Origin of the sequence: Bradyrhizobium sp. Arg237L (assembly GCF_029990105.1) — a bacterium.
Taxonomy (GTDB): Bacteria; Pseudomonadota; Alphaproteobacteria; order Rhizobiales; family Xanthobacteraceae; genus Bradyrhizobium.
Window position 1 is genome coordinate 1 of record NZ_JAQMIL010000030.1, and the last position, 97,676, is coordinate 97,676.

General features: G+C 63.8%; 81 protein-coding genes. 43 read left to right on the forward strand and 38 right to left on the reverse strand.

The window, feature by feature from the left end; translation table 11 throughout:
• Positions 1 to 199: 199 nt before the first annotated feature.
• Positions 200 to 979, reverse strand: coding sequence for an enoyl-CoA hydratase-related protein (locus OZ411_RS19525; protein WP_028164941.1), 780 nt, complete (start codon positions 977 to 979; stop codon positions 200 to 202).
• A 218-nt stretch (positions 980 to 1,197) separates the two neighbouring features.
• Here OZ411_RS19525 and OZ411_RS19530 point away from each other — a divergent pair, with 218 nt between their 5' ends.
• Positions 1,198 to 2,472 (forward strand): acyl-CoA dehydrogenase family protein, encoded by a 1,275-nt coding sequence (locus tag OZ411_RS19530; protein WP_282529256.1) that lies wholly within the window; start codon positions 1,198 to 1,200, stop codon positions 2,470 to 2,472.
• A gap of 160 nt (positions 2,473 to 2,632) precedes the next feature.
• On the opposite strand, the gene OZ411_RS19535 is transcribed toward OZ411_RS19530, so the two are convergent.
• The gene (locus tag OZ411_RS19535; RefSeq protein WP_282529257.1) at positions 2,633 to 3,508 is read right to left on the reverse strand and encodes an SDR family oxidoreductase; all 876 of its coding nucleotides are present in this window, start codon (positions 3,506 to 3,508) and stop codon (positions 2,633 to 2,635) included.
• Positions 3,509 to 3,608: 100 nt separating this feature from the next.
• Here OZ411_RS19535 and OZ411_RS19540 point away from each other — a divergent pair, with 100 nt between their 5' ends.
• From OZ411_RS19540 to ppc, 3 genes are all read left to right on the forward strand, one after another.
• Positions 3,609 to 4,421: a crotonase/enoyl-CoA hydratase family protein gene (locus OZ411_RS19540; RefSeq protein WP_130577154.1), complete on the forward strand. Its 813-nt coding sequence runs from the start codon at positions 3,609 to 3,611 to the stop codon at positions 4,419 to 4,421.
• Between the two features lie 173 nt (positions 4,422 to 4,594).
• Complete coding sequence (locus OZ411_RS19545; RefSeq protein ID WP_282529258.1) at positions 4,595 to 6,142, forward strand: acyl-CoA synthetase; 1,548 nt, start codon at positions 4,595 to 4,597, stop codon at positions 6,140 to 6,142.
• A 254-nt stretch (positions 6,143 to 6,396) separates the two neighbouring features.
• Positions 6,397 to 9,186 carry a phosphoenolpyruvate carboxylase gene (gene ppc / locus OZ411_RS19550; RefSeq protein ID WP_282529259.1) on the forward strand — a complete coding sequence of 930 codons (2,790 nt, stop codon included), beginning with the start codon at positions 6,397 to 6,399 and terminating at the stop codon, positions 9,184 to 9,186.
• Between the two features lie 79 nt (positions 9,187 to 9,265).
• Here the strand turns inward: ppc and OZ411_RS19555 are convergent, their stop codons facing one another.
• From OZ411_RS19555 to OZ411_RS19570, 4 genes are all read right to left on the reverse strand, one after another.
• Positions 9,266 to 10,378 carry an SMP-30/gluconolactonase/LRE family protein gene (locus tag OZ411_RS19555; protein ID WP_130577152.1) on the reverse strand — a complete coding sequence of 371 codons (1,113 nt, stop codon included), beginning with the start codon at positions 10,376 to 10,378 and terminating at the stop codon, positions 9,266 to 9,268.
• A 252-nt stretch (positions 10,379 to 10,630) separates the two neighbouring features.
• A complete protein-coding gene (locus tag OZ411_RS19560; protein ID WP_282529260.1) occupies positions 10,631 to 11,545 on the reverse strand; it encodes an SDR family oxidoreductase in 915 nt (304 codons plus the stop codon).
• A 131-nt stretch (positions 11,546 to 11,676) separates the two neighbouring features.
• Complete coding sequence (locus tag OZ411_RS19565; RefSeq protein WP_282529261.1) at positions 11,677 to 12,816, reverse strand: thiolase; 1,140 nt, start codon at positions 12,814 to 12,816, stop codon at positions 11,677 to 11,679.
• 4 nt (positions 12,817 to 12,820) lie between these two features.
• Positions 12,821 to 13,234 carry a Zn-ribbon domain-containing OB-fold protein gene (locus OZ411_RS19570; protein WP_282529262.1) on the reverse strand — a complete coding sequence of 138 codons (414 nt, stop codon included), beginning with the start codon at positions 13,232 to 13,234 and terminating at the stop codon, positions 12,821 to 12,823.
• A gap of 227 nt (positions 13,235 to 13,461) precedes the next feature.
• On the opposite strand from OZ411_RS19570, the gene OZ411_RS19575 reads away from it, so the two are divergent.
• From OZ411_RS19575 to alkB, 3 genes are all read left to right on the forward strand, one after another.
• Positions 13,462 to 14,811 (forward strand): amidase, encoded by a 1,350-nt coding sequence (locus OZ411_RS19575; RefSeq protein ID WP_282529263.1) that lies wholly within the window; start codon positions 13,462 to 13,464, stop codon positions 14,809 to 14,811.
• Positions 14,804 to 15,490, forward strand: coding sequence for a DUF2848 domain-containing protein (locus tag OZ411_RS19580; RefSeq protein ID WP_282529264.1), 687 nt, complete (start codon positions 14,804 to 14,806; stop codon positions 15,488 to 15,490). The genes OZ411_RS19575 and OZ411_RS19580 overlap by 8 nt, the downstream gene beginning before the upstream one ends.
• Before the next feature lie 168 nt (positions 15,491 to 15,658).
• Complete coding sequence (gene alkB / locus OZ411_RS19585) at positions 15,659 to 16,309, forward strand: DNA oxidative demethylase AlkB (protein ID WP_282529265.1); 651 nt, start codon at positions 15,659 to 15,661, stop codon at positions 16,307 to 16,309.
• Positions 16,310 to 16,425: 116 nt separating this feature from the next.
• Here the strand turns inward: alkB and OZ411_RS19590 are convergent, their stop codons facing one another.
• The 4 genes from OZ411_RS19590 to OZ411_RS19605 all read right to left on the reverse strand — a co-directional run bounded on the left by OZ411_RS19590 (position 16,426) and on the right by OZ411_RS19605 (position 21,196).
• The gene (locus OZ411_RS19590) at positions 16,426 to 18,054 is read right to left on the reverse strand and encodes a thiamine pyrophosphate-dependent enzyme (RefSeq protein WP_282529266.1); all 1,629 of its coding nucleotides are present in this window, start codon (positions 18,052 to 18,054) and stop codon (positions 16,426 to 16,428) included.
• 117 nt (positions 18,055 to 18,171) lie between these two features.
• Positions 18,172 to 19,155, reverse strand: a complete 984-nt coding sequence (hpaD, locus tag OZ411_RS19595; RefSeq protein ID WP_282529267.1) for a 3,4-dihydroxyphenylacetate 2,3-dioxygenase — start codon at positions 19,153 to 19,155, stop codon at positions 18,172 to 18,174.
• A gap of 108 nt (positions 19,156 to 19,263) precedes the next feature.
• The gene (hpaE, locus tag OZ411_RS19600; RefSeq protein ID WP_282529268.1) at positions 19,264 to 20,805 is read right to left on the reverse strand and encodes a 5-carboxymethyl-2-hydroxymuconate semialdehyde dehydrogenase; all 1,542 of its coding nucleotides are present in this window, start codon (positions 20,803 to 20,805) and stop codon (positions 19,264 to 19,266) included.
• Positions 20,798 to 21,196 carry a 5-carboxymethyl-2-hydroxymuconate Delta-isomerase gene (locus tag OZ411_RS19605; protein WP_282529269.1) on the reverse strand — a complete coding sequence of 133 codons (399 nt, stop codon included), beginning with the start codon at positions 21,194 to 21,196 and terminating at the stop codon, positions 20,798 to 20,800. The genes hpaE and OZ411_RS19605 overlap by 8 nt, the downstream gene beginning before the upstream one ends.
• A 164-nt stretch (positions 21,197 to 21,360) precedes the next feature.
• Here OZ411_RS19605 and hpaR point away from each other — a divergent pair, with 164 nt between their 5' ends.
• From hpaR to OZ411_RS19660, 11 genes are all read left to right on the forward strand, one after another.
• The gene (hpaR, locus tag OZ411_RS19610) at positions 21,361 to 21,825 is read left to right on the forward strand and encodes a homoprotocatechuate degradation operon regulator HpaR (RefSeq protein ID WP_282529270.1); all 465 of its coding nucleotides are present in this window, start codon (positions 21,361 to 21,363) and stop codon (positions 21,823 to 21,825) included.
• 298 nt (positions 21,826 to 22,123) lie between these two features.
• Positions 22,124 to 23,269, forward strand: a complete 1,146-nt coding sequence (locus OZ411_RS19615) for an ABC transporter substrate-binding protein (RefSeq protein WP_282529271.1) — start codon at positions 22,124 to 22,126, stop codon at positions 23,267 to 23,269.
• An 86-nt stretch (positions 23,270 to 23,355) separates the two neighbouring features.
• Positions 23,356 to 24,231 (forward strand): branched-chain amino acid ABC transporter permease, encoded by an 876-nt coding sequence (locus OZ411_RS19620; protein ID WP_282529272.1) that lies wholly within the window; start codon positions 23,356 to 23,358, stop codon positions 24,229 to 24,231.
• Positions 24,228 to 26,006 (forward strand): branched-chain amino acid ABC transporter ATP-binding protein/permease, encoded by a 1,779-nt coding sequence (locus OZ411_RS19625; RefSeq protein WP_282529273.1) that lies wholly within the window; start codon positions 24,228 to 24,230, stop codon positions 26,004 to 26,006. The genes OZ411_RS19620 and OZ411_RS19625 overlap by 4 nt, the downstream gene beginning before the upstream one ends.
• The gene (locus OZ411_RS19630) at positions 26,006 to 26,734 is read left to right on the forward strand and encodes an ABC transporter ATP-binding protein (protein WP_282529274.1); all 729 of its coding nucleotides are present in this window, start codon (positions 26,006 to 26,008) and stop codon (positions 26,732 to 26,734) included. Before OZ411_RS19625 ends, OZ411_RS19630 begins: the two co-directional genes overlap by 1 nt.
• A gap of 71 nt (positions 26,735 to 26,805) precedes the next feature.
• Positions 26,806 to 27,891 (forward strand): malate/lactate/ureidoglycolate dehydrogenase, encoded by a 1,086-nt coding sequence (locus tag OZ411_RS19635; RefSeq protein WP_282529275.1) that lies wholly within the window; start codon positions 26,806 to 26,808, stop codon positions 27,889 to 27,891.
• 131 nt (positions 27,892 to 28,022) lie between these two features.
• Positions 28,023 to 28,802, forward strand: a complete 780-nt coding sequence (locus OZ411_RS19640) for an aldolase/citrate lyase family protein (protein WP_282529276.1) — start codon at positions 28,023 to 28,025, stop codon at positions 28,800 to 28,802.
• 107 nt (positions 28,803 to 28,909) lie between these two features.
• Positions 28,910 to 30,433, forward strand: coding sequence for an altronate dehydratase family protein (locus OZ411_RS19645; RefSeq protein ID WP_282529277.1), 1,524 nt, complete (start codon positions 28,910 to 28,912; stop codon positions 30,431 to 30,433).
• 164 nt (positions 30,434 to 30,597) lie between these two features.
• Complete coding sequence (locus OZ411_RS19650) at positions 30,598 to 33,861, forward strand: transglutaminase family protein (protein ID WP_282529278.1); 3,264 nt, start codon at positions 30,598 to 30,600, stop codon at positions 33,859 to 33,861.
• Between the two features lie 25 nt (positions 33,862 to 33,886).
• The gene (locus OZ411_RS19655; RefSeq protein ID WP_282529279.1) at positions 33,887 to 36,409 is read left to right on the forward strand and encodes a circularly permuted type 2 ATP-grasp protein; all 2,523 of its coding nucleotides are present in this window, start codon (positions 33,887 to 33,889) and stop codon (positions 36,407 to 36,409) included.
• Positions 36,406 to 37,284 (forward strand): transglutaminase family protein, encoded by an 879-nt coding sequence (locus OZ411_RS19660; RefSeq protein WP_282529280.1) that lies wholly within the window; start codon positions 36,406 to 36,408, stop codon positions 37,282 to 37,284. The genes OZ411_RS19655 and OZ411_RS19660 overlap by 4 nt, the downstream gene beginning before the upstream one ends.
• Before the next feature lie 128 nt (positions 37,285 to 37,412).
• On the opposite strand, the gene OZ411_RS19665 is transcribed toward OZ411_RS19660, so the two are convergent.
• Positions 37,413 to 38,402 carry a helix-turn-helix domain-containing protein gene (locus tag OZ411_RS19665; RefSeq protein ID WP_130577131.1) on the reverse strand — a complete coding sequence of 330 codons (990 nt, stop codon included), beginning with the start codon at positions 38,400 to 38,402 and terminating at the stop codon, positions 37,413 to 37,415.
• A gap of 448 nt (positions 38,403 to 38,850) precedes the next feature.
• Between OZ411_RS19665 and OZ411_RS19670 the strand changes: the two genes are divergently transcribed.
• Together OZ411_RS19670 and OZ411_RS19675 are read left to right on the forward strand one after the other, a co-directional pair.
• Entirely contained in the window at positions 38,851 to 39,843 is a 993-nt protein-coding gene (locus tag OZ411_RS19670) for a formylglycine-generating enzyme family protein (protein WP_282529281.1), read from the forward strand.
• Between the two features lie 133 nt (positions 39,844 to 39,976).
• Positions 39,977 to 41,245 (forward strand): PAS domain-containing sensor histidine kinase, encoded by a 1,269-nt coding sequence (locus OZ411_RS19675; RefSeq protein WP_282529282.1) that lies wholly within the window; start codon positions 39,977 to 39,979, stop codon positions 41,243 to 41,245.
• On the opposite strand, the gene OZ411_RS19680 is transcribed toward OZ411_RS19675, so the two are convergent.
• Positions 41,246 to 42,994: a HAMP domain-containing methyl-accepting chemotaxis protein gene (locus tag OZ411_RS19680; RefSeq protein WP_282529283.1), complete on the reverse strand. Its 1,749-nt coding sequence runs from the start codon at positions 42,992 to 42,994 to the stop codon at positions 41,246 to 41,248.
• A gap of 213 nt (positions 42,995 to 43,207) precedes the next feature.
• Here OZ411_RS19680 and OZ411_RS19685 point away from each other — a divergent pair, with 213 nt between their 5' ends.
• From OZ411_RS19685 to OZ411_RS19710, 6 genes are all read left to right on the forward strand, one after another.
• Positions 43,208 to 44,590 carry an ethanolamine ammonia-lyase subunit EutB gene (locus tag OZ411_RS19685; protein ID WP_282529284.1) on the forward strand — a complete coding sequence of 461 codons (1,383 nt, stop codon included), beginning with the start codon at positions 43,208 to 43,210 and terminating at the stop codon, positions 44,588 to 44,590.
• A gap of 141 nt (positions 44,591 to 44,731) precedes the next feature.
• A complete protein-coding gene (locus OZ411_RS19690) occupies positions 44,732 to 46,318 on the forward strand; it encodes a B12-binding domain-containing radical SAM protein (protein WP_282529285.1) in 1,587 nt (528 codons plus the stop codon).
• A gap of 6 nt (positions 46,319 to 46,324) precedes the next feature.
• Positions 46,325 to 47,092, forward strand: coding sequence for an ethanolamine ammonia-lyase subunit EutC (gene eutC, locus OZ411_RS19695; protein ID WP_282529286.1), 768 nt, complete (start codon positions 46,325 to 46,327; stop codon positions 47,090 to 47,092).
• Between the two features lie 317 nt (positions 47,093 to 47,409).
• Positions 47,410 to 49,797: an MMPL family transporter gene (locus OZ411_RS19700; RefSeq protein WP_282529287.1), complete on the forward strand. Its 2,388-nt coding sequence runs from the start codon at positions 47,410 to 47,412 to the stop codon at positions 49,795 to 49,797.
• A gap of 76 nt (positions 49,798 to 49,873) precedes the next feature.
• Positions 49,874 to 50,176: a DUF1778 domain-containing protein gene (locus OZ411_RS19705; protein ID WP_282529288.1), complete on the forward strand. Its 303-nt coding sequence runs from the start codon at positions 49,874 to 49,876 to the stop codon at positions 50,174 to 50,176.
• A 3-nt stretch (positions 50,177 to 50,179) separates the two neighbouring features.
• Positions 50,180 to 50,677, forward strand: coding sequence for a GNAT family N-acetyltransferase (locus OZ411_RS19710; RefSeq protein WP_282529289.1), 498 nt, complete (start codon positions 50,180 to 50,182; stop codon positions 50,675 to 50,677).
• Positions 50,678 to 50,849: 172 nt separating this feature from the next.
• Here OZ411_RS19710 and OZ411_RS19715 read toward each other — a convergent pair whose 3' ends face one another.
• From OZ411_RS19715 to OZ411_RS19745, 7 genes are all read right to left on the reverse strand, one after another.
• On the reverse strand, positions 50,850 to 51,575 hold the full coding sequence (locus OZ411_RS19715; protein ID WP_282529290.1) for a phosphodiesterase: 726 nt from the start codon (positions 51,573 to 51,575) through the stop codon (positions 50,850 to 50,852).
• Positions 51,572 to 52,396, reverse strand: coding sequence for a phosphodiesterase (locus OZ411_RS19720; RefSeq protein WP_282529291.1), 825 nt, complete (start codon positions 52,394 to 52,396; stop codon positions 51,572 to 51,574). Before OZ411_RS19720 ends, OZ411_RS19715 begins: the two co-directional genes overlap by 4 nt.
• 63 nt (positions 52,397 to 52,459) lie before the next feature.
• Entirely contained in the window at positions 52,460 to 53,740 is a 1,281-nt protein-coding gene (locus OZ411_RS19725) for an ABC transporter substrate-binding protein (RefSeq protein ID WP_282529292.1), read from the reverse strand.
• Between the two features lie 27 nt (positions 53,741 to 53,767).
• Positions 53,768 to 54,604 (reverse strand): carbohydrate ABC transporter permease, encoded by an 837-nt coding sequence (locus OZ411_RS19730; RefSeq protein ID WP_282529293.1) that lies wholly within the window; start codon positions 54,602 to 54,604, stop codon positions 53,768 to 53,770.
• Entirely contained in the window at positions 54,601 to 55,542 is a 942-nt protein-coding gene (locus OZ411_RS19735) for a sugar ABC transporter permease (RefSeq protein WP_282529294.1), read from the reverse strand. The genes OZ411_RS19730 and OZ411_RS19735 overlap by 4 nt, the downstream gene beginning before the upstream one ends.
• On the reverse strand, positions 55,535 to 56,686 hold the full coding sequence (locus tag OZ411_RS19740) for an ABC transporter ATP-binding protein (RefSeq protein WP_282529295.1): 1,152 nt from the start codon (positions 56,684 to 56,686) through the stop codon (positions 55,535 to 55,537). The genes OZ411_RS19735 and OZ411_RS19740 overlap by 8 nt, the downstream gene beginning before the upstream one ends.
• A gap of 165 nt (positions 56,687 to 56,851) precedes the next feature.
• Positions 56,852 to 57,991, reverse strand: coding sequence for a cobalamin-independent methionine synthase II family protein (locus OZ411_RS19745; RefSeq protein ID WP_282529296.1), 1,140 nt, complete (start codon positions 57,989 to 57,991; stop codon positions 56,852 to 56,854).
• Between the two features lie 192 nt (positions 57,992 to 58,183).
• Here OZ411_RS19745 and OZ411_RS19750 point away from each other — a divergent pair, with 192 nt between their 5' ends.
• Both OZ411_RS19750 and OZ411_RS19755 read left to right on the forward strand, forming a co-directional pair.
• Entirely contained in the window at positions 58,184 to 59,119 is a 936-nt protein-coding gene (locus tag OZ411_RS19750) for a LysR family transcriptional regulator (RefSeq protein WP_282529297.1), read from the forward strand.
• Positions 59,116 to 59,763: a DapH/DapD/GlmU-related protein gene (locus OZ411_RS19755; RefSeq protein ID WP_282529298.1), complete on the forward strand. Its 648-nt coding sequence runs from the start codon at positions 59,116 to 59,118 to the stop codon at positions 59,761 to 59,763. Before OZ411_RS19750 ends, OZ411_RS19755 begins: the two co-directional genes overlap by 4 nt.
• A gap of 48 nt (positions 59,764 to 59,811) precedes the next feature.
• On the opposite strand, the gene OZ411_RS19760 is transcribed toward OZ411_RS19755, so the two are convergent.
• Complete coding sequence (locus OZ411_RS19760) at positions 59,812 to 60,315, reverse strand: hypothetical protein (RefSeq protein ID WP_130577114.1); 504 nt, start codon at positions 60,313 to 60,315, stop codon at positions 59,812 to 59,814.
• Between the two features lie 266 nt (positions 60,316 to 60,581).
• Here OZ411_RS19760 and OZ411_RS19765 point away from each other — a divergent pair, with 266 nt between their 5' ends.
• The 7 genes from OZ411_RS19765 (at position 60,582) to OZ411_RS19795 (ending at position 66,938) form a co-directional block, all read left to right on the forward strand.
• Positions 60,582 to 60,752, forward strand: coding sequence for a hypothetical protein (locus OZ411_RS19765; RefSeq protein WP_165420963.1), 171 nt, complete (start codon positions 60,582 to 60,584; stop codon positions 60,750 to 60,752).
• Complete coding sequence (locus tag OZ411_RS19770) at positions 60,745 to 60,984, forward strand: cysteine rich repeat-containing protein (RefSeq protein ID WP_130577159.1); 240 nt, start codon at positions 60,745 to 60,747, stop codon at positions 60,982 to 60,984. Before OZ411_RS19765 ends, OZ411_RS19770 begins: the two co-directional genes overlap by 8 nt.
• A gap of 196 nt (positions 60,985 to 61,180) precedes the next feature.
• Positions 61,181 to 62,059, forward strand: coding sequence for a squalene synthase HpnC (gene hpnC, locus OZ411_RS19775; protein ID WP_282529299.1), 879 nt, complete (start codon positions 61,181 to 61,183; stop codon positions 62,057 to 62,059).
• The gene (hpnD, locus tag OZ411_RS19780) at positions 62,056 to 62,895 is read left to right on the forward strand and encodes a presqualene diphosphate synthase HpnD (protein ID WP_282529300.1); all 840 of its coding nucleotides are present in this window, start codon (positions 62,056 to 62,058) and stop codon (positions 62,893 to 62,895) included. The genes hpnC and hpnD overlap by 4 nt, the downstream gene beginning before the upstream one ends.
• A 6-nt stretch (positions 62,896 to 62,901) precedes the next feature.
• Positions 62,902 to 64,158, forward strand: a complete 1,257-nt coding sequence (gene hpnE, locus OZ411_RS19785) for a hydroxysqualene dehydroxylase HpnE (RefSeq protein ID WP_282529301.1) — start codon at positions 62,902 to 62,904, stop codon at positions 64,156 to 64,158.
• 69 nt (positions 64,159 to 64,227) lie between these two features.
• On the forward strand, positions 64,228 to 66,189 hold the full coding sequence (shc, locus tag OZ411_RS19790; RefSeq protein ID WP_282529302.1) for a squalene--hopene cyclase: 1,962 nt from the start codon (positions 64,228 to 64,230) through the stop codon (positions 66,187 to 66,189).
• Positions 66,186 to 66,938 carry a phosphorylase gene (locus OZ411_RS19795; RefSeq protein WP_282529303.1) on the forward strand — a complete coding sequence of 251 codons (753 nt, stop codon included), beginning with the start codon at positions 66,186 to 66,188 and terminating at the stop codon, positions 66,936 to 66,938. The genes shc and OZ411_RS19795 overlap by 4 nt, the downstream gene beginning before the upstream one ends.
• A 170-nt stretch (positions 66,939 to 67,108) precedes the next feature.
• Here the strand turns inward: OZ411_RS19795 and hpnH are convergent, their stop codons facing one another.
• Complete coding sequence (gene hpnH / locus OZ411_RS19800) at positions 67,109 to 68,269, reverse strand: adenosyl-hopene transferase HpnH (RefSeq protein WP_282529304.1); 1,161 nt, start codon at positions 68,267 to 68,269, stop codon at positions 67,109 to 67,111.
• Between the two features lie 34 nt (positions 68,270 to 68,303).
• Positions 68,304 to 69,230 (reverse strand): 4-hydroxy-3-methylbut-2-enyl diphosphate reductase, encoded by a 927-nt coding sequence (gene ispH, locus OZ411_RS19805; RefSeq protein WP_282529305.1) that lies wholly within the window; start codon positions 69,228 to 69,230, stop codon positions 68,304 to 68,306.
• Between the two features lie 446 nt (positions 69,231 to 69,676).
• Between ispH and OZ411_RS19810 the strand changes: the two genes are divergently transcribed.
• Positions 69,677 to 72,295, forward strand: coding sequence for an MMPL family transporter (locus tag OZ411_RS19810; RefSeq protein WP_282529306.1), 2,619 nt, complete (start codon positions 69,677 to 69,679; stop codon positions 72,293 to 72,295).
• Here the strand turns inward: OZ411_RS19810 and OZ411_RS19815 are convergent.
• Entirely contained in the window at positions 72,236 to 72,940 is a 705-nt protein-coding gene (locus OZ411_RS19815) for a DUF2147 domain-containing protein (protein WP_130577107.1), read from the reverse strand. The genes OZ411_RS19810 and OZ411_RS19815 overlap by 60 nt on opposite strands.
• A gap of 104 nt (positions 72,941 to 73,044) precedes the next feature.
• On the opposite strand from OZ411_RS19815, the gene hpnO reads away from it, so the two are divergent.
• Both hpnO and OZ411_RS19825 read left to right on the forward strand, forming a co-directional pair.
• Complete coding sequence (gene hpnO / locus OZ411_RS19820; RefSeq protein ID WP_282529307.1) at positions 73,045 to 74,436, forward strand: aminobacteriohopanetriol synthase HpnO; 1,392 nt, start codon at positions 73,045 to 73,047, stop codon at positions 74,434 to 74,436.
• Positions 74,437 to 74,579: 143 nt separating this feature from the next.
• Positions 74,580 to 74,984: a GFA family protein gene (locus OZ411_RS19825; protein ID WP_130577156.1), complete on the forward strand. Its 405-nt coding sequence runs from the start codon at positions 74,580 to 74,582 to the stop codon at positions 74,982 to 74,984.
• Between the two features lie 95 nt (positions 74,985 to 75,079).
• On the opposite strand, the gene OZ411_RS19830 is transcribed toward OZ411_RS19825, so the two are convergent.
• From OZ411_RS19830 to OZ411_RS19870, 9 genes are all read right to left on the reverse strand, one after another.
• A complete protein-coding gene (locus OZ411_RS19830) occupies positions 75,080 to 75,841 on the reverse strand; it encodes an anti-sigma factor (RefSeq protein ID WP_282529308.1) in 762 nt (253 codons plus the stop codon).
• Positions 75,838 to 76,392 carry a sigma-70 family RNA polymerase sigma factor gene (locus tag OZ411_RS19835; protein WP_282529325.1) on the reverse strand — a complete coding sequence of 185 codons (555 nt, stop codon included), beginning with the start codon at positions 76,390 to 76,392 and terminating at the stop codon, positions 75,838 to 75,840. Before OZ411_RS19835 ends, OZ411_RS19830 begins: the two co-directional genes overlap by 4 nt.
• Positions 76,393 to 76,483: 91 nt before the next feature.
• Positions 76,484 to 76,807, reverse strand: a complete 324-nt coding sequence (locus OZ411_RS19840) for a cupredoxin family copper-binding protein (RefSeq protein ID WP_282529309.1) — start codon at positions 76,805 to 76,807, stop codon at positions 76,484 to 76,486.
• A gap of 14 nt (positions 76,808 to 76,821) precedes the next feature.
• Entirely contained in the window at positions 76,822 to 77,772 is a 951-nt protein-coding gene (locus OZ411_RS19845; RefSeq protein WP_028167161.1) for a metallophosphoesterase, read from the reverse strand.
• 132 nt (positions 77,773 to 77,904) lie between these two features.
• On the reverse strand, positions 77,905 to 78,618 hold the full coding sequence (locus OZ411_RS19850; RefSeq protein WP_282529310.1) for a class I SAM-dependent methyltransferase: 714 nt from the start codon (positions 78,616 to 78,618) through the stop codon (positions 77,905 to 77,907).
• Entirely contained in the window at positions 78,615 to 78,758 is a 144-nt protein-coding gene (locus tag OZ411_RS19855) for a hypothetical protein (protein ID WP_282529311.1), read from the reverse strand. The genes OZ411_RS19850 and OZ411_RS19855 overlap by 4 nt, the downstream gene beginning before the upstream one ends.
• A gap of 636 nt (positions 78,759 to 79,394) precedes the next feature.
• Positions 79,395 to 80,303: an alpha/beta hydrolase gene (locus OZ411_RS19860; RefSeq protein WP_282529312.1), complete on the reverse strand. Its 909-nt coding sequence runs from the start codon at positions 80,301 to 80,303 to the stop codon at positions 79,395 to 79,397.
• A gap of 5 nt (positions 80,304 to 80,308) precedes the next feature.
• Entirely contained in the window at positions 80,309 to 80,650 is a 342-nt protein-coding gene (locus OZ411_RS19865; RefSeq protein ID WP_282529313.1) for a helix-turn-helix transcriptional regulator, read from the reverse strand.
• Between the two features lie 133 nt (positions 80,651 to 80,783).
• Positions 80,784 to 82,403 carry a GMC family oxidoreductase N-terminal domain-containing protein gene (locus tag OZ411_RS19870; protein WP_282529314.1) on the reverse strand — a complete coding sequence of 540 codons (1,620 nt, stop codon included), beginning with the start codon at positions 82,401 to 82,403 and terminating at the stop codon, positions 80,784 to 80,786.
• A gap of 268 nt (positions 82,404 to 82,671) precedes the next feature.
• Between OZ411_RS19870 and OZ411_RS19875 the strand changes: the two genes are divergently transcribed.
• On the forward strand, positions 82,672 to 83,844 hold the full coding sequence (locus OZ411_RS19875) for a M20 aminoacylase family protein (RefSeq protein WP_282529315.1): 1,173 nt from the start codon (positions 82,672 to 82,674) through the stop codon (positions 83,842 to 83,844).
• 280 nt (positions 83,845 to 84,124) lie between these two features.
• Here the strand turns inward: OZ411_RS19875 and OZ411_RS19880 are convergent, their stop codons facing one another.
• Together OZ411_RS19880 and OZ411_RS19885 are read right to left on the reverse strand one after the other, a co-directional pair.
• The gene (locus tag OZ411_RS19880) at positions 84,125 to 85,753 is read right to left on the reverse strand and encodes an inorganic phosphate transporter (RefSeq protein ID WP_282529316.1); all 1,629 of its coding nucleotides are present in this window, start codon (positions 85,751 to 85,753) and stop codon (positions 84,125 to 84,127) included.
• A 408-nt stretch (positions 85,754 to 86,161) separates the two neighbouring features.
• Entirely contained in the window at positions 86,162 to 87,517 is a 1,356-nt protein-coding gene (locus OZ411_RS19885; protein WP_282529317.1) for a UdgX family uracil-DNA binding protein, read from the reverse strand.
• Between the two features lie 219 nt (positions 87,518 to 87,736).
• Between OZ411_RS19885 and OZ411_RS19890 the strand changes: the two genes are divergently transcribed.
• The 4 genes from OZ411_RS19890 (at position 87,737) to OZ411_RS19905 (ending at position 94,806) form a co-directional block, all read left to right on the forward strand.
• Positions 87,737 to 88,528, forward strand: a complete 792-nt coding sequence (locus tag OZ411_RS19890) for a DNA repair protein (RefSeq protein ID WP_130582061.1) — start codon at positions 87,737 to 87,739, stop codon at positions 88,526 to 88,528.
• Positions 88,422 to 90,059 (forward strand): DNA polymerase Y family protein, encoded by a 1,638-nt coding sequence (locus OZ411_RS19895; protein WP_282529318.1) that lies wholly within the window; start codon positions 88,422 to 88,424, stop codon positions 90,057 to 90,059. The genes OZ411_RS19890 and OZ411_RS19895 overlap by 107 nt, the downstream gene beginning before the upstream one ends.
• A complete protein-coding gene (locus OZ411_RS19900) occupies positions 90,056 to 93,691 on the forward strand; it encodes an error-prone DNA polymerase (protein ID WP_282529319.1) in 3,636 nt (1,211 codons plus the stop codon). The genes OZ411_RS19895 and OZ411_RS19900 overlap by 4 nt, the downstream gene beginning before the upstream one ends.
• A gap of 221 nt (positions 93,692 to 93,912) precedes the next feature.
• Positions 93,913 to 94,806 (forward strand): universal stress protein, encoded by an 894-nt coding sequence (locus OZ411_RS19905; protein WP_282529320.1) that lies wholly within the window; start codon positions 93,913 to 93,915, stop codon positions 94,804 to 94,806.
• Between the two features lie 173 nt (positions 94,807 to 94,979).
• Here OZ411_RS19905 and OZ411_RS19910 read toward each other — a convergent pair whose 3' ends face one another.
• The 4 genes from OZ411_RS19910 to OZ411_RS19925 form a co-directional block, all read right to left on the reverse strand.
• Complete coding sequence (locus OZ411_RS19910; protein WP_282529321.1) at positions 94,980 to 95,240, reverse strand: non-oxidative hydroxyarylic acid decarboxylases subunit D; 261 nt, start codon at positions 95,238 to 95,240, stop codon at positions 94,980 to 94,982.
• Entirely contained in the window at positions 95,237 to 96,664 is a 1,428-nt protein-coding gene (locus tag OZ411_RS19915; protein ID WP_282529322.1) for a non-oxidative hydroxyarylic acid decarboxylases subunit C, read from the reverse strand. The genes OZ411_RS19910 and OZ411_RS19915 overlap by 4 nt, the downstream gene beginning before the upstream one ends.
• Before the next feature lie 27 nt (positions 96,665 to 96,691).
• Complete coding sequence (locus OZ411_RS19920) at positions 96,692 to 97,183, reverse strand: hypothetical protein (RefSeq protein ID WP_282529323.1); 492 nt, start codon at positions 97,181 to 97,183, stop codon at positions 96,692 to 96,694.
• A gap of 303 nt (positions 97,184 to 97,486) precedes the next feature.
• Positions 97,487 to 97,676, reverse strand: a 190-nt coding sequence (locus tag OZ411_RS19925; protein WP_282529324.1) for a hypothetical protein, incomplete at its 5' end; no start/stop codon positions are given.

A 97,676-nucleotide genomic window follows, 5' to 3' on the forward strand; every position in this document is an offset into this window, starting at 1 on the left:
TCCGAGCCAAAATCCGCCCGGCATTCGCCTGGGCCCTGTAATCCGGGCGGAAAAAATTCTTACCCAGTCTCTACGCTCTACCCATCCTACGACTCTCAACCACGCTCGTCATTGCGAGGAGCGAAGCGACGAAGCAATCCATGCCTCCACGAGCGGCGAGATGGATTGCTTCGCTCCGCTCGCAATGACGGGGAAGATGTTACTTCCCCACCCATTTCGGCGGGCGCTTCTCAGCAAACGCCTTCGGGCCCTCGATGTAATCCTGCGAGGCTGCCATCGCCTTCACCGCGGGGTAATCGCGCTGCTCGTTGATTGCCTGCTCCAGCGACACGGCCAGGCCGCGTTCGATGGTCTGCTTGGAGGCGCGGATCGACATCGGCGAGTTCTTGCAGATGGTCTCGGCCCAGCGCACGGCAGCGGCGAGCGCTTCGCCCTGCGGCACGACCTCGTTGACGAAGCCGAGCTCGTGGCCTTCCTTGGCGCTGACGTGACGCGCGGTGAGGATCATGCCCATCGCGCGCTTCAGCCCGATCTGCCGCGGCAATCGGTGCAGGCCGCCGGCGAGCGCGGCGAGACCGACGCGCGGTTCCGGCAGCGCGAAGGTCGCGTTCTCGGCGGCAATGATGAGGTCGCACGCGAGTGCGATCTCAAAGCCTCCGCCCATCGCCACGCCATTGACCGCGGCGATGATCGGCTTGTCGCAGTCGAATCGCGAGGTCAATCCACCGAAGCCGCCCTTGTCCCAGCCGCGCTTGCCGCCGGCCGCCTGCCATTTCAAATCGTTGCCGGCGCAGAACGCCTTGTCGCCGGCACCGGTGACGATCGCGACCCATTGCTCGGGATCGGCGGAAAAGTCGTCGAACACCTTGTTGAGCTCGAAATGCGCGTCGATATGCAGCGCGTTGTACACCTCGGGGCGCGACAGCGTTACGATCGTGATCGGGCCCTTGCGTTCCACCTTCGAGAATTTCAGATCCATATTCGCTCCCGCTGATTTTCTGTGGCGAAGAATATTGGCCGCGATATTAGCGCCGGCTTGGGGTTTGATGCCACTCAATTACGCAAGCAAGGCGCGCATGCCAAGCGCGACGTGATTGCTTGACTTGAGCGCCGTCTTCTCACCTTAATCGACGAAGCAGGAGCGCGCAGCGCCTAAACGCAAAACGACAATCAACGATATCTCCGGGAGAGACTGCCTTGGATTTCAACCTGCCGGCCGACCTCGTCGCCTATCTCGCCGAACTCGATTCCTTCATCGCGCGCGAGATCAAGCCGCTGGAGGAGGCTGACGACAACATCCGATTCTTCGACCACCGCCGCGAATGGGCGCGCACCGATTTCGACAATGGCGGCCTGCCGCGGCACGAATGGGAGGCGCTGCTGCGCAAAGCAAAGGACCGCGCCGATGCCGCGGGCCATCTACGCTTCGCGATCCCGAAACGCTATGGCGGCAAGGACGGCTCCAACCTCTGGATGGCCGTGATCCGCGAGCATTTTGCCTCCAAGGGTCTAGGCCTGCACAACGACCTGCAGAATGAGCATTCGATCGTCGGCAATTTCCCTGTCGTCACCATGCTGGACCGCTACGGCAGCGACGCGCAAAAGGCGATGATCGACGGCTCGATCACTGGCAAGTACCGCATCACCTTCGGCCTCACCGAGCCCGACCACGGTTCCGATGCGACGCATATGGAGACCAAGGCGGAGCCTGCGACCCGAGACAACGTCAAGGGTTGGCTGATCAACGGCGAGAAGATGTGGACCACGGGCATGCATGTCGCGACCCACTGCGCGCTGTTTGCGCGCACGTCAGGCAATGATGGCGACGCGCGCGGCATCACCTGCTTCCTGGTGCCGGCGAAATCGGAAGGCGTGAAGGTCGAGCAATATATGTGGACCTTCAACATGCCGACCGATCATCCCCGTGTCAGCTTTACGGACGTGTTCGTGCCTGAGGATGCGCTGTTCGGCGAAGTCGGCCGCGGGCTGTCGCTGGCGCAGTGCTTCGTGCACGAGAACCGCATCCGCCAGGCCGCGAGCTCGCTGGGCGCCGCCGTCTACTGCATCAACGAAAGCGTCAACTATGCGCGGGAGCGAAAGCCGTTCGGCAAGGCGCTGGCCGAGAACCAGGCCATCCAGTGGCCGCTGGTCGAACTCGCCACGCAAGCGGAGATGCTGCGTCTCTTGATCCGCAAGACCGCCTGGGAAATGGACCAGCTCACCCAGGCGCAGGTCGAGCACACGCTCTCCGACAAGGTCTCGATGTGCAACTACTGGGCAAACCGCCTGTGCTGCGAGGCCGCCGACCGCGCCATGCAAGTCCACGGCGGCATGGGCTATTCACGCCACAAGCCGTTCGAGCACATCTACCGCCACCACCGCCGCTACCGCATCACGGAAGGCAGCGAGGAAATCCAGAAGCGCAAGGTGGCGGGCTTCCTGTTCGGCTATATGGGAGCGGGGAAGCGCTAGCCCCGCACTCCACTGTCGTCCTCGCGAAGGCGGGGACCCATAACCACAAGTGGATGTGATAAGCAAAGCTGTAACTGCTTGCTCGCGCCACAACGCCGCCCTGTGGTTATGGGTCCCGGGTCACGCTTCGCTTGCCCGGGGACGACGGCCACCGCGCGGGTCACCCCCGCGCCGCGCGATCCTTCTCGTTCTGCGCCTTGATCGAGTCGCGGGCCTGGGTCCAGTCGTCGTCGCTCCATTCGCGGAGCTGATAGAAATTGCCGCCCATGGCGAGCGCCTGGGCGCCGTCCATTGCGATGGTCTCGCCGTTGATCCAGTCGCAACCGCCGGAGATCAGGAACACGGCGAGGTTCTGCAATTCCTCCATGGTGCCGACGCGGCCCATCGGGTTCATCGCTTTGGTCCGCGCGCCGGCTTCGTCGCCCGGCTTGATGCGCTTGCTCATGCCTTCGGTCGGGATCTCGCCGGGCGCGATGGTGTTGAGGCGGATGCCGTGTTTGCCCCATTCGATCGCAAGCGACATGGTCATGGCGTGGATCGCGGACTTGCTCATCGCCGACGGCACCACATAGGGCGAGCCGTTGCGCACCCAAGTGACGCTGATCGACACCACATTGCCGCGCTGCTTGCCGGCGATCCAGCGTCGCCCGACCGCATGGGTGACGTAGAACGTGCCGTGCATCACGATATTGGCGACCGCATCGAAGCCGCGCGGCGAGAGCTCTTCGGAGCGCGAGATGAAATTGCCGGCGGCGTTGTTGATGAGGTCGGTGAGGGGGCCGCTGGTCGTCCAGATCGCCTCGACCATCTCGTCGACGGCCAGTGCATTGCGGATATCGACGCCGTGGCTGACCACGCGCCCGCCATACTGGTCCATCAACTCGGTCGCGGTCTCGTCGCAGACGATCTTGCGGCGGCCGCAGATATGCACTTCGGCCCCCAACTGCAGGAATTTGGCGGCCATGGACTTGCCGAGACCGGTACCACCCCCGGTCACGAGGATACGCCGTCCGGCGAGAAGCTGATCTGTGAACATGGTTTCCACCCAAAGGGGATTGTCAGTTAATTGGTCGATTGACTAAAACCGGCAACGGCCCTTCTGTAAAGCGCCATCAAGAACAGCGGAGGACAATTCCATGGAGCAACGCGTCACGATCTCGGTTTCCGACGGGATCGCCGATGTCCGGCTGGTGCGCGCGGACAAGATGAATGCGCTGGATGCCCCGATGTTCGAGGCGCTGGTGGCCGCGACCGAGCGCCTTTCGACCGAAAAAGGCGTCCGGGTGGTAGTATTGTCCGGGGAGGGGCGGGCGTTCTGTGCCGGCCTCGACATGGGACGTTTCGCCGCGATGAAGGAGAAGGGCGGCAACGGGATCGCCGGCGGCGAAACGCGCGACCTGACCGTCCGGACCCACGGCGAGGCCAATTTCCCGCAACAGGCGGTGTGGGGCTGGCGGCAGCTCCCGGTGCCGGTCATCGCCGCGGTTCACGGCGTCGCCTTCGGCGGCGGCTTCCAGCTCGCGCTCGGCGCCGACATGCGGTTCCTCAGCGCTGATGCGCGGATGTCGATCATGGAGATCAAATGGGGCCTGGTGCCCGACATGGCGGGCACGCCGATCCTCGCCACGCTGGTGCGCGACGACATCTTGCGCGAGCTCACCTATACGGGGCGCATCTTCTCGGCCCAGGAGGCGCTGAGCTATGGACTTGCGACCCGGGTGTGCGACGATCCGCGCGCCGCGGCCTTCGATGTCGCGCGTGAGATCGCCGGCAAGAGCCCGGATGCGGTCCGCGCGGCCAAGCGCCTGCTGAACAAACTGTCGGTCGATCCGGGTCCTGCGCTACTCGCCGAGTCCGTCGAGCAGCAGAAGCTGCTGGGCAGCCCGAACCAGACGGAAGCGGTCCGGGCCAACATCGACAAGCGCCCGCCGCGCTTTGTGGATGCGTGAGCCGCCACGCACCGCCCTCATCCCGAGGAGCCGCGCAAGCGGCGTCTCGAGGGATGGGCCCGCGGGTGGGACATCCGGGGCCTCATGGTTCGAGACGGCGCTGCGCGCCTCCTCACCATGAGGGGTCATCGTCGGAGCAAGTCGACACAAGCACGCAGCAAAGAACAATAACAATGAGCGAAACCTCCCAACTCTTCCTCGGTATCATCAGCGGCGATCGCAGGCGGACGCATCAGGAGGTCGCCGAGCGCACTGAGCGCATCGCCAGCGGCCTGCGGAAGCTCGGCGTTCGCGAGGGCGACAGCGTGTGCATGTTGATGCGCAACGACATCGCCTTCATCGAGGCCGCCTATGCCGCGATGCGGCTCGGGGCCTATGGCGTGCCGATCAACTGGCACTTCAAGCCGGAAGAGATCAATTACGTGCTGACCGACTCCGGCACGAAGGTCCTGATTGCGCATGCCGATATGCTGCATCCGCTGCGGGATGCCATTCCCGCCGGCGTCACCGTGCTGAGCGTGCCGACGCCGCCGGAAATCCTCGCCAACTACAAGATCAATCCCGATCATCTCGGCGTGCCGGATTTCGCTGTTGATTTCGAGCCTTGGCTCGCGAAACACCCACGCTATGACGGCCCGGTGGTGCCGCAGCCGCAGAACATGATCTACACCTCGGGCACAACAGGCCATCCCAAGGGCGTCCGCCGCTTCGCGCCGACACCGGAGCAGGCGGCCAATGCGGAAGCGATGCGCGCCATGATCTATGGCCTCAGGCCTGGCGTCCGCGCGCTCCTGCCGGGCCCGCTCTATCATTCCGCGCCGAATTCCTTCGGCCTCCGTTCCGGTCGGCTCGGCGGCGCGCTGCTGATGATGCCGCGCTTCGATGCGGAAGATTTCCTGGCTCTGGTCGAGGAGCAGCGGGTCGACACCGTCTTCATGGTGCCGACCATGTTCATCCGCCTGATGAAGCTGCCCGAGAAGGTGCGCAGGAAATATGACGTATCCTCGCTGCGCCATGTCATCCATGCCGCGGCGCCCTGTCCGGCCGATATCAAGCGCGCGATGATCGAGTGGTGGGGGCCGGTGATCTACGAGTTCTACGGCTCGACCGAATCAGGTGCGGTGACATTCGCGAATTCCGAGGACGCGCTGAACAAGCCCGGCACCGTCGGCAAGATCTCGCCCGGTGCCGAGCTGCGCTTCATCGGCGAGGACGGAAAGGTGCTGCCGCCGGGCGAGATCGGCGAGATCTATTCGCGCATCGCGGGCAATCCGGACTTCACCTACCACAACAAGCCGGACAAGCGCGTCGAGATCGACCGCGACGGGTTCGTCACATCAGGCGATGTCGGCTATATCGACGAGGACGGTTACGTCTTCATCTGTGACCGCAAGCGCGACATGGTGATCTCGGGCGGGGTCAACATCTATCCGGCGGAGATCGAGGCGGTGCTGCATGCCGTTCCCGGTGTGCATGATTGCGCGGTGTTCGGCATCCCCGATGCCGAATTCGGCGAAGCGCTGATGGCGGTGGTCGAGCCGCAAGCAGGGGCCAAGCTGGACGTCGCCTCGGTTCGCGCCCAGCTCAAGGCGTCGCTCGCCGATTACAAGGTGCCCAAGCACATCGAAATCGCGACCAACCTGCCGCGCGAGGATTCCGGAAAGATCTTCAAGCGCCGCCTCCGCGATCCCTATTGGGAACAGGCAGGCAGGAGGATTTGACTTTCCGTCGTCCCGGGCTTGACCCTCCCGACCCTCATGGTGAGGAGGCGCGCAGCGCCGTCTGGAACCATGAGGCCACGATCGTACCCGCGGCCCATCCTTCGAGACGCCGCTTACGCGGCTCCTCAGGATGAGGATGGAGATGGGGCGGGCGGCGCAACATCTCGTGTGCGCCGCCCCCAACTTCGTCTTGCGCTGCGGCAAAAAAGTTGCACACTCCGCACCTGCCGGGCAGTTGCTGGAGCGATCAGCCAATGTCTCCCCAGACCACGTCTTCCGAGACCGATGTCCGCGCCAATCGCGCTGAGGACAGCCAGGCGATCGAGGAGGATGCGCGACTGCGCAATGACATCCGTCTGCTCGGGCGCGTCCTCGGCGACACCGTGCGCGACCAGGAGGGCGCCGACGTCTTCGACCTGGTGGAACGCATCCGGCAGACCTCGATCCGGTTCCATCGGGATGAAGACCGGCAGGCGCGGGGGGAACTGGAAACCATCCTCGACAGCATGTCGATCTCGGAAACGGTGCGGATCGTCCGCGCCTTCAGCTATTTCTCCCACCTCGCCAACATCGCCGAGGACCAGAACAACATCCGCCAGATGCGGGGGCGGGGGTCCGGCGCGCCGCGCCCGAGCCTGCTGACGCAGACCCTGCACCATGCGCAGCAGGCCGGCTTCAGCCCGGACGATTTGCGCCGCTTCTTCAAGGGCGCCCTGGTCAGCCCGGTCCTGACGGCGCATCCGACCGAGGTCCGGCGCAAGAGCACGATGGATCGCGAGATGGAGGTCGCGGGCCTGCTCGACCGGCGCGAGCGGTTGCAGATGACGCCGGAAGAGAGCGAGGCCAGCGACGAGCAGCTTCGCCGCGCCGTGGTGACGCTATGGCAGACCAATCTGTTGCGCCGGACCAAGCTTACGGTGCTGGACGAGGTCACCAACGGATTGTCGTTCTACGACTACACGTTCCTCCACGAGGTGCCGCGGCTGCATTGCGCGCTGGAGGACCGGCTCAACAAGGAAGGCGGCGAGCCCGGCGAACTCGCATCCTTCCTGAGGATGGGAAGCTGGATCGGCGGCGACCGCGACGGCAACCCGTTCGTCACCGCCGACGTCATGCGCGGCACGCTGCGGCTGCAGTCGAGCCGGATATTGAGCTTCTATCTGGAAGAGCTGCACGTACTCGGCGCCGAATTGTCGTTGGCCAAGAACCTCGCCGATGTTTCGGACGAACTGCGCGTGCTCGCGGAGCGCTCGCCCGATCCTTCGCCGCACCGGAGCGGCGAGCCGTATCGGCTGGCGGTATCCGGCATCTACGCCCGGCTGACCGCGACCGCCGAGAAGCTGCAGGTCGAGATCACGCGGCGGCCGGTCGGCAAGGCCGAGCCCTACACCAACGTCAACGAGCTCAAGGCCGATCTCGACGTGCTCGACCGTTCGCTGATCGCAAACAACTCCGCCGTCATCGCGCGCGGACGCTTGCGGCTGCTGCGGCGCGCGGTGGATTGCTTCGGTTTCCATCTCGCCCGCCTCGACATCAGGCAAAACTCCGCGGTGCATGAGCGCACCGTCGCCGAACTGCTCGATACCGCGATCCGCGGCATGTCCTACATGGCGCTCAGCGAGGACGCCCGCATCAACCTGTTGCTCGGCGAGCTTCGCAGCGCCCGGCCGCTGTCGTCGCCCTTCGTGAAATACAGCGAGGAGACGCAGGGCGAACTCGCGGTGTTCCGGGCCGCCGCCGAAGCGCATGCGACCTTCGGCACGGAGGCGATTTCCCAATGCATCATCTCGATGTGCAAAGGTATGTCCGACATGCTTGAGGTCGCCGTGCTGCTGAAGGAGGTCGGGCTCATCAACCCCTCCGGCCGCAGCGCCATCAACATCGTGCCGCTGTTCGAGACCATCGAGGATCTGCAGGCCTCCAGCGGCATCATGGACCGCATGCTGGCGCTGCACGATTATCGCCGATTGGTGGACAGCCGCGGCGGCGTGCAGGAGGTGATGCTCGGCTATTCCGACAGCAACAAGGACGGCGGGTTCGTCACTTCCGGCTGGGAGCTCTACAAGGCGGAAATCGGCCTCGTCGAGGCATTTGAGCGCCATCACGTGCGCCTGCGTCTGTTCCATGGCCGCGGCGGCTCGGTCGGCCGCGGCGGCGGCCCGAGCTATGACGCCATCATCGCCCAACCCGGCGGCGCCGTGAACGGCCAGATCCGCATCACCGAGCAGGGCGAGATCATCTCCAGCAAATATTCCAACGCCGAAGTCGGCCGCAACAATCTGGAGATCCTTGCCGCCGCGACGCTCGAGACCAGCCTGCTGCAGCCCAGGCAAAGCGCGCCGCGCGCCGAATATCTGAAGGCGATGGAGCAGCTTTCGGCGCTTGCCTTCAAGGCCTACCGCGGTCTGGTCTACGAGACCGACGGCTTTGCCGATTATTTCTGGGGCTCGACGGTCATCAACGAGATCGCGACGCTCAACATCGGCAGCCGACCGGCGTCGCGCAAGAAGACCCGCGAGATCGAGGACCTCCGCGCCATTCCCTGGGTGTTCTCCTGGGCGCAGTGCCGGCTGATGCTGCCGGGCTGGTATGGCTTCGGCAGCGCGGTCGAGGCCTGGATCGCGGAGCATCCGGAGCAGGGCATGCCATTCCTGCAGGAGCTCTACCGGGAGTGGCCGTTCTTCCGCACGCTGCTCTCCAACATGGACATGGTGCTGGCAAAGAGCTCGATCGCGATCGCCTCGCGCTACGCCGAGCTGGTGCCGGATGCGGAATTGCGCGAGAAGATTTTCGGCCGCATCCGCCGCGAATGGCATCTCTCGATCGAGACGCTATTGGACATCATGGGGCATGAGCGGCTGTTGCAGGGCAACCCGCTGCTCGACCGTTCGATCCGCAACCGCTTCCCCTATCTCGACCCGCTCAACCACGTACAGGTGGAGCTGTTGAAGGAGCATCGCGCGCAGAACCCGGACGAGCAGGTGCTGCGCGGCATCCAGCTCACGATCAACGGGATATCCGCGGGGTTGAGGAATAGCGGGTAGGGAAGGGCGAATAGCGAATGGCGAGTAGCGAATAGACGTCTCCTATTCGCTATTCGCCACTCCCTATTCGCCGACTGCGTCAGCAGTTATGCGCGCCTTGCGTCTCCACATAGACCGCATAGAGCGACTGGCTCGCGGTCATGAACAGGCGGTTGCGCTTCTTGCCGCCGAAGCAGACGTTGGCGCAGGTCTCCGGCAGCAGGATCTGGCCGATGCGAGTGCCGTCGGGCGCGAACACCTGCACACCGTCATAGCCCGGACCGACCCAGCCGGCGCCGACCCAGATGTTGCCGTCGATGTCGACCCGCAGGCCGTCGGGGAAGCCTGACTTGCCGTCGAGCTTCATGTCGATCAATTGCTTCGGATTGGACAGCTTGTCGCCATTGATGTCGTAGCTCCAGACCACGTTGTTGGCATTCGGATAGTGCGTGATGCCGGTATCGCAGACATAGAGCTTCTTGTAGTCATGGCTGAAGGCGATGCCGTTCGGCTTGAACGGCTCGTCGGCAACCTTGGTGATCTGACCGGACTGGCCGTCGACCCGGTACACCGCCTCCTTCTGGTAGGGCTGCACCGAATTGGTGTTGGCGCGCTGCCCCTCATAGATCGAGATCGCGCCATAGCCGGGATCGGTGAACCAGATCGACTTGTCGTTGGGGTGGGCCACCATGTCGTTCGGCCCGTTCAGCGGCTTGCCGTTGGCTTCCTGGGCCAGCACCGTCACCGTGCCGTTGTGCTCGAAACGCACCAGCCGCGTGCGTTCGGCCGAAATCTGCCGTCCCTCGAAATCGAAGGAGTTGCCGTTGGCCTCGTTCGACGGTTTGCGGAATTGCTCGGAGATGTGGCCGTCGTCGTCGAGATAGCGAAGCTGCCGGTTGGCGGGGATGTCGCTCCAGACCAGATATTGCCCCTGCGCGTTCCAGGCGGGCCCCTCGGCCCACAGGCAGCCCGTATAGAGACGCTTGATCGCGGTGTTGCCGACCTTGGCTTTGAAGCGCTTCGGATCGATCACGACGATATCAGGGTCGGGATAGCGCTGCGGCTCCGCATTGCGACCGAAATCGCGGGCGAAGGCTTCCGGCGCCACCGCCGCAGTTGCAGCAATCGCCGTTGCACTGCGCAAAAGCGTCCGGCGGTCGAGCCCGATCGAGCCGCCGTCCTGCAGGTTGGGTGAATTGTTTGGATTGTTCATGACTTCCTCCCAGGCTTTTTTGTTGTTGGGAAGGAACTCATGCGCCCGCAATCCGGCATAATGCGGGCAGCCGTGATGGATCAACCAGAGATAGGCGTCGTCCCGGCAGCGAGCCGGGACGACGTTGTCATGAAAGTATCAGCGTAGGCGGCGGCCGGTAGGGTGGGCAAAGCGAAGCGTGCCCACCATCTAACGGCGTGCTCGGAATGGTGGGCACGCTTCGCTTTGCCCACCCTACGTCTTACCCAAGCTTCAGATCGGGTCCCAGCCGAAGATGTCGGCGGAGCGGTCGAGGTTGTAGAACGAGCCCTTGAGCGCCGGCATGCCGTGTTCGGCGATGGTCTGCGGCGTCCAGCCTTCGCCGCGGTGCACCGAGCGCAGCGGCCGCGACTGGCCCATCAGGAAGATCTCGTTCATGCGGACCGCAAAGATCTGCCCGGTGACCTCCTTGGCGGCGTCGCTGAGCAAATAGGCGCAGACCGGTGCGACCTTCTCCGGCCCCATCTGCTTCATCCTCTCCACGCGCGCCTTCTCGGCGTCGGTCTCGGTTGGAATGGTGCCGATCATGCGGGTCCAGGCGAACGGGGAGACGCAGTTGGAGCGCACGTTGAAGCGGCTCATGTCGAGCGCGATCGACTTCGACAGGCCGACGATACCGAGCTTGGCGGCGGCGTAGTTGGCCTGGCCAAAATTGCCGATCAGGCCCGAGGTTGAGGTGAAGTGCACGAAGGAGCCGCTCTCCTGCTCGCGGAACAGCCGCGCCGCGGCGTGGCTGACGTAGAAAGAGCCCATCAGATGGACCTTGATGACGGCCTCGAACGCTTCCACGCTCATGCGGTGGAAGATCATGTCGCGCAGGATGCCGGCATTGTTGACGACGCCGTCGAGCCGGCCGAAATGATCGGTCGCGGTCTTCACGATCTTGCTGGCCGGGATCGCTTCCGCAACCGACTCGAAATTGGCGACCGCGGTGCCACCGCGCTTCTTGATTTCCTCGACCACCTCCTCGGCTGGGGCGGCGCTCGATCCCGCGCCGTCGGACGTGCCGCCGGGATCGTTGACCACGACCTTGGCGCCTTCAGCGGCGCAGAGCAGCGCGATCTCGCGCCCGATGCCCCGGCCCGCGCCGGTGACGATGATGACCTTGTCCTGCAGTGATTTTGTCATGTGGGTTCTCCGCTCTCTGTTTCGCTTCAAGCCGTCATTCCGGGGCGCGCGAAGCGCGAACCCGGAATCCATTTTGCCGCGCGATGGATTCCGGGCCTGCGCCTATCGGCGCATCCCGGAATGACGGGCTGTTACTTCTCGTTCGTGAAGATGATCGTGCCTGATGCCGCGAACATGCCGCCGACGCCATGGCAGACCGAGATCTTCGCGTCCTTGACCTGCGCCGGCGCAATCCCGCGCATCTGGCGCACGCTCTCCTGCAGCGCGTACATGCCGTACATGCCCGAATGCATGTAGGAGAGGCCGCCGCCATTGGTGTTGAGTGGCAGCTTGCCGCCGGGGCGCGTGTTGCCGTCCGCGATGAACTTGCCGGTCTCCTCGTGCGGCATGAAGCCGAGATCGCCGAGGCCAAAGAGCGGCAGGTGCGCAAAGGCGTCGTAGATCATGAGATGGTCGACGTCCTTGTGGGTGATGCCGGCCTCCCTGAAGGCGAGGGGGCCTGCGACCTTGAAGGCGCGCGAGGAGTTGAAGGTCTCCATCTGGCTGACCATCGGCGTTTCCACGCTCTCGCCGGTGCCGAGGATGTAGACCGGCTTCTGCGGGAAATCCTTGGCCCGATCGGCTGATGTCAGGATGAGCGCGCCGCCGCCATCGGTGACGAGGCAGCACTGCAGGAGGCGGAACGGATAGGCGATCATCCGCGAGTTCAGGACGTCGGCAACCGTGATCGGGTCCTTCATGGTCGCGCGCGGATTCTTCGCGGCCCATTCGCGCTGCACGACGGCGACCATGGCGATCTGCTCATGGGTGATGCCGTAGGTCTTCATGAAGCGCAGTACCGGGATCGGGAACATGCTCGGCGGCCCGTACACGCCGAACGGCGCCTCGAACTGGCCGTTGAGGCTGTCCGGCGGCGTGGAGCGCGGCTGCTTGCCGATCATCGACTTGCCGCTCTCGGCGTGCGTGATCAGCACGGTCTTGCACAGGCCGGCCTCGATCGCGGCCGCGGCATGGCGGACATGCAGCATGAACGAGCAGCCGCCGACCGAGGTGCCGTCGACCCAGGTCGGCTTGATGCCGAGATAGTGGCAGACCTGCTGTGGCGTCTCGACCGCGGTGGCGAAACCGTCGATGTCGGACAGCTTCAGCCCCGCATCGGCGATGGCATTGAGCGCCGCATCCGCGTGCAACTGGAGCTGCGACATATTGGGGATGACGCCGAGCTCGGTGGTCTCGGCCGCGCCGACGACGGCAACCTGGTTCCTGCGCATCTCTTTAACCCTTCGCCGGACGGAACAAAGGAAGCGTGATCTTGTCGTCGAGCTTCTCGAACGCGACTTCCAGCTTCATGTCGAGCTCGAGCGCTTCCGGCGTCTGCGGGCAGTCGATGATGTTGCTCATCATGCGCGGGCCCTCATCGAGTTCGACCACCGCAATGGCGTAAGGCGGCGTGAAGCCGGGCGCGGCGGGACGGTGGTTGATGACGTAGCTGTAGAGCTTGCCCTTGCCGCTTGCCTTGAACATGCTGACCTTGCGCGAGGCGCAGGACGGGCAGAACGGGCGCGGCGGGAAATAGACATGCGAGCAGGCGTCGCAGCGCTGCAGGCGCAATTCGCCGACCTGCGTGCCATCCCAGAAATGCTGGGTTTCCGGCGTCGGTTTCGGTTTTGCGCGTGCAGCTTCGGCCATTCGGCATCCTCCCTGGATCAGGCCGTCAGGCCTCGTTCAAAAACGTGATGCGACAATTGACTATCGGTCGTCAACGGTCCAGCGTTTGCAATCGCATGGCGGTATTCCGAAGACGACAGCGCGCTTGTATGCCAGCCTGTCTCAGGCAATAGTCCGCCACGCGGCAAATCTGCCGCGCCGCGCCTCAAACAACGTTCGACGCCAGAAGAGACCTGAAATCGAAAGCCATGCCTGACAATCCGACCCTTGCCTCACTCGCCGCAGACCTCGAGAGCGGCCGCCTCACGGCCCGCCAACTGGTTGAGCAGTGCCTCGCCAAGATCGCCGATCCCGCGGGCGAGGGGCAGCGCGCCTTCATCCACGTCGACAAGGAGGCCGCGCTCGAGGCTGCCGATGCGATGGACCGCCTGCGCAAGGCGCATGCGGCGCCGTCGCCCTTTGCCGGCATTCCCGTCTCGATCAAGGACCTCTTCGACATCAAGGGGCAGGTGACCCGCGCCGGCTCCCGCGCGCTGGAGGATTCCGCGCCGGCGGAAGCCGACGCGCCCGTGGTGGCGCGGCTTCGCGCGGCCGGCTTCGTCGTGATCGGCCGCACCAACATGACCGAGTTCGCCTATTCCGGCATCGGCATCAATCCGCATTACGGCACACCGAAGAGCGCTTACAACCGCAGTGTCGGCCATGTGCCCGGCGGCTCGTCGTCGGGGGCGGCGGTATCGATCGCCGATGGCATGGCCTTTGGTGCGCTCGGCACCGACACCGGCGGCTCCTGCCGGATCCCCGCGGCCTTCAACGGCATCGTCGGCTACAAGCCGACGCAGCGGCGCATCCCGCTCGATGGCGGTGTGCCGCTGTCGTTCTCGCTCGACAGCTACGGGCCGCTTGCCAATTCCGTCGCCTGCTGCGCAACGCTCGATGCCGTGCTCGCGAGCGAGCCGGTGACGCCGCTGCAGCCGCGGCCGGTGAAAGGTCTGCGGTTCGCGGTGCCGACCACGGTTGCGCTCGATGATCTTGATGAGGCCGTGGCAAAGACGTTCGACCGAGCGCTCGCGGCGCTGTCGAAGGCGGGCGCGCTGATCGAGAAGATCGAGGTGCCGGAGTTCCTCGATGTCGGCATCATGAACGCCAAGGGCGGCTTTGCGGCTTCCGAGAGCTATGCCTGGCATCGCTATCTGCTCGCCAGCAAGGGCGACATCTATGACCCCCGCGTCGCCACGCGCATCATGCGCGGCGAGGGATATCTGGCCGCCGACTACATCGATCTGCTCAATGCGCGAAAATCCTTCATCGCACGCACCGAGAAGCGCATCGCGCCCTATGATGCGCTGCTGCTGCCGACCACGGCCAATGCGCCGCCGAAGATCGCCGACCTCGATGACGACAAGGCGTTCACCGCGGAGAATCTGCGCGCGTTGCGTAACTGCACGTTGATCAACGTGCTCGACGGCTGCGCCATCTCGTTGCCGGCCCATCGTGAAGATGATGTGCCGGTAGGTCTGATGGTCGCCGCCGCAGGCGGATCGGATCGCCGCATCTTCGAGATCGCGGCCGCAATGGAGACCATCATCCGTGTATGACCTCGCTTTCACCATCGACGACAAGGGCATGGCGACGCCACTGACGCTCGCCATCGACCAGGCCGTGATCGCCGGCTGGACCGGTCGCGATCCGGTGGCGCGCGACAAGCATATCGCCGAGCTAGAGGCGATCGGCATTGCGCGGCCGGCGACGACGCCGATCTATTACCGCTGCTCGGCGCGGCGGCTGACCACCGAGGACACGATCGAAGTCTGCGGCGAGGATTCCAGCGGCGAGGTCGAGTTCGTCTTGATCGGCTGGCAGGGCCGCATCTTCGTCGGCTGCGGCTCCGATCACACCGACCGCAAGGTCGAGGGCTACAGCGTCACGGTTTCAAAACAGATGTGCGACAAGCCGATCGCCTCCGAACTCTGGGAGCTCGAAGACGTCATCGACCACTGGGACCAGATGATCCTGCGCTCCTGGGCGTGGATCGATGGCGAGCGCGTGCTCTACCAGGAAGGCACGCTCGACGGCATGCTGCCGGTGAAGGAACTGATCGCCCGCGGTTTCGGTGACAAGGGCCTGCCCGACGGCTGCGCCATGTTCGGCGGCACTTTCGCCGCCAAGGGCGGCATCCGCCCGGCGAGCCGGTTCGAGTTCGAGCTGGAGGACCCGGTGCTGAAGCGAACGATCCGCCATGCGTATGACGTGATCACACTGCCGGTTTTGGGGTAGGTAGTCGCCCCATCGTCATTGCGAGCGTTGCGAAGCAATCCATCTCTCTCCGCCCGCTGCGGCATGGATTGCTTCGCTGCGCTCGCAATGACGCCGCAATATCGGAAATCGGGTGGTTGATTGTGCGCGGATCCGCCACCACCTCGGGACCAACGCGAGTGTTGTGGTTTGACCGCTGATTTATTCGATAACCTAGCCGACCTCCCCGCGCGCGAAGCGATCGCGGAAGGTGCGGTGATCCTGCGCGGATTTGCGCTTGCGGTTGAGCCCGAGCTGATCCCGGCCTTGCGCGAGATCGTCGCGCAGGCAGCGTTCCGCCGCATGTTCACGCCCGGTGGCTATCAGATGTCGGTGACGATGACCAATTGCGGCACGGTCGGCTGGGTCACCGATCGCAGCGGCTATCGCTACGACCGCATCGATCCGGAATCCGGAAAGCCGTGGCCGGCAATGCCGCCGGTGCTCGTGCGCCTGGCGCGCGAGGCGGCGGCGGAAGGCGGCTTTGACGGTTTTGCGCCGGATGCCTGCCTGGTCAATCGTTACGAATCGGGCGCAAGACTGTCGCTGCACCAGGACAAGGACGAGACGGATTTTGCCGCGCCGATCGTCTCGGTGTCGCTCGGCCTGCCCGCGATCTTTCTGTTCGGCGGCCCAAAGCGCAGCGACAAGACGGCTCGATATCGGCTGACGCATGGGGATGTCGTGGTGTGGGGCGGGCCGTCGCGATTGTTCTTCCACGGCGTCGCGCCGCTCGCCGACGGTGAGCACGCGGTGCTCGGCCGTCAGCGGATCAATCTCACCTTCCGCAAGACGCGATAGCTTCCCCCGTCATTCCGGGGCGCGCGTAGCGCGAGCCCGGAATCCATTTCACCGCGTTACCCGGTGGCGCCATGGATTCCGGGCCTGCGCCTTCGGCGCATCCCGGAATGACAGTGTCAGGGTTTGGCCGGATGAATAAACGCCCACGGGCTCACTTCCGAATCCGTCGGCACCTCGATCGCGATCACATAGGGCCCGCCGTCGGCCAGCGCCTTTTCCAGCGCGGGACGGAAATGATCGGGCGAGGTGACGCGCGCAGCTCCGGCACCAAAGGACTCCGCGAGCTTGACGAAATCCGGATTGACGAGGTCCGACGCCACCACGCGGCCGTCAAAGCGCTCGCGCTGGTCGCGCCGCACATTGCCATAGGAATTGTTGTTGAACACCAGCGTCACCACGCCGATGCGATACTGCACGGCGGTGGAAAGCTCTTGCACACCGAACATGAAACCGCCGTCGCCCGTGATCGCCACCACCGGCTTGTCGGGATTGGCGACTTTGGCGCCGAGCGCGGTCGGAAAGCCGGAGCCGAGTGTGCCCTGATAGCCCGAGGTGACGAAGGTGCGCGGCTCGTAGACGGGAAAGCCATACCAGGAGGCGAAACCGACCTGCGAGAGCTCGTCGGTGACGACAGCATTCGACGGCAGCACCTCGCGGAGAATCTTCAGGTAAGCCATCTGCGGCTGGATGCGCTGGATTTCGCGCGCGGCTGCCGCGGTTGCTTCGCGGATCGCGGCGCGCCGGCCGGTGCTCTTGCCAAAACCAGTTTTGCGTACGGCCGCCAGCAACTCGGCGGTGCCGGCCTTGGCATCGCTCACGATGGCGGCATCAGCCGTGAGCCGGCGCATCTCGACCGGATCGATGTCGATGCGGATCGATTTGATGCCGTCGGGCTGGTATGGCCAGCGGAATCCTGAGGCCGGCAATTCCATGCGGGTGCCGATCCCGATCATCAGATCGGTCGTCGGCCACAATTTGTAAGCGGCCGCCATGGTCAGCCCGAGCTCATGCGCATTGGAGACGATGCCGCGGCCGCTGCGGAAGGCGACGACGGGCGCATCGATCATTTCCGCAAGCTCGAGAATTTCCTCGCCCGCGTCGATCGCGCCGCTGCCGACAAAGATCATCGGTGTCTTGCTCGCCGCGATCAGAGCGGCCGCCGTCTTGATCCTGTCGGGGTCGGGCAGTGGCGCCGGAAACGGCCCGAACGGCTCTGATGGCGCGACTGCGGCACGCTGGGTGAAGACGTCCCAGGGCATCTCGAGCGACGCCGGTCCACGCCGGCCCGACAGCATTTCCTGGAATGCGCGCGACACCATCGCCGGCGCCGCATCGGGATATTCGATGCGATCGGCCCATTTCACGAAGGTACGCAGTGTCGCGAGCTGGTCCGGCATCTCATGCAGATGGCCGCGGCCCTTGCCGAGGAACGCGGTCGGCACCTGCCCGGTGAGGCAGAGCACCGGCTCGTTGCAGCCGAAGGCGGTGAGCAGCGCCGCGCTGGCGTTGAGCACGCCGGGGCCGGGCACCACGCTGAACACGCCCGGGCGGCCGCTCGAACGCGCATAGCCGAAGGCCATGTAGCCGCAGGCCTGCTCGTGCCGCGCGCCGATCACCTTGAGCTGCGCCTGATGGAAGGCGTCGAACAGGCCATAGATTTGCGCGCCGGGCAGGCCGAACACCGTGTCGACGCCCTGGGCGACGAGGCCGTTGACGATCACTTCGCCGCCGCTGGCTGAACTCATCTTGCTATCCATCTGCTTCTTATGCTTCGTCGACAACGGCGTTGCGCAACACGCCGACGCCTTCGGCCTCGATGCCGATCGCATAGGTGGCGAGACGAGGTGGAGACATCGGCTCGCTCAATCTGCAATCGTGACGTCGGCAACGAACAGTGGCTCGCGCACCGCCTGTCCGGCGAATGGCGACCCCTGCTCGAACCAGGAGCGTGGAGCGGGCGCGCCCCACAACGTCTGCCGCCGCGGGTCCTTCAGCGACCAACGCAGTGGCTCATGGTCGTGATCTCCCGTGAAATAGTCGCTGGTGTAAAGCTCGAGCCGATGGCCGTCGGGATCCCTGACATAGAGAAAGAACGCATTGGAAATGCCGTGGCGGCCGGGGCCGCGTTCCATGTTCTTCAGGAAGCCGCTCGACGCCATAACGTCGCAGAGATGCAGGACATTCATCGCCGTCGGCACCCAATAGGCGAAATGGTGCAGGCGAGGCCCCTTGCCGTTGGTGAAGGCAAGGTCGTGCACATTGCCCTTGCGATGCATCCATGCCGCGGCAATGCGTCCGTTCGGGCCGTCTTCCTCGCCATATTCGGTGAGACGAAAGCCGAGCCGTGCGTAGAACTCGATGCTGTCCTGCAGCTCGGCGGCAAAGACATTAAAGTGATCGAGCCGTTGCGGATGGCAACCCTTATAGAGGTCGTAGCGGCGGAGCAGGTGTGGGCGCTTGTCCATCGTCGCGTAGAGCTCAAGCTGGAAGCCGAATGGATCGGAGAACTGCAAGGTGCGGCCCTGGAACGGCTGATCCGAGAAGCGATAATCGACGCCGTGCTCGGAGAAGAACGCCGCCGCCTTGTCGAGGTCAGCATCATTGCCGACCTTGAAGCCGAGCCGGCTGCAGGCTGCTACAGGCGCCTTGCGCAGCACCAGCGAGTGATGCTGATGCTCTTCGGAGCCGCGCAGATAAACCGTCTTGTCGTCCGCGTCCTCGACATGTAGCCCAACGGTGGCCTCATAGAACGCGCGGCTGGCGGCGAGGTCGGTCACGTCGAGCACGACGTGGCTGCAGCGGATGATGTTGAACGGCGGATCAAAGACGTGCTGCGGAACAGGCATCGATGTTTCCCTGCTTGAGGTCGTCATTCCGGGGCAGCCCGCAGGGCTGAACCCGGAATCTCGAAATTCCGGGCTCGATGCTTCGCATCGCCCCGGAATGACGGCGTACTACACTCCCAGTTTCTGTATCTTATGCGTCCCGCGTGCCAGCGAGACGTGCTTGGTTTCCATGTAGAAGTCGAACGAATAATCGCCGCCGTCGCGGCCGATGCCTGACGATTTCATGCCGCCGAACGGCGTCGGCAGGTGCCGGACATTTTCCGAATTGAGCCAGATCATGCCGGCTTCGAGCGCATCCGCTACCCGCAGGGCACGCCCCATGTCACCGGTCCAGACATAGCCGGTGAGGCCATACTGCACGCCGTTGGCGATTTCGACCGCATCTGTCTCGTCGCCGAACGGGATGACGGTGAGGAACGGCCCGAACACCTCTTCCTGTGCTACCCGCATCTTGGAATGCGCAGCCGTAACGAGCGTCGGCTGCACATAATGTCCGCCGCCGGGACCGTCATGCGGCTTGCCGCCAACCGCGATCGTCGCGCCTTCCCGTCGCGCCACGTCGAAATAGGAGCAGACCTTCGCCAGATGCCGTTCATGGATAAGCGGTCCGATCTCGGTTGCGGGATCGAGGGGATGGCCGACCTTCAGCGCCTTGACCCGCGCGGTGAGCTTCTCGACGAATTTTTCCGCGATGCTCTCTTGCACCAGGAGACGGCTCGAGGAGGTGCAGCGCTCGCCGTTCAGCGAGTAGATCATGAACACGACGGCATCGAGCGCGCGCTCGAGATCGGCGTCCTCGAACACGATCACCGGATTCTTGCCGCCGAGTTCGAAATGCACGCGCTTCAGCGTCGGCGCGCCCTGGGCCATGATCGCGGACCCGGTCGCGCTCTCGCCGACAAAGCCGATCGCCTTGATCGCGGGATGCTCGGTCAGCGCCTTGCCGGCCTCCTCGCCGAAACCGTGCACGGTGTTGAGCACGCCGTCGGGCACGCCCGCCTGCTTCGCCAGCTTTGCCAGGAGATCGGCCGTCACCGGTGACCATTCCGCGGGCTTGTGCACCACCGTGCAGCCGGCGGCGAGCGCGGGCGCGATCTTCCAGGTCGACAGCATGAACGGCGTGTTCCACGGCGTGATCACGCCGACCGGACCGATCGGCACCCGCGTGGAGATGTTCCAGTGCTCTTCGCTCGGCATGTTGAGGCCGTCTCGCGCCTCGGCGCATTTGTCGGCGAAGAAGCGGAAATTCTCGGCCGCGCGGATCGCGGCTTTCGCCATGAAGCGATGGGCCTGTCCGGTGTCGATGCATTCGAGCACCGCGATATCGTCGGCATGATCCTCGATCGTATCGGCGACGCGATTGAGCAGCTTGCGCCGCATCGAGGCCGACATCTCGCGCCACGACTTGAAGGCGAGGGCGGCCGCGGTCGCTGCGCGATCGATGTCCTCGGCATTGCCGCGCGCCACCGTTGCCAGCACGGCGCCGTCGATCGGCGACTTCGTCTCAAATGTCTGGCCGGAGATCGATGGCACGACCTTGCCGTCGATCATGTGGCCGATTCCCTCCGCCTTAAGCTTCGCCAGCAGCGGCGCGGCGCGGTCGCGGTTGGCCTGGAATAATTCGGCCGATTTCGGCCTCGCTTTATCCATGGACAGTCTCCACCTTCAGCGCATCGTGGATATTGTTGCGCTTCCAGCTCGTCTCCTTGTCGTTGATCTGCATGTCGAACGACAGCGCGAATTTGCTGCTCGCGAATACCGGGTCGAGATAAGTCGATAGCGTCCTGAAGATATCTTCTCCCGCCTTCTTGCGGGTTGCGAGATCGCGGCCTTCGCCGAGCCGCAGCACCATGTCGAGAAAGCCGTAAACGTTTCGTCCGTCGGCGATCGCGTAGTGCTCGCATCTGATGGCGCGAACGCGGATGCCGCCGAGCGGGAAGATGCCGGTCTCGACCGCCGCCTTGCGCACGAGTTCGACGACTTCGCCCATGTCGAGGTGGGAATCCAGGTTGGCCGAATATTCGATGGTGAAATGCGGCATGGCGGATCACTCATGGTGCGCTGGAATGATTAACATGTTAAGTGTATCGGCGTAAATTGATTTGCGCTTTGTTGCGCCGCAAAAGATTGGCGATGGCACGGAAGAAATCATCATTGAACGGTTCGCGGCCGCGCGCGGCGGCAGAGACGAGGCGGCGTGGGCCGATGCGTGAATTTTCCCGCTCGTTGCCGATGTCGCTCTTGCGCGCGCGTGAGGCCGTGATGCGGCAGTTCCGTCCCTCCCTGCGCTATCACGGGCTGACCGAGCAGCAATGGCGCATCCTGCGCGCGCTGACGTCGGTGGAGGCGATCGAGGTCACCGATCTCGCGCGGCTCGCCTTCCTGCTCGGGCCGAGCCTGTCGCGCATCCTGCGTGACCTCGAGGCGCGCGGGCTGATCGAGCGCCGTTCGGCGGAGGCGGACCTGCGGCGCGCCGTGGTGTCGATCTCGCCGAAGGGATTGAAGCTGATCGAAGCGGTCGCGCCGACATCGGAAGCGATCTACGCCGCCATTACAAAACGTTACGGCGCGCGCAAGCTTGCTGAACTGCAGGCCATGCTGGGCGCGCTCGAAGAAAGCCTTGCCGGCTTTTCAGGCGCGGAAGAGGAAATGGCCGAGGTCGATCAGTAAATGCAAAATTTGCATGATGATATGTGCTGGGATGCATAGCTCGCCTTTCCTGCACATCGTTTGAGCACAAAGGAATTGGCAGGTTCGCGGAATTTGCCGGAATAGTCATGATCTCGTCGGCATTAATCCTTCTTGATGCGCGCGGATAACGATGCATCTCCATCGTTAGTCGAAAACACCGCAATATCAATTTACTCCGAGACGGAGAGTCCGTAAGTACGCATGCGGTTCGCGCCCCGTCGGGGATCGCCAACAGCAAGAAGGGCCGACGAAGAAGCCCGGCCTCAGGGAGAAACCAATGAAACTGACGAGACGCGATTTCGCGGCTGGTGTCGTCGCCGGCCTTGCCGCCCCCCACATCATCACGAGCGCGAGAGCGCAGGGCGCCACGATCAAGATCGGCATGTGCGCGCCTGTGACCGGTCCCGCCGCCGAATCCGGCCGCTACGCCATCCAGGGTGCGAAGCTTGCACTCGAAGCCGTCAACAAGGCTGGCGGCATCCTCGGCAAGCAGGCCGAGTTGATCATCGAAGACGATCAGACCACCAATCCCGGCATCGTGCTGGCATTCTCCAAGCTCGCTGCGCAATCCGACATCGTCGGTTTCCTTGGTTCGATCCGGTCGACCCAGGTGCACGCCATGGCGCCCGACGTGCTCAAGCTCGGCAAGCCCGTGATGATCGGGGGAACCGATCCGAACCTCACTCACATGGGCAATCAGTGGCTGTTCCGCTTCCGTCCGAATGACAGCTATTCCGGGCGCGTCATCGCCGAGTATGGGGTCAACACGCTCGGCAAGAAGAAATGGGCCGTGCTGCATTCGACCGACGCGTTCGGCACCGCAGGCGGCAAGGCCCTGACCGCTGCGTTGGAAAAGCTCGGCTGTGCGCCCGTGCTCGACCAGGGTTATGCCAACCAGAGTCAGGACTTCACCCCGGTCGTGCTCGCGATCAAGCAATCCGGCGCAGACATTCTTGGCTCCTACTTCACCTTCGAGAACGACCTCGGCATCTTTGCCCGGCAGTTGCGCCAGCTCGGCGTCAACATTCCCTGGGTCGGCTCGCCCTCGATCGTCAATATCACCGCGCTGAAACTCGCCGGGCCTGCGCTGTACAACACCTATGGTGTCGCGGACTACGCGGAAGATTCCAGCGAAGCCTCCAAGGCGTTCGGCAAGCTCTATCGTGATGCGGTCAAGGTCGCGCCGGATAACCAGAGCTCCTGGCCCTATGACGCGGTCACCGTGCTGTCGGCGGCGATCAACAAAGCCGGCTCGACCGACCCTGCAAAAATCCGTGAGGCGATCCTGTCGATCAAGAAATTCCCCGGCGCCGAAGGCGAGTATAATTTCGACCAGAACGGCGATGGTTTGCACGGCTACAACATCGTGAAAAACGAGAAGGGCAATATTGTCTTCGACAAGCACATTGAATTCAACGATTGACCACTTTTTCGGCCTCTTCGTTCTCCACGCAGAGGCCGAAAACCTTTCGGCGAATTCCTCAGCTCTCCTCCTAACCGAAGCTTGTCATGGATCTCGTCCTTCAACTGCTGTTTACCGGCATCGGCATCGGCGCCGTCTACGCGCTGGTCGCGCTCGGTTTCGTGCTGATCTTCCGCGCCACCAATGTGGTGAATTTCGCGCAAGGCGAATTCTCCATGGTCGCGGCCTATCTGATGGTGGTGTTCGCCGTCGATCTCGGCTGGCCCTACTGGCTGTCATTCCTGATCGCGCTCGGCGGCATGGCGCTGCTCGGCGTCATCTTCAATCTCGGCGTCTATTATCCGCTGCGCCACCGCACGTTCCTGCCGGTCATCATCGCCACCATCGGCGCCTCGATCCTGCTGTCGAATTCGGTGCTGGCGATCTACGGCCCGCAGCCGCAGGTGCTGCAGGGATGGTTCGAGACGCCCGGCATCCAGCTCGGCCCGGTCTATCTCGACAGCCAGTATCTGCTGATCATCGCGGTGACGATCGCGCTCGTGATCTTCAACTATTGGTTCTTCGAGAAGACGCTGCTCGGCAAGAAGCTGCAGGCGACCTCGCAGGACAAGGAAATGGCCTCGCTGCTCGGCATTTCCGTCTCGACCATGATCATGATCACCTTCATCTATTCCGCCGTGCTCGGCGGCTTGGCCGGCATCCTGGTCGCACCGGTGCTGTTCGTCTCGATCCAGATGGGCTCGACGATCGCGCTGAAGGCATTCGCGGCCACCATCATCGGCGGCTTCGGCGACGTCGCCGGCGCCATCATCGGCGGACTCGCGCTCGGCGTCATCGAGACTTTTGGCGCGGCCTACATCTCGGTTCCCTACAAGGACGGCTTCGCCTTCCTGGTCCTGGTCGCTTTCCTGATCTTCCGGCCGCAGGGCATCTTCGGCGAACGCGTGGCGGAGAAAGCATGAGCGCACCCAGCGACAACATGCCGATCCCGGCACCCGCGGTCCGCTCGAAACCGCTTGTGATCCGCCATCTGCCGTACTTCATCGGCGCGGCGATCCTGGTGGCGCTTGCCGCAGGATTGCGGTTCGACGGCTACATCCTCAACATCCTGCTGCAAGCGACGACGTTCTCGATTGCAGTGTTCGGCCTGTCGGTCGTGCTCGGCCTGTGCGGGCAGATCAATCTGGCGCAGGCGGCGTTCTTCGGGCTCGGCGCCTATGCGGTCGGCCTCGGAACGAACGACCTGCATCTCAGCTTCTGGCTGTGCCTTGTCGGTGGCTGCGTGGTCGCGCTGCTTGCCGGCGCGCTCCTGGGGATGTCGACCTTGCGGCTCGGCGGGCATTACCTCGCGATGGTGACGATCTCGTTCCAGCAGATCGTTACGCTTGTCATGATCAACGCGATCTGGCTGACGCATGGCCCCGACGGCGTCTCCAATATCCGCCGTCCCGAACTGTTCCAGACGTCGCAGAGCTATCTCGCCTTCTGCGTCGCCATGCTCGCGATCGTCGGCTATCTGGTCTGGCATCTCTCCGACACCAAGCTCGGCCGCGCAATGCGGGCCGTGCGCGACAACGAACTCGCGGCCGGCGTCAACGGCATCGACGTGTTCCGCACCAAGATCTACGCCTTCGCGCTCTGTGCGCTGCTCGGCGGCCTGGCGGGCGGCCTGTTTGCTGGCGGCTTCGCCTATGTCAGTCCCGATCAATTCTCGTTCGCGGAATCGATCGTGTTCCTGACGATGTCGTTGCTTGGCGGCGTCGCTTCGCCGATCGGCTCGGCGATCGGCACGGGGCTGCTGATCCTGATTCCGGAATGGCTGCGTTTCCTCAAGAGCGTGCCCGGGCTTTATCTGGCCATTTACGGCCTGTTCGTGATCCTGATCATTCGCTTCATGCCAGACGGCATCTGGGGCTTCGTCGCCGATGCCTTCAGCCGCTGGCGCGCGCACATCAAGGCGCCGCCTGTGGCGGCTGCGCTGCAGTTGAAGCCTGCGACCGTCGGCGGCGAGTTCGTGCTTGAGGTGACCAGCCTGTCGAAGCATTTCGGCGGCCTCAAAGCCGTCGATGGCGTCGACATCGCGGTGAGGCGCGGCGGCGTCCACGCGCTGATCGGGCCGAACGGCTCCGGCAAGACCACGACGCTCAACGTGCTCTCCGGCCTCTACGAGGCGACCTCGGGCAAGATCGTGCTCGACGGCACCGACATCACCCACATGCCGCCGCATCAGCGCACGGCCGCGGGACTCGGCCGCACCTTCCAGAACATCCGTCTGTTCCGTTCGATGACGGCGCTCGAGAATGTCGAGATCGGTGCCGAGCGGCCCGGCAACGCGATGATCGGGAAGGGCGAGGACGCGCTGACCGAGCGGGCGATGGAGGCGTTGACCTTCGTCGGCCTCGGCCACCGCGCCAACGAGCTGATCTCGAGTTTCTCCTACGGCCACCAGCGCCTGATCGAGATTGCGCGCGCGCTGGCCGCCAATCCGACGCTGTTGCTGCTGGACGAGCCGGCCGCGGGATTGAATTCGACCGAGAAGCTCGAACTGCATGAACTGCTCAAGCGCATCGCGGCGCAGGGCCTCACCATCCTCATCATCGATCACGACATGACGCTCGTCTCCGAAGCCGCCCAGCACATCACCGTGCTCAATTTCGGTCGCCGCATCGCGGACGGCGAATCCATGGCGGTGCTGCGCCATCCCGATGTCGTCTCCGCCTATCTCGGGAGCGAATGATGCCGCTGCTCGAAATCCGCAATCTCGTGGTCCGCTACGGCGAGATCGAGGCGCTGCGCGGCGTCACCATCGCCGTCGAGGCGGGGCAGGTGGTGACTTTGCTCGGCGCCAACGGCGCCGGCAAGTCCACCACGCTCCGCGCCATCTCGGGGCTCGCCAAGCCCACGTTCGGCGAAATCCTGTTCGACGGCGAGTCGATCGCCGGCCTTGGGCCGGAAGCGATCGTCCGGCTCGGCATCTCGCATGTGCCGGAGGGCAGGCGGGTGTTCCCGGGCCTCACGGTCAAGGAAAACATCATGCTCGGCGCGTCGAACCGGAAGGCTTCGTCCGCGCAGATCTCGCGCGAGACGGATGCGATGTTCGACCTGTTCCCGGACATTCGCGCCTTCGCCGATGCGCTGGGCTGGACGCTGTCCGGTGGCCAGTTGCAGATGGTCGCCGTCGCTCGTGGATTGATGGCGAAGCCGCGGCTGCTCTTGCTGGACGAGCCTTCGTTGGGACTGGCGCCCGTCATCGTGCAGGCGGTGTTCCGCATCATTTCGCAGATCAGGAAAGACACCACGGTCTTGCTTGTTGAGCAAAATGCGCGCATGGGACTTTCGGTCGCCGATCACGGCTTCGTCCTGGAAACGGGGCGGATCGTGCTCGGCGGCAAGCCCGACGAATTGTGGGGCAATGAGGCCATCGCCGCGGCCTATCTCGGCGGTCACGCCAAGGCCAGCGCTTAAAGAAGCATGATCCCGAGGAGCCGGTTTCCCGGATGGATCATGCTCCAAACCAAGGAGCGAGTGACATATCCATGGTGACGATCAAGGTCGATAATCTCATCAATTTTGTCGCTGAAGTCTTTTCCCACGCCGAATCCTCGCCCGAAGAAGCCCGTCGCATTGCAACATATTTGACGACCGCCAATCTCACCGGGCACGACAGCCACGGCGTGATCCGCGTACCCGTCTATATCCGCTGGAAGAAGATGGGCTCTGTGGTTCCGAACCAGACCGCCGAGGTCGTGGTCGATACGCCTTCGCTGGCGGTCGTCGACGGCAAATTCGGTTACGGGCAGACGGTCGCGCCGGTCGCCGTCAAGATCGGCATCGAAAAATGCAAGAAGGCAGGACTTGCCGCGGTTGCGCTGCGCAACGCCGGTCATATCGGCCGCGTCGGCGATTGGGCGGAGATGGCCGCCGCCGAAGGGCTGGTGTCGGTGCATTTCGTCAATGCCGCGGGTTCGCTCCTGGTTGCGCCGTTCGGCGGCGTCGAGAAGCGGCTGTCGACTGCGCCCTATTGCGTCGGCATTCCGCGCGAAGGCCAGGACCCGATCGTGCTCGATTTCGCCACCTCGATCGTCGCCGAAGGCAAGGTGCTGGTCGCAAGCCGCGGCGGCAAGAAACTGCCTGTTGGCGCGCTGGTCGATTCCGACGGTACCTTGAGTGAAGATCCGCACGTGCTGTATGGGCCATACACGCCGGACGGGCCGCGCGATCACACCAAGGGCACCGGCGCGATCCGTGCGTTCGGCGAGCACAAGGGCTCTGGCCTCGCATTCATCTGCGAACTGCTCGGCGGCGCGCTGACCGGAACGGGCGCGACCGCGCCGGACCGGCGGTTCGCCAACGGCATGCTGGCCTTCTACATCGATCCCAAGGTGGTCGATTCCGCCAATTTCTTCGACGGCGAAATCTCGCGCTATGTTGACTTCATCCGCGAGACCAAGCCGATTGCCGGCACCGATAACGTGCTGATTCCGGGCGACCCCGAAAGAAAGACCCGCGCCGAGCGCACCAGGAACGGCATCCCCTTGCCTGACGACACCTGGGCGGCGATAGTGAATACCGCGCGCGAAGTCGGCGTCAGCGAAGTCAGCATCCAGCGGGCAACAGGCTAACGAGCACCCATCATCGCGAGCGGAGTGAGGCAATCCATGTCGTCACAAGCGAAGTATGGATTGCTTCGTCGCTATCGCTCCTCGCAATGACGGCATGGCCATGACGGTGAGAACAAGGGAAGGACGGCAAAGTGGCAAATAACAAGGTCAAGCAAATCTGGGCGTCGGGCAAGGCCGTGGTGAACGCGTGGCTGGCGATCCCGTCGGGCTTTTCGGCCGAAGTGATCGCGCAGTGCGGTTTTGACAGCGTCACCGTCGACATGCAGCACGGCGTGCAGGATTATCTCTCGATGGTGCAATGCTTCCAGGCTATGAACGGCCACCCGGTGACGCCGATGGTGCGCGTGCCCTGGAACGAGCCCGGCATCATCGGCAAGGTGCTCGACGGCGGCGCCTATGGCGTGATCTGCCCGATGGTCAACACGCCCGAGGAAGCCAAGAACCTCGTCTCTTATGCGAAGTATCCGCCGAATGGCACGCGCTCCAACGGCCCGATCCGCTCTGGCATGTACGGCTCGGCCGGCACCTATCAGCAGACCGCCAATGATGAGATCGTGCTGTTGCCGATGATGGAAACCAGGACCGCGGTCGAGAACATGGAAGCGATCCTCGACGTCGAGGGCATCGACGGCGTCTATATCGGTCCGTCCGACCTCGGCTTCTCCTACGGCCTGGTGCCGAAGCTCGATCGCGACGAGCCGGAGATCCTCAAAATCTACGAGAAGATCGTCAAGGAATGCGGCAAGCGCGGCCTCAACCCCGGCATCCACTGCAGCGGCGCCGAAGGCGCGGTCCGTGCGATCAACATGGGCTTCAAGCTCGTCACGCTCTCGAACGAGAGCGGCTTAATGATGACCTACGCCAAAATGCAGGTGAACCAGACCCGCAAAGAGTCTGGCGGAAAAGCGTGAGAAGCGAATAGCGAGTAGGGAATGGCGAATAGGGATAGCGAGCGCAGCAATCCTATTCGCTACTCGCTATTCGCCCCTCGCAGCCATTCGCCCCAAAGGAGACCCCCATGGCCCCGGCACCCGTGATCCGCCTGCATCCCGATGACAGCGTGCTGATCGCGCGCGCCAGCCTGCCGCCGGGGCTTGAGGTCGCCAACGGCGTCACCACGGTTGACCGCATTCCGGCCGGCCACAAGGTCGCGATCAAGCCGATCGCGGAGGGCGAGCCGATCAAGCGCTATGGCCAGATCATCGGCTTTGCCACAGCGCCGATCGCGCCGGGCCAGCATGTCCACACCCAGAATTGCGGCATGGGCGATTTCGCCAAGGACTATGCCTATGGCGTCGACGTCAAGCCGGTGCCGAATTTCGATCTGCCGGCGACCTTCGACGGCATCCGCCGTCCCGACGGACGCGTCGCGACGCGCAACTATATCGGCATCCTCACCTCCGTGAATTGCAGCGCCCATGTGGCGGGCCTCGTCGCCGACGTCTTCAAGAAGAATCCGTTCACCGGCGAAAATCCGCTCGCCGATTTTCCGAATGTCGACGGCGTCGTCGCGCTGACCCACAAGACCGGCTGCGGCATGACGCAGGACGAGCCATTGGCGCTGCTTCGCCGCACGCTCGGCGGCTATGCGCGGCACGCGAATTTCTCTGCGGTGATCGTGCTCGGCCTCGGCTGCGAAGTGAACCAGATCGGCGGCCTGATGCAGGAGCAGAAGCTCGCCGGACGCCTGCGCGCGATGGACATCCAGGAAGTCGGCGGCACCCGCAAGACCGTGGAAGCCGGCGTCGCCTTCGTGCGCGAAGCACTCGCCGACGCCAACAAGGTCAAGCGCGAGAAGGTCGCGGCGAGCGAGCTCACGGTGGCGCTGCAATGCGGCGGCTCCGACGGCTATTCCGGCGTCTCCGCCAACCCGGCGCTCGGCGCTGCCAGCGATCTGCTGGTACGTCACGGCGGCACCGTGATCTTGTCCGAGACCCCGGAGACCTATGGCGCGGAACATCTCCTGACACGCCGGGCCGTCAGCCGCGAGGTCGGCGAGAAGCTGGTCGGCCTGATGCGCTGGTGGGAAGAATACACGCAGCGCGAAGGCGCCGAGATGAACGCCAATCCGAGCCCCGGCAACAAGGCCGGCGGCCTCACCACGATCCTCGAGAAATCGCTTGGCGCGATGGCGAAGGCCGGCAGCACCAATCTCGTTGACGTGCTGCACTACGCCGAGCCGGTGACCAAGCGCGGCTTCGTGTTCATGGACACGCCCGGCTACGATCCGGTTGCGGCGACCGGGCAGGTCGCGGGTGGCGCCAATCTGGTCTGCTTCACCACGGGACGCGGCAGCGTGTTCGGCTGCAAGCCCGCGCCCTCGATCAAGCTCGCCACCAACACACCCATGTACAAGCGCATGGAAGACGACATGGACGTCAATTGCGGCACCATCCTCGACGGCGAGGAGAGCGTGCAGGAATGCGGCCAGCGCATTTTTGATCTCATGCTGAAGACGGCATCCGGCCAGCCCACCAAGAGCGAGAGTTTTGACTTTGGCGGCGCCGAGTTCGCGCCGTGGGTGCTCGGCGCGACGATGTGAGAAGGCGAATGGTGAGTGGCGAGTAGCGAATAGGGCCGTTCCGTTCTATTCGCCACTCGCTATTCGCCACTCGCCCGCCTGCTAGGCAGGCGTGCCCGTTGTTAGTGCTTGCCGTCGGCCGGAACCAGTGTTCTGCTCAAAAAAGCTGCTGGAGTCCGCCATCCGTGTCGATCTTCGTCGCACTGCATCACGTTACGCATTACAAGTACGACCGACCGATCGACCTCGGGCCCCAGACCATTCGCCTGCGCCCGGCGCCGCATACGCGCACGCCGATCCTGAGCTATTCGCTCAAGGTCACGCCAGCCAATCATTTCGTGAACTGGCAGCAGGACCCTCAGGGCAACTGGCTGGCGCGTCTGGTGTTTCCGGAGAAGGCGACCGAGCTCAAGATCGAAGTCGATATCACGGCGCAGATGACCGTGATAAATCCGTTTGATTTCTTCGTCGAGTCCTACGTCACCTCCTATCCGTTCCAATACACGAGCGATCTCAAGAACGAGCTCGCGCCTTATCTCGCAACCATCGAGCCGGGCCCGCTGTTTGCCGACTATCTGAAAGAGATTCCGCGCGAGGCAGACGGCACCGTCAATTTCCTGGTCGACCTCAACGCAAAGCTGCGCGAGAAAATCCGCTACGTCATCCGCATGGAGCCCGGCGTGCAGACGCCGGAGCAGACGCTGGCCGCCGGCGCGGGCTCCTGCCGTGACTCGGCATGGCTGTTGATCCAAATTCTGCGCCATCTCGGTTTCGCCGCACGCTTCGTCTCCGGCTATCTGATCCAGCTTCGTCCCGATATCGATCCGGTCGAGGGCCCGCGCGAGGTCGATAACGACTTCACCGACCTGCATGCCTGGGCCGAAGTCTATTTGCCCGGTGCGGGGTGGATCGGCTTCGACGTCACCTCGGGCATGCTGACGGGCGAGGGGCACATCCCCGTTGCAGCCACGCCGCACTACCGCTCGGCAGCGCCGATCTCCGGCACTGCCGGCTTCGCCAATGTCGATTTTGCCTTCGAGATGAGCGTCAAGCGCATCCGCGAGGCGCCGCGGATCACGCGTCCGTTCTCGGATGAATCCTGGGCGCGGCTCGACGCGCTCGGCGAGCAGGTCGACGCCGATTTGAAGACGGAAGACGTGCGGCTCACCATGGGCGGCGAACCGACCTTCGTCTCGGTCGATGATCTCGAAGCGCCGGAATGGAACATCGCCGCGGTCGGTCCGACCAAGCGTGCGCTCGCAGATGACCTGATCCGCCGCCTGCGCGATCGTTTCGCGCCGGGCGGCTTGCTGCACTACGGCCAGGGCAAATGGTATCCGGGCGAAAGCCTACCGCGCTGGGCCTTCGGCCTCTATTGGCGCAAGGACCGCGTGCCGATCTGGAAGAATGCCGATCTGATCGCCAAGATCGAAAACCCGTACAAGGCCGAGATCAAAGACGCCGAGCGCTTCGCCGTAACGATGGCGCAGAAACTCGGGCATGCCGCCGATTACGTCATGCCGGCTTTCGAGGATCCGGCATTTTGGCTTCAGCGCGAAGCTGCGCTCCCCGCCAACGTCAGCCCAGCGAATTCGAAACTATCCGATCCGGAAGAGCGCGCGCGTCTGGCGCGTGTGTTCGATCAGGGGCTGACAACAGCAAAAGGATATGTGCTGCCGATCCAGCGCTTCAGTCCGCTCGCCGGCGTACGCGCCCGCTGGCGCAGCGAACACTGGAAACTCCGGCGCAGCCATCTGTTCCTGTCGCCGGGCGATTCCCCGCTCGGGCTGCGGCTGCCGATCTCCTCGCTCGAATACACCCCGCCGGAGGATTATCCCTACATCATCGAGACCGATCCGATGGCGCCGCGCGACGGCTTGCCGGATTTCGATGAGGAATTGAAGCGCCTGCTCGACGACCTCCCGGAGCCGCCGCCGGTGCGCACGGCGATGTCGATCGAAATCCGCGACGGCACCCTGTGCGCCTTCATGCCGCCGGTCGAGAAGGCCGAGGACTATCTCGAACTGGTGGCGGCGATCGAGGCGACGGCCGAAGACTTGCAGATGCCTGTGCATGTCGAGGGCTATGCGCCACCATTCGATCCCCGCATCGAGGTCATCAAGGTCACGCCGGATCCCGGCGTGATCGAGATCAACATCCAGCCGGCGCAAAGCTGGCGCGAGGCGGTCGATATCACTTTCGGCCTCTACGAGGACGCCGCGAAAGTGCGCCTCGGCGCCAACCGGTTCCTGATCGATGGTCGCCACACCGGCACCGGCGGCGGCAACCACGTTGTGGTCGGCGGCAGCAATCCGCAGGATTCGCCGTTCCTGCGCCGTCCCGATCTGTTGAAGAGCCTCGTGCTGTATTGGCAACGGCATCCGTCGCTGTCCTATCTGTTCTCCGGCATGTTCATCGGCCCGACCAGCCAGGCGCCGCGGATCGATGAAGCGCGCCATGACGGGCTCTATGAGCTCGAGATCGCGCTCGCCCATGTCCCGCCGGCGGGCGTCGAAGCGCCGCTGTGGCTGGCGGACCGACTGTTCCGGCACATCCTGGTCGATATCACCGGCAATACCCATCGCGCCGAAATCTGTATCGACAAGCTCTACTCGCCCGATGGCCCGACCGGCCGGCTCGGCCTGGTCGAATTCCGCGCGCTCGAAATGCCGCCCGATCCCAGGATGTCGCTGGCGCAGCAGCTCCTGATCCGCGCGCTGATCGCAAAATTCTGGCGCGAGCCGCAGCAAGGCAAGTTCGTGCGCTGGGGTACGACGTTGCATGACCGCTTCATGCTGCCGCATTTCCTCTGGGAAGACTTTTTGGACGTGCTCGCCGACCTCAGGCTGTCCGGCTACGATTTCTCGCCGGAGTGGTACACGGCGCAGCTCGAATTCCGTTTCCCGATGTTCGGCCATGTCCACCATGGCGGCGTCGCGCTGGAACTGCGGCAAGCGCTCGAGCCATGGCATGTGCTGGGCGAGGAGGGATCTGCCGGCGGCACGGTCCGCTATGTCGATTCTTCGGTTGAGCGGCTCCAGGTCAAGGCATCAAGCTTTGTCGAGGGCCGCCACGTCATCACCTGCAATGGCAGGCGGATGCCGATGACGGGGACCGGACGTTCGGGGGAGGCGGTCGCGGGCGTCCGCTTCAAGGCCTGGCAGCCGGCTTCCGGCCTGCATCCGACCATCCCGGTGCATGCGCCACTGACCTTTGACCTGATCGACACCTGGAACGGCCGCTCGCTCGGCGGCTGCGTCTACCATGTCGCCCATCCCGGCGGCCGCAACTACGAGACCAAGCCGGTCAATTCCTACGAGGCCGAGGCGCGGCGGCTGGCCCGCTTCCAGGACCACGGCCATACCCCCGGCAGGATCGAGCCGCCGCCGGAAGAACGCACAATTGAATTCCCGCTGACCCTCGACTTGCGGACGCCGCTCCTGCATTGATACGCATCTCGTTTCGGGAAGCGGAATGGCGACCGGCCAGGAACACAGCCAGGAGAACAAGGCCCGCCCGGGCCAGCGCCGCATGGCGCAGTGGTCGCGCGACTATGCGCGGCTGCCCGGCATTCCCGATGAATATATCGGCCCGGACGGCACCCCGCGCCCGGTCTGGACCCGCTTCTTCGATGCGTTTTCTGCCCTATCGCCGGCGGAGATCGAGCGTCGCTTCGCCGCCGCCGACCGGCATTTGCGCGACGCCGGCGTCACCTATCGTGCGCCCGGCGAGACTTCCGACCGGCTGTGGCCGCTGAGCCACCTGCCGCTGATCATCGATGACGCCGACTGGCAGCAGCTTGTTTCCGGCATCACGCAGCGCGCGCAACTGCTCGAAATGATCCTGCGCGACATCTATGGCGATGGTCGCCTTGTCACTGATGGCGCGATCCCCGCCGCCGCGATCGCCGGCAGCAGCGAATATCTGCGCGCCGTCAGCGGCATCAAGCCGCCGGGCGGGCGCTACCTCCACCTTTATGCCGCCGATGTCGGCCGCGGCCCTGACGGCCGCTGGTGGGTGCTCGGCGATCGCACGCAGGCGCCCTCGGGCGCGGGCTACGCGCTGGAAAACCGCCTGGTGCTCTCGCGCGCGTTCGCCGGCCTCTACAAGTCGATGAATGTCGAGCGCGTTGCGCCGTTCTTCGAAGCGTTCCGCGACGCCTTACGCGCCAGCGCCGACCGCGACGAGCCGCGCATTGGTCTGTTGACCCCGGGCTCGTTCAACGAGACCTATTTCGAGCACGCGACGCTGGCGCGCTATCTCGGCTTCCTGCTGGTCGAAGGCGACGATCTCGCCGTCAGCGGCGACCGCGTCCACATTCGCACAGTTGCCGGGCTGAAGCGGCTCGACGTGCTGCTGCGCCGGGTCGATTCCAATTGGCTCGATCCGCTGGAGCTCAACGCCTCCTCGCATCTCGGCGTGCCCGGCCTGATCGAGGTGCTGCGCAAGAGCGGTGTCGTCATCGCCAACATGCCCGGTTCGGGCGTGCTGGAAGCGCGGGCGCTGCTCGGCTTCCTGCCGAGCCTGTGCCGACGGCTGCTCGGCGAAGAACTGGAAATGCCGCATATCGCGACCTGGTGGTGCGGTCAGAAGGCCGCGCGCGAACAGGTATTGTCGCGGCTCGATGATTTCGCGATCGAAAGCGCCTATGGCCGGGGTGTCCCGGGCTTTGCCAGCCATGGTCCCGTGCTCGCGGGAGAGTTGTCGCCGAGCGAACGCGAGCGGCTGAAGATTGCCATCACCGAGCGTGGCATCGACTTTGTCGGCCAGGAATTGGTGCGGCTGTCGACCACGCCGGTGTGGGAGAACGGCCAGCTCACGCCGCGCCCCTTTGTGCTGCGCGTTTTCGCCGCGGCCACACCGCACGGCTGGACGATCCTGCCCGGCGGCTTCTGCCGGATCGCCGAACAGGCGGATGCCCGCGCGGTGTCGATGGGCGACGGCGCACGCGCCGCGGATGTCTGGGTGGTGTCGGAAAAAGCAGTCTCGACCGCGAGCCTGTTGCCCGCCGGCGATACCGTGCGCATCCGCCGCATCGCCGGCGTGTTGCCGAGCCGCGCCGCCGACAATCTGTTCTGGCTCGGCCGCTATCTCGAACGTGCCGAAGCGATGCTGCGATTGATCCGCGCGCTCGGCTCGCCGATGCGCGATCCCGCGAGGTCGAATGCGAGCGGCGCGTCCAACCTGCATTCGGTCGAGCGCATCCAGCGCATGCTGGTGGCCTGGGGCGCGACCTCGCAGACGGCGCGGGCGAACCCGGCCAAGGTCGTCGCCGAAGCCTTGCAGAGCGAGGAACGTTTCGGTTCGGCGCTCTCGCTGGTGCGCTCGGCACAGCGCACCGCCACCTCGCTGCGCGAGAGGCTGTCGCCGGACGCGTGGCAGGTCATCACCGAGATAGTGGACCGGCTCGGCGAGGAGGTCGAGGATGACGATGGCGTCATCAGCGCGGCCGAATTGACGTTGCAGGAGCTGGCGAGCTTTGCGGGACTTGCGCAGGAGAACATGAACCGCGCCGCGGGCTGGCGCTTTCTTGACATGGGCCGCCGCGCCGAGCGCGCCATCAACACCACCCGCTTCGCGCGGCAGTTCGCTTTTGACGAGGCTGGTGATGAAGATCTCGACATCCTGCTGACGCTCGTCGATTGCCAGATCACCTATCGTTCCCGCTATCTGGTGACGCCTATCCTTGCGCCGGTGCGCGATCTCGCGGTGCTCGACCCTTACAACCCGCGCTCGGTCGCGTTCCAGGTCGAAAGCCTCAACGAACACATCGCGGCACTGCCGAGCCTGAAGGAATACGGGATGATCGAGCGCCCGCAGCGGCTCGCGGTTGCGCTGCAGGCGATGCTGGCGACGGCGGAAGCGGAAACTCTTGATGTCAAGACGTTGTTCTCGCTGGAGCAGGACCTGCTCAATCTCGCCGACGCTATCGGGCTGCATTATTTCCCGCACGGGCCCAATGCGAGCCGGCCGGAGAAGCTAACAGGCCTCGCGTGATCTACGATATCAGGCACGTCACGACCTACTCCTACGAAAGCCCCGTGAGTTTCGCGCGATGCTCGCTACGGCTGGAGCCGCAAAGCGGCGACGGGCAGGAGCTGATCTCCCACAGCGTCGAGATCAGGCCGCGGCCAGCAGAGCGCACGGCGCGGCGCGACTTCTTCGGCACCTTGACCGAAAGCGTCCTGATCGAGACCGCGCACCGTAATCTGCGCGTCGACTCGCGCTCGCGCGTCGCGGTCTCGCGCCATGCGCCCGGCCGCAACTCGCCGAGCCCGCCCTGGGAGAGCGTGCGCGACGTTGCGTTCGAGGCGACGAGTCTCGGACCATCATCGCCGGTCGGATATGTCTTCGCGAGCGCGCTGGTGCCGGTGCTCGGGCCGCTTACGGCCTACGCGTCCGCAAGCTTTCCGCGAGGAGGCGGCATCCTCGCCGGTGCCGCCGACCTGATGCGCCGCATCCGCAGCGACTTCAGGTACGATTCCAAGGCCACCGTGATCTCAACGCCGCTAACGGAAGTGTTCGAGAAACGCCACGGCGTCTGCCAGGACTTTGCCCATGTGATGATCGCAGGGCTCCGTGGCCTCGGCCTGCCGGCCGCCTATGTCAGCGGCTATTTGCGCACCATCCCGCCGCCGGGACAGCCGCGCTTGCAAGGGGCTGACGCGACCCACGCCTGGGTCTCAGTGTGGTGCGGCGCCGAGCTCGGATGGATCGGCTTTGATCCGACCAACGATCTCCTGGTTGAGAACGATCACATCATCCTCGCGGTGGGCCGCGATTTCTCCGACGTCTCGCCGGTCGACGGCATCATCGTCGGCTCGCGCAAGCAGAAGCTGAACGTCGCCGTCGACGTGCTGCTGGTGGAGTGACGCCGTCGCGCACATCCTGCCGTAGCCCGGGTGAAGCGTCAGCGTAACCCGGGTCCGCGCCAGATGTTGATCCGCTTGTCCCGGGTTGCGCTGCGCTCCACCCGTGCTACGGATTTACTGCCGATGGCTCAGCGAAATGCGGCGGCGGACGGCGGCAGTCCGCCCGCGCGCTTGCCGCGCAGCGTCTCGGACGGGTACTCGCCGAACAGGTTTCTGTAATATTGGGCGAACCGTCCGAGTTCGATGAAGCCCTGCTGCATCGCGATTTCGCCGACGGTGACCTCTCCGGGCACGCTTTCCCTCAGCATGGAATGGATGGCGCAAAGGCGTTTGTGGCGCAGGAATGTTACGGGGCCGATGCCGAACACTTCCTGAAAGGCACGGTGAAGTCCGCGCCGCGACAGGCTGAATTCGGCGCAGATCTCGGAGATATGCACCGGCCTCGGGCCCACTCTATCGAGATAGTCCTCGACGCGGCGAACGAGCTTCATCGCCGATGGCAGATGGCCGCGGTCATCGGGCGGCAGCGAATTGACGATCGTACCCGTCATGCAGTCGACGATGGCGCGCTTCCAGAATTCCGCCGCATCGTCCGAAAGCACCGACTCGTGTCGTGCGAGACCTGAAATGATCTGGGGCAGGCGGCGGGCTGCGACCATGCCGATCGCATCGTCTGTGCGATAGTAACTCTTTTCCAGCCAATGGGCGGGATCGCTGAGCCGCGCGTCGCCGCCGAAGACGGAGCCGAGATGAGCGAGATCGAGCCGGACCGCTGCATAAGTGGACGCGCCGTGGAAGATCCCATCATGCTCGACCAGCGGCGGGATCACCAGGACGTCGGACGGACGCATGTCGAACGACCAGTGCGTGACACGATCTTCGGCATCCAGCAGCATGCCGACGATCAGCCGGTCATCGGTCGAAATACGCTGCGTGCGCAGGCCGAGACTGAACGAGCCGATGCTCAGCGAGAAATCCCCGATGCCGACATGAGACAGGGTCCCGCGCAGCCTGCCACGTCCGATCTGCATGACGTCGACATGGCTGCCCTTGACGCCCTGATGCATGCCCTCGAAGCCATCGAGGTTGGAGATGTTGACCGAAAGACGTTGCGCCATCTTCGCCTCCCCCACGCACGGTGGGGCAGTGCCGGTCCCGACAACAAGTCGGGGACGGTGAAGTTCCTGCCACACCATGACACCGATTTGTTGCAGCGATTCGGGTTTCGTGATGGCGCGCGTGCGGCAGCAATTGTCCCTGAATTTTCGTCAAAGCCCTCGCAACCCCCAGGGATCGGCCACATCAGGTGAGTTCGCGCGACGGCTATAAGCAAGCTTGCCGAAAATTGGCACACTCTGCACATCACAGGCCCGCGGAGTTGGTCTATCGTTTGGTCCTCAACCAGAGCAGGCACGTGATCAGGTCGTTTTGGACCGCGTCACGCGCGGCGGGAGCGGCTGCGCTTATCGCAACCTGCGCACACGACAAGAGGGGCTCACCTGTTGCTGCCGCTGGGCTGGCGGCGCTTGAACCGGAAGGGGCGCGACACCGCGCAAAGTTGGCGCCATGTTTCGGGCAGAGACCGAATGCAGCAACTATCAGCCGGATGATATCAGGACCGAGGACATGGTCTGGATTCCCGGCGGCACGTTCCGGATGGGATCGGATCATCACTACCCCGAAGAAGCGCCAGCGCATCGCGTGACGGTCGACGGTTTCTGGATCGACCGAACACCGGTCACCAATTGGCAGTTCCGCGAGTTCGTCCTCGCCACCGGCCACATCACCGCGGCGGAGATCCCGCCCAGTCCCGCGAACGATCCGGACGCGCCGCCGGACATGCGCCAAGCCGGCTCGCTCGTCTTCACCGCGCCGCGGCGGGTGCGCGATTTGCGCGACACAAGCCAGTGGTGGACGTTCACGCCCGGCGCCAACTGGCGCCATCCATATGGCCCCAAGACCCACATCAATGTGCTCGGCAGTCATCCGGTCGTGCACATCACTTACGCTGACGCATTGGCTTACGCGAAATGGGTCGGAAAGGAATTGCCGACGGAAGCGGAGTGGGAATTCGCTGCGCGCGGCGGGCTCGAGGATGAGGAATACGCCTGGGGCAACGCCTTGATGCCCGGCGGCGTCCACATGGCCAATACCTGGCAGGGCAATTTCCCGGTCCAGAATCTCTGCGAGGACGGCTATGACCGCACCTCGCCGGTGACGGCGTTCCCGCCGAACGGCTATGGCGTCTCCGACATGATCGGCAACGTCTGGGAGTGGACGACCGATTGGTGGTCGGCACGCCACGAGGCCGACGCGCAGCACGGCGTCCCGCATAATCCCGTCGGCGGCCGCAAGGAGGCCAGCTACGATCCGGCGCGACCGCGGGCTCGCATTCCACGCAAGGTGCTCAAGGGCGGTTCGCATCTCTCTGCGCCGAACTACAGCCGCCGCTATCGTCCCGCCGCGCGGCACGCGGAGGCGGTTGATGCCTCGACGAGCCATGTCGGCTTCCGGTGCGTGTTGCGCTCACCCGTTTCTCCATCTCGCCACCATTCATGATGCGCGGTCATCCTGCTGGTTGCACACCGCTGAACGTGCTACCGAGCTAGGAAAGCGTCATTGAATCGGTTCCGATGATGGGAACAAGTCTGTGCTTCCGGCAATTAGCCCACTCGGCAGCAGGGGAGGCGTGGTGTCGAATACTGCGAATGCGAGGCCGGGGGGCGAACCAGCGGCCGTCATGTTGTTCCCGCAGCCGGCGCTGCAACTGGTCTATGACACAGCGCCGATCGGGCTCGCATGCCTGTCTCCAGACTGCCGGTATCTGCAGATCAATCAACGTCTTACCGAGATATGCGGATTGTCCGTCGAGTACCATCTCGGACGCTCCGTCAGGGATTGCGTGCCGGCGCTGGCCGACTCGGTCGAGCAGATCGTGCGGTCGATCATGGAGACCGGCGAACCGGTGATCGGCGTTGAAGTCGCCGGTCAACGGGCCGATCGGGTCGATGAGCGTTTCTGGGTAACGTATTGGCACCCGTTGCGCGCCCCAAGCGGCCAGATCGTTGCCATCAATGTCGCGGCGGAGGAGATCACCGAACGGAAGCGCAGCGAGCAGGCGCTTCGCCAGGCCCGCGATGCTGCCGAGGCCGCGCTGCAAGATCTGCGAGAGGCCCAGGCTTCGCTGGTTGAAGCCGAGAAGCTTGCCGCGCTTGGCCGGATGGTCGCGGGCGTTGCCCATGAGGTCAACAATCCCGTCGGCATCAGCCTGACGGTTGCCTCGTCACTTCAGCGCAGGACCGAGCGTTTTGCGGCCGAAGCCGCACGCGGCGGCCTCCGCCGGTCGACGCTGACCGAGTTCGTCGCCGCGATCAACGATGCATCGAACCAGCTTGTGACCAACCTCAATCGCGCGGCCGAACTGGTGAGCGCGTTCAAGCAGGTCGCAGCCGACGACGATCAATCCGAGCGACGAGAATTTGATGTTGGCGAATTGACCGGACGGATTCTCCTCAACCTTCGTCCCGAGTTTCAGGAGCGCGGCATCACGTTGAATGCATGGTGCGAGCCAAATCTTCGGATGAACGGCTATCCTGGCCCTTACGGGCAGGTGCTGACCAATCTGGCGTTCAATGCCATCGCGCATGCGTTTCCGGACGGCCGCCGCGGTGCCGTCGACCTGACCGTGCGCGCCGCAGGGCCCGATCATATCGAGGTGGTGTTTGCCGACAACGGTTCAGGGATGAGTGCCGAGACCAGGCGTCGGGCGTTCGATCCCTTCTTCACGACCCGCCGCCACGAAGGCGCGACCGGTCTCGGTCTGCATATCGTCCATAACATCGTAACCGAGCGCCTGGGAGGGCGGATCAGGCTGGATAGCGAGCCCGGCAGCGGCACGCGCGTTCAACTGCTGTTGCCCAGGATCGTGGGCGAGCAGAGCGCGCACCGAAGCGCGGACTGATCACGCGCTCTTCCGCGCGCCCTCAACCGGATCGGCGCGCAAATTACCGAAAAACTTCTCGACCTCGCGCGATAGCGTCTCCGCCGTCGCAGTCAATTCGCCGGACGCGGCAAGCACGGATTCCGCGGCGACGGATGTCTTGCCTATCGCGTCGCTGAGTGAGCCGATATTGACCACCAGCGTGTCATTGCCTTGCGCGGCCGCCTGCGCATTGATCGAGATCTCGCGCGTCGCGGCATCCTGCTCGCCGACTGCGCTTGCGATATTCGATGTCACCACGTTGATCTCGCGCACGGCGTTGCCGATCTCGCGCACTGCTTCGACCGAATTGCGCGTCGAGGCCTGGATCGTGCCGATATTCTCGCCGATGTCGACGGTGGCTTTCGCCGTCTGCTCCGCCAGCGCCTTGACCTCATGGGCGACGACCGCGAAGCCGCGGCCGGCGTCGCCGGCGCGTGCGGCCTCGATGGTGGCGTTGAGCGCGAGCAGGTTGGTCTGCTCGGCGATGGCCCGGATCAGCGTGAGCACGCCGTCGATGCGTTGGGTCGCGGCGGCAAGCCCTTCGATCTCGGCGACCGACCTGTCGGTGCGCTGGCCGGCCTCTTCGACCGCGCCGGCGGACTGGCGGATCTGGCGGCCGATCTCCTGCACCGAGGCCGAGAGTTCTTCGGCCGCGCTGGCGACGGCGGAGACATTGTCGGCGGCCTGCGTGGTGGCGCCGGCGGCCGTCACCGCGCGATCGCTGGCATCGGATGCCACGCTGGCAATGGCCTGCGCGGTATCGCGCATCGAGGCCGCGTTGTCGTTGACCGCGCGCAGCACCGCGCCGATCGCCTCGCGGAACGCTTCCACCGAGGCTTCGATGTGCCTGGTGCGCTCGTCGCGTGCCTTCGATTCCTGCAGCACCTGTGAATTGAGGTTGCGGTTGCGCTGCATCGCCTCCCGGAAGATCTCGATTGCGCGCGCCAGCGCGCCGATCTCGTCGCCGCGCCCAGTGTGAGGAACCGCGACGTTCTCCTCGCCTTCCGCAACCTGCCTGATCGTGGTGGTGATCGCGGACAGCGGGCGGGCGACCGAGCGCGAGATGATCAGCACGCCGAGCACCACCAGAACCAGCGCCAGGCCGCCGAGGCCGGTCAGGACGAGCGCCAGGGTGCGGTTGGTGTCGGTCTCCTGCGCCAGCTTCTTGCTGCGCTCGACATAGACCTTCGACAGCGCCTCCAAATCCTTGTTCAGCGCCGTCCGCATGTCGCGATTGGCGTCGTTGTCGCCCCATTCGCGGCCCGCGGCGGCGCCGATCTCGACGCCGCGGCGCACGAGCTCCTTGCGGAAGTCGACGAACTGCTCGATGCGCTTCTTGAATTTGGCGAACTGCTCGGCATCGTCGGCCCGGACGATCTGCTCCCAGTTCTTGACCACGGCGAGGATGCGTTCGTTGAACTTGAGCAGCCCATCGCCGTATTTCTTCACCGTGGCCGGATCCGTCGACATGTAGATGCCGCGGGATTCCATCACCACCGCATAGACGAGCGAATTGACCCGCTCGACGTTTAGCGCCGCGTGGCTTGCCGTCTCCACGGCCTCCGTGAGCTCCGCGTTCCGGCGGCTGTTGTAGTCGGACAGGAAGGTGATGGCCGCGGTCAGCACCGCGAACAGTGCAAAGATCGCATACAGCTTGGCAGCAAGCGAAAGCCGGGACGCCATGGCGCGGACAGGGATGGGGCGGGGAGAGGTCGTGATTTCAGCCATTCGCGGCACTCCAGATGGGCCGGGGAGCACCGACGGCCGGTAAAATCATCTAGAATCTTGATGGACAATTTCTTAATGCGAGAAGTTTTCCGCATTGCAACCAAAGGCAAGCGACCCAGGCGGCGTCCGGCCCGGATAACCGATCGGCACCGGTTCTTGCATGGTGATAGGCTGTTGATCCAATGAAGCGCGGCCAGCGCGCGGGAACTCGTCATGGTCTATCGCCACGTCATCGGTGCCACTTCTTACGTATTCGGCGATCTGCGCGACCTGCTCGCCAAGGCCACGCCGCCGCGCTCCGGCGACCGCCTTGCCGGGATCGCGGCTGGCAGTGCGGAGGAGACGATCGCGGCGCGGATCGCACTCGCCGATGTGCCGCTGAAGCGGTTCCTGAACGAGGCGGTCATTCCTTACGAGGGCGACGAGGTCACCCGCCTGATCCTCGATACCCATGATGCCGCAGCTTTTGCGGCCATCTCGTCGCTGACCGTCGGCGGCTTTCGTGACTGGCTGCTGTCGGATGCCGCGAGCACCGACACGCTGCAGAAGTTGTCCCGCGGCATCACGCCCGAAATGGCGGCCGCGGTGTCGAAACTGATGCGCAACCAGGACCTGATCCTGATTGCGAAGAAATGCGAGGTGACGACCCGCTTCCGCAACACCATCGGGCTGCGCGGCCGGATGAGCACGCGACTGCAGCCCAACCATCCCTTCGATGACGTCAAGGGCATCACCGCCTCGATCCTCGATGGGCTCCTGCTCGGATCGGGCGACGCCTGCATCGGCATCAATCCAGCAAGCGATGACCCCAACGTCATCGGCGGCCTGCTCAGGCTGCTTGACGACATCATCACGCGCCTTTCGGTCCCAACCCAGGGCTGCGTGCTGACCCATGTGACGACGACGCTGGGGCTGATCGGGCAGGGCCTGCCGGTCGACCTGGTATTCCAGTCGATCGCCGGGACGGAAGCCGCCAACCGCAGCTTCGGCGTCGATCTCGTGCTGCTCGGCGAAGCGCGCGAGGCGGGGCTGTCGCTCCGCCGCGGCACGGTCGGCGACAACGTCATGTATTTCGAGACCGGGCAGGGCTCGGTGCTGTCGGCCAACGCCCATCATGGCGTCGACCAGCAGACTTGCGAGGCCCGCGCCTATGCGGTCGCCCGCGCCTTCGATCCTTTGCTCGTCAACAGCGTGGTCGGCTTCATCGGCCCGGAATATCTCTACGACGGCAAGGAAATCATTCGCGCCGGCCTTGAGGATCACTTCTGCGGCAAGCTGCTCGGCCTACCGCTCGGCGTCGACGTCTGCTACACCAACCACGCCGAGGCCGACCAGGACGACATGGACAATCTCCTGACGCTGCTGGCCGCGGCCGGTGTCACCTTCATCATGGGGGTGCCCGGCGCCGATGATGTCATGCTGAATTACCAGTCGACGTCGTTCCACGACGCGCTCTATGTCCGGGACGTCTTCGGCCTCAAGCGGGCGCCCGAATTCGACGACTGGCTGTTGCGCGCCGGGCTCGCGGGGAACGACTTCCGGCTCACCGATCGCGCAGGGCTGCTGCCCGAATTTGCCTCGCGCCTGATCGCCTGAAACTCGGCGTTCCCTCTCGCAGTGCTCTTTGGCAACGACCCGTTCCCTGCGCGTGTGCGCCGCCACAATCTTGAAGAATTTCTGGCCCAGCGTCCGATGCCGTGCTTACATTTGGTTTAGGCTCGTCTTAAGGAAGTTTGGATGAGAGCTGAGGGCATCGAGGCGGCACGACGCATCCTCTGCGTCTTCCCGCGCTACACATCGGCGTTCGGTACGTTCGAATACGCCTATCCATTGACCGACGGCGTCAAGGCTTTCATGCCGCCGCAGGGGCTCTTGCTGATCGCGGCCTATCTGCCGGAAAACTGGCAGGTCCGCTTCATCGACGAGAACATCCGTCCCGCCGCCAAGGCAGATTTCGAGTGGGCGGAGGCGGTGTTCGTCAGCGGCATGCACATCCAGCGCCACCACATGAACGACATCTGCCGCCGCGCGCATGCCTTCGATCTGGCCGTCGCCCTTGGCGGTCCCTCGGTCAGCGCCTGCCCGGACTACTATCCGTCCTTCGATTATCTCCATGTCGGCGAACTCGGCGACGCCACCCATGAGCTGATCGCACGGCTCGCGCGCGATACGTCGCGTCCCGCTGAGCAGGTGGTCCTGAAGACCGTGGACCGTGTGCCGATGACGGAGTTCCCGATTCCGGCCTACGAGCTTGCCGAGACCAAACGCTATTTCCTCGGCAGCATCCAGTTCTCCAGCGGCTGCCCCTATCAGTGCGAGTTCTGCGATATCCCCGGCCTCTACGGCCGCAACCCGCGCCTGAAGACGCCGCAGCAGATCATCGCCGAGCTCGACCGGCTGCGCGAATGCGGCATGACCGACACGGTCTATTTCGTCGACGACAATTTCATCGGCAACCGCAAGGCGGCGCTGGACCTGTTGCCGCATCTGATCGAGTGGCAGAAGAAGACTGGTTACGTCGTGCGGCTCGCCTGCGAGGCGACGCTGAACATCGCCAAGCGGCCCGAGATCCTCGAGAAGATGCGTGAAGCCTACTTCGTCACGATCTTCTGCGGCATCGAGACGCCCGATCCCGACGCGCTGAAGGCCATGCACAAGGACCACAACATGATGGTCCCGATCCTGGAAGGCGTTCAGACCATCAATTCCTACGGCATGGAGGTCGTCTCCGGCATCATCATGGGCCTGGACACCGACAAGCCCGAGACCGCGGACGCGCTGCTTGCTTTCGTCGATGAATCCCGGATTCCGCTATTGACGATCAACCTGCTGCAGGCGCTGCCGAAGACGCCGCTCTGGGATCGGCTCGAACGCGAGGGACGCCTGGTCGAGGACGACAGCCGCGACTCCAACGTCGAGTTCCTTCTGCCCTACGATCAGGTCATCAGCTCCTGGAAGCGGTGCATGGAGGTGGCCTACGAGCCCGAAAAGCTGTTTGCGCGCTACGAGCACCAATGCGACTACACCTACGCCAACCGCGTGAAGGTCCCGGTCAACCCGGAAATGAAGAGCTGGGCCAATATCAGGCGCGGGCTGATCATGCTGCGCAACATCTTCTGGCAGGTCGGCGTGCTCGGTGACTATAAGCGGACATTCTGGAAGTTCGCGCTCGGGCGGCTTCGCCGCGGCGACATCGAGGGATTGATCGCATCGTCGATGATCGCGCATCACCTGATCACGTTCGCGCGTGCGGCCTCGAGCGGCCAGCAGAACGCGTCGAACTATTCGATCCGGTTGCGCGAAGCTTCCGTGCCTGCCGAGTAGCCGGAAATGAAACCACCGGCGCCGCCCCTTTCGCTGACGCGCCTGCGCGAATTGACGCCTGCGCGCGTCGGGCTCGGCCGCTCCGGCGTCAGCCTGCCGACCGAGGCGCTGCTGGGCTTCACGCTCGACCATGCCCGTGCGCGCGATGCCGTTCATGCCGCTTTCGATCTCGATGGCCTCATTGCAGGATTGAACGAACTCGGCCTGCAGCCGCTCCAGGTGTTGAGCCAGGCGCGCGATCGCCGCGACTATCTCAGGCGTCCCGATCTTGGACGCATGCTCGATCCCGAATCGCGGCGCGCCTTGGAGAGCCTCGGCAGCACGTCCAGCCAACTGGACCTTGTGATCGGCGATGGCCTGTCGCCGACCGCGGTCAATGTCCATGCGGTCGAACTGGTTCGCCATCTGCTGCCGCAGCTTGCGGCCGGCCGGATCGATATCGGTAGGACCGTGATCGCCTCGGGCGCCCGCGTTGCGCTCGGCGACGAGATCGGCGCGCTTCTCAACGCGCGCATGATCCTGGTCCTGATTGGCGAGCGGCCCGGCCTGTCCGCGCCCGACAGCCTCGGCGCTTACCTGACCTTCGCGCCGCGGATCGGCCGCACCGATGCGGAACGAAACTGCATCTCCAACATTCACCGCGCGGGCCTCACCTACGCGGAAGCCGCATACCGAATCGCGTGGCTGGTCCGCGAGGGACTGAGCCGCGAAGTCACTGGCGTTGCGTTGAAGGACGAGAGCGGAGGCATTCCGCCGCAGTTGGCCGCGCCCTGAGCTCATGATCCGGGGAGGCGGGACCGGCCCTCCGAAAAGATCACGTTCGAACAAAGAGATGAGAGCAGGACGGCTTCAGCCCGATCCGCTCCTGCGCTGTGACAAATCAGATACTTAATGGCGATTTTTGTACCGCACACGCCGATTTGACCTATCCCTCGTGCTTGCGAGGCGGGGGAGGGGCCTGTAAAACCGGCGGCGGTCAATACTTCCGTGTTTTCAAAGGCTAGCGCCGATTGGAAGTGGCCGTAGAGCGTTGTTCACGCCCGTAAAACCCAAGCTAGACAATTCGCGCCGATTTCAGAACTGGACAGGGCATGCTCGAAAAGAATTCCGAAAGTCGGGTCCACGTCGGAAAGGTCGAGGAGCCGCCGCAGGGGGCCAGCATCGCTTTCGGGCTGGAGCGCATCGGGCTGATCGCGGTCAAGGCGCCGGTGGTCTCGCTGATCGTGCTGGTCGCGCTGATGATCGCGGCCGTGTTCGGCGTCCAGCGAATCAAGATCGACGATTCGCTGTCGCAACTGTTCCGGTCCAACACCAAGGACTACAAGCAGTACGAGGAGGTGACGAAGCGCTTCCCCGCGACCGAGTTCGACGTGCTGGTCGTGGTCGAGGGCAAGACGCTGCTGGCGCGCGACAACCTCGAGAAGTTGCGCGACATGGTCACCGACCTGCAACTGGTCGAGGGTGTGCGCGGCCTGATCTCGCTGTTCTCGGCGCGGCAGGCGCCGGAGCCCGGTAAGTTGCCGGCGGCGCTATTCCCGAACGAACTGCCGGAAGGCGCGGCCTACGACAAGTTCGTCGAGACGGTGAAGTCCAACGAGATCATTCGCGGCAAGCTGTTGTCGGAGGACGGCACGCTGGCGCTGGTCGTGCTGTCGCTCGATCCTGAAGCGGTCTCGAGCAATAAGCTGAGCACCGCAGTCGGCGAGATCCGCAAGGTGATGGCCGACGACCTCTCCGGCAGCGGCCTCAATGCCCAGCTCTCCGGCGTGCCGGTGATGCAGCTCGAGATCCGCAACGCGGTCGAACGCGACGGGCTGACCTACAACGTCCTCGGCATCCTAGCCGGCTGCATCATCGCGATCATCTTCTTCCGCAAGATCTCCTTCATGGTGGTGGCGGCATTCCCGCCCATGATCGCGATCCTGCTCGCGCTCGGCGCCCTCGGCTGGGCCAATTTCAATCTCAACATGTTCCTGAACGTGATGACGCCGCTCATCATGGTGATCAGCTTCTCCGACTCGATGCAGCTCACCTTTGCGGCGCGCGACCGGCTGATCGCGGGGCAGGACAAATTGAGCGCGTTCACCAATGCCGTCCGCGTGGTGGGGCCGGCCTGCGTGCTGACGCACGCGACCGCCGGCATTTCCTTTATCGCGCTGCAGTTCTCCGATTCCGACCTGATACGCAAATTCGGCGAGGCGGGGCTTGCCGCCACCATCATCGCGCTGCTCGCGGTGCTGTCTTTGGTGCCGGTATTCGGCGTATTGTTCGTGCGCAACGAGCGCATCTTCGCGGTCAAATTCCAGAGCGCGGATGCCGGCGTGCAGGCGCTGCGCAATTTCTGCTACTGGATCGCGGTGCGCATGGTCAGCCGGCCCGGGCTGTTCAGCCTGGTCGCGTTGATCTTCGTCGGCGGGCTCGGCATCATCTATGCCAATCTCGAGCCGCGCTATCGGCTGGCCGACCAGGTGCCGAACAAGCAGCAGGCGGTTGAGGCCAGCAATCGGCTTGACGCGAAGCTGACCGGCGCCAATCCGATCGATGTCCTGGTCGAATTCCCGAAGGGCGCTTCGCTCTACTCCGCCGAGACCTTGAAGGTGATCGCGGAGGTTCACTCAACGGTCGAAGGCGCAGCCGGCGTCGGCAATGTCTGGTCGCTGGAAACGCTGCGCCGCTGGCTTGCCGAGAAGGCGGGCGCGACCGACGTGGCGACGCTGAAGGAATATGTCAGCGTCATCCCGGAGCATCTGGTGCGGCGCTTCATCTCCGCGAATCAGGATGCCGTGGTGGTGTCCGGCCGCGTGCCCGATCTCGATTCAAGCGAGATCCTGCCGGTGGTCGACAAGCTCGATCACGCGCTCGACAAGGTGCGCGCCGAGCATCCCGGCTACGAGATCGCCGTCACCGGGCTGTCCGCGATCGCCGCGCGCAACAGCGCCAGCATGATCGAGAAGCTCAACCACGGACTGACGATCGAATTCGCCCTGGTCGCGATCTTCATCGGGCTCGCCTTCCGCTCCGTCGTCGTGATGTTCTCCTGCATCCTGCCGGGCATCTTCCCGGTGGTGCTGTCGGGCACGGTGTTGTGGCTGCTCGGCGAAGGCCTGCAGTTTGCGAGCGTCGTGGCGCTGACGGTATCGTTCGGCCTCGGCCTCTCCGCGACCATCCACTTCCTCAACCGCTTGAGGCTCGAGCGCAAGCCCGGCATCAGTGCCGCGCTCGCGGTGGAGCGCGCGACCGTCCTGGTCGGACCCGCGCTGATCCTGACCACTGTGGTGTTGGCCTGCGGCCTGGTGGTGACCGTGTTCTCCGACCTGCCGTCGCTGCGCCTGTTCGGCTGGCTCTCCGCCTTCTCGATGATCGCAGCCCTCGTCGCCGACCTCTTCATCCTCCGGCCGACCGCGATGTTCCTGATCAACCTGTCGGAAAAATTGCGCGGCACGGCCACGCCACCGCCTCAAGCCAAGGCCGCGGAGTAGGCGCGCGAAGCCACCCTCGACTTTCGTATTGCAAAACGCGCTACAGAGTTCTATATTGCTGCTTGGGAGAGCAATCATGTCCCGAGCCATTAAGCGCAAGGAGCACCCGCTTTCGATGCGGCTGCCCGAAGCCGACATTGCCATCATCGACCGGGCTGCAGCGCTGCGCGGCCGTTCACGCACCGATTTCGTACGTGACGCGGCCGTAAGAGCGGCCGAGGATGTGCTGATGGAGACGGCCCCCATTCGGATGAGTGCCGCAGGCTTCAAGGCCTTCACGGCGGCATTATCCAAGCCCGCCGCCGCGGTCCCCGAAATGGTTGAGCTCTTCCGGCGTGCGGCCCCGTGGGAGACCAGCGGTTCAAAGACCGGGAAGTAAGGCTTGGCGGTCTCCGATCCTGAGTTACTGACGGCAGCCCACGATCTTGCCGAGTTCTCCTGTGGCAAGCCGTCGCTCGACCGCTGGCTCAAAACCCGAGCGCTATCCAACCAGGAGAAAGGCTTTACGGCTGTTCTTGTCGTCCATGAAGCCAATCGTGTGATCGGTTATTATGGTCTCGCGCCAACGGCAATCGTGCCTTCAGTACTGCCGCGATCTATCCGAACGGGTCAACCGCCCGACCCGGTCCCCTGCCTGCTGCTGGGACAGCTTGCAACTGATCAGAACTGGATTGGCAAGGGAATTGGCACTGGCCTGCTCAAGCATGCGCTGCAGCGCTGCGTCACGGCCGCCGGCCTGATCGGAGGCCGCGCACTGATCGTCAACGCCGTGGACGTCGAGGCTGCTTCGTTCTGGCAGCGACGCGGCTTCATTCCCCCAAAAGATAATCCACTTATCCTCTTCAGATCGATCGCCGATATTGCGGCATCGCGTCGCTGAGTTATCCGCTTCGGAGCGGCCCGGCATTCGCGAAGAAGAAGAGCTTCCGTTCTGATTCAGTCAGAATCGAAGCGCTACCCCAGCGCACCGTTCAGCGCCGCCTGGTCGTGCAGCGAGAAGCGCGGTCCGGCATACTTGAACGAGCACTGGTGGATCACGATCTGTCCGCCGCTCACCGTGACATGCGAATAGTCCGGCACCTCATGCGAGCCGGGGATGTGGCCCTCGGTCTCAAGGTCGAACGCGACCTGGTGCGCGAGCGCGCGCTGATGTGGAAGGGGATGCCGTTCCAGAGTCCTGCGATCGGCCGGTGCAGATGGCCCATGAACAGGTAATCCGGCCGGCGCGTGCGCGCGATCACCGCCCACTCGGCGTCCGGATTGGCGAGTCGAATGGTGTCCATGTAGCGCAGGCCGGTGTCGAACGGCGGGTGGTGCTGGAACAAGAGCAGCGGGCGGTTCGTCGGCGCCGACATCAGCGCATGCTCGAGGAAGGCGAGCCGGCGCTCGCAGAGCAGGCCTTCGTGGTTCGGAGCCGCCTCGTTCAGCGTGTCGAGGGTGACGATGGTCGCGGCGTCGAACACCTGCACGGATTGCACAAAACCATCTGCATCGCGGGCGGCGCCCGGAAAATAGCGAGCAAACGTATCGCGGCGGTCGTGGTTGCCCATCATCAGGATGGTCGGCGCGTTCAGGCGCGCCAGCGCATCGGCAAGATGTTCGTAAGCCGCGTCCTCGCCCCAATGGGCGAGATCGCCGGTGACGATGACAAAGGCGAGGTCGGGATGGTCGCGGTTGATGCGGGCGATCGCGGCAGCGAGCCGATCCGCCGGATCGAGGCCGAAGATCCTGCGGCCGCGGGCGACGAAGTGGGTATCAGTCAGGACGACAAATTTCATCGGACCATGGTCTCCCGGTTCCAGGTCTGATAGTCGGGCGAACCCTCGATGCGGATCGGACCGTCGTAGCCGAATTCCACCATGTGTACGGTGACGTAGTCCTCGCCCAAGAACACAACGCCGTAGGCTTCAGGCAGATCCGACGCGCAAAGGACCTCTGTTTCGGCGAACAGCGGATAGCTCGCATGGTTGGTGCCGCGCAGCGAGGAGACGGGAACGCCGGCGACCGATCCCGCGAGCGGCAGGTGGCAATGACCGAAGAAGATGTGCCGGATCCGCTCGCGATGCCGCGCCACCAATCGCCGGAAGGCGGCGTCGTCGAGCAAGCGGATCTGGTCGAGCGGCGCAATATGTGTCGGCATCGGGTTGTGATGCATGAACAGCAGGAATGGCCCGTCATGCTCGGCGAGCCGCGCCGCAAGCCAGCCGAGCCGTTCGTCGCAATAGCGGCCGCCGTGTGTCCCGGGATGCGCGGTGTCGAGAAACAGGCAGCGTGCGGCGAGCAGGTCATGGACGCCCTGTACGAAGCCGCCTTCTCCGGCGAGGTCGGGAAACACGCTGAGGAAGTTGGCACGGTTGTCGTGGTTGCCGATGCACAGCCGCACCGGGATCGGGAACTGCTCAAGGCGTTGCTTCAGCCACTGATAGTCGTCGCGGTCGCCCCAGTCCGAAAGGTCGCCTGTGATCACCATCAGTTCGGCGTCATGGTGATCCCTGAGGATGTGGGTCAGCGCGCGTTCAAAGTTCTTCCGCGGATCGCGGCCGCCGATGGTCGAGCCCGGCGCAGTCAGGTGGATGTCGCTCATATGGATGAGTTTCATGGGGGCGCTGCGCAAATGAGCTGCGGGGCGCATGATACGCCCCGCAGCGGGTTTCGAAAGGCTTTAGCGCGTCGCGCCTGATGTCTTCGGCAGCAGCTTCTGCACGTCGGCGGTCATCTCGGAGAGCACGGCATCGGGCTCCTTGGAGCGCGCGCCGCTGATGATCGAGTTCATGTGGTCCTTGATCACGTCGGTGATCTTCAACCCGTTGTCGCCGGGGAACGCGTACCACTTGGTGAGCAGCGCCATCTGGCTCACCGCGGTGTAGTTGTTCGGGCTCTTGCTGTAGAAGTCCTTCAGGTAGACTTCGTTGGCGACCTTGTTGGCCGGCATGTAGCCGGTGGTCTCGGCCATGATCGCCGCGCCCTTCGGTCCGGCCCAGAACTTCACCACTTCCCAGGCGGCGTCGCGCTTCGCTTTGTCTTTGGACAGGATCATCACGACATTGCCGCCAGCCGGCAGGCGGCCGTTCGGCGACACGACGTCGGGGAAGGTATGGGTCTTGAGCTCGAACTTGCCGCCGATCATCTGCGTGACCTTGTTCAGATCGGAGGTCGAGGTGATGTGGAAGCCGGTCTTGCCGGCGGCAAAGGCCGCGCGCATCGCAGGCTGGTCGAGGTTCGGCATGCCGCCTTCGTTGACGAGGCGGGCGAGCATCCGGATCGCGAACTGCCCTTCCGGACCGTTGAAGGCGACTTTGGTCTCGTCGGCATTCAGCATGGTGCCGCCGCGCGCGAACACCGGCGCCTGCCACAGCCAGTTTCCGGTGATGTCCCAGACATAGGTCACGCCGTTGATATCAGGGCCGAGCGCTTTGATCTTCTTTGCCTGCGCGATCAGTTCGTCCCAGGTCTTCGGCAGGTTGTTCGGATCGCCGTCGGCCTGCTTCAACAACTCGAGATTGACATAGACGATCGGCAGCGAGATCGCGAAGGGCAGGGCATAGATCTTGCCGCTGGCGGTGCCGATGTCGAACATCGCCTGGTGGAAGCCCTGGCGGTCAAAGTCCTTCTCGGCGGCGATGTAATCGTCGAGCTGGGCCGGAATGTTCTTGTCCACGAGCACGCGGATGCGGTTCAGGCCCTGGAAGGTGACATCGGGCATCTGGTTCGTGACCGCTTCGCGCAGCACCTTCTGGGTGCCGTCCTCATAGGACTCGTAAGGCGCGCGCAGCGTGATCTTGATGTCCGGCCGCTCCTTGGCGAACTCTTCGGAGATGCGCTTGTGAGTCTCGGCGAACAGTTCCGGATACGGGTATTGCAGCACGATCTCGGTCTGCGTCTGTGCCAGCGACGCGCTGGCGGCGAGCGACAGCACGGCTCCGGCGATCCACGATTTCAGCATAGGACAGGCTCCTGTTGAGGTGACGCGTTACTTGATTCCGGTCAGCGTGATGCCTTCGATGAAGCGGCGTTGCGCGAGCAGGAAGGCAATCAGGAGCGGCGCGATGATCACCATCGCCGCCGCCATCAGCGGGCCGTAATTGGTGCCGGCCTCGTTGTTGCGGAAATGCGCCACCGCCAGCGGCGGCGTGCGCAACTGCTCGCTGTTGAGCACGATCAGCGGCCAGAAATAGTCGTTCCAATGCGCGACCACGGAGAAGATGCCGAAGGCGGTGACCGCGGGGATGGCGGCGGGCAGCATCACCCGCCAGACGATGCCGAACTCGGAGATGCCGTCCATGCGCGCCGCATCCACGAGATCATCGGGGACCGACTTGAAGAACTGGCGCATCAGGAAAATGCCGAACACGGAAATCGTAAACGGCAGCACGAGCGCGGCGTAGCTGTCGAGCAGGCCGAGCTTGTGCAGCAGCAGGAACACCGGGATCGCGGTGGCCTGCGGCGGAATCAGGATTCCGAACAGCACCAGCGCGAACAGCGTGTCGCGGCCGAGGAAGCGCAGCTTCGCCAGCGTATAGGCGGCGGGCAGCGCGATCAGCACCTGCAGCACGAAGATCGAGACGGTGACGATCACGCCGTTGAGCAGGAAGCGCCAGAGATTGGCCTTGGCGAAGGCGACCTTCAAATTGTCCCACAGCGCGAAATGATGCGGGATCAGGTGCAGCTCGCTGGAGAACACTTCCTCCGGCGGCTTCGACGCCGTCGAGATCATCCAGATGAACGGGGCCAGCAGAACCGTGGCGCCCGCGATCAGGAGCAGATGGCGGACGGCGGGCCAGAGCGGAATCGCGCGGAGATTCTTCATGCGGTTTGCACGCCGCGGTCGGCGAGCCTCGCTTTGATCAAAGTGAGCAGGAGGACGAACACCAGGAACACGACCGTCAGCGCGGCGCCGTAGCCTGAGCGGAAGAACTCGAATCCCTCGGTGTACATGGTGTGGATCAGCACTTCGGAGGATTTCGACGGCCCGCCCTTGGTGAGGATGTGCACGGTGTCGAACACCTGGAACGAGCGGATGCCGCTGATCACGATGACGAAAGTCGTCACCGGGCCAAGCATCGGCCAGGTCACCAGGCGAAACCGCGCCCAGGCGCTCGAGGCGCCGTCGATCTCGGCGGCCTCATAGAGCTGCTTCGGGATCGAGACCAGGCCGGCGAGGAACAGCACCATGTTGAAGCCGACCGCCTGCCAGATGCCGATGGCGCAGAGCGCATAGAGCGCGGTGTTGCGGTCCTGCAGCCAGCTAAAAGCCGGCAGCCCGGCGCCGCGCAACAGCCCGTTCACCAGGCCGAACTGCGGATGCAGCATGAACTCCCAGACCACAGCCATCGCGATCAGCGTTGCCATGACAGGCAGGAAGTAGATGGTGCGGTAGAGGCCGCGCAGGCTGGTGCCGCTTTCGATCAGCAGCGCGATGGCTAGCCCAAGCGTCACCGCGCCGGGCACAACGATCACCACATAAGTCAGCGTGTTGCGCAGCGAGATCCAGAACACCCTGTCGGCGAACATCTCCTGGTAGTTGGCAAGGCCGATCCAGGACAAGGCGGGGGCGCCGAGCTGATAGTCGGTGAAGGAGAGCGCGATCACACTCGCGAGCGGGCCGAGCAGCATGAGCAGCATCAGCGTGAATGCCGGCGCGACCAGCCCATAGGCGGTCGTCGCCCGCTGATCGCGTTTTCGCAGGGGCGTGCGTGCGGCCGGCGTGGCGACCGCGGCAGCATCGATGGTTGCGGCGTCAGACAATGGCCCGCTCCCGCACACGCTCGGCATGCTCGATCTCGACCTCGATCCGCTTGCCCTCGGCGTTGAAGGCGCGCACCGCGTCCGTCGCGAAGCCGAATGAGACCTGCGTTGCGATCGGCGGCAGCCGCCTCGGGTCGTCGATGCGCGCCACGAGACGCGCGTCACTGCCGTTGACGCCGAGATGCACGAACGCTTCCGAGCCCATGTTCTCGGCGTGTACGACGTGGCCCGAGAACGGTCCGCTGCCGAGCTCGATCCGCTCCGGACGCACGCCGATCCGGCAGGCGCCAGGCGCAGTAGCGCTCGTCAAGCGCAGTGCAACGCCGAGTGCCTCGATGTGGCCGTCGTCGCGGATCCGTCCGGGCAGGATGTTGATCTTCGGGCTGCCGACGAATTCGGCGACGCGGATGTCGCGCGGGTTGTCGTAGATGTCGGCGGGCGTGCCGACCTGCACCAGCTCGCCGCCGATCATCACGGCGATCCGGCTCGACATCGTCATCGCCTCGGCCTGGTCGTGGGTGACGTAGACGAAGGTGGTGTTCAGTCGCCGGTGCAGTTGCGCGAGCTCGGCGCGCATATGGACGCGCAGCTTGGCGTCGAGATTGGACAGCGGCTCGTCGAACAGGAAGGCCACCGGCTGGCGCACGATGGCGCGTCCGACTGCGATGCGCTGCCGCTGCCCGCCCGACAATTGCGCCGGCTTGCGGCCAAGCAAATGCGCGATTTCGAGCTGCTCGGCGACCCCTGCCACATCCTCGCGGATGCCGCGTTCCTTGCGGCGCCGGCTCGGCAGCAGTGCCCCGACGAGCGGCAGGCGCTCGATCGCCGAGAGGCGCCGCATGCGCAAGGGCACCGCGATATTGTCGAACGCGCTCAGGTGCGGATACAGCGCATAGGACTGAAACACCATCGCAAGGTTGCGCGCGCTCGGCCTGATCCCGTCGGCGGCGACCCCGTCGATCCTGACTTCGCCGGCGGTCTGCGGCTCGAGACCCGCGATCACGCGCAGCAACGTTGATTTGCCACAGCCGGAGGGACCGACCAGCGAGATGAACTCGCCATCCTCGATCCTGAGGTCGACGCCCTTCAGGATCTCCGTGCCATCAAAGGATTTGCGGACAGCGGAAAGCTCAATTTTCGCCATTCAATCTATTCCTCAGGCTTTGGTCGGCTGCGCTAGCGTTAAGGAGCGCATCTGACGCTCGCGTGACGGATTGAAATACTTCTCGAGCCGAGTACCGGCTTCCCGTGCGGTAAATCGCCGCCCGCATCGATCGTCGGCGACGCGATGCGAGATCGATCGCGTTCGTCAGTTCTTCCAAAGTCGCCGTGACGCGATCTCGGCGCCTTGCACCAGCGCTTCCAGCTTGCGCCAGGCGATCTCAGGATCGACCGTATGCAGCGTCGCGAAGCTTGCGAAGCCGCAATCGGTGCCCGCGATCACGCGTTCGCGCCCGACTATGCCGGCATAGCGTTCGATATGCTGCGCCACCACTTCGGGGTGCTCGATATAGTTGGTGCAGGTGTCGATTACGCCCGGCACCAGAATCTTGTCCTCGGGCAGCGGGGTCTCGGCGAACACGGACCATTCATGCGCATGCCGCGGATTGGCAGCCTCGATCAGCAGCGCAGCCGGTCGAACCTTCAGGATCAGGTCCAGGATCTCGGACAGTTCGATGTCGTGATGATGAGGAGATTCGTAGTTGCCCCAGCACAGATGCAGGCGCATGCGTTCGGGCGGAATGTCCCGTAGCGCGTGATTGAGAATTTCGATCAGCATGGCGATCTCGTTGCGGAAATCGGCAATCGTCGCCGGCGTGGCGCGGAAGTGCCGGCCAAGGGCGAGGTCCGGGCAATCGATCTGCAGCAACAGGCCGGCGGCCACGATGGCGTCGTACTCGCGCTTCATCGCCTCTGCGAGAGCTTCCAGATACGCGTCCTGCGAGGCGTAGTACCGATTGGGCATGTAGTGCCCCATGATTCCTGGCGACGACGCACTCATGAACGCGCTCTCGACATTCGCCGCATCGAGCGCGGCCTTCAGGTTGCTGATGTCGGTCGCCAGGGCGTCTCCGCCGACATAGCTCACCGGTCCGACGCAGGCCGGCGTCTTGATGTCGAGCTTGATGCGCTGCGCGAAGTTCGGAAATTCCGACAGTTCGGAAAGCGCCAGCGGCTGATCTTCGCCCTCGAGGCCGGTCATCCGCTCGCGTGCATATGTCGCGTAAGCATATTTGCTCATCTCGCCATCGCAAACGATGTCGATGCCAAGCTCGGCCTGGCGACGTACGACCGACGTCACGGCGTCTTCGATCGCACCCGGTAATTGTCGCAAACCGCTCGGGTCGAGTTCGTGCTTCTCCCGGCGCAGCAGCATCGCCTCGAGTTCGGGCGGACGCGGCAGGCTGCCGACATGGGTGGTCAGTATCCTGGAAGCGCCTGAGTGCATGTCGTTCCTCCTGGCCTTGGTCACGAAAGATCGGGCGTCGGTCGTTGAGCGCACCATCGCGGTGCGGTCCCCGTTCGATTTCGGATCGGCGCTGCAGTAACCAGCCAGATTAACGTCACCGTGACGTCATATTAGCCATGCTAATGGCGAGAGCAGCGCAGGTTGTTCGACTGTGGTGGCGAGTTCGGCCCTATGCGGGCAAATCCTTATCAGATCAGCGCCTTCACCCAGTCCGCACGGGAAGGCAGTTTCACCCGTGCGGCGGAAAAGCTTGGCGTCACCCAATCGTCGGTGACCCAGCACGTCGCAAATCTTGAACGCACGATGGGAACCAAGCTCTTCGTACGTCGCCGCGACGGACTGGAGCTGACGCGCGCCGGTCGCGAGCTGTTTGCCGTCTCGGACAGGCTGCGCAACCTGGAGCAATTGATCGAGGAGAAAGTCGCCAACTACAGCGAGATCGCCGCGGGCCATTTGAGCGTGGTTGCCAACGCGCCGCGGCCGGCGATGCCAGTGATCGCCCGCTATGCGACCCTATTCCCGCGCGTTCAGATCGAGTTCACGCTCGTGAGCTGGACACTGGCAATGCAACGTTTGCATGAACGCGCCGTCGATGTCGCCATCGTCACCGAGCCGGTGATCGATGAGCAGCTCTATAGCCTGCCGTTGGCGAGCACGCGCTACCACGCCTATGTGCGCCGGGACCATCGATTTGCACGCCGCAAGAAGCTCTCGCTGCGCGACCTCGCGGAGGAGGCGGTGATCGTGCCCGAGGACGGGTCTCTGACGCAGCGCCTGCTGCATCAGAAATGCGGTGAACTCGGCATCACCCTGACACGCCTTGTGAAGACCACCACGTTTCCTGTCGTGAAGGAGGCGGTGCTGCATGGGATCGGCGTCGGCCTGCTGCTTGATGACAGCATGTCGGCATCGAGTGAGCTGATCGGCATTGAGATCACCGACATGAACGAGACTTACGCGAATTATCTGCTTGCTCCGGTCGATAAGCGCGAGCTGCGCTTCGTGCGAAGTTTCATTGACGTCGCCCGGGAGGTGCTGGATATCGGAAATGAAGTTGAGGGGCGGGACCAGGTGCCGCTCTCACGAAACAGGAAAACAGCAAAATGAATGAAGCGCCGCGTCCGCGCCCGAAGATCGCCGAGACCGTCATCGAGCCGACGGTCAAGCTGCGCGAGAGCACGATCGGCAAGTGCTGCGAGATACTCGGCGATACCTCCGTCGAGTATTCGGAGCTCGGCGATTTCTCCTATCTCGGCCCTGGCTGCATGGTCGGGGATGCCGAGATCGGCCGGTTCTGTGCGATCGCCGCGCAGGTCCGGATCGGCGCACCGAACCATCCGATCGACCGTCCGTCGCTGCACCGTTTCACCTATTGCCCCGAATATTACTCCGAGACGGCCGAGCGTGATCGCGCCTTCTTCGCCGAGCGGCGGGGCGATCGGGTGGTGATCGGCAATGATGTGTGGATCGGCCACGCCGCTATCGTCCTGCCCGGTGTTACGGTAGGGGACGGCGCGGTGCTGGCGGCGGGCGCCGTGGTGACGCGCGATGTGGCGCCTTATACCGTCGTCGGCGGCGTGCCGGCCCGCCAGATCCGCGAGCGGTTCAATCGCAAGATCGCGGCGCAGCTTGCACGGATCGCCTGGTGGGATTGGCCGTTCGAGACGATCATGGCGCGCCTCGGCGAATTCCAGTCGACCGACATCGAGGCCTTCTGCGCGCGCTGGGACGGTGCTGCGACAGTGTCGTAGCCCGGGTTACGCTGTCGCTTCACCCGGGCCACAGAATTCGCGGCTGTATCAGCCCTTCGTCAGGGTGATGTTGACGCCGCGGATCTCGCCCTTGGAATCGATCTGCACGACCTGCCTGTTGCCGTGGGCGCGCAGGTTCAGCGTGGCGGCGAATCCGGACGCCTCGACGAACACCTCGATCTGGCCACCGCCCGCGGTGCCCTGCAGGTTGCCGAAGATGTTGCGGCTCCTCTCGCTCCAGTTGCCGGAGATGCGCTCACCCTGGCTCGTCACGTCGCTGGAGAGGTCGAACTTGTAGCTGTCGCTGGCGCAATTCAGGCTCTGCTTCAGGCCAAGCCCGGTGGCGTTGACCTTGTAGCTGGCCTTGCACCGGATCCGTTCGGTGGTGCCGTTGGAGAGCGCAACGGTGCCCGAACCGCTCCATGATCCGTCAAAGCCGGCGAATGGTCCCGACGATTGGGCGTTGCCCGTGCCGGCCGACAACATGACCACCGCGCCAATGCCGGCCGCTGTGATCGCGCGACCGAACAAGCCCAAACCAAACCGCTTCATTGTGAGTTTTCCCATCAAAAATCGACGATCTTCTTCAAGATACGCCTCGCCGCATCGAACACTTAGTGTTGATCGCGATCCCACAGGTTCAAACGACCCACCCTGCCTGTCATAGCCGGTGGAATCGAGTGAAACACGCCATTTTTGTTCGACAGAATCAAGAAGCATCTCACTTCATGTCTGTCCATCCGATATCGGCATCTGCGCTGCAACAGTCTGTAGCGAACCGTGATTGGAAAAAACTTCTTGGTTTTTCAACCGATTAGATGGCCCTTTACAGCACCGCAAATTTGGCCGCATTTAGCGGCGCTTGTCCTTTCTTCGTCGCTTTGCTACGCGGCGGCGCAAATCCCAACAAATCCATGCCGGGTTCTGCCGAAACGCAACTTCCGGAACAGGGTTTTTTGCTGTCGGAAATGAAGGAATATGATGCGTAAAGTTCTATTGGCCCTCACGCTGTTGTCGATCCCGCTTTCATCTGACGCCTTCGCCCAGCAGCAATCGCGCAGCGGCACGCCGGAGGAACAGAAGGCCTGCACCCGCGACGTTCAGAAGCACTGCCGCGCGGTGATCGATCAGGGCGATTTCACCATCCTCGCCTGCCTGAAGGAGAACCGCACCAAGATCAGCGCGGCCTGCGACCAGGTATTGAAGAGCCACGGGCAGTAACACCGTATTTTGCACGCAAAAAATTGCCGCAAGAGAGCCTGTGCCCAGTGTGTGATATTGGGCACAGGCGCCGCGCACGTTGCCCATACAGCATTGGTTTTGGTCGCGTATTCCCCTATATGGGGCACGCAATCCACCGCATGCGCGCAACTTCTGGCGCATGCGCCTTAGCCAGGGCGAATGTGGCCGGTTCCTGATGACAAGCGCGAGCGAACTGCGATCCGGGAAGACCCACCGCGACGAGAATTTTCCGGTCGCGTCGTGGATCATTCATCCGCGTCACCGCGCCCTGATCCTTTCCTTCTATAATTTCGTCCGCACCGCCGACGATATCGCCGACCATGCAACGTTGCCGGCGGATGAAAAGCTCCATTATCTCGACCTGCTCGAGAAGGAGCTCTTGGGCGAGGGCGACACCCAAAAGGAAGCCGTCAACCTGCGCCGGGCACTCGCCGAGCGCGCGATGCCGCCACGCCACGCGCTCGACGTGCTGGTCGCGTTCCGCATGGATGTGACAAAGCTGCGGTACGAGAACTGGGACGAGGTGATTCATTACTGCCGGTACTCGGCGATGCCGGTCGGCCGCTTCATGCTCGATGTCCACGGCGAGAGTACGTCCACCTGGACTGCGTCGGATGCGCTGTGCGCGGGCTTGCAGATCAACAATCACCTGCAGGATTGCGGCAAGGACTACAAGAATCTCAACCGTATCTACCTCCCGCGCGATGCGCTGGCCGCATCCGGCGCCACCGTCGAGATGCTCGGGGAGCCGAAGTCTCCACCGCCGCTGCTGCAATGCCTGCAGGCGCTGGCGGTGCGCACCGAGACGCTGCTTGCCGAAAGCAAATCGCTCGCCGCCGAGGTGAAGGATTTGCGGTTGGGTCTGGAGATATCGGTGATCCAGGCATTCGCCGACAGGATCGTGAACATGCTGAAGGTGCGCGATCCCCTCAGCGAGCGCGTGCATCTCAGTCCGCTCGCAATGCTCGGCTCCAGCCTCGGCGGCGTCGCCGGCGAGTTGGCTCGCCGCGCCGTTGGGCGCCGGCCGGTGTCAAAAACGGCGGCCGGCGCATGAGCGTTGAGACGGCGGCGGCCAACGCAGACTATGGCACCACCGCGTCCGGCAGTTCGTTCTACGCCGCGATGCGGATCCTGCCACGCGCGCAGCGCGATGCGATGTTCCAGATTTACAGCTTTTGCCGCCAGGTCGACGACATCGCCGATTCCGACGGCCCGCGCGCCGAGCGGCTGGCCGCGTTGCAGCAATGGCGCGACGATATCGGTGCGCTGTATCAGGGCAATCCGCCGCCGCGGCTCAAGGACTATGTCGGCTCGGTCAGGTCCTTCGGCCTGAAGCGCGAGGACTTTCTTGCCATCGTCGACGGCATGGAGATGGATGTGCCGCAGGACATCCGCGCGCCCGACATGGCGACGCTCGATCTCTATTGCGACCGCGTGGCGAGCGCCGTCGGCCGGCTCTCGGTGCGGGTGTTCGGCCTGCCCGAGGACGACGGCATCCAGCTCGCGCATCATCTTGGCCGCGCGCTGCAGCTCACGAACATCCTGCGCGACGTCGATGAGGATGCCGGCCTCGGCCGGCTCTATCTGCCGCGCGAGATGCTGTTGCATGCCGGCATTACATCTGACGACCCCCAGCGGGTGATCGCCGAGCGCAACTTGCCGAGAGTGTGCCTGCCGCTGGCTGAGCGCGCGAAAAAACATTTCGAGAAGGCGGATGACATCATGACGCGTAATTCGCGGCGCGCGGTGCGCGCGCCACGGATCATGTCGAAATATTATCGCGCGATCCTCGATCTCCTGATCGCCCGGGGTTTTGCAACGCCACGCGAGCCCGTTCGCGTCGGCAAGATGCAAAAGATCGGCATTCTTCTTCGTTACGCGTTCATCTGACATCTGATGCAAAAGACCGTTCATATCATCGGCGCCGGTATTTCCGGCCTCTCGGCGGCCGTTCGGCTCGCCAAAGCGAACTACACGGTGCACGTCCACGAGGCGACGCAGCAGGCCGGCGGCCGCTGCCGCTCTTATTTCGACGCCGCCACCAATCTCACCATCGACAACGGCAATCACCTGATGCTGTCCGGCAACCGCCATGCGCTGGCCTATGCAAAGTCGATCGGCACCGAGGCCGGGCTGGTCGGGCCGGAACGCGCGAAATTTCCCTTTGTCGATCTTGCAACCGGCAAGCGCTGGGAACTCGATCTTGGCTCTTCCCGCTTGCCGCTCTGGGTGTTCGACGAAGCGCGCCGCGTCCCCGATACGGGCTTACGCGACTACCTCGCGCTGGCGCCACTCGCCTGGGCCGGCACCGACAAGCGGGTCGGCGATACCATCGCATGCAACGGCACGCTGTACGATCGTCTGGTGCAGCCGCTGTTGCTCGCCGCGCTCAATGTCGACCCGCCCGAGGGCTCGGCGGGATTGGCCGGTGCGATCGTACGCGAGACGCTGCTTGCCGGCGGCGAGTCCTGCCGGCCGCTGATTGCGCGCGACGGATTGAGCTCGGTCTTGATCGAACCCGCGGTGAAGCTGCTGCAGGAGAGGGGTTCGAGCGTGCGGTTCAGCCATGAGCTGCGGCAGTTCGGCACGGTGTCCGATCATGTCAGCGAGCTGAAATTCGGCGACGACATGATCGATCTTGCGCCTACTGACGCGGTGGTGCTCGCAGTGCCGCCGCGCGCTGCGGCATCGCTGGTGCCGGGTCTGAAGACGCCGACCAAATTCCGCGCCATCGTGAACGCGCATTTCCGCTTCGATCCGCCGCCCAATGCCGCGCCGATCCTGGGCGTGATCGGTGGCCTCGTCGAATGGTTGTTCGCGTTCCCGCAGCGGCTCTCGGTCACGATCAGCAATGGTGATCGTCTCGTCGACATGCCGCGCGAGGAACTGGCACAGGCGATCTGGCGCGATGTCTGCAAGGCCGCCGGCATTTCCGGCGAATTGCCGCCTTTGCCCGCTTGGCAGATCGTGCGCGAGCGCCGTGCCACATTCGAAGCTACGCCGGAGCAGCACGCTCTGCGGCCCGGCGCGGTCACGGCCTACAAAAACCTGTTTCTCGCTGGCGATTGGACTGATACGGGATTGCCGGCAACGATCGAGGGATCGGTGCGGTCCGGTGACCGTGCCGCCGATTTGGTTCTGGCCCGGCACTGATTTGGCCAAGCACTGATCATGCTACGCGAGCCGTAGAAGCGAGCTCAATCGAAGGAGAAATCGAACAAGATGGATGCCGTCAACGATACCGCCACCGTCGATCCGGCCGCACTGGAGAAGAGCATCTCTGTAGCGACCGAGGCGCTGCTCGGCCATCGGCAATCCGACGGACATTGGGTGTTCGAACTCGAGGCCGACAGCACGATCCCGGCGGAGTATGTGCTGCTGTGCCACTATCTCGGCGAGCCCGTCGACAGCGTGCTGGAGGCGAAGATCGCCAACTACCTCCGCCGCGTGCAGGGCGCCCATGGCGGCTGGCCATTGGTGCATGACGGTCCGTTCGACATGAGCGCAAGCGTGAAGGCCTATTTCGCGCTGAAGGTGATCGGCGATTCCATCGACGCGCCGCATATGGTGAAAGCGCGCGAAGCGATCCGTTCGCGCGGCGGAGCGGCGGCGAGCAACGTCTTCACCCGCTTCCTGCTGGCGCTGTTTGGCGTCGTGACCTGGCGCGCGACGCCGGTGCTGCCGGTCGAGATCATGCTGCTGCCGATGTGGTCACCGTTCCACATCGCCAAGATCTCTTACTGGGCGCGCACCACGATGGTGCCGCTGATGGTGTTGGCCGCGCTGAAGCCGCGGGCCAAGAACCCGAAGGGCATCGGCCTCGACGAACTGTTCCTGGAGGATCCCAAGTCGGTCGGCATGCCTCCGAAGGCGCCGCATCAGAGCTGGGGCTGGTTCCTGCTCTTCCGCGGGCTCGACAGCGTGCTGCGCGTGGTCGAACCGCTATTCACGAAGAGGCTGCGCCAGCGCGCGATCGATGCCGCGCTCGCCTTCATCGAAGAGCGGTTGAACGGCGAAGACGGCATGGGCGCGATCTATCCGCCGATGGCCAACATCGTGATGATGTATGACGCGCTCGGCAAGGACGAGAACTATCCGCCGCGTGCCGCCACGCGGCGCGGCCTCGAGAAGCTGTTGGTGATCCGCGAGAACGAGGCCTATTGCCAGCCCTGCGTATCGCCGGTGTGGGACACTGCGCTGACGTGCCACGCGCTGCAGGAGGCCGGCGGCGAGGACACCATTACCAAGGCCAAGCAGGGGCTCGACTGGTTGAAGCCGCGGCAGGTGCTCGATTTCAAGGGCGACTGGGCGGTGAAGGCGCCCAACGTCCGGCCGGGCGGCTGGGCGTTCCAGTACAACAACGACCATTATCCCGACCTCGACGATACCGCCGTGGTGGTCATGGCGATGGACCGGGCGCGCCGCTACAACGGCACCAAGGAGTACGACGCGGCGATTGACCGCGCCCGCGAATGGATCGAGGGCTTGCAGAGCCGCGACGGCGGCTGGGCCGCCTTCGACGTCAACAACCTCGAATATTACCTCAACAACATCCCGTTCTCCGACCACGGCGCGCTGCTCGATCCGCCGACCGAGGACGTCACCGCGCGCTGCGTCTCGATGCTGGCGCAGCTCGGCGAGACCGAAAAGACCAGCAAGGCGGTTGCCGACGGCGTCGCCTATCTGCGCCGCACCCAGCTTGCCGAAGGTTCCTGGTTTGGCCGCTGGGGGCTGAACTACATCTACGGCACCTGGTCGGTGCTCTGCGCGCTCAACGCCGCCGGCGTCGACCATCAGGACCCGATGATTCGGAAGGCGGTCGACTGGCTGGTGTCGGTCCAGAATCAGGACGGCGGCTGGGGCGAGGACGCCGTCAGCTATCGGCTCGACTATCGGGGCTATGAGGTCGCGCCTTCGACCTCCTCGCAGACGGCATGGGCCTTGCTTGCGCTGATGGCAGCGGGAGAGGTCGAAAACCCCGCAGTTCGAGGGGGGGTCGAGTACCTAAAAAGCACACAGAGCGAAAAAGGACTCTGGGAGGAGCAGCGTTACACGGCTACAGGCTTTCCGCGTGTGTTTTACTTGCGTTATCATGGCTACTCCAAGTTCTTCCCGCTCTGGGCGCTAGCGCGGTATCGGAATTTGCGAAACACGAACAGCAGGGTGGTAGGGGTCGGAATGTGAATCTGGGGGCGGGGGCCGCCGCGACTGTGGGGAAAATGCTGGATCCGCGGCCGGTCTTGATCGTGACGGGATTAGTGCAGGAGGCTCGCATCGCAGCCGGGCCGGGCATGATCGTCATTTGTAGTTCCAGCGATCCTCAGCAGCTTCGCGAGCTATTGGCGACACTCGATTCGTCATCGTTCCGCGGCGTGATCTCGTTCGGCGTGGCCGGCGGGCTCGATCCGGCGTTGCGATCGGGCGACGTCGTGGTGGCGACGGAGGTGCTTTCCGGCGACAGTCGATTCCTGGCCGATATGGCCTTGAACGAGGAGATGGTTGCCAGCGCCACTTTGAAGCGCCGCAAGATCGTCAGGGGTGGGCTCGCCGGGGTCGAACAGGTGATTGCGGCCAGGGCCTGCAAGGCAGCGCTGCGCTCGGAAACCGGTGCTGCCGCCGTCGACATGGAGAGCCACATTGCTGCGGCCTACGCGGCCAAGGCGGGCATTCCGTTCGCGGCGCTCCGGGTGATCAGCGATCCCGCCCACCGCGCGCTGCCGGAATTGGCGAAGACCGCGGTCAAGCCGAACGGCGACATCGACCTGCGCAAGGTCCTGCGCGGGGTGGCACGCAACCCGCTGACGCTGCGCTCGCTGGTCTCGACCGGAATCGACTTCAACCGCGCGCTGCGCTCCTTGCGCGGCTGCCGTGGCTTCCTGCTGGGCGGCGAGACCCTCGTCCCCGTGGAGCCGATGATTCGCTCGGCGGCATAATCACTGAGAGCCGTAGCCCGGGTGAAGCGTCAGCGTAACCCGGGACCGCTCGCAAACGCAGATACAGGCATCCCGGGTTGCGCTTCGCTCCACACGGGCTACGAACAAAACAAAAGGCCCGACCGTCATCGACGGTCGGGCCTTTTGTTTATTCGATTGTTGCTCGCGTCTTACGCGGCAGTTGAGGCTTTCTGTGCGGCCTTCTGCTCAGCGGCGACCGCTTCGTCGCGGCGGATCTCGGAGAGCTTCTTCTGGACCTGCTCCGAGAAGATGTACTGCGCCGGACGCTGCTTCGTGAGATCGATCTCGGGGGCCATCGGACCCTTGGTGCGGATGCCGCGCATGGAGACCCACATGGCCTTCAGCGGGTTGTTGAGCGCCGCGATCGCCGCGGTCGGCTCGTAGCCGCAATGCGCCATGCAGTCGGCGCACTTCTCATACTTGCCGGTGCCGTAGGAATCCCAGTCCGTGGTCTCCATCAGTTCCTTGAAGGTCTTGGCGTAGCCTTCGCCGAGCAGATAGCAGGGCTTCTGCCAGCCGAAGATGTTGCGCGCCGGCATGCCCCAGGGCGTGCACTCGTATTCCTGGTTGCCGGCCAGGAAGTCGAGGAACAGGCCGGAATGCATGAAATTCCACTTCTTGCCCTTGCCGAGCGCAAAGACGTCCCGGAACAGCTTCTTGGTCTTGGTGCGGTTGAGGAAGTGCTCCTGGTCGGGCGCGCGCTCATAGGCGTAGCCCGGCGACATCGAGACGCCGACGCCGAGTTCGGTGGTGAAGTCGAGGAACTTTGCGATTTCCTCCGCCGGATGGCCGTCGAAGATGGTGGCATTGACATTGACGGTGAAGCCGCGCGCCTTGGCCGCCTTGATCGCGGACACCGCGCGGTCGAACACGCCCTTCTGAGACACCGCTTTGTCGTGATGGTCCTTCAGCCCATCGAGATGCACTGAGAAGAACAAATAAGGCGACGGCTCGAACAGATCGAGCTTCTTTTCCAGAAGCAGCGCGTTGGTGCAGAGCGAGACGAACTTCTTGCGTGCGACCAGCCCGCGGACGATTTCGCCGATCTCCTTGTGGATCAGCGGCTCGCCGCCGGGGATCGCAACCATCGGCGCGCCGCACTCGTCGGCCGCGTCCCAGCATTCCTGCGCCGTCATGCGGCGGTTGAGGATCGCGTCGGGATAATCGATCTTGCCGCAGCCCACGCAGGCGAGATTGCAGCGAAACAGCGGCTCCAGCATCAGCACGAGCGGATAGCGCTTGCGGCCCAGCAGCTTCTGCCTGAGCAGATAGCCGCCGATGCGCAGTTCCTTGAAGAAGGGTATTGCCATTCTTTCTCTCTCGACTCTCACGACCAAGTTTGGGTCAGCCCGCGGTCAGTTCGGCCGGCAGGCGGAATTCGATGTTCTCTTCCCGGCCCGGCAGGACCGACACCTTGACCGGTCCGGTGCGCCGCAACGCCTCGATCACGTCGTCGACCAGCACTTCGGGCGCCGACGCGCCCGCCGTGATGCCGACGGTCTTTGCATTCTTCAGCCATTCGGGGTTGAGTTCGCCGCCATCGGCAATGAGGTAACTGGCGACGCCGGCTTCGGTGCCGATCTCGCGCAACCGATTGGAATTGGAGCTGTTGGCGGCCCCCACCACCAGGATGACATCCACCAATTTGCTCAGGTCCCTTACCGCGGATTGGCGGTTCTGTGTGGCATAGCAGATATCTCGGATGTCAGGGCCTTGAATGTCTGTAAACCGGGCCTGGAGCGCCAGAATAATCTCACGTGTGTCATCTACGCTCAGGGTGGTCTGGGTGATGTAGGCGATCGGCGTATCGGCCGACAGCGTCAGGGCGTTGACATCCTCGACGCTCTGGACCAGCAGCACGGGGCCTGGAACCTGGCCCATGGTTCCCTCGACCTCGGGGTGGCCGGCATGCCCGATCAGGATCAATGACCGGCCCTTCGACATATAGCGCTTGCCCTGATTGTGGACCTTGGTGACCAGCGGGCAGGTGGCATTGAGCACCGGCAGGCCGCGTGCGGCGGCCTCTTCCTCGACGCTGCGCGCCACGCCATGGGCGCTGAACACGGTCACCGCGTTCGCCGGAACCTCGGAAAGGTCCTCGACGAAGATCGCGCCCTTGTTCTTCAGGCTCTCGACGACGTATTTGTTATGCACGATCTCATGTCGGACATAGACCGGCGGCCCGTATTTCTCGAGCGCGCGCTCGACGATCTCGATGGCGCGCACCACGCCCGCGCAAAACCCCCGCGGCTGCGCTAGAAAAACCTCCATAGGACGCCCGTTAAGCAAATTGCACCAATCTGATCCGAAAACCCGCGCGGCCGGACGTCCTGCAGCCGGCAGGTCCTGCCTGCTGCAATATCCGCACCACCAGTTCCTGCACTTAAGCCCACCCCCAAGCACACGGAAGAAGAGCGCTTTGTGTCAAAAAATGAGCGTCTAGGAAAGCCGGATTACGGAATGGTTATCACTCGGGTCGCCGGTTTAAGGTATTAAAATACCTAAAACTGCGGCATTAATGCCCACCCCATCTCACTTGTTCGTCACTTTATTGCCCGCTGGGGCGGGATATACCGCGCCCAACGCCGTTCCGGCCCGTTTCGACGCTTCTTCGTGAACCAGCGGTCGGGCGGTCAAAACAACATTAGATCGGCCCTGGGAACTCCGCTAGATAGCGGGCGTTTTCGGCGTGCTTCCTGTGATCAGAAAGAAATGAAGTGCTGACACGTATTGTTGTCTCGATTGTTAAGGCGTGCACGCGGTTTGCCATCCCTGTCGTCGTCCTCTCGCTGATATCAGCGGTCGCGGCGGGCTATTACGCGGCGCGCAACTTCACCATCAATACCGACATCAATACGCTGATCTCGCCCAACCTGGACTGGCGCCAGCGTGACATCCAGTTCGAGCAAGCCTTCGACCGCGAGCGCCTGATTCTTGCCGTCGTGGAGGCGCCGACGCCGGAGCTCACGGGCCTTGCCGCCAAGGCGCTGGCCGAGAAGCTCACCGGTGACACCAATCATTTCGAATCGGTCACGCCGCTCGGCTCCGGCGAATTCTTCGAGAAGAACGGGCTTCTGTTCCTGCCGACCGAGGAGGTCGCCCAGGTTACCGGCGAGCTCGAATCCGCCGCACCCCTGATCGAGATCATGGCCGGCGATCCCTCGATCCGCGGCCTCACCGGTGCGCTGGAGACGGGTCTTGCCGGCATCAAGCGCGGGCAGGCCAAGCTCGAGAACGCCGCTCGGCCCTTCAACCTGATCTCGCAGACGGTCGAGGATGTCCTCAGCAACAAGGGCAATCCGACCTTCTCCTGGCGCGAGCTCACCAGCGACAAGCCGCTGACCGATTCGGACAAGCGCGCCTTCATCGAATTCAAGCCGGTGCTCGACTATCAGGCGCTGGAGCCCGGTAAGGCGGCCACCGATGCGATCCGGCAGGCGGCCGCAGACCTGAAATTCCCAAGCGAATATGGCGCGCGCGTCCGCCTCACCGGACCGGTGCCGATCGCCAACGAGGAATATGCCACCGTCCAGGATGGCGCCGTCGTCAACGGCATCGGCACCGTGCTGATCGTGCTGGTGATCCTGTGGCTCGCGCTGCATTCGGCCAAGATCATCTTCGCCGTGTTCCTGAACCTGTTCATCGGGCTTGCGATCACCACCGCCGTCGGGTTGATGATGGTCGGCTCGCTCAATTTGTTGTCGATCGCCTTTGCCGTGCTGTTCGTAGGCTTAGGCGTCGATTTCGGTATCCAGTTCAGCGTCCGCTACCGCTCCGAACGCTTCAAGAACGACAACCTGACGCTGGCGCTGGAGAATGCGGCACGCCGCTCGGCGGTGCCGCTCTCGCTTGCGGCGATGGCGACCGCCGCGGGCTTCCTGTGCTTCCTGCCGACCGACTACAAGGGCATTTCCGAGCTCGGCAAGATCGCCGGCGCGGGCATGCTGATCGCGTTCCTCACCAGCATCACCACGCTGCCGGCGCTCCTGGACCTGCTCAATCCGCCCGGCGAGAAGGAGCCGGTCGGCTACGCGTTCCTCGCGCCCGTCGACCATTTCCTGGAGAAGCATCGCGTCGCGATCATCATCAGCACGCTCGCCCTCGTGATCGCCGGCCTGCCGCTGCTCTACTACATGAAGTTCGACTTCAACCCGATCAACCTGCGCAACTCGCAGGTCGAATCGATCGCGACGTTCCTCGATCTGAGGCGCGACCCGAACACCGGCGCCAATGCGATCAACGTGATGACGCATTCGGAAGCCGACGCCAGGAAGATCGAGGAGAGGCTGGAAAAGCTGCCGGAAGTGTTGAGCGTCCGCTCGCTCGACAGCTTCGTGCCGACCGATCAGCCTGCCAAGCTGAAGCTGATCGCGCAGGCGGCGAAGATGCTCAACCCGGCGCTCAATCCGGATTCGATCGATGCGCCGCCGACCGACCAGGAGAATGTCGAGTCCCTGAAGAGCTCGGCCGACAACCTCCGCAAGACCGCCGGCGACATCAAGAATGCGGGCGCGGTGGCTGCACGCCGGCTTGCGGATGCGCTGACCAAGCTCGCCGATTCGAATCAGGCGACGCGCGACAAGGCGCAGAACGTCTTCGTTTCGCCACTCAAGGTGGTGCTCGACCAGCTCAGGGACATGCTGCAGGCCCAGACCGTCACCTTGAAGTCGCTGCCGGAGGAGCTGGTACGTGAATGGAAGGCCAAGGACGGGCTGATACGGGTCGAGGTCCTGCCGAAGGGTGATCCGAACGACAATGACACGCTGCGCAAGTTCGCGGCCGCCGTGCTTGCGGCCGAGCCGACGGCGATCGGCGGCCCGGTCTCGATCCTGAAGTCCGGCGATACCGTGGTGAAGGCGTTCATCCACGCCGGCATCTGGTCGCTGATCGTGATTAGCCTGCTGCTCTGGCTGACGCTGCGGCGCATCGCCGACGTGCTGATGACGATCGTGCCGCTTCTGGTCGCGGGCGCCGTGACGCTGGAAATCTGCGTGCTGATCGGGCTGCCGCTCAACTTCGCCAATATCGTCGCGCTGCCGCTGTTGCTCGGCGTCGGTGTCGCCTTCAAGATCTACTACGTCACTGCCTGGCGTCAGGGCAGAACGAATCTGCTGCAATCGAGCCTGACGCGGGCAATCTTTTTCAGCGCGCTGACCACGGCAACCGCGTTCGGCAGCCTGTGGCTTTCAAGTCATCCAGGAACCGCGAGCATGGGTAAATTGCTCGCGCTCTCGCTGGTCACGACTCTCGCCGCGGTGCTGCTCTTCCAGCCGGCATTAATGGGTAAACCGCGCGACGTCCGGAAGGACGCAGATATCGCCGACGACGTCACCTGATGGGGCGGCGGCTGGGGCGGCTGCTGCCTGCTTCTGGCCCGTCTGCTGTTTGGACGACGCGGCCGGCGCGGTGGCGGGAGCCGAGCTCACCGAGCCCGTGGTTTTGGGCGGCGTCTGAGCGGCTGACTGGGCTGCCCCTTTGGGTGCGGGTGCGGCGCCCTTGGCCATGCTGTTGGCAGGGGGCGTGCTGTTGGCGGCGCTGGAGGCAATCGGAGGCCCAACGCGGGTCCAGGTCTCGCCGCCGCAGAGAAAGCCCAGCACGCAGCCTTGAATCTCGAGCTTGTCAGAACCAATTGGCTTGATCGTAGAGCTGTAGAGCTGACCGTCCTTGGCATTATAGACTTGGCCCTCCCACGCATCCGTGCCCGCCTTCTTCTTCATGTCGATCAGGATCGGCATGCCGAGCGTGGGCCGGCTTTGCTTCGCGGCGTCCGGATTCTGCGTATCCTTGCCGCCGGGGGTCTTCTCCCAGGCGACTGCGCCCCAGAGGCTGCCGTTGCATTGTGCGACCCGGATATGGGCGACACCGTCAGCCACGCGCCAGTCGCCGGTCGGATCCGCGGCCAGCGCTGGGACCATTGTGCTCGCCAAAACGAATCCCGAGTATGCTATGGTGCGCGCGAGCTTGGGTGGGCAGTGCAACATGGTCTTACCTGTGCTTAAGTGTACAAGGGCCAAAGCTTGGGGGCAAAACGCCGCATTCGGCGTTTTGAGTTGACGAAATGACCATCAACCGACGTATGTAGCCGATGCTAAGCTCAAATCTAGACGTTTCCGAGATGTTTGTGGAGCGCCAGGCGCAGCGCAGTTCCCTGCACGCGCGCTACTTGAACGAGCAGCTCGTGCGCGTGCTCAAAACCATCGGCTATGACGTCGGCTTTCAGAAAGGGCAAGGCCAATATCTCTTCGATCGTGAGGGGGCACGGTATCTCGACCTACTCAGCGGATTTGGCGTTTTTGCGATCGGCCGCAACCACCCGGCGCTGCGCCAGGCCTTGAAGAGCGTGCTGGATGCCGATCTGCCCAACCTCGTGCAGCTCGATGTGTCCACGCTCGCCGGCATCCTGGCCGAGCGCCTCCTCGAATATGTGCCATATCTGGACAAGGTATTCTTTTCCAATTCGGGCGCCGAGACGGTAGAAGCCGCCATCAAGTTCGCGCGTGGCGCGACCGGGCGGCCCGGCATCGTGTCCTGCTCGCATTCGTTTCACGGATTGTCCTATGGCGCGCTGTCGCTGATGGACGATGCGAACTTCCGCTCCGGCTTCGAGCCGCTATTGCCCGGCTGCACCCAGATTCCGTTCAACGATCTTGCCGCGCTCGAGCAGGCGCTGTCGTCGCGCCAGGTCGCGGCCTTCATCGTCGAGCCGATCCAGGGCAAGGGCGTCAACATGCCCTCGGACGAATTCCTGCCCGGTGCTGCGGCGTTGTGCCGGAAATATGGCACGCTGTTCGTCGCCGACGAGATTCAGACCGGCATCGGCCGCACCGGCAAATTCCTCGCCGTCGAGCACTGGAATGTCGAGCCCGACATGGTGCTGCTGGCGAAAGCGCTGTCCGGCGGTCATGTCCCGGTCGGCGCGCTGCTGACGCGCAAGAGCATCTTCGACAAGATCTTCAACCAGATGGATCGCGCCGTCGTGCACGGCTCGACATTCTCGAAGAACGATCTGGCGATGGCCGCCGGCATCGCAACGCTCGACGTCATCAAGGCCGAGAAGCTGGTTGAGCTGGCCGCCAAGCGCGGCGCCGAGCTCCGCCTCGCGCTGACGCGCATGTTGCCAGGCTACGAGCTGATGAAGGAAGTCCGCGGCAAGGGATTGATGATCGGCATCGAGTTCGGCCCGCCGAAGTCGCTGCGCCTGCGCGCATCCTGGAACGTGCTGGAGACCGCGAACAAAGGCCTGTTCTGCCAGCTCATCACCGTGCCGCTGTTCAAGGACCACAAGATCCTGACCCAGGTCGCCGGCCACGGCCTCCACACCATCAAGCTCCTGCCGCCGCTCGTCCTCACCGAGGACGACTGCACCTGGATCGAAAAGGCTTTCGACACCGTGATCGCCGGCAGCCACAAGGTCCCCGGCGCGATCTGGTCGCTCGGCAAGACGCTGGTCGACAACGCGGTGCGCAAGTCGGCCTGATTAATTCTGCGGCTTCCTTAGCCCGGATGAAGCGAAGCGTAATCCGGGATCATGGTCGTTCGCGAACCGGTTCTCGGATTACGCTGCGCTCCATCCGGGCTACAATGCTAAATCACTCTGTCAACGACCTGGGAGCAGATGAAATGCACATTGCAGGCGGTTGTCATTGCGGAGCCATCCGCTACGAGGTTGAAGGTGAAGCCCTTACGCACGCGCTCTGCCACTGCACGGATTGCCGACGTCACGCCGGCGCGCCGATGGTCGCCTGGACGATGTATCCCGCCGCTGCCGTCAAGGTGACCCAAGGGCAGCCCAAGGTCTACGAATCATCCGAGCACGGCCGCCGGCATTTTTGCGCGAATTGCGGCACCGGTCTTTTTTACGTCAATGAGCAGATGCTGCCCGGGATCATTGATATCCAGAGCGGAACCTATGATGATCCTGACGTCGTTCCGCCAATGATCCATGTCCAGGTCGCCGAGCGGATCCAATGGATGGAACGCGCGCACGAGCTGCCCGTATTCGACCGATACCCGCCGCAGCAATAGCAGCACCACCAGGATCCTGTAGCCCGGATGAAGCGAAGCGCAATCCGGGAACAGTGTCGCAAGCAAACCCCGGATTACGCTTCGCTCCATCCGGGCTACGAAGCTGGAGTCCGCATCGCCGTCTCGAACTTCTCGCCGAACTCGGCGAGCTCGTCGGCGGCGAGGTCGCTGACGGCCCAGAAGTTCAGGCCGTGATCGCTCCAGTGGCGGATGTTGAAGCCCTGCCGCTGGCTCGTCCTGGCGGCGTGGCGCTCGGTGTCTGATGTCTGCGCGACGAACAGGTTGATGACGTGCTGGCGCCTTCGATAGACCACGGCGCCGATCGGGCGGGCGTCGACATAGTCGAGGCGTCCGCCGATCAGGGTGAAGCCCAGGGCGGTGAGGTCGATCACGGGCGGGGCGACATCGAGCCTGCCGTTGAACCACGGCTTGACCGTGTGCTGGTCGGTGGAAAGCACGTCGGTGAGATGGCCGGCCTGCAGCGAGCGCAGGTGCGCCGAGACCAGTTCCGACTGGACGCGTGTGTCATCGTCATTGCGCAGGATGACGGCGACGAGCCCGGTCGCAGCCATCGCGGAGACCGCCGATCCCAGCGCGAAGCCGCGCAGCACCGCGCGGCGGCTTGGCGCGGCCTTCGGCTGCGGCAGCGCGGCCTCGATGCGCCGTCGCAACTCGGGCGGCGCAGTGTAGCTTGCACCCTTTTCCGCGATCATCCGGCTCATCGCGCGATAGTCTTTCGCCAGCTCCGTGCAGCGCGGGCAGCCTGCGATGTGGTCCTCGACCTCGCGCGCATGTCCCGCGTCGAGCTCGCCGTCGATCAGCGCCTGAAGCAGCACCTCGGCTTCCTCGCAGGTCATTTTGCTTGCTCCTGTTCCGCGAGCCACGCCGAGCGCAGCATCGCGCGGGCGCGGGCAAGTCGCGACATCACGGTGCCGACGGGGACGGCCGCAACATCGGCGATCTCGCGGTACGAAAGGTTCTGGATTTCCCGGAGCACGAAGGTCTCGCGAAACGGTTCGGCAAGCGCCGCGATCAGCCGGCGAATTGCCGCGGAATCCTTCTCGCGCAGCATCTGCGTCTCCGGCGTCTCCTGCGCCTCATGCCAGAGCGGGGTTGCATCCGCGCTGTCGGCGACGTCCTCGATCGCGCCGGTCTTGATGCCCGCGCGGCGCGCATATTCGGCACGGCAGACATTGCGCAGGATCGCGAACAGCCATGGCTTCATTGCCGGCCCGCGATAGCTGTCGAAATGCTTGTAGGCGCGCAGGAAACACTCCTGCACCGCATCCTCGGCATCGCTGGCGTCCCGCAGGAGATAGCGTGCCAGTGTATAGGCATCGTCGAGATAAGGCAGTGCGGCCTCGCGAAAGCGCCGCGCCTTCTCGGGATCTTCCTCCGACGCTTTCATCGCCTCATGCCCGGTTTGTGCGGCGAATGTCTTGGCCCGGCCGGTGTCGATCCGCCGGCCGGGCAGGGTTGCGCTGGCAGAGATTGCCAACTTACTCGACCCTGATCATGCCTGTCATGTGCGGGTGCAGCGAACAAAAATATTTGTACTCGCCGGCCTCCGTGAAGGTGAATGAAAAGCTGCCGTCGGTGTCCATGGGTTTCGACCTGAATTTTCCCGCGCACACCACCGTGTGCGGAATGTCGTCGCGATTGGTCCAGGTGACGGTCGTGCCGACCTTCACGTCGAGCTGCGCGGGCTGGAAAACAAAGTTGTCGATATGCACTTCCATATCGGCGGCACGCGCAGCGCTGGCGGGGAGCAGCATGGCCGCGGCGACGGCGATGCCGAAGTCACGGCGATTGATCGTGCTCATGAACCTGTCCCTCTTCAGCCCTGCAGCGGCGTGTCGATGATGGCGAGGCGCTCCTGCCCCTGCTTGAAGTTGACGCTGGCGATGCCGAGCACGCTGCGCAGCTTGGCATCCTCGACCTTCATCGGGCCCGGTGAGGGCGCAGTGCCGGGCGCCGGCTGCGGAAAGGCGGTCGAGCGCGCGGTGTGGAAGGTGACGTTGCCTTCGACCTTCTGCATCACCTGGTGGATGTGCCCGTTCAGCACCGTCACCGAGCCGAAGCCCTTCACATATTCCAGCGCGCGTGCGCCGTCCTCGGTGCCCCAGCCCCAGGTCGGATAGACGGTCCATAGCGGGATGTGGGCGAACAGCACGATCGGGGTCGATTTCGAGCGGCCCTTCAGATCGTCCTCGAGCCATTCGAGCTGCTCGGCGCCGAGATTGCCCAGGCCTCCGGCCTTGAGGTCGACGACGTTGACGAGGCCGACGAAGTGCACGCCGCCGGCGTCGAACGAATACCAGCCGGCGCCCCTGGTGCCGCGGCCGTAGCGCTCCTTGTAGAGCTTGACTTCCTCGTCGATCAGATCGTGCTCGCCCGGCACGTAATGCACGTCGAGCTTGGCCTGCGAGATGACGCGCTCGGCATTGTCGAACTCGGCGGCCTTCGACAGATGCGTGATGTCGCCGGTGTGGATCATGAAGGAGGGTTTCGCGGGCATGGCGTTGATCTTGCCGATTGCTTCTTCCAGCGTGCCAAGCGCGTTCGGATTGGCGGCCTTGTCGAAGCCGACATGGCTGTCGCTGATCTGCAGGAAGGTCATGCCAGAGGCCTCGGCCGCTTGCGCCGAGCCGACCATGCCGAGCGAGCGCGGCACGCCGCCCGCCACTGTCCAGAGCACGCCGGTGCCCGCCCAGGTCATGCACTCCAGCACCCGGCGGCGGCTGACGCCGCGCTCTTCATCCCTGTGGTCGTGATCGAACTCGCTCATCGCAGTTCTCCATGCGCCCGTGATTGGGCCAGCGGAGACGTGATCGGGCGAGGGGAGGGGTTATTCCTGGCGGCGAAGCTCCATTGGCGCGAGGCGATGACGATTTCGTGAGTTGCTGCAAATCTCCGGCCGTCAGGCCGCTGCGACCCAGCCTCGGAACGTGAATCCGGCGTAGAACAGGGCGACGTCGGAAAAGCCCGCTTCCGCGAGGAGTGCTTCGTCCTCTTCGGCGGACAGAACGGGCAGCCGCTGCGCCATGGAAGCGGCAGAGGCTGCCACCTGCGCGGGATCGGCTCCCGTGCCGTTCGCGAACATGATGGACCGCGTCAGCCAGCGTTCGAGCGCGCCGTCCCGCGGCCGGCTGTGATGCGCCACGACGAGCGCCGCGCCCGGCTTGAGCCGTTGCCGCATCTCGCACAGCGTGCGCAGGCGCCCTGGCTTCGAAAGGAAATGCAGCGTCAACAGGCAGGTCGCGCCATCGAAGGGGCCGGCAGGCGCGTCTTCGATCAACCCTTGCACCAACCGGACCCTCGAGGCGAGCGGCCCCAGCACGTTGCGCGCGAGATCGAGCATCTCCGCCGAGGGATCTATCCCCGTGAAGCCCCAGCGCGGCCTTGCCTCGGCGAACGCCTTCAGCTCCAGACCGCCGCCGGCACCGAGGACGAGGATATCAGCCGCTTCCGGCGCGCGTTCGACGAGCAGCAGCGCCGCCATGCGCTGAAGATCGGCGAAGCCCGGCACCTTGCGCGGCGTATCCTCGGCGTAGCGGGCGACTGCTGCGGGATCGCTGAAGTGGCGCAAGATCTCGGAAACCGGCGCGACAGCGGTGGATGCGTCATTCTTCATGCGCGCTCTCCAGGGTGACGCGTTTGCTCGGCGATGTGCAGCAGGACGTGGATCAGTTCGATATCCGTGAGGCCCTTTTCGGGGACGTAGATGGTCAACCGCTGCGGATAGGGGCCGAAGGGGAAGTTGTAGAGTTTCATGAGTCCGATCGTCGGTGGCGGCGCGGCGTGCCCGGCTGCGCGACGATATAACGTCCCTTCATATCTTTCGCAACTTCAATTATTACGTGATGGCGTTCGGCGTTTTGATGGTTTGCGGACGAGCTAGGGTCGACAAAACTCAAAGTGAGCGGCCGGTATTGTGTCGGCGCGTGCTGGACAAAACTCTCTCGATCTGGCGGGCACCGAAGCGAACTCGCATACGGCGGCGCAGAGCTAGCCAAGGCTCGGCGTTCGTCTAGATGGCTGCCATCCTGGCGCCCCGTTCCTCCCCGACGGTGACCGAAACCAAGTCGTGTCGCCGCGCGTTCGTCCGCGCGCAAGAGGAGAAGCCCGTCATGTCAAGACCAGCAATCGCGTTTGTGTTGGCTCTGGCCGCGACCGCGGCCAACGCGCAAGATACTAAGTCTGGACAATCGCACACGCCGGCCGTTGCCGGCGCGAATGGAACACGGCCGTTCCTATTTGATGGACGAATGCGAGGTGATGGCGCCCGCCAGGGAGCGCTCGCCGACGATCATCACCCCAACGCTGGCGCCATCGTCGTGCCACCGAAAGCAAGCCAGCCTGGGCACGAACGATGAGTCCGCGCACCCGCGGTGCTGCAGTGAGCCGGCGTCATCGTTCCGATCGCGCGAATTCCCGCAGCGCCTGCAACAGCATTGGCGGCGCTTCCTGCGCCACGCAATGACCGATGCCCTCGAAATTCCACGCGCTGACATCGGGAATGAGCGAGACGGCCCGTGATGCCATCTCCTTGTAGATCGGCCAGGACTTTTCGGCCGTGGCCACGCGCACGGGGCAATCGATTTCACTGAGCCAGCCGAAAGGATTGCCGCGCGCATCTCCGGCGTAGACCTGCTCCATCGCCTCGAAGATCGGGCGCAGGATCTGCGACTCGATTTCGGGCGTGCAACGAAGCCGTACCCTTCCGTTCTCCAGGGGCGCAAAGCCATGCCTGATATAGGCCCAGAGCGAAGTCTCGGACCATTCTGCAAATGCCGGCGCGGCGCGATAACGGGTGAACACCGCGTCAAAACTGTCGAACTCGGCCTGGCGGCGCAGGGCGCCTTGCACGGAGGAGGTTGCTCGTTCGCTCAATCCCGTCACGCCGTCGCGCGCCGCGCACGGATCCATGACGGTCGGCTCCATCACGAACAGGCGCGCGAAACGTCCCGGCAGTAGTTTTGCGGCAAGCAGCAGGTCGGTTGCGCCTGCGCTGTGGCCGATGCCGTAGATGTCGTGCAGGCCGAGCTCCTCGACGACGCTGCACACGTCCTGCGCGTAGTCCTGAAAGTGATAGAAGTTCGCCGCGGGCTTGTGGCTGTCGCCGTGGCCGCGGCGATCGAGTGCATACACGGTGTAGTCGGATGCAAGATCGCACGCCACGTCATCCCAGACATTGGCCACAAAACCGGTGCCGTGAAGCAGAAGTGCAGGTGGCCGGTGCGAGCCTTCCTCGCCCCATTGCACCAGCGCAATGTGCTTATCTGCAGACCCGATCGAGAGGCGGCGCTGACTGACCATGCATTCTACGCCGCAGAAATAAGCGTGATCCGGCCTGCCTCGCCGCGCTTACGATGCGGCTTCAACCTGATTTCCACTTCCTGGTCGAAAGCAGTGAGCATCCGCATCAGTTTTTCCACGGACGCGAGCCTGAGGTGACCCCGCAGGAGTTTCGACAGGTCGGGTTGTTTCATTTCGACCAGCTTGGCGGCCTCCGTTTGAGTCAACTCCCGTTCGGCCATCAGCCGCTTGAGCTGAACGACCAACGCCGCCTTCAACTGATGCTCCTCGGCATTGGGCAGGCCAAGATCAGCGAAAATGTTGCCGGACCCCTTGGTATGGGCGGGCACTTTTTTCTTGACGCTCATCGCTGATCTTCCTTGGTTGCTTTGGGAACGTAGCGACAACGTAGCCCGGATGGAGCGTAGCGCAATCCGGGGTTGCCGCCACGTGCGAATTGCTCCCGGATTACGCTGCGCTTCATCCGGGCTACGGGCTTTGTTACTTGGCGTCCTCCAAAATCATCGCAGCAGCCTTCTCCGCGATCATCGCGGTCGGTGTGTTGGTATTGCCCGACGTGATCGTCGGCATCACGGACGCATCGGCAACGCGGAGGCCGGCGATGCCGTAGAAGCGCAGGCGTTCGTCGACCACGGCCATCGGATCGTTGGCCGTGCCCATCTTTGCGGTGCCGACGGGGTGGAAGATCGTGGTGCCGATATCGCCGGCGGCCTTGGCGAGCGATGCATCGTCATCGCCGACGGAAGGGCCGGGCAGATATTCTTCTGGCCGGTATTGCGCGAGCGTTTTCTGCTTCATCAGGCGCCGCGTTGTGCGGATCGCATCGGCGGCGACCTGGCGGTCCTCGTCGGTCGAAAGATAATTCGGTGCGATCGACGGTTTCTCGTCAGGCTTAGCCGAGCGGATGCGCACGGTGCCGCGCGAGGTCGGTTGCAGATTGCAGGCGCTCACCGTGATCGCGGGGAAGCGGTGCAGGGGATCGCCGAACTTGTCGAGCGACAGCGGTTGCACGTGGAACTGGATGTTGGCGCGCTCGCGGGTGGAATCGGAGCGGGTGAAGATGCCGAGCTGCGACGGCGCCATGGTCAGGGGACCGCGGCGGCGCAGCGCGTAGTCGAGGCCCATCAGGCCGCGGCGGACCAGCGAGTAATAGGTTTCGTTCAGCGTGCGCACGCCAGTGACCTTGTAGATCGCGCGCTGTTGCAGATGGTCCTGCAGGTTGCGCCCGACGCCCTGCCTGTCGAGCACGACGTCAATGCCGAGCGGAGCGAGCCAGTCGGCGGGCCCGATGCCGGAGCGCTGCAGCACCTGCACCGATCCGATCGCGCCGGCAGTCAGGATCACTTCGCCCTTGGTGCGGGCCTCGATGGTCTCATTGCCGCGGATGAAGCGCACGCCGACGGCGCGGCCCTGCTCGACGATCAGCCGATCGACCAGCACGTTCTTTTCCAATCGCAGGTTCGGCCGGTGCAGTGCGGGCTTCAGGAAGCCGCGCGCGGAAGACCAGCGGCGGCCGCGCTTCTGGTTGACGTGGAAATAGCTCACGCCTTCATTGTCGCCGGTGTTGAAATCGGGAATGCGCCTGATGCCCATTTCTTCCGCGGCATCGCCGACGGCGTCTAGCACTTTCCAGGACAGCCGCGGCGCCTCGATGCGCCAGCCGCCGCCCGTGCCATGGTCCTCGCTCGGCCCGAGGAAATGATCCTCGAGCCCACGGAACACCGGCCGCACGTCGTCATAGCCCCAGCCGGTGAGGCCGAGTTGGCGCCAGTGATCGTAATCGGCGGCCTGTCCGCGCATCGAGATCATGGCGTTGATCGCCGAGCAGCCGCCGATCACCTTACCGCGAGGATAGGCGAGCGCGCGACCGTTGAGGCCGGGTTCCGCCTCGGTCTTGAACATCCAGTCGGAACGCGGATTGCCGATCGCGAAGAGATAGCCGACCGGGATGTGAAACCAGATCCAGTTATCGTCGCCGCCGGCTTCCAGCACCAGCACGCGCTTTGCCGGATCGGCCGAGAGCCGGTTGGCCATGATGCAGCCGGCCGTGCCAGCGCCCACGACGATATAGTCGAAATCACCCTCGAGCTTCCCAGGCATTCTCTTGCTTTCCACCCGTCCGCAACCGCGTTGCTCGAAAATGTTCCAGGCATTCAAGCATTTTTCTGCTGTCGTAGAGCATGATCCGGAAAAGTGGAAACCGGTTTTCCGAGAAGATCATGCTCAAACAAATAGTCAGACGTGGGTGGGCGGGACAAGTCCCAGCCATGATAGCTGGGCATGGGCAGCCAGCCGCGCCTGTTGGGTGGACCGCAGCTTGCATGGTACAAAGATCACAGACGTTTGAATCACAGATCTGAGAAGTGCCATGCCCATCGTCAACCGCGTCGCCGACCTGCAGCCCGCCATCCAGGCCTGGCGGCGGGATATCCATGAACATCCCGAGCTGATGTACGACACCCACCGCACTGCAGCATTCGTTGCCGAGCGGCTGCGCGAATTCGGCTGCGACGAGGTCGCCACGGGGCTCGGCCGCACCGGCGTGGTCGGCGTCATCAAGGGCAAGAAACCCGCCGGTAATGGCGACATCAGGGTGATCGGGCTGCGCGCCGACATGGATGCGCTGCCGATCGAGGAGGAGACCAGTCTGCCTTATGCCTCCAAAACGCCGGGCAAGATGCACGCCTGCGGCCATGATGGGCACACCGCGATGCTGCTGGGCGCCGCCCGCTACCTCGCCGAGACCCGCAATTTTGCCGGCAACGCGGTCGTGATCTTCCAGCCGGCCGAGGAGGGCGGCGCGGGCGCTGCCGCGATGATCAAGGACGGGCTGATGGAGCGGTTCGGCATTGAGCAGGTCTATGGCATGCATAACGGCCCTGGGATCCCCGTCGGCTCGTTTGCCATCCGGACCGGCCCGATCATGGCGGCAACGGACGCGATCGACATCAGGATCGAAGGCCACGGCGGCCACGCCGCGCGGCCGCACAAATGCATCGACAGCGTGCTGGTCGGCTCGCAATTGATCACGGCGCTGCAGTCGATCGTCTCGCGCACCGTCGATCCCTTGGATTCGGCCGTCATTTCGATTTGCGAATTCCACGCCGGCAATGCGCGGAACGTGATCCCGCAGACCGCGGAGCTGCGCGGCACGGTGCGCACACTGACGCCGGAGGTGCGGGCGCTGGTCGAGAAGCGCGTCCATGAGGTGGCCGCTGGCGTCGCGCAGATGACCGGCGCCAGGATCGACCTCACTTACGAGCGCGGCTACCCCGTCACTGTCAACCATCGCTCGCAGACCGAGTTCGCGACCAGGATCGCCAAGGAAATCGCCGGCGAGAATAACGTCCACGAAATGCCGCCGATGATGGGCGCGGAAGATTTCGCCTACATGCTGGAAGCGCGCCCCGGCGCCTTCATCTTCTGCGGCAACGGCGACAGCGCCGGCCTGCATCACCCCGCCTACAATTTCAACGACGAGGCGATCGTCTACGGCACGTCCTACTGGATCAAGCTGGTGGAGAACACGCTGGCGGCGTGACGTCTTGTCGTTCCAGGCCGTAGGGTGGGCAAAGCGAAGCGTTCCCACCTTTCTTGCACCGCCCGTGGATGGTGGGCACGCTTCGCTTTGCCCACCCTACGCGACTGTCTCCTTCCGTCATTGCGAGCGCAGCGAAGCAATCCATGCGTCCGCTTGTGGAGAGATGGATTGCTTCGTCGCTGCGCTCCTCGCAATGACGGAGTTGCGTGGCGCGGTCTTCGCGCACAAAACAAAAAGGCCCGCGTGTTGCGCGGGCCTTTATCGTTGAGAGGTTCGCTGCTCAGAACACGTTCGCGAACAGCACGTAGAGCGAAGCCGACAGCATGATCGCGGCGGGCAGCGTCAGCACCCAGGCCATCACCATGTTGCGGATGGTCGCGACCTGCAGGCCCGAACCGTTGGCGGCCATGGCGCCGGCAACGCCCGATGACAGCACGTGCGTGGTGGACACCGGCAGGCCGAAAGTATCGGCCGCGAAGATCGTGCCGGCGGCGACGAGTTCGGCGGAGGCGCCCTGCGCGTAGGTCAGGTGGGTCTTGCCGATCTTTTCGCCGACCGTGATCACGATCCGCTTCCAGCCGATCATGGTGCCGAGGCCGAGCGCAATCGCGACCGCGATCTTCACCCAGGTCGGGATGAATTTGGTCGCGCTGTCGAGCGAGGCCTTGTAGGCGTTCAGCGTCGCGATGTCTTCCTTGCTGAGGTCGCTCTCCTTGTCCTTCATCAGGAAGCGGATCGCTTCCGAAATCAGGTACATGTCGTTGCGGGTGTTGCCGACGGCTTCCGCGGGCACCTTGGTCAGCGAGCCGTACTTCATCACCTGGTTGCTGACATCCTGTACCAGCACCGCGAGCGAGGGGAAGGTGCCCTCATTGAGGTGGTGCAGCGAGATGTACTGCGTCACGGCCGGACGGGGATCGCCGATAATGCTGTGACCGGCGCCCTTCGCCGCGATCACCTTGGAGGCGGCTTCCGAGTTCTTCTGGAACTGGGCGATCTGGGATTCCGGCAGCGCGCGGTTCAGCGCATAGGCGGTCGGCACTGTGCCGATCAGGATCAGCATGATCAGGCCCATGCCCTTCTGCCCGTCGTTGGAGCCGTGCGCGAAGCTGACGCCGGTGCAGGTCAGGATCAGCAGGCCGCGGATCCAGAGCGGCGGCGCCTTGTTGCCTTCGGGCGCGGCATAGAGCGCAGGGTTGCGCACCATCATCTTGAGCACGAGCAGCAGTATCGCGGCGCAGACGAAGCCGACCAGCGGCGACAGCAAGAGCGCGTAGCCGATCTCGGTGGCCTTGCTCCAGTCGACGCCGGAGGTGCCATCGCGGCCGCGCATCAGCGCATTGGCGATGCCGACGCCGATGATCGAGCCGATCAGCGTGTGCGAGGACGAGGCCGGCAGGCCGAAATACCAGGTGCCGAGATTCCACAGGATCGCGGCGATCAACAGCGCGAACACCATGGCGAAGCCGGCGCTGGAGCCGACCTGCAGAATCAGCTCGACCGGCAGGAGCGAGATGATGCCGAATGCGACCGCGCCAGACGAGAGCAGCACGCCGAGGAAGTTGAAGAAGCCCGACCACATCACCGCGACTTCGGCGGGCAGCGAATGCGTGTAGATCACGGTCGCGACCGCGTTGGCGGTGTCGTGGAAGCCGTTGACGAATTCAAAGCCGAGCGCAATCAACAGCGCAACGAACAGCAGGATGTAGGGCAAGAAGGTGGTGACGCGGGTGCCGGTGGCATCGACGTCGGAATAGATGCTGTAGGCGACGAACAGCAACCCCGCCGCGAGGATGCCGAAGAAGAGGATCATCGTCAGCGGATTGAAGCCCTTATCGAGATTTGGCCTTGAAGCCGGCTGAATCGGTCTTTCGTCGCGTACTGAAGTATTGAGTGCAAAATCGGTCATTCTGACGCCCCGTCGAAATACGGAAGGAGGCCCTTAGTCTTGACCATTGACTTGAAGGTTAGATGACAGCCGTAGTTTGCTTGAATGAAACGCGTGTCGCAACGGTGCTTGAGTGTTGCATCGATGATCGTCTGTCACGCGCGCTCGCGACATGAATGTTGACCATTCACATGACGAGCCATGCACGCAGCGAAGGTGTGTGATGGAAAGGAAGCGGTCGGGCGCTGCCTGACGCCGGGGCTGTGGCGCCGCGGCAGCGCGCCGACCTCATGGGAACGTCATTGGCGTGAACAAGACGCCCCAAACTCCCCCTGTAATAGGAGAGTATTATCCATCAATGTAAGGTTGTAAATAGATATCAGTCTTATCAACGGCTTGATATTTGCAGTGCTATGCATGGTGCCATGCTTATGCCGCAGCCTGCGCGCGTTTCCTCAAGAGTTCCGCGGCGATCTTCAGGTCTTCGACAAAGCGTTGATATTCCCGCGCTTTCGCATCCTCATCGGGCAGCCGCAGCAGATAGGAAGGATGCACCGTCACCAGCGCCTTCACCTCGTCGTCGAGATCGATCAGCCGGCCGCGGTTTTTGCCGATCGGCGTGAGCTTGTTGAACACGCATTGGGCAGCGGTCGCGCCCATCGCCACCACCAGGTCCGGCTTGATCGAGGCGAGTTCCCGCTCATACCATTGGCGGCAGGCCTTGATCTCCGGCGTATTCGGCTTCTGGTGCAGGCGGATCTTGCCGCGCGGCACAAATTTGAAATGCTTCACCGCATTGGTGATGTAGACTTTCTTGCGGTCGATGCCGGCCTCTTCGAGCGCGCGATCGAGCATTTGTCCGGCGGGACCGACGAACGGTTTTCCGGCGAGATCTTCCTTGTCGCCCGGCTGCTCGCCGACCAGCATCACCTGTGCGCTTTGCGGGCCTTCGCCGAACACGGTCTGGGTCGCGTGCTCATAGAGATGGCAGGCGCGGCAATCGGCGGCTTCCTCCCGCAGCGCACTCAGACTATCGGAATGGCGGATCATGGCGGGTTCCGGTGGCGTGGCGCTTTCGCTTGCGGGTTTAATCGTCAAAGCCTCCGGCAGGTTCCGCGATTGCTTCGCTGCCAGCCGTGCCGGGTTGAAGATAACAGCGTAATGACGCTGCCAGATCTCCTCCAGCCGATTGCCTGCGGGCATCCCGGCCTCGCTGATGCCTGGCGTGATCGACACCGCATGTCCATCCCAATGCGCGCAGACATCTGATGTGAGGATCGACCAGGGCATGTCGGCAAAGCGGCTGGCGAAGAAGGGCGCGGCCAGTTCCACGACATGGTGCTGCGGCTCGAACCAGGCGACGAAATGTGATTTGTGCTCGCGCCCGATCTCGCGGAAGCGGATCGACGTCCGCATCCGCTGTGCCTCGTGATGCACGGCCTTCGCCATCGCATGGATACGCGCGACGTCGGGATCGTCAGCGACGTCGAGCAGGTCATGGTCGCGGCGCAGGCGCCACAACAGGCGATAGAGCAGGGCAAAGCGCTCGGCGTCGCGATGCAGGATCGCGGTTTTCGCCAGCTCGACGAATTTGGCCGGCACATTGAACGTGCCGTGCGGCGGCTCGAGCGGCGCTTCGGCCGTCGATGTTTCGGGCTGATCGGGCCCGTGGCCGCGCACCGTCCAGGTCACGTCGGCCGGCGTCACGTCGTTCAATACCAGCGTCCGCGCCGCCGAGCGCCAGCCGTCGAAATCAGTCTCGCTGCCCAGGATGATGTGGTGCATGGCACTTACTCTCCCTCCTGTCATGCCCGGGCTTGATCGGGTCATGAAGGTCTTGATCAATCCCATTGATTTCATTCATGAATTTATCCCGTTACCAATCCGATTGACTCCTCCCGCATAGTTGGCTTTATATTAGAACATACCATGAACAATTGGGCCAGCTTCTGGTTTCTCCCTTAAGCCAGCAGCGGCCCCGATATCTTCCTTAAGGAGCGGCGCATGACGAGCGCACGCCTGAGCACGCTTGCGTCCTTGCGCGGGCGCATTGAACGCATTGAGACATCCAATGAAGCGCATGCGCTGCAGCGGATCGCGCTGGGACATGCCGGCGCCGATGCGATGCTCAAGGGCGGGCTTGCGAGAGCCGCGGTGCACGAAGTGTTTGCCGAGGGCCACCAGGGCGCTTCCGCCACCGGCTTCATCGCAGGGCTCGCCGGCCGTCTTGCCGCGCGAAAGCCGCTGGTCTGGGTGCGGCAGGATTTTTCCGAAATCGAATCCGGCGCACTGTCGATGAACGGCTTGTCCGAGCTCGGCCTCGATCCGCGCCTCCTCGTCACCGTGCGCGCCGCCGACATCGACAATGCGTTGCGCACCACGGCCGATGCGCTCGCCTGCGACGCGCTTGGTGCCGTCATCATGGAAGTCTGGGGCGATGCGCGGCAGCTCGATCTGGTCGCCAGCCGCAAGCTGACGCTCGCCTCGCAATCATCAGGCGTCCCCGCGTTGCTGCTGCGTCTGGCGGCGACGCCGCTTCCGTCCACCGCGGAAACCCGATGGATCGTGCGCGCGGCGCATTCGCCGCCGGGCGCCAGTTGGAGCGCGTGGGGCGCGCCTCTGTTCGATGCGCAGCTCGTTCGCAATCGTCATGGCCCGGTCGGGCGATGGATCATGGAATGGAAATGTGATGAGTGCCTTTTCAGCGAACCGTCGGCGTATCCTCAGCCTGTGGCTGCCGCGCCTGCCCATCGATCGGATCAAGCGGCAACTGGCTCGCACCGCCTCGCCAGTTGAAACACGCGAGCTGTCCGAACTCCCTCTCCCGCAAGCGGGAGAGGTGGAAGTGCCGAGCGTTGTCGTCATCAAGGAACACAACGCGCTGGTGATCCACTCCCTCGACGACATCGCCGCGCGAAGCGGCCTGTCGGCTGGCCTGCCATTGGCCAATGCCCGCGCGATCTGCCCGGAACTGACGGTCTATGATGCCGACGAAATCGCGGATGCCAGGACGATCAACGACATCGCCGACTGGTGCGACCGCTTCACACCTCTGGTGGCGCTCGATCCGCCCTCAGGTCTCTTCCTCGATATCACCGGCTGCGCCCATCTGTTCGGCGGCGAGCGTGCGATGCTGCAGATCATCTGCGGCGCTCTCGCAAGACGCGGCTTTGCCGTCAGTGGCGCGATCGCGGCCACCTCGGTCTGCGCGCGCACGCTGACGCGGCATTCGTCAGGCAGGATCATCGAGGATGGTGCGGAAGCCGAGGCGGTCGCCCCTCTGCCGATCTCGGCGCTGGGAGCGGATGACGCCATCACCAAAGGCCTGCGCCGCGCCGGCTTGAAGACGATCGGCGATGTCGCCGCTCGCGCGCGCCACGAGATCGCGGCGCGTTTCGGCGCGGCCTTCACCACGCGGCTCGAGCATGCGCTGGGGCAGGGCGATGCGCCGATCAGCCCGCGCAAGCCATTGCCTGACTACATCGTCGAAAAGCGGTTTCCCGAGCCGATCACAACCGAGCCCATGATCGCGATGACGCTGCAGAACCTCGCTAAAATGCTGGTCCAGGCGATGGACAAGCAGGGCAAGGGCGCGCGGAAGCTGGAAGCAGGCTTCTTCCGCACCGACGGCGCGGTGCGCACGCTTGCCGTCGAGACCGGGCGCGCGGTGACGAAGCCCGAAGTGATCGACCGCCTGTTCCGCGAGCGGCTCGATGCGCTGAGCGATCCCCTCGATCCCGGCTTCGGCTTCGACCTGATCCGCCTGTCCGCTGGCCGTACCGAGATCGTGGTGCAGCAGCAGCGCGATCTCGATGCCCATGTCCATGACAATGACGAACTTGCCGCGCTGATCGACCGTATCGCCGCCCGCATCGGGGGCAAGCGTGTGGTCGTGCACCTGCCGGAGGACACCCACATCCCCGAGCGCGCAGCGCTTGCCGCACCGGCACAGCATCATCTGGCCGCGGCATCGCAAGCCGTCTGGCCCGCGCGCGCCGAAGGCGAGCCGCCACTGCGTCCCCTGCGACTGTTCGAAAGGCCGGAGCCGATCAAGGTGCCGTTCGCCACCGTGCCGGATGGACCGCCGCATCGCTTCACCTGGCGGCGCGCCACGCATCAGGTGATGCGGGTCGAGGGGCCTGAGCGCATCGCCATGGAATGGTGGCAGCGGGATGGGAAGGTGCTGACGCGCGACTATTTCCGCGTCGAGGACGAGCAGGGCCTGCGCTTCTGGATCTTTCGCGATGGCCTTTATGACAGCGAACTGATCGACGAAGACGGCAAGCCCGTTCCCGCCAACTGGTTCGTGCATGGGCTGTTCGCATGATGGAACCGGCGCCCGACTATGCCGAGATCGGCATATCAAGCCATTTCTCCTTCCTGCGCGGCGGATCGGATCCGCGCGCCTATGTGGCTCAGGCGAGCATTCTCCGCATCCCCGTGATCGGGCTTGCCGATCACAACACGCTCGCCGGCGTGGTGCGCGCCTACAAGGAGCTCGAGAACTCGGAACTCACGCACCCGCCAAAGCTCCTGATCGGTTCGCGTATCGTCTTCATGGATGGCACGCCTGATATCCTGGTCTATCCGCGCGACCGCGCGGCTTACGGCCGGCTGTGCCAGCTCCTCACCCGCGGCAAGCGGGGCGACGACATCGAACGGATCGAAAAGGGCGAATGCCATCTGAAGCTGAACGACCTGCTGGACTTCGCCGAAGGCCAGCTCCTGGTGTTGTCATTGCCGCATCGTTTCGAGATGGCCGAGGCGCTCGATCTGCTCGAACGCCTGAAAGCGAGCCGCACTGAGGGCGTGTGGCTCGCCGCAAGCCTGCTCTATCGCGGTGACGACAAGCGACGCCTGGCACGATTACATCATCTTGCGACAAAAGCCGATGTGCCGGTGCTCGCAACCAACGAGGTGCTCTATCACCATCCCGCGCGCCGCCCCCTGCAGGACGTGCTCACCTGCATCAGGGAGAAGACGACGATTGATGCGATCGGCAAAAAGCTGGAAGCCAATGCCGAGCGGCATATGAAACCTGCGCACGAGATGGCGCGGCTGTTCCGCGATTTTCCCGACGCGATCGCGGAGACCATGCGCTTTGCCGACCGCATCAATTTCTCGCTCGACCAGCTCAAGTACCAATACCCCGACGAGCCGGTGCCGCCGGGCAAGACCGCGCAGCAGCATCTCGAAGATCTGACCTGGGCCGGCGTCGACCAGTATTTCGGCGGTGATATTCCCGACCAGCTCCGCGCCACCTTGCACAAGGAGCTCGCGCTGATCGCCGAGCTGAAATACGCGCATTATTTCCTGACCGTGCACGACATCGTCCGTTACGCGCGCAGCCAGGACATTCTATGCCAGGGGCGGGGATCGGCGGCGAACTCCGCGGTCTGCTATGTGCTCGGCATCACTTCGGTCGATCCGACCAAGGTCGATCTTCTGTTCGAACGCTTCATCTCGAAAGAGCGATTGGAGCCGCCCGACATCGATGTCGATTTCGAGCATTCGCGGCGCGAGGAGGTGATGCAATATGTCTATCGCCGCTATGGCCGCCATCGCGCCGCGATTATCGCGACCGTCATCCATTATCGGCCGCGCAGCGCGATCCGCGACGTCGGCAAGGCTCTTGGATTGACGGAGGATGTCACCGCCGCGCTCGCCGACACCGTGTGGGGAAGCTGGGGCAAGGGCCTCAACGACATGCAGGTGCGGCAGGCCGGACTCGACCCGAGGAACGCGATGATCGGGCTCGCCGTCGATCTCGCCACCGAGCTGATCGAATTCCCGCGCCACCTCTCGCAGCATGTCGGCGGCTATGTGCTGACGCAGGACCGGCTCGATACCTATGTGCCGATCGGCAATGCCGCGATGGAGGATCGCACCTTCATCGAATGGGACAAGGACGACGTCGACGCGCTCAACATGATGAAGGTCGATGTGCTGGCGCTGGGCATGCTGACCTGTATCCGCAAGAGCTTTGACCTGATCGCGAAGCACAAGGGTGAGCGCTGGGAGCTTGCGACCGTCCCGCAGGACGACGAAAAAGTCTACGACATGCTGTGCCGCGGTGAATCGCTCGGCGTGTTCCAGGTCGAAAGCCGCGCGCAGATGAACATGCTGCCGCGGCTGAAACCGCGGACCTTCTATGATCTTGTCATCGAGGTCGCGATCGTGCGCCCGGGGCCGATCCAGGGCGACATGGTGCATCCCTATTTGCGCCGCCGCAAAATGAAACCCGAAGATATCGAGTATCCGTACCCCAAAGGCGGCAACAAGGATGAATTGCGCAATGTCCTGCACAAGACCCTTGGGGTACCGCTGTTTCAGGAACAAGCGATGCGCATTGCAATCGAGGCTGCGGGATTCACGTCAGAAGAAGCCAATGGATTGCGTCGTGCGATGGCCACCTTCCGCAACGTCGGTACCATCGGCAATTTCGAAGAGAAGCTGATCGGCAATATGGTCAGGCGCGGTTACGACCCCGTCTTCGCACAAAATTGCTTCGAGCAGATCAAGGGCTTCGGTTCCTACGGCTTCCCGGAAAGCCATGCCGCAAGCTTCGCGCAGCTCGTCTACATCTCCTCCTGGCTTAAATGTCATCATCCCGACGCTTTCTGCTGCGCGCTGCTCAACTCACAGCCGATGGGCTTTTATGCCCCCGCGCAGATCGTCGGCGACGCCCGCAAGAACGGCGTCGAGGTTCGCGAGATCGACGTATCCTACAGCTTCGCCCAGAACACCCTGGAAGAGCGCAGCGGCGACCATTGCGCCGTCCGCCTCGGCTTCCGCCAGATCGACGGCTTCAATTGGAAAGATCCGGACGAAGAGAGGCTGAAACAACAACAGGCGTTATTCCGGGAGGTGCCTGAACTCCCTCTCCCGCTTGCGGGAGAGGGCCGGGGTGAGGGTGTCTCCACGGGCGATATCTTTCGTGTGGAGAAAGCCCTCACCCGGATCGCATCTAGCGATGCGATCCGACCTCCCCCGCAAGCGGGGGAGGTGGAGCTGGAGCAAATTCAATCGTCATTCCGGGATGCGCCGTTAGGCGCAGGCCCGGAATCCATAACCACGATCGGGGGTATGGATTCCGGGCTCACGCCAAGAGGCGTGCCCCGGAATGACAGCGTGGAGAAAGCAGAAGACTGGGCCGACCGCATCGTTGCGGCGCGGCAGCGGCGTCCCTTCACCTCGCTGGAGGATTTCGCCCGCGACACCGGCCTGCCCAAGCGGGCGCTGATCCTGCTGGCGGACGCCGATGCCTTCCGCTCGATCGGCCTCGATCGCCGCGCGGCGCTCTGGGCGGTGCGGCGGCTGCCCGATGACGTCCCATTGCCTCTGTTCGAAGCCGCTGTTGCCCGCGAGCAGCCGGACGAGAACGCGAAACCATTGCCGCAGATGCCGCGCCAGGAACAGGTGGTCGCCGACTACCAGACCATCCGCCTGTCGCTGAAGGGCCATCCGATGGAATTCCTGCGCGCGATGTTTGCAAAAGAGCGCGTCGTGCCCTGCAAGGAGGTCTGCCATCGCAATGACCGCCGCCGTATCCGCTGCGCCGGCGTAGTGCTGGTGCGGCAGCGCCCGGGCAGCGCCAAGGGCGTGGTGTTCATGACGCTCGAGGACGAGACCGGGATCGCCAACATCGTGGTGTGGCCGAAGGTGATGGAGCAATACCGGAAAGAAGTGATGGGCGCGCGGCTGATCCTGGTCGAAGGCTATATCCAGAGCAGCCCGGAGGAGGTGACGCATCTGGTCGCGCAGCGCATGATCGACCGCTCCTACGACCTCATCGGTCTCTCCAACGACGCGTTCAGCGCCAAGCCCGCCGTGCCCGCCGGCCCGGCTTTGGTCGAACCTCTCAACGACGACCGCCGCGACCACGGCGAAAACTCCCCGCAAAGAATCCGCCACCCCCGCAACGTCCGCATCCTGCCGCCGTCACGCGATTTCCATTGAACTCCGCCGCTGTCATTCCGGGGCGCGCGTAGCGCGAACCCGGAATCCATTCGTCCACTTGTGCAAGTGGCGAAATGGATTCCGGGCTCGATGCTAACGCATCGCCCCGGAATGACTCCTCATTCCGGGGTGCCGCGACGCGGCGAGCCCAAAATCCATTCCGCAATGCACTTGGCGTGTCTTGGCGGTCTCGTCCCGAAGGTCTACCATGTCGAAAGTCAGTGCCGTTTTGGCTGCCTGGACTATCGTTCATTTGCAACGGGCGGGAGCTGACAATGAAGACGATTTTGGTACCGACCCAAAATACCCCGGCCATGACATCCGTGCTCGAAACGGCGGTGCTGCTCGCGCAGCGCACCGGCGCCTATATCGAGGGTGTTCCATTGTGGTTTGGCACGCCTGAGTTTGTCGTGGCGGGGCTGGCCAGCACCTATTCCATGGAAACCTATCGGGTGCGGCGCGAAGCGGAGGCGGCGGGGGAGCGCGAACTGTTCGAGACCTTCATGCAGCAGCACGGTGTTGCTGCTATGAAAACGACCGCGGACCGGCCCTGGTATAGCTGGTTTGCCGAGGTGCCGCCGGGCGAGGGCCTGGTCGGCAGCCATGGCCGCGCGTTCGATGTGATTGTGATGAGCAGGCCATCCGCTGCTACGGACCCACTCTATCGGCGGGCGATCGAGTCGGGACTGTTCGAAAGCGGCCGGCCTGTTGTGCTGTCGCCGCCATTAGCTCCGAAAGAGATCGCGACCAACATCATGATCCATTGGAATGGCAGCACCGAGCAGGCCCGCGCCAACGCCTTGGCGATGCCGCTGTTACGTCTGGCCGGACGCGTGACGGTGTTGACTGTCGTCGGTGGACAGGATGTGCCGGGTCCATCGGCCGATCAGGTGCGCAAGCAATTGCGGTATAACGGCATTGCCGCCGAGCCCATGAGCATCGAGCTGAACGGTCGCAGCACCGGCGAAGCGGTCCTCGCCACGGCCAAGGCGGAAGGCTGCGATCTCTTGATCAAGGGAGCCTTCACAAGGACCAGGCTGCGCCAAATGATTTTCGGCGGCGCCACCAGCCACATCATGGAGCACGCAGACTTGCCGCTATTGATGGCGCATTAGCGGAGGGGAAGCGCCGCGAATTCATCCCTCATCCCGAGGAGCCGCGAAGCGGCGTCTCGAGGGATGGGCCACGGGCTAGGCTGGGGCCTCATGGTTCGAGACGGCGCAAGAGCGCCTCCTCACCCTGAGGGTCTAATAGCGCGTGCGCTGCGCCAATGCGCCTTTGCGCGGCCTCACGAGGATGATCGACGCGGTGGAATCGGGGGAACCACCTGCAGATTAGGAAGATCCTCGGGGCGCAGCCGAAAAGCGGCGGGATATTTGTCCGGGTTCACGTTCTCCTTCGGCTCGGTCGATCTCCAGACATAGAGGCATGTCGGACAGCCGAACACAGTCCAGACCCCGGCGACGGGAGATTTGCTGCGCACCTCGATCTTGCCCGATCGACATCGCGGACATGCAGCCGGAACAGTGTCAGCGGTTGTCGCCGTCATTTCCGCATCTCCTTCGCCAGAGCCATGAGCTTGGTCCGCCACTGGTCGGTGTCCTGCGGCTTATCGAGTTCCTCGCCATAGTCGCCGCGGATATCAGGCGCGACCGGCGTGGTAGCATCGATGATCATCTTGGTCACGACACCGGCGGGGCTGCAGGCCGGATCCAGGAGATTCTCCGCGAGGTTCGGGATGGTCACGATGTCGCCCGCGGGGTTTACCTTCACCGATATTGCCCACATCACCTGCTTTAGATCGAACGGGTCGACTTTCTCATCGACAATGATCACGACTTTTGCGTATCCGAGACCATGGGTCGTGGTGAGCACGCGTAAGCCCACGTACTTGGCGAAGCCGCCATAGCGGATCTTTGTCGAGACGACGACCACCAGACCGTGGGTATAGAGTGCATTGACGGCGACGACTTCGGGAAACGTCGTCTTGAGCTGAAGGAAGATCGGCGCGCTCGTCGTCATCGCTTGCAGGAAGTCGAGCTCGGTCCAGGGCCGCCCCACATAGACCGCGTCGTAGACCGGGTCCTTGCGGTGCGACACGCGATCGATCTCGATCACCGGATATTTATGGCATCCCGAATAATAGCCGGGAAATTCACCAAACGGCCCCTCGGTCTCGCGCTGTCCGCACAGCAGGCGGCCCTCCAGCACATATTCGGATCCCCAGGGGATATCCAGGCCCTTTGCAGTCTTGACCACACGGTATGGCGCGCCTTGCATCACGGCCGCCATCTTGTATTCGAGCTGATCGTAGAGCAGCGGCGTCGCGCCCATCAGCGTGATGATGGGCTCGTTTCCCAGCGCGATCGCGACTGGCAGGTCTTCGCCGCGGGCTTCCGCATGAGCCATATGGATCGCGATATCGTGCTGCGGCACAGTCTGGATTCCGAGGCGATTCCGCCCCTTGACCTGCAGGCGATAGATTCCGACGTTCTCGACATTGTCATTATCCCAGTCGTCTAGGTCTCGGCTGACGGTGCAGGCTTTGTCGATGAAGTAGCCGCCATCGCCGCGGTTGAGACGAAACAGCGGCAGCAGTTCGTAGAGATTCACGTCCTTGTCGACGACGACGTCTTGCCAGGGCGCGCTCTCAACGCGCTCCAACGTGCCAGGATATTGCTGGAAGCGTCGGACGAACTCAAAGAACTGGTCGCGCATGCCGGCGTCTTTTTCCATGCCAAGCGCGAGAGCATGGTTGCACCATGATCCATGCACGTTCATGGCTACCCGAGCGCTGGTGTAGCCCGCGATGTTGTCGAAATAGATCGCGGGGCTGTCCTCGCCGATCTCTGTAAGGGCGCAGGCCGCGGCCGCGATGTCGGGTTCAGGAACAACCTGATCATGGATGCGCAGCAATTGCCGCTCTTGCTCGAGGACGGACAGGAATTCGCGAAGGTCCTTGTAGGCACGCATTTCTGCCCCCAACTGCTCAGATTGGTTTCAGGCGGCGCGTAACGCGGCAATCTGCCGTTGCCAACGCGGGAGTACGGCTTGAGGATCGCGCAGTGCAAAGGTGACGCCGCCTGTCACATCCGCGTATGGCGCGACATGCTGGCGTACTGACTCGACCTCTGCCTCAAAGAGCGCCAGCGGCACATCGGACGAGGAGTGGGCGAGGCAGCGACAGCGGAGCTTCATCTCGCAAATGCCGCCATCGAGTGAAAGCGCGATCGTGAGCCGTCCTTCTCGTTCAAGATTGGACGCCATGGTCGATTGCGGAAAAATCGCAAAGCGGACGCGGCCGGAAGGCATGATCACGATGTCGCCTGCACTGAGCAGCGCAGCGTGAGGCCATCCGTCGGAACCAACCGTCGAGAGACGCAGCGCCTGCGTTTTGGTCAGCAGCTCGGTGCCGTCAAGATAGCGGACCACCCCGTCTGGAATCCCGCTGCTGGTTGCGGGCGCCGTGTAGACGTGCTCGGCTTCCTTCATTTCACATCTCCCTCGGAAGTGATCCGCATTCCCTACGGAAATCGAAGGCGGCAGTTCGTTGAAGCGGCGCAGGATCGGTGCGCCCTGATTATCGCGCGCGTGTACGACCGAAGCCGCAGATGCGAGTTCGCGAGCGGATCGCCCGATTTGTTTGAGGAGTGTTACTTCTGCCCACAGGTCGCGAAGCGTAGCGAGCAGCCGTACACTGTACACGGCGCCGGTCGCCCCGGCTCATCGCTACGATGATGCGCATCGCTCTCGGTCCCAGAAGAGACAAGCGTGACTAGCTCAGCACAAAAGCTACTACCAAAGGCTGTCCCTTGCAACGGCGCCTGAATTGAGCGCGTGCTTGTGCCTAAGAACTGACTGCGCCTGCGAAAATTTGCCCGACGGGCAAATCACCCAAAAGTCTGTCCAGACTGTCAGCGAAAAATATTCCGCTTTCGCCGTCGGGCAAATCAGTGATTTAACTCCGCGCGTCTCACGGCGGATG

Excerpts from the sequence above, each read along its gene's own strand:
- OZ411_RS19545 (WP_282529258.1), top strand. The coding sequence starts at position 4,595 with ATGAGCGAAACCTCCCAACTCTTCCTCGGTATCATCAGCGGCGATCGC.
- OZ411_RS19535 (WP_282529257.1), bottom strand. The coding sequence starts at position 3,508 with ATGTTCACAGATCAGCTTCTCGCCGGACGGCGTATCCTCGTGACCGGG.
- OZ411_RS19830 (WP_282529308.1), bottom strand. The coding sequence starts at position 75,841 with ATGACCTGCGAGGAAGCCGAGGTGCTGCTTCAGGCGCTGATCGACGGC.
- hpnE (WP_282529301.1), top strand. The coding sequence starts at position 62,902 with ATGCAAAAGACCGTTCATATCATCGGCGCCGGTATTTCCGGCCTCTCG.
- OZ411_RS19700 (WP_282529287.1), top strand. The coding sequence starts at position 47,410 with ATGCTCGAAAAGAATTCCGAAAGTCGGGTCCACGTCGGAAAGGTCGAG.
- OZ411_RS19765 (WP_165420963.1), top strand. The coding sequence starts at position 60,582 with ATGGCCCTTTACAGCACCGCAAATTTGGCCGCATTTAGCGGCGCTTGT.
- OZ411_RS19645 (WP_282529277.1), top strand. The coding sequence starts at position 28,910 with ATGGCCCCGGCACCCGTGATCCGCCTGCATCCCGATGACAGCGTGCTG.
- OZ411_RS19755 (WP_282529298.1), top strand. The coding sequence starts at position 59,116 with ATGAATGAAGCGCCGCGTCCGCGCCCGAAGATCGCCGAGACCGTCATC.
- OZ411_RS19565 (WP_282529261.1), bottom strand. The coding sequence starts at position 12,816 with ATGCGCAGGAACCAGGTTGCCGTCGTCGGCGCGGCCGAGACCACCGAG.
- OZ411_RS19760 (WP_130577114.1), bottom strand. The coding sequence starts at position 60,315 with ATGAAGCGGTTTGGTTTGGGCTTGTTCGGTCGCGCGATCACAGCGGCC.
- OZ411_RS19555 (WP_130577152.1), bottom strand. The coding sequence starts at position 10,378 with ATGAACAATCCAAACAATTCACCCAACCTGCAGGACGGCGGCTCGATC.
- OZ411_RS19895 (WP_282529318.1), top strand. The coding sequence starts at position 88,422 with ATGAGTGCCTTTTCAGCGAACCGTCGGCGTATCCTCAGCCTGTGGCTG.
- OZ411_RS19855 (WP_282529311.1), bottom strand. The coding sequence starts at position 78,758 with ATGAAACTCTACAACTTCCCCTTCGGCCCCTATCCGCAGCGGTTGACC.
- OZ411_RS19840 (WP_282529309.1), bottom strand. The coding sequence starts at position 76,807 with ATGAGCACGATCAATCGCCGTGACTTCGGCATCGCCGTCGCCGCGGCC.
- ispH (WP_282529305.1), bottom strand. The coding sequence starts at position 69,230 with ATGGAGGTTTTTCTAGCGCAGCCGCGGGGGTTTTGCGCGGGCGTGGTG.
- OZ411_RS19915 (WP_282529322.1), bottom strand. The coding sequence starts at position 96,664 with ATGCGTGCCTACAAGGACCTTCGCGAATTCCTGTCCGTCCTCGAGCAA.
- OZ411_RS19865 (WP_282529313.1), bottom strand. The coding sequence starts at position 80,650 with ATGAGCGTCAAGAAAAAAGTGCCCGCCCATACCAAGGGGTCCGGCAAC.
- ppc (WP_282529259.1), top strand. The coding sequence starts at position 6,397 with ATGTCTCCCCAGACCACGTCTTCCGAGACCGATGTCCGCGCCAATCGC.
- OZ411_RS19705 (WP_282529288.1), top strand. The coding sequence starts at position 49,874 with ATGTCCCGAGCCATTAAGCGCAAGGAGCACCCGCTTTCGATGCGGCTG.
- OZ411_RS19560 (WP_282529260.1), bottom strand. The coding sequence starts at position 11,545 with ATGACAAAATCACTGCAGGACAAGGTCATCATCGTCACCGGCGCGGGC.
- OZ411_RS19815 (WP_130577107.1), bottom strand. The coding sequence starts at position 72,940 with ATGTTGCACTGCCCACCCAAGCTCGCGCGCACCATAGCATACTCGGGA.
- OZ411_RS19575 (WP_282529263.1), top strand. The coding sequence starts at position 13,462 with ATGCCTGACAATCCGACCCTTGCCTCACTCGCCGCAGACCTCGAGAGC.
- OZ411_RS19750 (WP_282529297.1), top strand. The coding sequence starts at position 58,184 with ATGCGGGCAAATCCTTATCAGATCAGCGCCTTCACCCAGTCCGCACGG.
- OZ411_RS19720 (WP_282529291.1), bottom strand. The coding sequence starts at position 52,396 with ATGAAACTCATCCATATGAGCGACATCCACCTGACTGCGCCGGGCTCG.
- OZ411_RS19730 (WP_282529293.1), bottom strand. The coding sequence starts at position 54,604 with ATGAAGAATCTCCGCGCGATTCCGCTCTGGCCCGCCGTCCGCCATCTG.
- OZ411_RS19625 (WP_282529273.1), top strand. The coding sequence starts at position 24,228 with ATGAGCGCACCCAGCGACAACATGCCGATCCCGGCACCCGCGGTCCGC.
- OZ411_RS19570 (WP_282529262.1), bottom strand. The coding sequence starts at position 13,234 with ATGGCCGAAGCTGCACGCGCAAAACCGAAACCGACGCCGGAAACCCAG.
- OZ411_RS19880 (WP_282529316.1), bottom strand. The coding sequence starts at position 85,753 with ATGACCGATTTTGCACTCAATACTTCAGTACGCGACGAAAGACCGATT.
- OZ411_RS19620 (WP_282529272.1), top strand. The coding sequence starts at position 23,356 with ATGGATCTCGTCCTTCAACTGCTGTTTACCGGCATCGGCATCGGCGCC.
- OZ411_RS19920 (WP_282529323.1), bottom strand. The coding sequence starts at position 97,183 with ATGAAGGAAGCCGAGCACGTCTACACGGCGCCCGCAACCAGCAGCGGG.
- hpnO (WP_282529307.1), top strand. The coding sequence starts at position 73,045 with ATGCTAAGCTCAAATCTAGACGTTTCCGAGATGTTTGTGGAGCGCCAG.
- OZ411_RS19655 (WP_282529279.1), top strand. The coding sequence starts at position 33,887 with ATGGCGACCGGCCAGGAACACAGCCAGGAGAACAAGGCCCGCCCGGGC.
- shc (WP_282529302.1), top strand. The coding sequence starts at position 64,228 with ATGGATGCCGTCAACGATACCGCCACCGTCGATCCGGCCGCACTGGAG.
- OZ411_RS19875 (WP_282529315.1), top strand. The coding sequence starts at position 82,672 with ATGCCCATCGTCAACCGCGTCGCCGACCTGCAGCCCGCCATCCAGGCC.
- OZ411_RS19690 (WP_282529285.1), top strand. The coding sequence starts at position 44,732 with ATGAGAGCTGAGGGCATCGAGGCGGCACGACGCATCCTCTGCGTCTTC.
- eutC (WP_282529286.1), top strand. The coding sequence starts at position 46,325 with ATGAAACCACCGGCGCCGCCCCTTTCGCTGACGCGCCTGCGCGAATTG.
- OZ411_RS19740 (WP_282529295.1), bottom strand. The coding sequence starts at position 56,686 with ATGGCGAAAATTGAGCTTTCCGCTGTCCGCAAATCCTTTGATGGCACG.
- OZ411_RS19825 (WP_130577156.1), top strand. The coding sequence starts at position 74,580 with ATGCACATTGCAGGCGGTTGTCATTGCGGAGCCATCCGCTACGAGGTT.
- hpaD (WP_282529267.1), bottom strand. The coding sequence starts at position 19,155 with ATGCCTGTTCCGCAGCACGTCTTTGATCCGCCGTTCAACATCATCCGC.
- OZ411_RS19890 (WP_130582061.1), top strand. The coding sequence starts at position 87,737 with ATGACGAGCGCACGCCTGAGCACGCTTGCGTCCTTGCGCGGGCGCATT.
- hpnC (WP_282529299.1), top strand. The coding sequence starts at position 61,181 with ATGACAAGCGCGAGCGAACTGCGATCCGGGAAGACCCACCGCGACGAG.
- hpnH (WP_282529304.1), bottom strand. The coding sequence starts at position 68,269 with ATGGCAATACCCTTCTTCAAGGAACTGCGCATCGGCGGCTATCTGCTC.
- OZ411_RS19870 (WP_282529314.1), bottom strand. The coding sequence starts at position 82,403 with ATGCCTGGGAAGCTCGAGGGTGATTTCGACTATATCGTCGTGGGCGCT.
- OZ411_RS19605 (WP_282529269.1), bottom strand. The coding sequence starts at position 21,196 with ATGCCGCATTTCACCATCGAATATTCGGCCAACCTGGATTCCCACCTC.
- hpnD (WP_282529300.1), top strand. The coding sequence starts at position 62,056 with ATGAGCGTTGAGACGGCGGCGGCCAACGCAGACTATGGCACCACCGCG.
- OZ411_RS19630 (WP_282529274.1), top strand. The coding sequence starts at position 26,006 with ATGCCGCTGCTCGAAATCCGCAATCTCGTGGTCCGCTACGGCGAGATC.
- OZ411_RS19665 (WP_130577131.1), bottom strand. The coding sequence starts at position 38,402 with ATGGCGCAACGTCTTTCGGTCAACATCTCCAACCTCGATGGCTTCGAG.
- OZ411_RS19835 (WP_282529325.1), bottom strand. The coding sequence starts at position 76,392 with ATGAAAGCGTCGGAGGAAGATCCCGAGAAGGCGCGGCGCTTTCGCGAG.
- OZ411_RS19525 (WP_028164941.1), bottom strand. The coding sequence starts at position 979 with ATGGATCTGAAATTCTCGAAGGTGGAACGCAAGGGCCCGATCACGATC.
- OZ411_RS19900 (WP_282529319.1), top strand. The coding sequence starts at position 90,056 with ATGATGGAACCGGCGCCCGACTATGCCGAGATCGGCATATCAAGCCAT.
- OZ411_RS19885 (WP_282529317.1), bottom strand. The coding sequence starts at position 87,517 with ATGCACCACATCATCCTGGGCAGCGAGACTGATTTCGACGGCTGGCGC.
- OZ411_RS19685 (WP_282529284.1), top strand. The coding sequence starts at position 43,208 with ATGGTCTATCGCCACGTCATCGGTGCCACTTCTTACGTATTCGGCGAT.
- OZ411_RS19745 (WP_282529296.1), bottom strand. The coding sequence starts at position 57,991 with ATGCACTCAGGCGCTTCCAGGATACTGACCACCCATGTCGGCAGCCTG.
- hpaE (WP_282529268.1), bottom strand. The coding sequence starts at position 20,805 with ATGGATAAAGCGAGGCCGAAATCGGCCGAATTATTCCAGGCCAACCGC.
- OZ411_RS19615 (WP_282529271.1), top strand. The coding sequence starts at position 22,124 with ATGAAACTGACGAGACGCGATTTCGCGGCTGGTGTCGTCGCCGGCCTT.
- OZ411_RS19850 (WP_282529310.1), bottom strand. The coding sequence starts at position 78,618 with ATGAAGAATGACGCATCCACCGCTGTCGCGCCGGTTTCCGAGATCTTG.
- OZ411_RS19540 (WP_130577154.1), top strand. The coding sequence starts at position 3,609 with ATGGAGCAACGCGTCACGATCTCGGTTTCCGACGGGATCGCCGATGTC.
- hpaR (WP_282529270.1), top strand. The coding sequence starts at position 21,361 with ATGCGTGAATTTTCCCGCTCGTTGCCGATGTCGCTCTTGCGCGCGCGT.
- OZ411_RS19635 (WP_282529275.1), top strand. The coding sequence starts at position 26,806 with ATGGTGACGATCAAGGTCGATAATCTCATCAATTTTGTCGCTGAAGTC.
- OZ411_RS19725 (WP_282529292.1), bottom strand. The coding sequence starts at position 53,740 with ATGCTGAAATCGTGGATCGCCGGAGCCGTGCTGTCGCTCGCCGCCAGC.
- OZ411_RS19670 (WP_282529281.1), top strand. The coding sequence starts at position 38,851 with ATGTTTCGGGCAGAGACCGAATGCAGCAACTATCAGCCGGATGATATC.
- OZ411_RS19860 (WP_282529312.1), bottom strand. The coding sequence starts at position 80,303 with ATGGTCAGTCAGCGCCGCCTCTCGATCGGGTCTGCAGATAAGCACATT.
- OZ411_RS19715 (WP_282529290.1), bottom strand. The coding sequence starts at position 51,575 with ATGAAATTTGTCGTCCTGACTGATACCCACTTCGTCGCCCGCGGCCGC.
- OZ411_RS19590 (WP_282529266.1), bottom strand. The coding sequence starts at position 18,054 with ATGAGTTCAGCCAGCGGCGGCGAAGTGATCGTCAACGGCCTCGTCGCC.
- OZ411_RS19910 (WP_282529321.1), bottom strand. The coding sequence starts at position 95,240 with ATGACGGCGACAACCGCTGACACTGTTCCGGCTGCATGTCCGCGATGT.
- OZ411_RS19680 (WP_282529283.1), bottom strand. The coding sequence starts at position 42,994 with ATGGCTGAAATCACGACCTCTCCCCGCCCCATCCCTGTCCGCGCCATG.
- OZ411_RS19770 (WP_130577159.1), top strand. The coding sequence starts at position 60,745 with ATGCGTAAAGTTCTATTGGCCCTCACGCTGTTGTCGATCCCGCTTTCA.
- OZ411_RS19845 (WP_028167161.1), bottom strand. The coding sequence starts at position 77,772 with ATGAGCGAGTTCGATCACGACCACAGGGATGAAGAGCGCGGCGTCAGC.